Raw genomic sequence first — 109,573 nt, forward strand, 5'->3', positions numbered from 1 at the left:
GGGACCGCCCCAAGGGATCAGGTTGGTGACCGAGGTGGCCAGCCCCAGCAGCAACGCAAGAATGAGGGGATTGAGCCCCAGACGACGGTAAACCGGCAGCATGGCCGAGATAGTGACCAGGGCCGTGGTCGCCCCGTCCCCATCCAGCGACACAATCGTGGCCAGAAGCGCCGTGCCGATGGTGACCCGCACCGGATCGTCGCCCACCGTCCGCAGCACGAACCGCACCAGCGGATCGAACAGACCGGCGTCGATCATGACCCCGAAATAGAGGACGGCGAAGGCCAGCATCAGCGCCGTCGGCGTCAGCGCCGTTACCCCTTCGACCATCATCGCGCCGAGCCCGGCGCCCGCGCCCGCGAGCAGTCCGAAGATCAAGGGCACCAGGATCAGGGCGGTGATCGCCGACAGACGCCGGGTCATGATCAGGACCATAAAGGTCAGGATCATTCCCGCACCCAGCAGGGCCGGATTTTGAAGAGCGGTCAGGGGCACGGCGCGGCTTTCAAAAGGGCGGCCTGCCGGCGAACCGGCAGGCCGAAAGGCTCAGGAAAGGCCCTCCGCCGGGAGCGGTGGAAGGCCCGGGGGTCGTCAGAGAGTCCAGTTGAACGACAGGCCGTAGGTGCGCGGCGGCGCATAGGCGCCGAAATTGGCCCCCAGGAAAGCCCCTTGGAAAGAGCGGGTCACCTCGTCGGAGAGGTTCTTGCCCCATAGTGACACCGACCAGCGATCGGAGGCCGGCGTATAGATGATCCGGGCGTCGTACATGTTGGTCGGTTCGCGCCGCTCGGGCCCGGTGTTGGAGTTATCCTCGTAGATGAGGCTTTCGTAGCGATAGTCGATCGCCGCCCGGATCACGGCGCCGTCAGCCAGGTCCCAGTCGTAGGAGGGCGACAGGACCAGCTTGTGTCTCGGCGCGCGCGCGATGCGGTTGCCGGCGTAGTTGGTCACGTCGTCCACGACGTAGTCGTCGAAGGTGGCGTCGGTATAGCCGTAGCCCGCCACGATCCGCGCGCCGCCGAAGGGCCGCCAGCTCAGATAGGTCTCATAGCCGTTGATGGTCGCGGCCCCGGCGTTGTCGGTGAGCACCTGGCCGCTGGGCAGGGTGCGGCGCGTTTGAAGGTCGGTGTAGTCGATGGTGTAGAGGGTGTTGTTCCAGATGAGGCGACCGTCGAGGAAGGTGCTCTTCTGGCCGATCTCGAACTGGGTGGCGTACTCCGGCTCGAAGGGGTCCGCGGCCTCCGCGGCGGTCCCCGGGAGATCCTGGAAGCCCCCGCTCTTGAAGCCCCGCGACACCATCACATAGAGCAGGTGGTTGTCGGCCAGCTTGTAGTCGGCCCCCACGCGCCAGGTCAGGGCGTCGAAGGTGGCCGAGGCCGAGACGTCGAACGCCTCCTCGCCGCGGAAGATGGAATCTCCGGCGGTGTTGGAAATCCGGTAGTCTTTTTCATCTTCCGAGTAGCGCAGGCCCGCGATCAGCGAGAACCGCTCGCCGATCGGCACGGTCACGTCGCCGAACACCGCATAGCTCGTCAGCTGGGCGTCCTGGGTGTAGGTTTCCGTCCCCTCCCCGCCCAGATCGAGGATCAGGGTGTCGAGGCGGCGAGTGTCGCTGTTGTAGTTGTAGAGTCCGGCCACCCACTGGACCGGGCTTCCCGGCAGGGACGACAGCCGCAGTTCGTGGCTGGAGGCGTCCGTCTGTTCGTCGTTGCCGCCCGAAATCTGGATGAAGTTGGTCGTCGGATTGCCGCCGTCAAAATCATAGGCGGTGCTGTAGTCCAGGTTCCGGTAGCCGCCGAGATAGGTCAGGGTGGCGAAGGACAGGTCGAACTGGGCCTCGGCCCTCAGGCCCCAGGTGTCGCGGTTCTGATAGCCGTCCGTGGAGCCCGCGAAGCTGTCGCGGTCGGGGTTCGGCGTCCAGAACATCGACAGCGGGTCGCTGTCATCCAGGTCGAGCACCCGGTTGGCGGGACCGGCCGCCCGATCCCGCGTGCCGTCGATGGTGAAGGCCAGCCGGACGGTGTCGGAGGGTTCGGCCGCGATCTGGATGCGGCCGCTGAGGGTGTCCTGGTCATCAACCTCGCCGCCGGTGAAGCTGTTGTCGGTATAGCCGTCGTGGGTGCGCCAGCTGCCGCTGGCCCGCACAGCGGCGCGGCCGTCCGCGAACGGCGCATTCACCACGGCAGCCCCTTCCAGCCGGCCGTAGTTGCCGATGGTGGCCTCTGTCGAGGCTCCGAAGGCGTTGAGGTCGGGCCGCTGGGTGACCACATTGATCGCCCCGCCCACGACGTTGCGCCCGTAGAGGGTGCCCTGCGGTCCCTTCAGCACCTCGATCCGTTCGATGTCGAAGGCGTCGAAGGCGACCATCCCGGGGCGCCCCAGATAGATCTCGTCCAGGAATACCGCCGCGCTCGGATCGCCCGCGGCCCCGCGATCGGTCGATCCGATCCCACGGATGGCGATCCGCGGCTGGGAGGCCGGGAAGGCGTCGAACTGCAGGCCGGGCGTTCGCGTCGCCACATCGTCGACGTCCTTGATGCGCGCCTGTTCGAGCTCTTCGGCGCCGAACGCCGTCACGGTGACGGGTACGTCCTGCAGGCGCTGGGTGCGCCTCTGGGCGGTGACGATCACCTCGTCGAGTTGCGACGTCTGAGGCTCCTGCGGCGGGGGCGCGGCCTGCGCCCAGGCGGAGGCGGCTGTCATCAGAGCAGTCATAGCTACGCCGGTCGCCAGCGCCTTGCGGCTGTTGAAGTCCATCTCGCCCTCCCTGGGTCGTGTTCTTTATCCGCCGGTCAGACCGGTCGGTTCGGGAGGTTATTCAGACTGGATGCGAGACGTCAACAGATTGGATGCAAAATGACTCAGCATTGGATGCGCAACATGACCGCCTGGTCAGCGAAGCGTCGCCAGGGCATGAACCCTGGCCTTGGTCGCCATGACGTGGGCGGTCATCAGGCGCTCGGCCGCGTTCGGATCGTCGGCCCGTATCGCCGCGAGGATCTCCTCGTGGTCCTCCTGAGACCGCCGGATATGCTCCGGGGGCGTCGATGGGATCTGCCGGAGCCGCTGGGGGACCTGAGCGGCCACCACGGGCGACGTCCGGATGACGTCCCCCGTCACGGGCGCCAGGATGGTCATGCGCATGGCATTGCGCAGGACGGGGTTGCGCGCCGCGATGTTGATCGCCCGATGGATGATCCAGTTGAGCTCATACCACTCGGCCTCAATAACGGCGGACCAGGCCCCCCGATCGACGATCGCGCGCCCCTTGGCGATGCAGGCGGCGACAAGCTCCAGCTCCGACGGCTCCCATCCGTATTCAACGGACAGCCGCGCCGCCGTCCCCTCCAGCGCCGCCCGCACCTCGATCGAGGCGAGAATATCGCCGATGGTCACGGACCGGACCATGTAGCCCCGATTGACGCTGTACTGGACCACGCCTTCGGCGGACAGTACGGCCAAGGCGCTGCGGATCGGCGTGCGTGAGACGTTCATCTCCGTGGCCAGGGCCTCGGCGCGCAGCCGGGACCCGGGCGCGATCTGACCGGTCAGGATTCGTTCCCGCAAGGTGGACAGCACCGTATGGGTGGCGGGCTCGGTGTTGGGCGGGTCGGCCAACAGTTCGGTTTGATCGGCAGGCGCGACCTTGGGCATGGGCGTAGTCTCGGCGGAAATGAGCGCCCATGGTGGCGACAAGCCCAGGCGGTGACAACCGTCGGACACGGCAAACCGCCGCGCCGGGTGCGATTGGCCCGGCGCGACGGCCGCAAGGCCGGCCCCGTGGTCGGTCAGAAGGCCCGATAGACGGCGAAGCCGACCCGGGCCTGGTTTTCCGAGCCCTCCTGGGTCACGATCGGCGTATCCGCGGCTTGATCCAGCAGGCGGTCGTAGGACGCCAGCAGCGCGATTCCCCAGCGGGCGTTCAGCTGGTAACGCGCGGAGGCCGAAAGGCCGACGCTTTCGACGCCGGAGTCGGCCCGGTAGGCGGCCAGACCCGAGGCCGCCGCGCCGACGGCGGTCACGCCGTAGTAGGTTTGCATATAGTCCTCGTCGGCCCAGACGATATTGGCGCCGACGCTGTAGCTCAGTCTGTCGCTGACCGGAGCGGCCCAGGAGAGGTCGGCCGTGACCGTATAGCCCCCGTCGACGCCGCCCAGATCGGCGAGCACCTTGGCGCCCGCGCCGATCCGCCCCGAACCCACATTCCATCCGATGTTCGCAAAGACGCCGCCCTCGACCGTGCCGTCGATGCTGGGAAGAAGGCGGACGACGGCGTTGTCGATATCGTCGTCTCGGCCGGACCGCCAGCCGAGGATCGGGCCGGCCTGGAACCGATCGCCGGACAAGAGGTCGAGCTTGAGGTCCAGGCCCTCCATCGACAGTGTGCGGCCGCCAAGCTCGTACTGGAATCCTATGAAGGGAAGCGGCTGGAACTCGTAATCGTCAGAGCCCCGGAACTGCGGACGATAGAGGCCGGCGACGCCCACCAGCGGGTGGAACCCGTCGTCTTCGCCGTCCTGGGCGAAGGCGGACGGGGCGAGCGCGAGGACGAGGAGACCTGCCGCGGTCGCGGTCGTCAGTCTGGGCAAGGAGAGGAACATGGCGATCTCGTTCAAGACGTTGGGGAGGACGGGGCGGAACCCCCGGGGTCGACCTTGGAAAGTTGTCAGCCGACCCACAGGGCCACACCCGGCTTGACCGTACAGTATTTGCATCTATTTTATAATTATAATGGATGCATTATGGTGGCATCCGTAGGGCGCGGCTGCGCTCCGCCCGGCCCCCTCGCCGCCCGACGCCGTCCTTGAGGGCCGGGCCCCGCGGACTTCCGGGTTTACGGTCTCAACCCGGTGCGAAGGCCTCCGTCCGCTTGCTTCGAAGACCGCCTGGAGGTGATGCCGAAGCGTTTGGGCGTCGGGATGAGCGACCCACCGATCGATCGCGAGCCGGAGCGCACCGACTGCGGCCATCGCGACGAACGCCAGCCGCGTGGCCTGCGCCGGCTCGGGCCACCGTTCGTTCAGGCTGTCGGCCAAGGCCTGCTCCAGTCGCATCAGCCCCGACAGGCGCCCGGCCTGGACGCGTTCGCTCGCGCCCACCAGTCGGGCGATGAGCCGCTCGACGAGGCGGTCGTACCGGCTGGCGGTCCCGAACAGGGCGTCCCGCGCCGCGTCCAGGGGCGCCGTCGGCGGGCCATGCGAGCATGCTCGGGCGAACCTCCGGCGGCAACGCCGCCTGCCAGGCGAACAGAACCTCTTCCTTGGTCCTGAAATAGTCGAAGAAGCTCCGCCGCGAGACGCCTGCCGCCTCGGCGATCGCCTCAACCGTGACGGCGTCGAAGCCCTGATCGAGGAAAAGCCGGATCGCGCACGCGGAGATCCGCTCCGCGGTCGCCCGCCGTTTGCGATCCCGCCAGGATGTCGCCTCCCGAACCCCTTCTCCGTTGTTCGGATCCGTCAACCACGCCTCTCCGCAGGATGCTTCAGGACCCGGCGCACGACGAACACTCAAGGGCCGCCCGCAAGGGCGGCCCTTGACCTGAACACGGGACGCTACTGACGCCGCCGCCGTGGTCCGGCCGGCCACCATGGCCTGTCGTGCAGGCGCATGCGTGCCGGATGCTCCGCCAGACTTGCCCGATCATCGAGAACTGGGCGGACCACCGGCTTCGGCCGGCCGGGCACGGGCGGTCGCGGCCGAACCGGCGCCCCGGCTCGGCCGCCCTTCAGCCTAGAAGCGCACCCGCATGCCGACCGTCGCGGAGAGTGCATCATAGTCCGAGCCCAGATCCGCCTGGCCTTCGGCGAAGGTCTCCAGACCGGAGGCGTTGCGGTAGGAAACGCCGAAGCGGCCCTCTCCCCAGGTCTCCACGCGATCCGTCTCGACCCATGCGGTTTCGCCGCTGGTCAGGCGTAGTCCGTAATCGTCGCCGAAGCTCCGCAGCACGGCCGCCCCCCCGTAGAAGCCCAAGCGGCCGCCGCCGGGCATCGCGGTCGAACCGCCGACGCGCAGGCCGAGGCGGAGCGCGACATCGTCGGCGTCTTCGAAGGCCAGGGTCTGGGCGCCGTTGGTCAGATCGTCGGCGGAGGAGCGCATCCAGCGAAGGCCTCCCAAGGGCTCGACGAACAGACCGGCCCCGCCGAAGCGGTAGCCGACCTCGCCTTCCGCGCCCCAGCTCGAGCCGCTGAGTTCGACCTCCCGCGACAGGGCGCCGCTGGCCACATCCGTCTCGTGACGATCATATTTCACCAGCAGGCCGGCGAAGGCTCTTCCCCGGGTCGCGGCGGCGTAGCCGCCCAGGCTGAAGGTCGAGACATCGAACGCGTCGACGGACTGACGGTACTCGAGCGTGGACCGGCCATAGCCCCCGGTCACGCCCAGACGGAGAGTTTCGTTGATCGGCTGATCATAGCCGAACTGGGCGCCCTGACGATCCTGTCGATAGTCCAGCGCGACGGCGTCGCCTCCCGCCGTTTCCGTCGTCCAGTCTCGCGAGGACTCGCCCGTCTGCAGGGCGAACCAGAACCCGCCGTCCGCGTCGCCCGAGACGCCCAGATCGCGCGTGCGCGCCGCTTGCGAGCGCCACAGATCCGCGCTCGAGGTCCAGACCGAATCCAGGGCCTGCAGAAGCCCCGTCTGCCGGTAGGCGGCCGCGCTCGCCGCCGTCTGCAGCGCATAGCGGCGCGCGTCGGCGTCGTAGGAGAGACTGTGCCCGACAAAGCCCCGGTCACCTTCACCCTCCGCCATGGCGAAGGCGCCGACGGAGGAGCCCGCGCCGACCTCCGCCACGACGATGCCCTGCGGCGTCCCCAGGGTCGCCTGGGAATAGTCGCCGTTCAGGGTCAGATAGGTCGTGCCCGTGGCGGCGCCGGCGATCACGATACGGTCCGCAACGCTCCCTGCGAGGTCGACGTCCAGGGCGACGGTCGAGCCGCTCAGGCCGATGAACGCCCCCGACACCGTCAACCGATCACCGATGGCCCCGTTGCGCAGATCGATGAGCCCGGCGTTCTCGAAACGCTCGAGATCGCGCAGGACGAAGGCCCGGGGAGACGCCCCTTCCCCGAAGCGGACCACGCCCGTGTTGACCAGGAGGTCCACGCCGCCGCCGAACTCGCTGTCCCGGCCGATCTCCCACAGGCCGGCGTTCTCGAAGCGATCGTCGCCGCCGGCCGTCGAGAGTGAGCCGAAGATCTGGCCGGTGTTGCGCAGCGAAAGCGCCCCGTCGGTGATCCGCACGGCATGCCCGGATCCCGCGACGACGACACCGGCGTTGGCCACGGTGGCGACGCCGCCCAGTCCGAACGGCTGAGGCGGGAACGGGGTCTCGAAGGGCAGCTGATCGTAGCCCGGATTCGGGCAGGGATTGACCCAGCCGGCCTGCCCCGTGTTGGGCAGCACGCAGCGCGCCCCGGCCGCGAGCACCAGGCCGTCGACGCCGCCTTCCACCCTGGCTCCGGCGCCGATCGTGACAGCCACGCTCTCTCCCTGGGCGGAGATGGCGGTCCCCAAGGTCGAGCGCGCGGTCCCGTGCAGGTCGATCCGGGCGGCGCCGATCATATTGGCGTCAAGGGCGAAGCTGTCATAGGCAAGCGCATCCCCCACCGTCAGTCGCGCATCGCCCAGACCCCGCGCGCTGACGCCCATGGAGCCCGCGCCGCTCACCTCGACCCGCCGCACCGAGACCTCGATGTCCCCGTCGAACGCGAACGGCGGGGGGAAGTCGCCGCCCTGCAGCTCCTCGAAGCGCGTTCGGGCGCGGATGCCGTCGGCGCCGTCTCCCGAGGTGACGACGGAGTCGGCGGCGATCAGCGTATCGCCATGCTGGCCCAGTCCGAAGATGCCGTGAGCCTCGAGGCCCCGGGTCGTGACCGGACCGGCGGCCCGCACCCGCGTGGCCCCATAGCTGCTGTCGACGGACAGACCGACCGCCTGATCGCCCAGCGTCTCGACCGGCCCCGCCGCGAACACATCGGCGTCTCCCGACGTCGCCCGGACCAACACGCCTTCCGACGCCAGGCCGCTCGTCGAAATGGCGCCCGTCACCGTCACCCTCGCCTCACGGCCCGTCGCGAAGACGCCTCGCGAGATATCCCCGTATGTGACGGCCGAGCCCAGGACGCCCTGCACGGACCCGAACAGGCTGGAGACATACAGAGCCTGCGCATTGTACCCGCGTGTCACGACCTCGTCCGCACGGGCGCTGGCGTTTCCGCTCTGACTCGCCGCGGCGACCCCGTAGGTGAAGTCCCCGCCGACGTCCGCGAAGCGCACGTTCGCCTGGGCGGAGCCCGCCTCGCTCTGGACGACGACGCCCCCGCCCCGGTCGCTGGTCACGGACCCGACGTCGGCGAGGGCGAGCCCGTCCCGCGTGGCGATCGCGACGCCCACGGTGTTCTCGCCGCTCAACTGGAGCGACCCGACATAGACGGTCGCACCGCCGTCCGCCGTGACGGCCACGCCCGCGCCGTTGGCGCCCTCGATCGAAATATCGCCCACGCTGACGAAACCGGAGCCGAGGGTGTCGAGGTTAACCCCCTGGTTGTTGTCGCCGACCAGATTGATCGATCCGACGCTGATCTGGGTGTCGCCGAAATAGGCGTTCCCATCGGCGTCAAATCCCCCATTTCCGACGCGCACGCCCCAGACGTAATCGCCTTCCCCGCGGATCTGGTTGACGCTTACCGCGATCGGGCCGGCGCCGAAGGCGGTGACGCCGTCCGCCGCGAAGCCGGTGGTGTCCACCGTGTCGGCCGTGATCCAGATGGATCCAAGTCCGCCATCGGCGACGACGCCCAACGCGAGTTCGCCGTTCGTCGTCACCGAGCCCACATCGATCCGGATCGCGCCATCGGTGGAGACCACAACGCCCTCGGCGTAGGCGCCGCGGGTCTCGACCGACCCCGCGCGCACGGTGATGTCTCCGATCAGACTCTCGGCGGAAATACCCCTGGCGTAGTCGCCGACGGTCGACACCCGATCGACCTCGATAACGGTCGTCCCCTCGTGATTGAACGTCGCGACGCCGTCGGCGCCCGTCTCCCCGTCGGAGACGGCGAAGACGTCGCCCATGCGGATGAAGATGTCGCCGGCGCCCTCGACAAGGGCCGAGACCGCGGTCGCATTGCGCGTCGTCACGGAGGCTCCGGCCCCGTCATAGGTGATCCCCGCGTTCTGCGTGACAGTATGCAGCCCGGCGCGATAGTCGACCGGTGCGATGAAGACCCCGTCCTCGAGACGGATGAAGACGTCCGTCGTCATTTCGCCGCCGTACCAGACGCCGTTGTCATAGCGGTTGTCCGCCGAACAGGTGACGACCCCGTCGACGGGCGCGCCGCAGGCGTCGTTGGGGTGAACCTGGGCCCGGGCCTGGCCGGCGGCCAGGGTGAGGGCGGCGGCGGCGACGCCGGCGGTCAGGGCGAGCCGCGAGCCGTTTCCGGCCATGAATGGGCGAGTCATTGAGGTCCCTCGTATTGGACGTTGCAAAGGTGTCGGCCTCAGACGGCGCCATTGCTCCGGACCCATACGGCTTTCTGAAAAATCGCTTCGCCGCCGGCGCCGGAACGACGGCCGACCTGCCGACCGGTCCCGGGAATTCCGCCGCCTCGACGCCCCCTCCGGGAGATCGCGCCTCGCACGGACGGCCCTTCGCGGCGGCGTCGCGGCGCCGGTCGTCTTGCGCAGGCGACGAACACCCGGATAGTTCGCGCGATGGACGCCGCGCCGACCGCCCCGATGGACCGCCTGGAAACCGCCTTCCTGGACCTGCGCCTGGAGCTGCTGGCGCGTGCGCGGGCGATCGATCCGTCGGGCGACCCGGAGGACGTCCTGCACGAGGTGTGGATCCGGCTTCGGGGCGTTCGCGAGCCCGTGGTCAATCCGCGCGGCTATCTGATGCGGATGATCTACACCGCCGTCGTGGACCGGCGACGGTCCCTGCGCCGGTCCGCCGCCCGGGACGGCAGCTGGGCGGCCGAGCGCCGCCCGGACGGCGACCCGACCGCCGCCCCCGCCGAGGCCGAGCGCAACCTTATCGCGCGCGAGACTCTCCAGCGCGTCGACGCCTGCCTCCGGGGTCTGGGCGAACCGACCAATTCGATCTTCCGCCGCTATCGCTTCGGCGGCGAGCCGCAGCGCCAGATCGCGGCCGATCTGGGCTTCGCGGTCAGCACGGTCGAAAAGCACCTTCAGAAGGCCTATGTCGCCCTTCACCGCCTCAGGGGAGAACGGGGATGACCACCCACGGCGCGAGGATCGAGGACGCCGCCATGGCGTGGCTGATCCGCCTGCAGGACCCCGAGTTCGACCGCTGGGACGACTGGGAGGGCTGGTTGACGGCGGATCCGGCTCACGCCGAGGCCTATTGGCGGCTCGCCGACGACGACGCGGACCTCGTCGATCCCACGCCGGCGGCCGTCGCCCGGATCATTCCGCTCGACCGGGCGCGTCCGGCCAGGGCCCGGCGAGGGGCGCCCGCCCGCAGACGCGTCCTGGCGCTGATCGGCGTGGCCGCCGCCGTGGCGCTCGCCTGCGGACTGGCCTGGACGACCTGGTCGTCGAACCGCGTCCGCGTCATCGAAACCGCGCCAGGCGAGGCGCGCAGTCTGACCCTGGCCGACGGCAGCCGGGTTCACCTGTCCGGGGGGAGCCGCCTCGCGCTCGCCCGAAACCCCAGACATGTCACCCTCGACGCCGGCCGCGCCCTGTTCGAGGTCGCGCACGACGACGCCCTCTTCACCGTTCAGGTCGGCGACGCGCAGGTGACGGATCTGGGCACGGTATTCGACGTCACGCGCCTGAACGCCGGCGCGCGCGTGTCCGTTGCCGAGGGCGCCGTGCGGTATAACGGCGCGGGTCGATCCGAAACCCTACGGGCGGGCGAGTCCCTGACAACGCTGAACGGCCGGATCACCCGACGGACGGTCGACGCCGCCGGCGTCGCCGCCTGGCGCGACGGCCGGCTTTCCTATCGCGACGAGACGCTTGAGGTGATCGCCCAGGATCTGGCGCTGGAGCTGGGCCGGCCCGTCGCGGTCGATCCGGCGGTGGCGCCGCGACGGTTCACCGGCAGTCTGGTGACCACGGGCCCGGACGCCGAGGCGCGCGAGCGGCTTGCCGGGCTGCTCGACGTCGTCGTCGAGACGGACGGCCAAGGGTGGCGGCTCAGGGCCCGCGCGGCGCCGTGATCAGGGCCGCGCCGCTGATCCTGGCCCTGTTGGCGCTCCCCCAGGTAGCGGCGGCCCTGGCCTGGACCTCGGTCCAGGCCGAGGTCCAGGGTCGGGCCCGCGGTCCGGTGGCGATCTCGGTGCCGGGCTCGACGGCCGACCTCGCCGTGAACCGCCTGGCGGAACAACTGGGCGTCAGCGTGGTCGTCGCCGTTCCGCTCGCCGGCCGCCGCAGCGCCGGTTTGCGCGGCCGGTACGACGCCGCGGAGGCGTTCGACCGCCTGCTCCGTCCGCTCGGCGCCCGCGCCGTGCGCATCGGGCCGGACAGCTACCGGGTGGAGCCGCGCGCCGACGAGCGCCCGGCGCGGCGTCCAGCGCCGCAGGCGACATCCGGCCCGCCCGCGCCGATCACCGAGCTGGACGAGATCGTGGTGACCGCCTCGGTCCGCCGGGGGGGGCTCGACGCGGTCAGCGGCCGCACCCTTCTCGACGAAGAGGCGCTGGGCCGCGCCGGGAACCGGTCCTCCAGCGAAGGCCTCGCCCATCTCTCCGCGACGGTGGATTCGACCCGCCAGGGCCCGGGCCGCAACAAGCTGTTCGTGCGAGGCGTCGCCGACTCCGCGGTCAGCGGTCCGCTTCAGGCGACGGTGGGACAGTACCTCGGCGATCTCCGCCTGAACTTCGGGTCGCCCGATCCCGACATCGCCCTGGTCGACCTGGAGCGGGTGGAGGTGTTCGAGGGGCCGCAGGGTTCACGGTTCGGCGCCGGCTCCATCGCCGGCGTGGTCCGCCTCGAACCGGCGCCGCCGGAGCTCGACGTGGCGTCCGGCGCCCTGTCCCTGGCGGCGTCCCGGCCCCGCCACGGCGGACCGGGCGGCGACGGCGCCCTGGTGGTGAACCGGCCGCTCGGATCCAGGGCGGCCTGGCGGCTGACCGCTTATGGACGTCGGGACGGGGGCGTGCTGGACAATCCGGTGCGGGGCGACGACCACGCGGACGCGGTCGATGTCGTCGGCGGTCGGCTCGCCGTGCGGTGGGTGGGCGACGACTGGACCGTGGATGCGCTCGGGCTGGCCCAGCGGATCACAGCCGACGACGCCCCGCTGGTCCGCGACCCGGACCGCCTGGAAACCGACCGGCCGCTCGCCGAACCCTATGACAGTCGTCTGGATCTCGCCGGCGTCACCTTCAGCCGTCGCTTCGGAACGGCCCGCCTCACCTCGGCGACCAGCCTGTCTCGCCAATCGCTCGATGAACGGTTCGACGCCACCGTCACGGAGGCCGGCCTGGTGCAGGTCGTCGACCGTCGACAGTCGGTGACGGCCTTCTCCTCCGAGACGCGCCTGAGCGTCGCCTTCAGCCCGAAGGGTTCGATCGACGGCGGCCTGTCGCTGGTCCGCGCCGACACGGACGTCCAGCGGATGAGACGCCCGTTCCCGCTGGAGGGCGATCCCGTCGCGCAGGACGCGCTGACGCGGCGGTACGAAGAGGCCGCCCTGTTCGGAGAGGTTTCGCTGCAGCCGAACGCCCGCCTGTGGCTGAGCGCCGGAGGCCGTGTTTCGATCGTCCGCCTCAATACCCGGCTGCACGGCTCGGACGCTTCTCCCGTCACGCCGGGCGACGCCGAAACCCTGCTCACGCCGTCGCTCGGCGCGCGCTGGTCCCTGACGGCGGCCGCGTTCGTCTTCGCCCGGTTCGAACAGGGGTTCCGCCCCGGCGACGTCGGAGAGGACGGCGCGTTCGGACGTCCCTACCGCGCCGATCGCGTGAGCCTGACCGAGATCGGCTTCGGCTTTTCGCCCGGCGCCCGCTGGCGTCTGGAGGCCTCGACCGGTCGCCTCGACTGGACCGATATCCAGTCCGACGTCGTCACGGCGGGCGGCGACCTCGTCACCGGCAATATCGGCGACGGCCGCATCATCTTCCTGAGCCTGCGGGGCGACTGGCGTCCGACCGATCGCCTCACCCTGTCCGGCGGCGTCTTCGTCAACGACAGCGTCCTGCGGACCGCCGAGGTCGGGCTTGTCGTCGGCCGTCACGGCGACATCCCCAATGTGGCGCCGGCGTCCGGCCAGGCCAGCCTTGACTGGGGCCCGCACCCATTCGCCGGGCGCGCCCTGACGCTCTCCGGCGACTTTCGCTATATCGGCCGGTCCCGCCCCGGCCTGGGCCTCGGACTCGATACGCCCCAGGGCGGCTATGTCGACGCCGAGCTCACGGCGCGGCTCGGCGACGATCGGGGCGCCCTGGTGCTGTCGGTCTCCAATCCTTTCGACGTCTCGGCCGCCCGGTTCGGTCTCGGATCGCCCTACCGGCTCACCGACGGCCACGTCGCGCCGGTCAGGCCCCTCAGCGTGCGCCTCGGCTTCGAAGCCTCCTTCTGAAGCGACAGGACGCCGCGGCCTTGTCCGCCGCCGTCAACGCGTCGTTCCGATGCGTCGGCGCCAGCTCCGCGGCCCAGGGCAACTTTGGAAAATCGCGCAAGTCTTCGCTCCTAGTCGGCAACTCCCGAGACCCGGTCTCCGTCACCCTGCAGTCCCTTCAAGGAGATTCCGATGTCCGACACCTCTCGCCGTTCCATCCTGGCGCTCGCCGCCGCCGGTCCCGCCGTCGCCGTCGCGGGCGCCGCCCAGGCCGCCGCGGCGCCGGGCGCCCGGTCCGCACAGACGCGCCCCGGAGAGGGCCGCGCGGCCCTCATCACCGGCTCCTCCCGCGGGATCGGCGCCGCGACGGCGAAGCGGCTCGCCTCGGAGGGCTATGCGATCACCGTGAACTACCTGTCCGGCCGGGATCTGGCCGAGCAGGTCGTGCGGGACATCGAGGCCGGCGGCGGTCGGGCCATCGCGCGCCAGGCCGACGTCGCCGATCCGGCGGCGGTGGCGGCCCTGTTCGACGCCAACGACCAAGCCTTCGGGGGCGTGGATGTCGTGGTCAACAATGCGGGCGTCATGAACGTGGGCGCCTTCGCCCAGATGACCGACGAAGCCTTCGATCGGATGATCGCCACCAATGTGAAAGGCAGTTTCAACGTGCTGCGCGAAGCCGCGAAGCGGACGCGGGACGGCGGCCGCATCATCAGCCTGAGCTCCAGCATCACCCTCCAGCGCCCGCCCGGCGGCGGGGTCTACGCGGCCTCCAAGGCGACCCAAGACTTCTACACCAGCGCCCTGGCCAAGGAGCTTGCCGGCCGCCGGATCTCGGTGAACGCGGTCGCTCCGGGCGCCGTGGACACCCGGCTCCTGCGCCAGCACGGCGAGGCGGCGCTGGCTCCGATCCCCGGGATGACCCCGCACGGCCGGATCGGCCTGCCGGAGGACATCGCCAATGTGATCGCCGCCCTGTGCGCCGACGACGGTGCGTGGATTCATGGCCAGGTCGTCTACGCCAACGGCGGGATCGCCTGAGGACAGGCGCCACACCCCCGGCAGGGCCGCGCGCCGGCGCGCCGTCCTGCCGGGCGAGGCGGTCGACACCCGCCCGATCGTCCGTCTTATTTGCCTGATCGTCCCGAGGCGTTGGCGCGCGCGAGGGCCATGGCTAGGATCGTCCCATCGTGAGCGGAGACGGTCGGACATGAAGCTGAACCTTGGCGACAGAATTTCGGGCGTCCTGGACGCCCAGTTCATCGGCGACGGTCACTACATGACGCCGGTTCCGGGCCTGATCCTGATGCGGTCCTGTAGCCAGATGCCGCCGCAGCAGATGCTCTATCGTCCGACCCTGTGCATTATCGCCCAGGGCTCCAAGGAGATCATGGTGGGCGACCGGACCGTCCGCTACGGCCAGGGACAGACCCTGGTCGTGACCGTGGAGGCCCCGGTGCTCAGCCGCGTGATCGAGGCCTCGGCCGCCAGCCCCTACATCGGCGCGATCCTGGAGCTCGATGCCGGAATCATCCGTGACGTGGCGACCCGCCTAGGCGACCTCGAGACGACCGGCCCCTCCGGCTTCGGGCTCACGGTGCAGGATCTCGATGCGCAGATCACCGGCTCCCTCCAGAGATTGCTCGACCTGATCGGGGAGCCGAACGCCGTCGACATCCTGTATCCTTCGATCATGCGCGAGATCGCCTACTGGCTCTTGCGCAGCCCGGCGGGCCGCGCGGTGGCCCGCATGGTGATTCCGGACGGCCAGCCGCACCGCATCGCCCAGGCCATGTCGCATCTGCGCGACCATTTCGACAGCCCGGTCGACGTCAAGGCGCTGGCCAGGTCCGTCGGGATGAGCCCGTCCTCTTTTCACCAGCATTTCAAAGCCCTGACGGCGATGTCTCCGCTTCAGTATCAGAAGCACATCCGTCTGCTGGAAGCGCGACGGCGGATGGTCAGCGACGGCGATCAGGCCTCAACCGCCGCGGTCGCCGTGGGTTACGAGAGCGTGTCGCAATTCACCCGGGAGTACGCCCGGATGTTCGGCTCCCCGCCCCGGCGCGAAACCCGCCGGGCGCGGATGGCGCGCGTTCGTCCCGAAGGGTCCGCCGCCTCGCCGGAGGGCGCAAACGCAGCCTTCTGACGCTCAGGCCCCGCTCCGCTCGATCGTGCGTTGGGCCGCCCTGACGGCGGCGATGAAGGCGCCGAGGGCGGCCGGCACATGCCGACGCCCCGCGTAATAGAGGCAGAGCCCCGGGAACGGCGGCGACCACTCGGCCAGGAGGATCTCCAGCCGCCCCTCGGCGAGCGCGGCCCTTGCGAAGGTCTCGGGAACGAAGGCGATTCCCACACCCTCAAGGGCGGCCTCGACCATCAGCCCGCTGTGATCCAGCCCGAGGGTCCCGTCGACCTCCACCGCGGCCGCGGTCTGACCGCGCTCGAACTCCCATCGGTACAGCTTGCCGCTGGGCAGCCGCTGCCGGATGCACCGGTGATGTTTCAGATCGTCCGGCGTGGCCGGCCGGCCGTGGGCGGCGAGGTAGGCGGGCGACGCGACCGCGATGAAGCGCTGGGCCCCGCCGAACGGCACGGCGATCATGTCCTGCGGAACCGCCTCGGCGAGGCGTACGCCGGCGTCGAACCCCTCGGCCACGATGTCGACCAGCCGGCCCTCGATGACGAGGTCGAGCCGGACGCCGGGGTGCTTCAGCACGAAGTCGGGTACGACATGTCGGATGAGCCAGCGCGCGCCGCCCTCATTGGCGTTGACCCGAAGCGCGCCTGCCAGTTCGCCGGCGCCGGAGCGGACGTCCGCGAGGATGTCGTCAAGCGCGCCGAGGGTCGGAGACAGTCGCTCCAGCAGGCGTGCGCCGGCCTCCGTGAGGCCGACACTGCGGGTAGTTCTGTGCAGCAGCCGCACGCCCAGGCGGCGCTCCAGGGCGCGCAGCGCATGGCTCAGCGAGGACCGAGAAACCCCGAGCGTGTCCGCCGCGCCCCGGAAGCTCCGATGTCGCGCCACGGCGGCGAAGGCCTTCAGCTCGGAGAGGCTCACGTCTTCCATTGGTGTAAATCTCTCACCATCCCATGCGGATAGCGAGACCTTATCGCACCAGTCGATCAGGCGCATCTCCCGCTCAGACAAGGAGATCCTCATGAAAACCTGGCTTATCACCGGCGCATCCTCGGGCCTCGGCCTGTCCATGAGCCGCTTGCTGCTCGACCGCGGCGATCGCGTCGTTGCCGCGGTGCGACGGACCGAACCGCTGTCGGACCTGAAGGCCCGCTATCCGGACCGGCTGCAGGTGGTGACCTTCGACCTGAGCGACACGGCCGCCCTGCGGCGCGGGGTCGACGCCGCCTTCACCGCGGCGGGACGGATCGACGTGGTGGTCAGCAACGCGGGCTACGGCCTCTTCGGCGCCGCCGAGGAAGCGACCGACGACCAGATCGACAGACAGATCGCCACCAATCTGGTCGGGTCAATCCAGCTCATCCGGGCTGTCCTGCCGCGTCTCCGCGCCCAGGGCGGCGGCCTTGTGCAGCAGGTCTCCTCGGAGGGCGGCCAGGTCGCCTACCCGGCCTTCAGCCTCTACCACGCGACCAAATGGGGCATCGAAGGCTTCGTGGAGTCCGTCGCCCAGGAGGTCGAGCCCTTCGGCGTCCGCTTCACCCTCGTCGAGCCGGGTCCCACGGCCACGGGCTTCGGCGCCGGCCTCGACCTTGCGGAGCCCCTCGCCGCCTATGAGGCCACGCCGGCCGCCGCGGTGCGCCGGGCCGTCCTGGGCGGCGGCTTCGAGATCAAGGGCGACGCCGACCGGACCGTCGAGGCGATGATCGGCGCCGCAGACGCGGACCGTCCTCCGCGTCGTCTCGCCCTCGGCAGCACGGCCTACGACAATATCGAGGCGGCGCTCGTCGACCGGCTCGCCGAACTGCGCGGCCAGCGCACCGTGGCCTATGGGGCCGACCGGTCATGAACCGCCGGCTCGCCCTGGTCGTCGCCGCCGGCCTTGCGGCCTGCGCCCCGTCCGACCCCGCCCCTCCCCGCCCGGACTCCGGACCCAACGCCGTCCTCGGGACCTGGCGCATGGTGAGCGCCACGGTCGAGGACGAAGACGGCGTCAGCCGTCCCTACGGGGACCGCCCCAACGGACTTCTCGTCTTCACGCCCGAGATGCGGTTCATCGAGGTCCTCACCCCCGCCGACGCCCCGCCCTTCGCCTCCGGAGTCCGCGGCGAGGGCACGGATGCGGAAAACCGCCGCGCCATGGCGACCACCATCGGGTTCTTCGGCGTTTATTCGGTCGACGCCGACGGCGTCTTCACAGGCAATCGGGTCGAGGGCTCCACCTTCCCCAACTGGATCGGCGACGTCCGCACGCGGAAGGACCTCACCCTGGTGGTGCAGGGCGATCGGATGATCGAACGCTTCACCCGGCCGGACGGCGGCCGCGTCTCCGCCGAGTTCGAGCGCGTCCGCTAGAGCCGGATTCCCGTCACCCGCCCTCTAGCGGCGGGCGCTCACCGCGGCGCCGCCGTAGACGACGTGGCGCCGCATCTCGTCGCTGAACAGTCCGTAGAGCATCGGCAGGTCCGGACGGGACGCCGCATCCAGCGCCGCCAGATGGTCGGGCGACAAGACCAGATCGACGGCCTTGAGATTGTCCTCCAGCTGGCTGACCCGGCTGACGCCCGTCAAAACCGTGTCGACCCCGGGCCGCGACAGCGCCCACGCCAGGGCGACCCGGGCGGGCGGCGCGCCGATCTCGGCGGCGAGAGCCTTGAGGGCGTCGACGATGGCCCAATTGCGCGCGGTGAACAGGCTGTCGCCGAACGGATTGGGGCCGTCCAGCCGCGCCCCGCTCTCGCCGTCGCCGGTCCCCGCTTCCTTCGGCAAGCCGCCCGCGCGCGACGGGGCCGCCTCCACGGCCGCCCGATCGTATTTGCCGGTCAGCAGACCATAGGCCAGCGGACTCCACGGCATCACGCCGAGGCCCGTATCGCGCGCCAAGGGCAGGTGCTCGGCTTCCACCTCCCGGCTGACCAGGGAATAGAAATACTGCAGGGCGATCGGCCCCGGCCGTCCCTGCGCGGCCGCCAGGGTGACGATCCGGGCGACATACCAGGCCGGGGCGTTGGATATCCCCCAGTAGCGGATCTTGCCGGCCCTCACGAGGGCCGACAGGGTCTCGAGCAGTTCCTCGGGCGGCGTCACGGAATCCCAGACGTGAACCCAGTAGAGGTCGATGTAGTCCGTCTTCAGCCGGCGCAGCGACCCCTTGAGCGCGGCGTGGATATGTTTGGCGCCGTTGCCGCCGGCGCCGGGCCCGGCGGCAAAGCCGGCCTTGGTCGCCAGCACCAGCCGGTCGCGGCCGCCGCGCTGCGAGAGGATCTCGCCCAGCATCGTCTCGCCGCCGCCGGCGGCATAGACATCGGCCGTGTCGATCAGGTTGCCGCCCGCGCCGACATAGGCGTCGAACACCGCCTCGGCGGCGGACTGGTCCATGCCCCAGCGCGCCACGCCGAAGGTCATGGTCCCGAGCGCCAGAGGACTGACGATGAGGCCTGAACGGCCGAGGGGACGATAGGCGTCGAGGGGCATAGGAGAGCTCCGGTCTGTTTCGAACTGCAAACTGGACACGGCGAACGTTGAGCGGTAGCGGCCATTCATCACAAGGCCTCTTGAGTTCATCTCAATAATGGATCGCGACACCTGGAACGATCTGGCGGTCTTCGCCGCCATCGTCGAGGCCGGCGGCTTCACGCGCGCGGGCGCCCGCCTCGGCGTCTCGGCCTCGGCGCTGAGCCACCGGATGCGGCTGATGGAGGCGCGCATGGGTGTGCGGCTGCTGAACCGCACCACCCGCAGCACCGCCCCGACCGAGGCGGGCGAACGCCTTGTGGCGAGCCTGCGCCCCGCCATGGCGGAGGTCGACGCCGCCCTGATCGCCCTCGATGTCGATCGGGCCCGGCCGGCCGGCCGGGTGCGCGTCACCGCCCATCGCTCGGCCGCCTTCGGCCTGGTCCTGCCGCGTCTCGCACGGTTCGCGGACGACTATCCGGAGATCAGCGTCGAACTGACCGTCGATGACGGCCTGACCGATATTGTCGCCGCAGGGTATGATGCGGGGATCCGACGTCTGCCGTCCCTGGAGCAGGACATGGTCTCGGTTCGGCTGGACGACGGGGCCCGGCTCAGCATTGTCGCCGCTCCGGCCTACCTAGCCGCCTTCGGAGTGCCGGAAAATCCCTCCGACCTGAGCCGCCACCGTTGCCTCAGCTACCGCCTGCCGACGGCGGGCTCGCTCTACCGCTGGACGTTCGAGCGGGACGGCCAGACGACCACAATGGATGTCCCGGGCGGTTTCGTCACCAACGACATCGATGTCCTGTGCGAGGGGGCCGTCGCCGGCGTCGGCCTGGCCTGCGTGCTCGAGACCCAGGCCGCGCCCTACGTCAAATCGGGCGCGCTCGTCAGCGTGCTGGAGGCCTGGCGGCCAATGCTGCCGCCCAACTACCTCTACTATGCCGGGCGGCGGAACCCGCCTCCGGCCCTGCGCGCCTTCATCGACGCCATGAAGGCCCCGGCTCCCGCCGGGGCCTGACCGGAGTCACGCCCGGGTCCGCAACGGCTGCAGGACGGCCTCGGTCAGCGCGTCCTCCCGAAGGGGTCCCGCCGCCTCGGCGTACTCGGGGTCCTCGATCATGCCGACGAAGGCGTTCCGGTCGGGGTAGCGGACCAGGAGGACGGCGTCCCACGACTGGCCGTCCTCAGCCGACAGGGCCGGAAGGCCGTCGCCGAAATAGACGACCTCGATGCCGAACCGCGCGCCCACGGGACCCACGGCCGCCAGATATTCCGCATAGCGCGCACGGCCGCCCTCCGGCTTGAACCGCAGGAGATTGAGCATCACGACGGGCTGGCCATCGTCGTCGGCGACGAAGTCGGAGAGGGCTTCGGGGATGAGGGTGAGCATTGGACGGCCTTTGTTGACGATCGGCGGGACAAGCGGGCGATCGGCGCGGAGATCCGGGCCGGCCCCGGCCCGTGCGGTCGGTGGAGGAACAGTCGCGAGTCTAGCGCACGGGGGCCCTCGTCGCGCGGGTCTCCCGTTGCTCGATCCGCCGTATTGCTTGCCCGATAGACCGGGCCGCGACGCTTCAGACCGGGCCGCCCGAGAGACCACTGATCGCCTGAGGGACCCATACGCCGCGAGCGAACAGCCAGGTCGCGAGCGCGACGAAGGCCGTGGCCGCCAGAAGCAGCGCCGCGGTCGCCAGCCGCCAGACGGGATGAGGGCGCGCCCCCCGCGCCCGGATGAAGACCTCGGCGACGATCAGATTGGGGATGTAGAAGAAGAACATCATGATCGCGTCGAACCAGCCGGTGAACCCCCGCCCCTGGCCGAGGTCGCCGGCCAGCACCGACCAGGCGGCGTACTCCATCCGGTAGAGCCACGAGCCGACCGTCAGGGCGAACAGGCGGATGGCCCAGGCGCGGTGCCGGTCGTAGCGACCCGCCCGCGCATGCCGCCAGCCCTCGACGGCGCAGAGCACCATCAGGACGCCGTAGCCGCCGAAGCCCACGTCCATCAGCCTGCCGCCGATCGTTCCGGCGCCGAGAATGAAGCCCAGCCCGCCGAGGCCGGCCAGACCGGCCGAGATCACATAGGTCCGCCCCAGCCACCGGTGAAGCGCCGGCAGACGCCGCCTCAGCCTGCCGATCAACTGGATCGGGCCCAACAGCAGGAGCACCCCGCCGGCCGCGAAATGAACGCCGATCGCGAGCGTGGCGGCCGGCGCGGCGGCGTCGTGAAGTCCCGGGAGGGATTCGTTCCACCGCTCGGCCGCGCCGCGCAACGCGACGCCGCCGAAGAAGGCCAGGATGTAGATCGCGAAGATCGCCCCGCTGATCCAGGTCGCGGCGACCAGCAGACGCCCGCTCCATCTCAGGATCGCATCGGACCAGCCCCGGCCGTCCCCGCCCGCCCGCGCCGTGTCGGCGGAGCGCATTCGAACCTGAGATTGCGTCATGTCGCGGATGGCCCCTATCGGATCCGAGGCCCCCGCCCCGGCCGTCGAAGGTGAGGGGCTTCGCATCGGCGGTCGATGCCCAAATCTGGCGGAAACCTGCCTTATTCTTCAGGCCTGCGCGCGTCAGAGGCCTCCCCCCTCAGAATCCGAAGTCGAATTGATCGGTCGGGGCAGAGGATTGCGGCCTCGGCGTCGGGCCTTGAACGGGACGACCGCGACGCCCTGGAAGACGGGCGCGTCCGGGGCCGGGGTCCGGACCGGCGCCGCAGCAGGCGCCGGCATGGGGCGGGCCATGCCCGGCAGGCGCGGCGTTCTCGGGGCCTTGAGCGGCGGCGGGGGCAGCGGCCCGCCGCGCGTCCGCTTCCAGACCGTCAGTTCGCTCTCCCACCAACCGACCCGGCCCGGCGACATCCGGACGCGCCGGGGAAAAGCGCCGTCACGCTCCATGCGCCAGGCGGTGGAGCGACTGATGCTGGCGATGTGCTCCACCAAGGGCCTTTAGTACAGCCTTGTGATCCTGTTGGGGCTGAACGACGAAAAATGGTGGAGCTTTTCAAAGACCCCCTCGGAAGGCCGTTCAGTGGTCTTTGTCGCTAGCATCGCGAGCACGCGACCGCTTGCTAATGACCCGCTGCAGATATGACCGCAACACCAAGATCGGCGAAATCTTTGAGGCTCTCAAAGAGGCCGGCGTGCAAGAGCAAGCGGTTCAGGCCCGTGCAGATCGGCTGCTACTCCCCGAGGGGCGCCAGCATCAGGCGGGTGTTTCGAACTTCGTGTTGAAGTCGGAGGGAGCGCCCCGTCCCGCACCTCATAGTACGCTGGCCCTAGCCGGGAAGCGGATCTTCTGCGAATCCGCAAAGAGTCAGCAGCGGTCTTTCCCTTCGTCCGACCTCCATCCGCCACCGCGCAGCGGCGACAGAGATCATAGGATCCGGCAACTAATTTGAGGTTTCGGACATTCGCATCCGGGCCCCGATCTTCGAATGTGCAAATGCGATCACTCCGCATGAGACATCGAATGACCCAGTGGACCACCTCAGACATCCCCAACCAACGCGGTCGCACCGCCGTCGTCACAGGGCCGGGCGGGCTCGGTTTCGAGGACGCCCTCGCGCTCGCCAGAGCCGGCGCGAACGTCATCCTCGCCGGCCGCAATCCGGCCAAGGGTGAGGCCGCGGCAACCGCCATCCGCGACGCCGTCCCCTCGGCGGCGGTCCGGTTCGAGTTCATCGACCTTTCAAACCTCGCCGCCGTCAACGCTTTCGCAGACCGCCTCAAGGCCCAGCTCGACGGCCTGGACCTGCTGATCAACAACGCCGGGGTCATGACCCCGCCGAACCGGGAATTGACCGTCGACGGCTTCGAGCTTCAGTTCGGGGCCAACCACCTCGCCCACTTCGCCCTGACGGCCTGGCTTATGCCCCTGCTGAAGAAGGGGGAAGACGCGCGCATGGTCAGCGTGTCCAGCATCGCCGCGCGGCGGGGCGCCATCGATTTCGAGAATCTCAACGCCCAGCGCGACTATCGTCCGATGCCCGCCTACGCCCAGTCCAAACTGGCCTGTCTGATGTTCGCGCTGGAATTTCAGCGTCGCAGCGACGCGGCCGGCTGGGGCGTCTCGGGCATCGCCGCCCATCCGGGCATCTCGCGAACCCAGCTACTCTACAACACGCCCGGCGGGCATCCCCACCGGCGTCTGCGCAGCGCGCTCTGGTTCCTGTTCCAGCCCGTCGCCCGGGGCGCGCTGCCGACTCTCTACGCGGCGACGGCGCACGAGGCCGAAGGGGGCGGCTACTACGGCCCCGACGGCCTGGCCGAAACCCGGGGTCATCCCGCTGTCGCCCGCATTCCCCCGGCGGCGCTCGACCAGGCTGCGGCCGCCCGCCTCTGGGAGATGTCGGAACGTCTGACCGGGGTCCAGTTCGAGGCTCAATCATGATCCGTTCGTTCCCCTACGTTCAGGGGTGGCGTCTCGCCGCCCTTCTCGCCGTCCTTCTCCTCATCAACGCCCTGAGCCAGATTGACCGCATCCTCCCCTTCATCCTGGCGGAGGCGATCAAGACCGACCTCAACCTGACCGATACCCAGATCGGCCTGCTGACCGGCGCCGCCTTCGCCATCTGCTACACCCTGCTGTCCCTCCCGCTCGCGCGGGCCGCAGACCGGGGGTCCCCCCGGCGGGTGCTTCTGGTCTGTCTCATCGTATGGAGCGCCATGACCGCGTTCGGCGGTCTGGCGGGGAGCTTCGTGTTTCTCGCCCTGACGCGTTTCGGCGTCGCCGTGGGCGAGGCCGGCGCCCTGCCTTCGGGGCACGGTCTGATCGGCCGCCTGGTGTCTCCTGAACGCCGTGGCCTGGCCATCGGCCTCTTCTCCATGGGCATTCCGCTCGGCACCATGGTCGGCTTCGCCGCCGGCGGCGCGATCGCCGACGGCCTCGGCTGGCGGACGGCTCTGATCGCCTTCGGCGCCGCCGGCGGCCTGGCCGCGGCGCTCGCTCTGTTGGTGATCCCCCCGACCCCGGCCCAACCCCGCGGACCGGCGGACGCCCAGCCCTTCCTGGCCTCGGCGGTCCGGCTCGCCACCTCCTCCGGCTTCCGCTGGCTCATGATCGCCAGCCTCGCCCTGGGTTTCGGCAGCGCGCCCTTCTACGCCTTCTCCGCCCCCTTCCTGATCCGGACGCACGACTTCACCGCCGGACAGGTGGGGCTCGCCTTCGGCCTGCTGCAAGGATTGACCGGGGTGGCCGGGACCCTGCTCGGCGGCCGCGCCTTCGACCGCGCCCGGGCGGGGACCGGCCATGTGCTCCGTATACCGGCCGTCGGCCTTCTGATCGCCGCGCCCGCCATAGGCGCCGGCCTGTTCGCCCCGCAGGGATGGATGTCCATCGCCCTGTTCGTCCCGGCCATGTTCGCCTTCGCCTTCCTGCTGCCCGCCGCCTTCAGCGCGGCGCACCTGGTCGCCGGACCGGGCCGCCAAGCGCTCGCCTCCAGTCTGGTGATGATCGCCTCCGGCCTTCTGGGCCCGGCTGTGGGACCCGTACTGGTCGGCCTGATCAGCGACGGCGTGTCTTCCGCAGGGTTGGCCAACAGCCTCGGCGTCGGACTGCTGATCGTGCCGGTCGGCGTCATCCTCACCGGCCTGGCCTGCCTGGTCGCGGACCGCCGGATCCCCGCGGTCTGCGCGAGGGCGTTGTGGCCGTCTGAATCATCCCCCGCTCAACTGAGGAAACAGCCATGAAACATGAGACTGAAGACAGAGGTTCGCGACCCGCCCGGCGGGCTGTTCTGGGGGCGATGGGCCTGGGCGTCGCCGCCTTGGGCGCCGCCTCCGTCGCCGCGCCGGCGGCGGCCCAGGCCGGGCGCACGCAGACACACCCGGCTGGCCCCGCCGACCGGCCGCCGGCGCGCACCCGGTCCGTCCCGAGGACGGGTCAAAGCCTCACGACGCTGGGCCTCGGCACCTTCATGACCTTCGACGCCAGACCCGGGGACGACCGGACGCGCCTGCGCGAGGTGTTCCGTCGCTATGTCGAGGGCGGGGGGCGTGTCGTCGACACTTCGCCCCTCTACGGCTCCGCCGAGGTTTCAGTCGGCGCCTTCCTCGCGGATACCCCGTCGGATGAACTTTTCGTGGCGAACAAGATCTGGTCGACAGGGGAATACGCCGGCGACGACAGTCATGCCGTCGCCAGTCTCGAGCAGTCGAGGCTGCGCACCTGGCGAGACACCATCGATCTGATGCAGTGCCACGCCCTCGTGAACGCGGGGTTCGTCGTGCCCCTGCTCCAGGCCTGGAAGAAGGAGGGCCGCATCCGCCACGTCGGCGTCACCCACCACGAGAGCGGCCAGCAGGACGCCTTGGCCGCGTTCGTCGAACGGGGCGACGTCGACGTCGTCCAGACCAACTACTCCATCTTCGACAGGGCCGCGGAACGGCGTCTGTTGCCCGCCGCGGCGGATCAGGGCGTCGGCGTCCTCATCAATCTGCCGCTGGAGAAGGCCCGGCTGATGCATGTGGTGCAGGGGCGCCCCCTGCCCGACTTCGCCCGGGAGTTCGAGGCCTCCACCTGGGCGCAGTTCTTCCTCAAATGGGTGATGGGCCATCCGGCGGTCACCACCGTCCTGTGCGGCACCTCAAACCCGAACCACGCGAGCGACAACGTCCAGGCGATGTACGGCCCCTTGCCGGACGCGGCCATGCGGCGGCGGATGGTCGCGCACATGGAGACCCTCCCGGGCTTCTCCGACATCGGTCGAATGCCCTGGTATCCGGGCAAGGACAGCCAGTATCAGGGGCTGATGCGGGCCTCACAGGCTGCGATGCGGGATCGGTTGACGGGCTGAGCGTCTGCGGCCGCGAAACTCTTCGCAGGGTGACGCCCGACGCGACCCCCGAGCGTCCCGCATCCGGCCGTCAGCGACAGGCGCAGTCCAGGCGATGGCCGGCCTGCGGAACGTCGGCGGTTTCCCCCGCCCCCGCGGCAGTCAATGCCTTGCCCGGCGGCGGGTCGAAGCGAGGCCGCGCGTCAAAGGATCGGGCAAATCATCGTTTCGATACGGCAAGACCCGTCCGACGGGCCCGTGCTCCTCTTGGCCCACCCCAGACGGAGACCCAGCCCATGTCCGACACCTCCCGCCGATCCCTCCTGGCCCTTGCCGCCGCAGTCGCACCCACCCTCGCCATGGCCGACGCCGCCAAGGCCCAGACCGCGGCCGCCTCCGGCGGCGTCCAGCCCCGGGCCGGAGCCGGCCGCGCCGCCATCGTCACCGGCTCGTCCCGCGGCATCGGCGCCGCCACCGCAAGGCGACTGGCGCGCGACGGCTTTGCGGTCACAGTCAACTATCTGACCAACGCCGAGCTCGCCGCCCGGGTCGTGCGCGACATCGAGGCGGCCGGCGGGCGCGCCATCGCCCGTCAGGCCGATGTCGCCGACCCGGCCGCCGTCCGCGCCCTGTTCGACGCCAACGAGCAGGCCTTCGGCGGCGTGGACGTCGTCATCAGCAACGCGGCCATCATGAACACCGCGCCCTTCGCCCAGTTCGAGGACGAGGCTTTCGACCGCATGATCGCCACCAATGTGAAGGGCAGCTTCAACGTCCTGCGGGAAGCCGCCCGCCGCACCCGGGACGGCGGACGTATCGTCACCCTGGCTTCCACCTCCATCAAGGCCAAGCGGGCCACCCACGGAGGCTACGCCGCCACCAAGGCCGTTCAGGAGATCTATGCGGGCGTCCTGTCCAAGGAGCTCGCGGGGCGCCGCATCTCGGTCAACGCCCTGGCCCCGGGACCGACCAATACGAGCCTGCTCGACGTGCCGCCGCCCCTGCGCGCCCAAGCCGCCCAGATGACGCCCTATGGCCGCATCGGCGAGCCGGAGGATGTCGCCAACGCCATCGCCGCGCTCTGCTCGACGGACGCCGAATGGATCAACGGCCAGATCGTCTACGCCAACGGCGGCTTTCTCTAGGACGGCCTGAACGTCCGCGCGCGCCGGTCGCCGACGCGGCGGCCCACCGGCCGCTTCGGCGCGATCTTGCGCGGTGGTCGACGTCCCCGCACACGAGGTGCGTCAATCTGCGCTTGCCGAATCCAACGCCAAAATTGCCCAATCCTCCGGACGCCGTTGTTCAACTTCCGCTGCGAGCGTAGGATTCGGTCATAAACAGCTGCGGACGTCGATCATGGCCACCGAACTCACCTCGGCGATTGCCGAAATCCTGGACGCCGAGGGTGTGAGCAACGGCGCCTATGACACGCCCGTACCCGGCCTTCGCCTGCTGCGCACCCACGCCTCCGTAGCGCCGCGTCACATGCACTACCGGCCGTCGCTGTGCCTCGTCGCCCAGGGTCGCAAGGAGGTGCTGGTCGGCGACACCACCATCACCTACGGCGACATGCAGTCGATGATCGTGACGGTCGAGGTTCCTGTCCTGAGCCAGATGAAGGCCTCGGCCGAGGAGCCCTATGTCGGCGCCGTGCTGGAGCTCAACCCGCAGATCATTCTGGAGGTCGCCACGCAGCTTGAGGCCGGCGGGGCCCCGCGAGGCAAGCCGGGATCCGGCCTGGTCGTCCAGAACATCGACGCCCATGTCGCGGCGTCCATCCTGCGTCTGCTCGACCTCGTCCGCCACCCGCAGGGCGTCGAGATCCTTTATCCGGTGGTCATGCGCGAGATTTCCTACTGGCTCCTGACCGGTCCGGCCGGCGGCAATGTGGCGCGCCTGGCGATCCCGGAGGGCCAGCCCGCGCGCATCACGAAGGCGATCCAGCAGATGCGTGAAAGCTTCGATGCGCCGATCAGCGTCCCGGACATGGCGAGGACAGCCGGCATGAGCGCCTCCTCCTTTCACCAGCATTTCAAGATGCTGACCTGCATGTCCCCGCTCCAGTACCAGAAGCATCTGCGCCTGCTGGAAGCGCGGCGCCTGATGATGACCGACGGCGAAAAGGCCGGGAACGCCGCCCTGTCAGTCGGTTACGAGAGCGTGTCCCAATTCAGCCGCGAGTTCGCGCGCATGTTCGGCGACTCCCCGCGTCGGCAAACCCGGGCATCTGAGCCGCGGTCCGCCCGCCCGGGGTCGGAAGATCACGGCGCCGGGATCGGCGCGGCTATGGGCTGATACCGGAGGGCCCGGCCTCCGGCCGCTTCCGACGGCGCGGGTTCGGGCCTCAGTCGAGCACCCCCAGCGCCCGATAGAGCGGCAGGATCGCCTGAATAAACCGCTCGGCCATCTCGGTGAGCACCTCCAGGTTCTCTTCCGGCGTGACCATCTCCCGATCGTTCTTCACGGCCCGATCGCCCGTGGTCTGGAACACCGCCCAGGTCGAGGCGGCGAGCGCCGAGGCCTCGCGATCGCCGGCCAGCCAAGCCCGCAGGAACAGCTGGACCGGCCTCGGACAGGCCAGCCCCCCGCCGATCACGGGCGCCGCCAGATGTTTCAGGGCCGGACCGGTCACCGCCCGCTCCAGGACATGGGCGTTGTAGGCCCGTGAGCGCGCCGCCTCTTGCGCCGACGGGACCCGAGCCGGCCGCAGCACCTCCATCCCGACCAGGACCGTGAGAGCCGAAACCGCGTCCATGGTCCGCAAGGTCGTCAGACCGCTCGCCGCCACCACCTCCGGCAAGGTCTTGGGCCTGTAGTCCTCGGCCGCCAAGGCGTCGACGACCGGCCCGTACACCTCAGCGGGCAGCACTGCCTCGCCCAGCGCGCCGCTCACCGCCAGGACGATTTCGTCGCGTGCGCTGGCGAGGACGAACGCTTGCCCGGCCCAGAACCGCTCTTGCTCGGCTACGGTCATGCGGACCAGGCCCTTCACAAAGACATCGGGCCGGAAGCGCTGATTGACCATGAAGTCGCGCACGGCCTCCCGCAGCTCCAGCGGTTTGCAGCGATCAAGAAGGGCGACCGCCTCGGGCGTCAGATTGAGGTCGTTGACGCGATCAAGCACGCGCGCCGAGGCGACGAAGGTCAATTTGGCCTCGGCCATCGCGCCCGCGACATCGGCGAAATAGGGAATGTGCCAGTCGGCGTTCAGATATTCGTGGGCCAGGTAGCTGCGATTTTTCTTCGGGAGACCGGACGCCAGGTTCGCGGCCGGCTTTACCTCGGCGAAAAATTTGGGGCTCGCCCCGACCACGTCTTTCAGGAAGTCGAGGGCGCGTTCGACGCCGCCGGGATCGTCCACGCCGGCCGCCGCGCCGGCCGGCCGGTCTCGCCCGAGTTCAAGGAGGTGACGCACCGGCGCCAGGGCCGACCAGCCCGGCTGGGCGTTGTAGCTGACATAGGCGACGCCGCCGGGCCGCAGCCGCAGGCGGATCAGACCCAGGATTGCCTGTCGGTTGGCCTCGGAGATCCAGCTCCACACGCCGTGCAGGGCGATAACATCAAACATCGGCAGGTCCGCCCGAGCGCAGAAGTCCGCGAACCCCTCCTCGGACAGGACGACGTCCGCGCCCGAGGCCTCCGCCAGCCGTTCGGCATGGGCGACATGGGCCGGGTTGAAGTCCACGCCCCAGAAGACGCCGGCGTTCGCCGCCGCATGGATGTTGACCGACACCCCGCGCCCGAAGCCGAGCTCCAGGTAGGTCGGCCGATCGGGAATGCGGCAGCGGACGCCCGCCGCGTGGCAGACGAACCGGAGATGATCCGGCGCGAGGTTGGGATAGTAGCCGGAGGTGTACTCCGTGCCGGTGTAGTAGCCGTCCGTCCACTGCATGGAGGCCCGATCTCCGAAAGGCGTCGTCAGGCGCCGATGAAAGGAAGCGAGGCGGGGCCGGTCCGCCATTGGGAAACCCCTAGCGGACCACCCGACCGTCGCGCAGACGCCCGATCAGAACGGCCAGGGCGCCGCCCGCCAGCACCAGGTTCAGCGCGGCAAACCCGAACTCCAGCCGCGACAGATGCAGGGCAAGGGTGAAGGCGGTCAGGACGGTCAGGCCGATGGCGGAGAAGGCCATCACCACTCCGCCGCCTCGCCAGGCGACGAGCGGCGCCAGGACGCCGAGCGCCAACGACAGCTCGATCATCCCCACGGCGCGGACAAGGGTCAGATCAACCCCCTGCGACCAGCCGAGCAGATGGCCGAGCATCTCCTGCGACTGGGTCAGCTTGGCGTAGGCGGCGCCCGTGAAGAACATCGCCAACCAGGCCTGCAGGGTCCAGAGCGCCATATGGAGATAGAAGCCCCTCAACCGCCGTTCAGTCGTCGGGCGCGCGGCGCCGTCGGCGTGCCGCAACGTCTCAAGACGGCGAACAGGAGGCTGCGGCGACCATCCGACGACGCGGGGGCCAGGCCTCGCGCTCCTCGGTTCCGGTCCGCTAGCCGCAGAGGTTCCGGGTGAAACCGGCCGCCTTCGCAATTGGTGCGGGGCTCCGTGCAGTCCGTTGCGATCCTCAGTGGCGATCCTCATGTCGCAGCGACGCCCAGACCGCCTGACGGGGGTGGACTTTGGCGATCGACGCCGCCAGGTCTCGGCGGGACGGACGGCGGGCGCCGACCAGCTCGCCGTCCGCCGATCCGCGCGGCCGCCTTTCTCGCCCCGGCCGCGTCATTGAGGCGGGCGAAGGCCAATTGCGGCGCAATCCGACTCCAAAGTCGCAGGAGGCCCGCACGGCCGACCGCTGCCTCCCATACGCCGCGTTCAATCCCGGCGATTGCGGCCCGCGCCACCGCCTCGGCGGAAAGGACCCGACCGCGGCCGATGGGGAAGCGGTCGCGCAGCGGCGTATCTGTGGGGGGCGGCGCGATCTCGAACACCTGAACCGCGGACTCCGCCAGTTGCGCGCGTAGCGCGCGGGTGTAGGCGTGGAAGCCGGCCTTGCTGGCGCTGTGAATCGGTGCCGCCGCCAGCGGCACATAGGCGAGGCCGGAGGTCACATTGACGATCGCGGCCTGCGGCTGGGTCTTCAGCAACGGGAGGAACCGGGCGACCATCCACATCGCCCCCTTCAGATTGACGTCGATCTCGGCGGTCAGCTCGGGCGAACCTCGATCCGCCAGCAAGTCCAGCCTTTGCATCCCGCCCGCACAGTTGACGAGAACGTTCAGCGCCGGAAAGGCGGGGGCCAGTTCATCGAAGAGTTCGGCCACGGCCGCCGGGCGGCTCACATCGCAGACCGCTATGTGCAGGTCGGGTAACCTCGCCTGCGCAGCCTCCAAGGATTCCGGCCGGCGTCCGACGATGATCACCGTGTTGTCGCGCGCCAGGAGCTGTCGTGCGAGTTCCAGACCGATTCCGGAGGATCCCCCGGTGATCAGGATGGTCGCGTGCATCAGTCGCATTGGGGATGAACTTCCGGCTGCTTTGCGGTCAGGATCGCCGACGCCTTCAGCATGCGGACTTAGGCGTGAAAGCGAATGTCCAAACCGCCTTGTTATTTGCCTAAAACTACGGACCGTCTTGTGGGGGTTCGCGGGACGGCCTAGGCTTTGTCATCCCCTCAGCGAGACCGCCCATGAACAGCGAGTTGAACGCCGTCATCACACGGATACTGGACGCCCACATCGGCCCCGACGGCTTCTATGCGACCCCGGTTCCCGGCCTGACGCTCATGCGCTCCACCCTTGCCCTGCCGCCCCAGCACATGCAGTACCGGCCGAAGATCTGCTTCGTCACCCAGGGCGCCAAATCCATCATGGTCGCGGACCGCACCGTGACCTACGGAGCCGGGCAGACGCTGGTGGTGACCGTCGAGGTGCCGGTCCTCAGCCAGATCGTGGAGGCGACCCCGAACCACCCCTTCACCGGCGCCACGCTTGAACTGGACCCGGAGATCATTCTCGACGTCGTCACCCGGCTTGAGCCCATGAGCCATCTGCAGGGCCCGGCCGGCTTCGGCCTGGTGGTCAACGACCTCGACGCCCAGATGACAGGCTCGCTGCTGCGCCTGCTGGATCTGATCCGCCAGCCCCAGGCCGTGGAGATTCTCTATCCGGCGATCATGCGCGAGATATCCTACTGGCTGCTGATCGGGCCGGCCGGACGCAATGTGGCTCGAATGGTGCTGCCGGAAGGCCAGCCGCTCCGCATCGCCGCGGCGATCGTCTACATGCGCGAGAATTTCGACGTGCCGATGAGCGTGGCCGAACTGGCCGGCAAGGCCGGCATGAGCCCCTCAACCTTCCACCAGCATTTCAAGGCCCTGACCTCGATGTCGCCGCTTCAGTACCAGAAGCAGCTCCGACTTCTCGAAGCCCGACGCCTGATGGTCACCGAGGGGGTCAAGGCGGGGGTTGCGGCCGTGTCCGTCGGCTACGAGAGCGTGTCCCAATTCAGCCGGGAATATGCGCGCATGTTCGGCGCGCCGCCGCGCCGGGAGGCCCAGCACGCCAAGGCCGACCCCGCCCGGTTCGCCGCCCTTCTGGACGGCGGCTCGACCGCCATTCACTGACGAGGGTCCGGACGCATCTCCTCTAGCGGGCGACCTTGGCGAAGTCGCCTCCGCTGTCCGTCACGCCTCTGCGCCTGGCCGGTTTCGTTCGGCGCCCGGCCGGCTTGGCGGGTCAGGGCTTAAGAAGGCCCCGGTCGACCATGCTCGTGGCCGCAGCGACGATCACGTCGTGCGGCGCGAGGCGACCAGTCCAGTCCCGCCGCGCCTTGTCGTTCGAGGTCGCCTTGGCGTAGCCGAGATTCTGAACGACCGGCCGAAGTTCGCGCCCGCAGGACCAGGTTCAGCAGGATGCATTCCGGGACGCGTGCCGCAGCGCCCCCGAGCTCGCGGCGCAGGAGGGGTCATGCCGAGCAGATGGGCGGCCGCCACGTCGCGGACGTCCACGATCGGAATGTACAGGTCCGGGAAGGCCGGCATCTCGCCGTCGAGCATATGCCGGATGAGGTGGTTGGAGCCGGAGACGGCCTGCCCCGGCACCGGCCCCATCACCGCCACCGGAAGCATCGTCAGGGTCATTCGCCCCGCCCTCGGCCGCCATGAAGGCCCAGGCGGCGCGCTCCGCGAGGGTCTTGCTCTGGCCGTAGGCGTCGACGCCCGGCCCCTCGGGATTGGTCCAGTCGGCCTCGGTCAAGATCTGACGGCTGCGCCGGTGACCCCAGCTCACCGTATGGAAGGCGGAGGTGAGGACGACGCGGTCGACCCGCGCCGCCGGGGCCGCCCTGAGAACGCGCAAGGCGCCGTCGACCGAGGGGACGATCAGTTCATTCTCATCGGCGACGCGTCCCGGCCGCGCCGGGGATGCGATGTGGAAGAGGACGTCCACGCCGGCGAGCGCCTCGGCGCAACCCGCGTCGCTCAGAAGATCCGCGGCGACGAACTCAAGCCGTCCGGCCTCGGTCATTCCCGCAAATCCGATCACGCCAACATCGCGCCGGGCGCTCGCGTCTCGATCAGTCGCCGCAGCCGAGACGCATCGTCTTCCCCCACGGGATTGTAGACGACCAGGGCAAGCTCGGGACGGCCGCTGACGGCGAAGGTAGAAAACTCCAGCTCGATTCCCCCGACCTCGGGCGGGTTCAGGCGCTTGACGCCGCCTCCGGGCGCCGCGACGTCGTCGCCCCGCCACAGTGTCTCGAACTCGGGACTCTCGCGGGACAGCTCCTCGGCCAGTTCGGTCATCTCGACGCCCGCGCCGGCGCGGGCCGCATCGGCGCGGAAGGTCGCGACAACGAAACGCGCCACGCTCCACCAGTCGTCCTGCGCCGCCCGGACACGCGCATCCCGGAAGATCAGCCTCAGGACATTCCGCTCCCGGAGCGGCAGGGCTCCATAGTCGTTCAGCGCGATGGAGGCCCGATTCCAAGCCATCACATCCCAGGTCGCCGTCTTGATGATGGCGGGACTCCAGGGCATGGCGTCGAGCACCCGCTGCAGTCGCGGCGTAATCCCCTCGCCCGGCCGATAGCGGACATCCGGCGCCCGCCCCAGACCGATCAGGAACAGATGCTCACGTTCCGCCTCGGTCAGCATCAGGGCGGTCGCGAGCCGTTCGAGCGCATCCGCCGACGGCGCCCCGCCGCGCCCCTGCTCAAGCCAAGCATACCAGGTCGGGCTGATGCCCGCCCTCTGCGCCACCTCCTCCCGCCGCAAACCGGGTGTTCGGCGCCGGCCGACCGGGTAGCCGAGCGAGACCGGCTCCAGGGCCGAACGGCGGCTGCGCAGATAGGCCCCCAGTCGACCCTCGGAGTCTGACATCGGATTAACCCTTATAACAGGATAAGATCACGACTTTAACACGGTAATCAGACACGGCACACACCGTTCCTCATTTCCCGAGGAGACAAGAGATGCGCGTGTTCATCACCGGAGCGACCGGCTTTATCGGCTCGCAAATCACCGCCAAACTGCTGTCGGCAGGGCACGAGGTGCTCGGCCTTACAAGGTCCGTGCGCGGGGTGGCGGCCCTTGAGGCCGCAGGCGCGGCGGCTCACCGCGGCGACATCGATGACCTCGACAGCCTTCGCGCCGGCGCCGCCGACAGCGACGCGGTGATCCATACCGCCTTCGATCACGACTTCAGCCGTTACGCCGCCAACTGTGAAAAGGATCGTCGCGCCATCGCCGCGCTCGGCGAGGCGCTGGGGCGGGGCGCACGTCCGCTGATCATTACGTCTGTCACCGGCATCGGCTCTTCCGCGCCGGGCGAGCCCGCCGCCGAGGGCCATCTCGACCTGGCCCACCCCATTCCCCGGGTTGCGTCCGAACAGGCCGGAGAAGCCCTCAAGGCCGAGGGCGTCAATGTCATAACGGTCCGGCTTCCCCAGGTGCACGATACGGTCCGACAGGGGCTAATCTCGCCCTTTATCGACATCGCTCGAGCCAAGGGCGTCTCCGCCTATCTCGGCGCAGGCGCCAACCGGTTCTCCGCCGCCCATGTATCGGACGTCGCACGGCTCTACCGTCTCGCTCTTGAAGGCGGTCACCGGAACGCGCGCTACCACGCCGTCGCGGAAGAGGGCGTCACGCTGCGCGCGATCGCCGAAGTCCTGGGCGCCGGTCTCGGAGTGCCCGTCGTCTCCATCCCGGAGCACGAGGCCGGCGACCATTTCGGGTATATGGCGCCCTTCGCCGGTCTCGACCTGATCGCCTCCAGCGCCTGGACCCGGGACCAACTGGGCTGGACGCCCGAGGGTCCGGATCTGCTGTCGGACCTGCGCGCCATGGAGTACACGCCGCTCCAGGCGGGTTGACGGGCCTTTCGCACGGCCGGGCAATTTCGGAGCCCTGGGCAAGTTTCTCGGCCATAAGGGCATCGCCGCCGGGGACGTCCGCCTCTAGCCTCTCTCTCATGGTGACGGCGACAGCGGCCCCTCGAAACCGCTGTCCCGTCATTCCAGACATCGGATCGGCTTCGCCTTCCCCCGGCCCGCCGATCCGGCAGGGATCGCCCCTTCCCTGACCTTAGGCGATCCCCCGCAAGGCCACCGAGGCCCTCCCCCCCAGCCTCGGTGGCCGTCCTGGGGCCGAACGGCCGACAATCCCGCCGCCGCCATTTTGAACGCTCACGCCCTGGCCCGCGCCGCGCGACCGACCGGCGAAGAGCCTCTGACCTCGTCTGCCCCGAGCCGCAGCGGGCGTGCGCGCGCCGACTCGTTCGGGATGGCGGAGGAAGAGGCAAGACAAAGCGAGGATCGCATATCCCGTTCGTCCGCTTGAGGCGGGATGCTCTCGTCACCGTCGCCTTTCCGCCTGCCTTTCGCGCGCTCGTCGCCCGGGAACGGCGGCCGGCGCGTCGGCGTCGAGGGAGGCCCAGGTTGGACACATTGAACAGAGCGCACGCGGTCGATCGCGTTGTGGGCGAATTCGCCGAGGTCGGAGCCCTGACCCGATCCGTCGCCGCGCGCTTCGAAGGCGTCTTTCACACCTATCGCGAAGAACTCCAGCAGTTGGCCGACGCCGCGCCGACACTCGCGGATGCGGCGCGCGATGTGATCGCCGTCCTCCAGGCCGCCGGCTCGGCCTTTTCGGCGGCCTTCCCCAACCAGCCCGCCATAGACTGCGCCGCCGGCTGCGCCTTCTGCTGTCACCTGCCGGTGGCCGTCCCGCCGGGCGTCGCGGAGGCGATCCGGGATCACGTGGCCGAGACCTTCCCCAGCGAGGCGCGGTCCGCCCTGCTGGTCCGGCTCCGCGCCGCCGAAGCTCTCGCCGCCGTCGCCGACCCAACACGTCTGCGCCACCGGTGCCCGCTCCTGGGCGCCGACGACCGCTGCTCCGTCTATCCCGTCCGCCCGATCTCGTGTCGCGCCTTCACCTCGCCGTCGGCGAGGCGGTGCGAGGCCCTGATCGCCGGAGCGGCGCCGGAAGGCGGCATTCCCCAGAACGCCTCCCTCTTCCGGCTGCACAGGGACGCCACGGCCGTGCTTGAACAGACCGCGCGCGGTCGCGGCGCGTCCCCCATGCAGAAAGACTTGGCCGGCGCCCTGCTCGACGCGATGGGCCGTCCTTCGCCGGACGCGCCCCCGCCCGCGCCGGGAAGCCTCGCATAGCCGGCCGCCGGCCGGGCCGACGCGCGAAGGGACGCCTTGAACTCCGGCGGCGCTCCGTCGGCCGAGCCCCCCCGGAGCTGACGGCCAGATCGCCTGCGGAGGCGTCACCGGAGAGGGTCGGACGCGCCCGTGCGTTCGCGGCGGAACACCATTCCCCCGTGTCGAAGTTCGTCCTCGCTGACGAACGTGCCGTCCGCCGTGAAGCCGGTATCGTCCCAGTAGTCGATATGGGTCCCGCGGACCTCGTAGCGGCCCTGGTAGGCGCTTCGGCGGGAGCCCCGAGCTTCATCGTAGCGTCCGTCCGAACGCAGTTCCTGGCGGATCCGTCCGTCTTCGGTGACCCACATGCCGACATAAGGGTGTTGCATCGTCGTCTCCTGTCCTGAAAAGAGGGCGTCAACGGCCCGGGACCCGGTCGTCGCGAACCCGGCCGCCCCGAATCCGGCGACCGCCAGAGCAGTCGCCGCGCCGAAACTCGTCCGGCGCGTCCGACCGGGCGTCACGGCCGACCTCCGTCGACCGGCGCCGGGAGCGGCACCCGGCGCAGGATGTCGTCATAGGGTGCGAGGTCGAGGAAGGCGTTGACCTCCACGGCCCTGCCGTTCTCCAGCCGCAGGATCCACGCATAGGTGTTGCGATAAGACGCGCCGTCCGCGGCCGTGGTCTCCCCGACCCAGTTGACGATCACGTGGTCTCCATCCGCCCAGACCCGGTGAGAGAGCGGCCGCACCGGCGCGATGAGCCGCGCCGAGAAGGGCGTGACGGCCTGCGCCACGAAATGGTCGCGGCCTCGGAAGGTCCCGGCGCTGGGGCCGGACCCCTCAATGGTCCAGACGACATCGGGCGACAGGACCGTTTCGAAAAAATCGCCGCGGCCCGCGGCCCACCGGTCAAAGGCGGCCGTAACGAGCCGCCGGTTGTTTTCCGTGATCGAGGCCCCGGGCGCAGCGGAGCGGCTTGACGCAGCCGGCGGCGGCGCGGTGGTCGCCGCGTGGGCGAACGCCGCCGAAGCGGGCCCGCCGGTCGCGGCGAGCGCCAAGGCACCGGCCAAACAGGCCCAGGGTCTCCGTGGGAAAGCGGTCGTCATCGGCTTGGTCTCCTGTCAGTTCCGGCCCCTTCATCTGACGTCCGGAGGGTCGGAACGGATAGGCCGGTTGTCCGGGATGCTTGCACGATCGTCCGGATGTGACCGGCGGCGCTTCGCCGACGAGCGCCCAGGTGAGATAAGGCGGTCATGGACCGCCTCTCGACCCTCGTGGACCTTATCGGACGCCATGCGCCCGGCGACGGCGCGTTCACCTCCCCGCTGCCGGGCGTGAAGCTCATCCGCGCCTCCGCCCCCACCTGCCGATGCCGGTGATCTATGAACCCACGATCTGTATCGTCGCCCAAGGTCGCAAACAGGCCGCGCTCGGCCGGACGCGCTACATCTACGACCCGGCCCGCTATCTGACGGCCTCGATCAACCTGCCGGTGATGGGATCGGTCATCGAGGCCAGCGAGGCGAAACCCTATCTCTGCCTCCAGCTCGATCTGGACGTGACCGAACTCGCGGATCTCGTCCTTCGCCACCCGCCCCCCGCAGGCGCCTCGATCGGCCCGGCGGAGGGGCTGGCGTTGAACGACGTCAGCCCGGCTCTTCTGGACGCCGCCGCCAGGCTCCTCAGCCTTCTGGACACGCCGGACGACCGCGACGCCCTCGCGCCGCTGGTCACGCGCGAGATACTTTATCGCCTCCTCACCGGACCCGGCGGCGGCGTGATCCGCCACATGGTCCAGGCGGACAGCCGGCTCAACCAGATCTCGCGCGCCATCCTGTGGATCCGCGCTCGATACCGGCAGCCCTGCCGCATCGAGGACGCGGCGGAGATCGCGGGCATGAGCCGTTCGACATTCCACGAACATTTCCGGGCGATCACCTCCATGAGCCCGATCGCGTTCCGGACCCAGTTGCGCCTGCAGGAGGCGCGCCGGTTGATGGTCAGCGAGGCCGCCGACGCCGCTAGCGCGGGTTTCGCGGTCGGCTACGACAGTCCGTCCCAGTTCAGCCGGGATTACGCGCGTCTGTTCGGCGCCCCGCCGGCGCGCGACGCCGAACGCCTGCGCAGCGAAAGCGGTGCGCGAGGCCTGCCGACCTTTGGCGACGCGACGGCCGACCGCGAAACTTCGCACGCATGAAACCTCATCCTCATCCGAACGAGCCCGGTCAGTGGACGCTGCTGGAAAGCCGGGGCGGCGCCACCCTGTGGAAGCGGGGCCGGCGTCTGTCTCCGCTTCCCCGGGGGTCGCCGGGGTCGGGCTCACCGACGGGCGCCGCCGCCGCCGTCCAGGACAGACCCGGGGGCGCCGAGGCCCGCAGCGCGGCCTGTTCCGCGACCCAGTCACCAGTTCGTCCTTCTTCAGCGACGCCGCGCGGATGTCCTCGGCGTTAATCTCCACCAGCATCTCCAGCAGCTGGCCCTTGGAATGCGGATGCAGGAAGGCGGCGTCCGGCGTCCAGTGCGCGGCGATGTCGGCCCCGCAGACATCGCCGCGTTCCGCCGCCTCGGCGCGCCCCTGCCGGCGCACGTCGTCCGTCCGCGTTTCCCTGACATCCAGACTGATCGCGGCGAGCTCGGCGAGCAGGGCCCTCTGCTCCTCCTCGGGCAGCAGGCCGATCCAAGCGAGGACGGTGTCGCCAGAAGCCTGCCAGGCGGCGGGTCGGTGATCTTCTGCGTGAGGCCGGAGGGCGCGAAGGCGGACGTTAGCCGGCGCGGGCCAAGGACGGCGTGCGGCGATCGACCGGGGCCGTGGGCCGGCCTCAGGCTCCGGCCGCCCCGGCTGCGGGGGAATGCGACGCCGCCCCGACCCGACCGTCGGCGATCTGGATCACGTCCTGCGCGATCAGGTCGAGGTCGCGCGGATCGTGGGACACCAGGATCATCGGCAGACGAACCTCGTCGCGCAGCCGCAGCAGATAAGGGGCGAGCCGCTCCCGGCGCGCCGGGTCCAAGCCCGTGAAGGGCTCGTCCAGAAGGAGCAGTCGCGGCCGCGCCGCCAGCGCGCGGGCCAGGGCGACGCGACGCGCCTCTCCGCCCGAGAGCCCGGCGGGTCGTCGGCGCTCGAAGCCGCGCAAATCCATCAGGTCGAGCGCCTGGGCCACGGTCATCTCGTCTCCGCCGTAGGATCGCGAGAAGGCGATGTTCTGTTCGACCGTCAGGTGCGGGAACAGACGAATGTCCTGGAACACATAGCCGATCGCGCGCCGGTGGGCGGGTCGGCGCGTCACGGCGTCATTAAGGACCGTGACGTCGTCGATCGCTATCCGCGCGGAACTTTCGGCAAGCAGACCGGCGAGACCGTGGAGGAAGGTCGTCTTGCCGCAGCCGGACGGGCCGACGACCGCCACGGCGTTGTCCGTGCTCTCGAACCCGATATCGAAGCTGAAGTCGCCCCGACGGCCCGTGGCGTGACAGGCGAGACTCATGCGCCGCGCGTCCGCAGGATGCGCCGGTTGGAGATTTCCGAGCCGATGACGGCGAGCACGGAGACCAGAACGGCGATGACGGCCAGGCGCATCGCCGCTCCATCGCCCTCGGCCCGCTGCAGGGCCGAATAGATCGCAACGGGCAAGGTCTGGGTCTCGCCGGGAATGGCCCCGGCGAAGGTCACCGTGGCGCCGAACTCACCGAAGGCTCGCGCGAAGCCCAGCAGGGTCGCCGCCACCAGTCCCGGCGCCGCCAGCGGCAGGGTGATCCGGGCGAACACGGCCAGGCGGGAGGCGCCCAGCACGGCGGCAGCGTCCTCAAGGCCCCGGTCCACCCCCTCGATCGCGAGTCGAAGGGGCCGAACCACCAGCGGCAGGGCCATCAGGGCTGCGGCCAGCGCCGCCCCGGTCCAGTGAAAGGCCAGCGTCACGCCGAACAGATCGTGGAGGACGCGTCCGACCGGTCCCCGGACCCCGAACAGGCTGAGCAGGATCAGCCCCGTCACCACCGGCGGCAGGACCAGGGGGAGGTTGACCGCCGCCTCAAGGATCCAGCGCCCCGGAAACCGCCCGCGCGCGAGCAGCATCGCCAGACCCAGACCAAGCGGGAGGCAGACGATCAGGGCGGCGGTCGCCACCTTGATTGACAGGCTCAGGGCCTGGAGCTCGAAGTTGGACAGGGGCTCGAACATTCAGGCTGCGGGCATGAAACCATGGCGCCGGAACACCGACGCCGCAGCCGGCGTGGCCAGATAGTCGAGGAAGGCCTGCGCCTTGCGACCGCCGCCGGTCACTTCGGCCGCCGGATAGACGATGGCGGGCTGTTCGGCCGCGCGCGGCTCCATAACGATCCGTATGTCGGTGCGGCGGACGACGTCGCTGCGATAAACCACCCCGAGCGCCGCCTCGCCCCGCGCCACGAAGGCGCGCACCGCACGCACATCGGCCCCGAAGACGAGACGGTCCTTGACCGCGGCCCATCGCCCGGACGTCTGGAGCCAGGTCCGGGCGTAGGCCCCGGCCGGCACGCTGTCGGGATCGCCGATCGCCAGACGGCCGCCCTGGGCCAGCGGCGCGAAGGGATCCGTTTGGTCGGCGGCTCTGGCCTGAGCGATCACGACCAGGTCGTTGCGCAGCAGGTTCACCCGCCGTGTGATCCGCCCCGCCGCGCCCAGGCGATCCATCCATTCGGAATCCGCCAGGATGACTACATCGGCCGGAGCGCCGGCCTGCACCTGACGCGCCACTGCACCGCTGGCGCCGAACGACAGGCGAACCGCGGGTCCCTCGTTCCGCTCGTAGTCTGCCGCGAGTTCGGTCAGGGCGTCGGTCAGGGAGGCGGCGGCGAAGACTGTCACGGTCGCCTCCGGCCGCGGCGGGGCCGCAGGCGTGCAGGCCGCCAGGGCGATCAACGCCAGGCCGATCACGGCCGCCGACAGAGATTTGCGGTTCAGCAGAAAAATCTCGACGCCCTTTCACGAACACCCGTTATAGTCGCTCGAACATGACGGTCATCTACCAGTCTGACAAGGCGACCCCGATCGACCTCGGCGCTGCGGCCCCGCTGGTGGATCCGTTCGGCCGCACCATCAACTACGTCCGCATCTCGGTGACGGACCGTTGCGACCTGCGCTGCCTCTACTGCATGGCCGAAAATCCTGTCTTCCTGCCCAAGGCCGATCTCCTCAGTCTGGACGAGCTCGAGCGCATGTGTGGCGCCTTCATCGATCTCGGCTGCCGCCGGATCCGGTTGACCGGGGGGGAGCCCTTGGTCCGCAAGGGAATGATGGATCTGGTGGCCGCCCTGTCGCGCCGCCTCAGGGCCGGGGATCTGGAGGAGATCACCCTCACCACCAACGGCACCCAGCTCGCCCGCCACGCCGAAGCCCTGGCCGGCCACGGGGTGCGGCGCGTCAACGTCTCCCTGGACACGCTCGACCCCGACAAGTTCCGGCGCATCACCCGTGGCGGCGATCTGGCGGCGGTGATGGCCGGGCTGGAGGCCGCCCGGGCGGCGGGCCTGAGCGTCAAAATCAACACCGTCGCCCTAAAGGGCGACAACGCCGATGAAATCCCCGACCTGATCCGTTGGGCCCACGGACTGGGCATGGACATCACCCTGATCGAGACCATGCCGATCGGCGAGACCGGCGCGGACCGAACGGATCAGTACCTGTCGCTGGCGACCGTCCGCGAGACCCTGGGTCGGATCTGGACTCTCACCCCCTCGACGCGACGCACCAGCGGCCCCGCACGCTATATGACGGTGGAAGAGACCGGCGGAACGCTCGGCTTCATCACCCCGCTCAGCCATGTGTTCTGCGAGGCCTGCAACCGCGTGCGGGTGACCTGCACCGGTCAGCTCTTCCTCTGTCTGGGCCAGGAGGATCAGGCGGATCTGCGCCAGGTTCTGCGCGACCACCCGGGAGACGACGCGCCGCTGCGCGAGGCGATCCGGGCGGCTATAGCCATCAAGCCCAAGGGACACGACTTTAGAATAGACCGTCCGGGCGCCGCGCCGGCGGTGTTGCGCACCATGTCAACGACGGGAGGATGAGATGGCGGTCGTGAAACTGTTCGGGACCCTCGGCGACATCGCCGGCTGGTCCGAGGCGACGCTCGACGGCGCGACCCTCGGCCAGATCAAGGCGGCGGCCGCGGGCGACAACGCGCGCCTCGCCGACCATCTCGATCATCGGAGCACCCTGGTGATACTCAACGCCACCCTCACCCCCCACAGCCTGCGCAGCGACGACCTTCCCATAGCACCCGAAGACGAGGTGGCGTTCGGCTCTCCGGTCGGCGGGGGCTGAGCATGATCCGCATCACCCGGGACCCGCTCGACGCGGCCGCCCTTTTGCAGGGCTTCTGCCGCGATCGCTTCGACACCGGGGCGGTGGTCTCCTTCACCGGCCTGACGCGGGCACGCACGGGCGACCGGACTGTCGACACCCTGACGCTGGAAGCCTACCCGGGGTTCACCGAACGGGTGATGGAGGCGATCGAGGCCGACGCTCGCGCCCGCTTCGAGATCCAGGACGTTCTTGCCGTACACCGCTGGGGCGCGATCGCGGTGGGAGAGCCGGTGATCTTCGTGGCGGTGGCCGCCGCGCACAGACGCCCCGCCTTCGAGGCCGCAGACTTCCTGATGGACCATTTCAAGACCCGGGCGCCGTTCTGGAAACGGGAAGACGGTCCGGACGGCCGCCGCTGGATCGAGCCCCGCGACCAGGACCACGCCGATCTGGCCCGCTGGGCCGAGGAGACCAAATGACCGACACCCTTGCCGACATTGATCTGCCCGCCCCCGGCGGCCGCCTCGTCGATCTGCCCTTCACCCCGGTGCGCATCGCCGTCCTCACCGTGTCGGACACCCGTGACGAGGAGAGCGACACCTCCGGCAAGATCCTTGGCGACCGGATCGTCGAGGCGGGCCATCTCCCCGTCCTGCGCGACATCGTGCCCGACGACGTCGAGGCCATCCGGGCCCGGGTTAGGCGCTGGATCGCAGACGGGGCCGTCGATGCGATCATCACCACGGGCGGCACCGGCCTGACCGGCCGCGACGTCACGCCCGAGGCGCTGGAACCCCTGTTCGACAAGCGGATCGATGGCTTTTCGGTGATCTTCCACCAGGTCAGCTACCAGACCGTAGGCCTGTCCACTTTGCAGTCCAGGGCGACGGCGGGCCTGATCGACGGCGTCTTCGTCTTCTGCCTGCCCGGCTCCAACGGGGCGGTTCGCGACGGCTGGGACAAGGTCATCCGCTGGCAACTCGACAGCCGTCACAAGCCCTGCAACATGGTCGAACTGATGCCCCGGCTGCTGGAGCAATGATGGCGGATCCGAACGCGCCCGCCGGGACCGACCTCACCCATATCGACGCCGACGGGCGCGCCCGCATGGTCGATGTCTCGGACAAGGCGGTGACGACGCGCGAGGCGACGGCGCGAGGCCGGATCGTAATGCGGCCCGAGACCCTGGCGCTGGCCCTGTCGGGCGGCGGAACGAAGGGCGACGTCCGCGCCGTGGCGGAGATCGCCGGCGTCATGGCGGCGAAGCGAACCTCCGACCTGATCCCGATGTGCCACCCCCTGATGCTGACCTCGGTCAAGGTCGCCGTCCGGCCGACCGACGACGGTTCGGGCCTCGAGGCGACGGCGACGGCCCGGACCCAGGGTCAGACGGGTGTCGAGATGGAGGCCCTGACGGCGGCCTCCGTCACCCTCCTGACCCTCTACGACATGCTCAAGGCCGTCGACCGCGAGATGACGATCACCGACATCGCCCTCTTGGCCAAGTCCGGCGGCGCCTCCGGCGACTGGGGCCGGCCGTGAGCCTGCCTTCGGTCGAGACCGCTCGCACGATTATGCTTGCGGGGATCGTTCCGCTGGCGGCGGAAGCCGTCCCCCTTGCCGAGGCCGACGGAGGCTGGCTGGCGGAGCCGGTCACGGCCAGACGCGATCAGCCGCCCTTCGACGCCTCGGCCATGGACGGCTGGGCCGTTCGCGGCGCCGACGTCGGACCGGGCGCGCGGCTCGAGATCGTGGGCGAAAGCGCCGCGGGCCACGATGCGGGCGTGACCCTTCATCCGGGCCAGGCCGCCCGCATCTTCACCGGGGCCGCCCTCCCCCCCGGCGCCGATCGGGTGGTGATCCAGGAGGAGGCCGAACGCGACGGCGAGAACGTCGTCCTGACCGCAGCCCCGGACACCCCGGCCTGGGTCCGTCCGCGCGGCTGCGACTTCCAGGCCGGCACGGTCCTGCTCGAGGCCGGGACCCGGCTCAATCCCTGGCGTCTGGCCCTCGCCGCCTCGGCGGGCCGCGCGACGGTCGTCTGCCGGCGCCGGCCGGTGGTCGCCCTCCTCTCGACCGGCGACGAACTCGTCGCCCCCGGAACCCCCGCCGGCCCGCACCAGATCTACGACGCCTGCGCCCCGGCCCTGACGGCCTTCGTCCGCCGCAGCGGCGGAACGGTCGTCCACCTCGGCCCGGCCCGGGACGACGAGGCCTCAATCCTGGCCGCCGTCGACGGCGGCGCCTTCGATCTTCTGGTGACGGTCGGCGGCGCCTCCGTCGGCGACCACGACCGCGTCAAGCCGGCGATCCGCTCGGCGGGCGGGCGGCTCTCGGTCGAAGGCGTCGCCGTGCGCCCCGGCAAGCCCGTCTGGTTCGCGCGCCTGGCCGACGGCCGGCCCCTGCTGGGCCTGCCGGGCAATCCCGCCTCAGCCCTGGTCTGCGCAGAGCTGTTCCTTGGTCCCCTGATCGCGGCCCTTCAGGGCGGCTTACCTAACCTTGAGGTCGACCGGGCGGTGCTCGCCGGTCCGCTCGCGGCCAACGGCCCCCGAGAGCACTATATGCGCGCCGTGATCGAGACCGGGCCCGACGGCGTCCGCCGCGCGCGCCCGATGACCGACCAGGACTCCTCCCTCGTCACGGTCATGGCCGCCGCCAACGGCCTTGTGCGCCGCCCCGCCGGCGCGGAAGGGCTCCGGACCGGGGCGGAGGTCGAGGTTCTCATCCCGGCGCGCTGAGCCCAGCGGGAGTCCTCCTTGTCATAGGCCTGCCGACAGGCGTCGACGCCTCGGGAAGTCGCACCGCACCAGGAGGCCGTCCAGCTCGAGATTGCGCAGGGTGAGGGCCGGCATCCTTGGGCGCCCAGCCGCCGCGGACCGTCCAGGCGTCACGAGAGACGGGCGGTGATGCAGATTTCAACGGATCGCCCGGTGCGGTGACGTGGGGGACGCCTTGATGCGCCCTCTTGTCATTGCGCTGATCCCCGTTCAGCCGCCGAGTTGCGCCCGCAAGGCGACGGCGTCATGAACGTTCGACATGTGGGTGAAACGTCCGTCGCGCACGCGGTAGACCGCGAACTCGTTGATCTCGAAAGCCTCGCCCGTGGGCTCGAGTCCGAGGAACGGCAGCACCGGCGTGCCCCGGTTGATCAGCCGGACGGCCAGGTCGTCGCCATTCGCCCCGAACTCCTGGACCTCCCAGAAAAGGTCCGGCACGGCCTCGACCAGGCCAGAGATGGCGGCGATGACCTGATCGCGGGTCGCGCGGTCGCCGAAATAGACGATCTCGTCGCTGACGAAGGCGTCCAGGCGCTGGAACTGGCGCGCGTTAAGCACCTCGATGTAGTCGGCGTAGAATTTTCGGGCGTCGAACGTGGACATTCTCATCATCCTCTGGCTCCGGACCGGAGCCCTTCCGGTGGGGGGGGGAAGCGTTTCGCAGAGACCCGCCACGGGACGAGCCGCGCCCAGACGCGAAAATCCGGCGCGCGATCATCTCCGCTATTATGTAGCGGTCACTGCATAAACAGATAGAAACGTTGCCAGCGACGGGTCAATCGATTTATGAAGTGATCGATGCAAAAAGAACGCCAGCCCGCAGACGAGACGCGCCCCACGCCCGTGGCGGGCGTGCGGGGCCGGCCCCGCGTCTTTGATCGCGACAGGGCGCTGGCTGAGGCGACCCGGCTCTTCTGGCGCAAGGGCTATGAGGCGACGTCCATTGCGGACCTGACACAGGCAATGGGTGTCGGCACGACCAGTCTGTACGCCGCCTTCGGCTCCAAGGACGCCCTCTACGCCGAAGCCCTCCAGCATTATGTGGATACCTACGGCGATCTCGCGCTCGGCCGATTCCGAGCGGCGGCGACGGCGCGCGAGGCGGCCTCCGCCTACCTCCTCGACTCTGCGGCGGTCCTGACCGGGTCGGTTCCCGACCTTCCCAGAGGCTGCATGGCCACCTTGGCTACGGTCTCAAGCGAGGGCCATGAGGCCCTGGCCGACGTCGTGCGCCTCAATCGTCTCGGAGGCTTTCACATGCTGCGGGACCGTTTCGCCAGAGGCGTCGATCAGGGCGACCTCCCCCCCACGACGGATGTGTCCGGTCTCGCGACCTTCATCCAGACCGTTCAGAGCGGAATGTCCATCCTCGCCCGGGACGGGGCCGACCGGGCGGCTCTGGAGCGCGCGGCGGAGATCGCGCTGTGCGGGTGGGACCGGTTTGTGGACGGCGCCTGAGGCCTCCGCTCCGGCGCGGCGGTCCGGCATTCCCGTGCGTTCGTCCCGGAGTCTTGTCCATTCCTCTTTCTGTCGGCTCGATGCGGCGTGTAGGACGGAGAGGGAACAGGAGGGCCTCGGATGCTGGCGCGTGTCGGACCGGTGAAACTGCGGCTGCAGGTGATGAGCGCCGAGACAGGCGCGATGGGTCCGGGCAAGGCTGCGGTCCTGGAAGCGATCCGGACGCATGGCTCCATCACAGGCGCGGGACGCGCCCTCCGGATAAGCTACAAACGCTGCTGGGCCTTGGTAGACGAGATGAACCGCTGCTGGCGCACGCCCCTCGTGACAGCCGTTCGGGGCGGTCCGACCCAAGGCGCTCTTCTGACAGAAGAAGGCGCGCGAATCCTGGAGGCCTTCCGCGCCCTTGAGCAGCGGCTGACGGCGGCGACCCGCGACGATCCCGCCTATGCGACGCTGGTCGACCACCTTCGCGACACGCCCCTGCCCCCCGCCGGCTCCTGACCCCCGCTTCGACTTGACGGATATCCGTTCGCCCTTCGATATGGCCGGATGAACATATCGGTCGGCCCATCAGGGATTTCGAAACGCGGCGGTTCTCCCGGCGGAAGGCTCCGGGCTCCTTCCCGGAGCTCCCGCCGATCTCTGGCGGTTCGGCCCGAAGCCTGGACCGCGCCCGGGATCGACGCGCCCCGGCCCTGCAGCGGTCCCGCTCCGCGTCGCGAGGAAAGATGAGCGACTGGTACACCGCGGGACTCGAGGACGACATGCGGCCGCGAATGTTCGCGGCCGCCGACCGCGGCGACGCCTTCGCCCTGGTCACCATCACGGCGGCCGAAGGCGGCGGGCCGCGCGGCGTCGGCGCCCAGATGGTGGTCACCCGGGAGGACATGGGCGGCTTCCTGTCGGGCGGCTGCATCGAGGCCGACGTCGCCCTGCACGGTCGCGAGGTCCTGGCGGCTGGCGCGCCGAAGCGGGTCGTCTACGGGCGCGGCAGCCCCTATGTCGACACCCGACTGCCCTGCGGCGGGCGGCTGGAGCTGCTCGTTGAACCCGTCGCGCCCGAAGATCCGATCGTCGCGGCGCTCAAACGGGCGCGCGACGACCGTCGCCTCGTCACCCTGATTTCCGACGGTGAGCGTCGAACCGTCGTGGACGGTCCGGCCGACCATCCTGACCGCCTGCGGGACTATGCGCCGCCGCAACGGCTGGTCGTCATCGGCTCGGACGCCTTCGCGCTCGCCATGGCCTCGGCGGGTCAGGCGCAGGGCTGGCAGGTCACCCTGGTTCGTCCCAAGGGCCCCGAGACCCCGCCGCCCCTGGCCGTCGATTACCGGCGCGACGACCCCGCCGCCGCCCTGGCCGCCCTGCGGCTGGACCCGTGGACCGCCGTCGCCATCGCCACTCATGACGTCGATCTCGACCACGCGGCCATCACGACCGCGCTCGGCCGGGACACCGGATATGTGGGCGTGCTCGGCGCGCGCCGGCGCCTGCCCGACCGCCTGGCGCGGCTGGCGGCGGACGGCGTGACGGCCGGTGACCTGAAGCGGCTGCACGCCCCTATAGGCCTGAAGATCGCCGCCCGCGCGCCGCACGAGGTCGCCGCCGCCGTCATCGGCGAGATCATCGGTTCGCGCGCATGAGCCGGCACGCCCTGGTCCTGGCCGGCGGCGCCGGCCAACGGTTCGGCGGAGCCAAGCTCCTGGCCGACTGGCGCGGCCGGCCGCTGGTCGTCTGGTCCGTCCAGACCGCGCTCGCGGCGCCGGTCGACGGCGTCGTCGTCGTGGTCGGATGCCGCGCTTCCGAGGTCCGCGCCGCGCTCGACGATCTGGCCGATCCGAGGCTGCGGCTCGTGGAGGCGCCCGACTGGGACGACGGACTGTCCGCCTCTCTCCGGGCCGGCGTCGCCGCCCTGCCCCCGAAAGCCGCAAGCCTGGCCGTCTTCCTCGGCGACATGCCCCTGGTCGACCCGTCCTCGGCCGCTCCCCTGTTCGACGCCGTCGAGGCCGGGGCCGTCGCCGCGCGCCTCGACCATGCCGACGGGCCGGCCCACCCCATCGTCTTCGGGCGCGCGTTCTTCCCGGACCTGTTGGGGATCCGCGGCGACCGGGGAGCGCGGAGCCTGCTCGCCGGCCGCGCCGACGTCGCCGTCTTCAACACCGCGGACGACGGGGCCGTGTTCGACGTCGATCGTCCCGAGGATCTCGACCCTGCGGTCGGCCCCGCTTCGCTCAGAGCAGGTCCTCGATCCTGATCGGCATCTTGCGGACCCGCACGCCGGTGGCGTGGAAGACCGCATTGGCGACCGCACCGGCGACGCCGACCATGGCCACCTCGCCCAGTCCCTTGGCGCCGATCGCATTGATGACCGGGTCGGGCTGATCGATCATGCCGACCTCGATGTCCCCGATGTCGGCGTTCACCGCCACGACGTAGTCGGCCAGATCGTTGTTGAGCCAGCCGCCGTAGCGCGGATCCACCTCCGTCTCCTCGCGAAGCGCCGCGCTGACGCCCCAGACGACCCCGCCCCGGACCTGGCTCTCGGCGGTCCTCGGCGACACCACCCGCCCGCAGTCGGCCACGCTGACGACACGGGGGACGCGGATGCGACGCGTCCGGGGCTCGACCCGAACCTCCACGAAGTGGGCGATGTAGCTGAAGCTGGTGAACTCCGGATAGACCGGGCCGGAGATGGCCATGCCCCCGGCCCGCAGGGTGGCGAGGTCGCGCGGTCCCTGTCCCGGCCCAACCCGGGAGATCTCCACCTCCACGAACGGCCGACGGACGGCGGCCAGCTGCTGGTGCAGGTTGCCGGACACCGCCCGCCCCTCCAGAAGCTCGGCCATCCGCGCCTTGAGAGCGGCGGCGGCCTCCCCGGCCGCGGTCGCGCCGCTGGCGGTGCCCCAGGATCCCGCCGTCACATGCTGGGCGGCCACCGAGGTGTCGCCGATGCGGATCTCGAGCTTGCGCGGGTCGATGTCGAGCGCGCGGATCAGCACCTGTTCGAGGGTCGAGCGAATGCCCTGTCCCATCTCATGGGCGGTGGCCGAGAAGCGCGTCGTCCCGTCCGCGCTCACCCTGAGGGTGGCCTCGGCGGGGTGCGTCAGCACCGGATAGGCGCCGCTGGCCATGCCCCAGCCGACCTGGACGCCGTCCTCGAGCCCCATGGACGCCGGCGCGAGCGGCCGGTCCCGCCAGCCGAACCGACGCGCGCCCTCGCGGATGCAGGCGTTCAGATGGCGCGAGGACAGGGGCTTGTTGTGGATCGGATCGGTGGTGGCGTCGTGGCGAAGCCGGAACTCGACAGGATCGACCCCGAGTTTCAACGCCAGTTCGTCGACGGCGCTTTCCAAGGCGAAGGCCTGCGGGTGGGGATGGGGCGCCCGCATGTAGCCCGGCGCCTGGGTGTCGATGCGGATGTTGGCGGCCGTCCCGAGATAGTTCTCGACCCCGTACATCTGGGTCGAGGATTCATGGTACTCGGGCGCGAACTGACCGCGGCGGGACTGCTGGTGATCCGCGTCGTAGCGGATGGCGACCAGCTTTCCGGCGGCGTCCGCCCCCAGCTCGATCCGGTGCCGGCTGCGCGGCCGGTAGGTGGCGTTGTGGAAGATCTGGGCCCGGGGCACCACGATCTTGACCGGCCGCCCGATCAGGACCGCAGCCAGCGCCGCCAGACTCGTCTGCCGCTGGGCGAACCCCTTCTGACCGAATCCGCCGCCGACCGACGGACTGCTCACCACCACCTTCGCCGGGTCCAGCCGCAGATTGCCCGCGATGGCGCCCTTGACCATGTTGCTGCCCTGGGTGCCTTCGTAGACCTGGAGCCGTCCGTCGGCCCAGACGGCCGTGGTGGACAGCATCTCGATCGGATTGTGATGCTGGTTCGGGCTGAAATACTCTCCGCTTAACCGCGTGACCGCCCCGGCCAGGGCCGCGTCCGCGTCTCCGGCCTTTACGTCCTCCACGGGCTCGCGCACGCCGCCCTCGCTGTCGATCAACGGCGAGAAGGCGGCGGCCTCGTAACGGACCCGCACCGCTTCCATGCCCTCGACCGCGGCTTCGTGGCTCTCGGCCACGACGAGGGCGACGGGCTCGCCCCGATAGGAGATCCGGTCCACGATCATGGGCGGCGGCGGCGGTCCGCCCGGCCCCGGAGGCGGCGGCGCCGGGCAATCGGCCGCCGTCAGGACGCGCACGACGCCAGGAACCGCCAAGGCGGCGTCGGTCTCGACCTTCCCCACCCGACCGCGGGCGATCGTCGAGGTCACCATCATCCCGTAGAGCAGGCCCTCGAGCGCCACGTCGGCGGCGTACTTGAGGCGACCGGTTACCTTTTCCCGGGCGTCGACCCGGGGGCGGTTCGGAAAAGGAGCGGTGGTCATCTCAGATCCTCCTCGCCGCGATCATCAGGGCGTCGGCGACGGTGCGCGCGCCCAGTTCGATCTTGAAGCCGTTGTGGCGCCCCGCCACGGCCCCGGCCAGGGCCGCATGCCCGGCCTCCAGAGCCGTCTCCGGCGTCAGGCGGCGACCCACGAGGCCCGTTTCGGCGGCCGTCGCCCGCCAAGGGCGCGTCGCCACGCCGCCGAGCGCGATCCGCGCCGCCGTGATCCGGTCACCCGACGTCTCCAGCGCGACGGCGGCGGAGGTCAGGGCGAAGGCGTAGCTCTCCCGGTCGCGGATCTTGTGATAGGTCGAACGCCGTCCGGCCCGGGTCTTGGGCACGACGATGGCGGTGATCATCTCGCCGGGCTGGAGATTGAACTCCAGATGGGGCGTGTCGCCCGGCAGACGATAGAGCCGCTCGATCGGGAGGGTCCGCCGCCCCGCAGGGCCCAGAACCTCGACCTCGGCGTCCAGGGCCGTCAGGGCCACCGGCCAGTCGCCCGGGGAAACGGCATTGCAATGCGCGCTCTGCCCCAGCACGGCCTGGCCGCGATCGAGCCCCTCGAGGGCGGCGCAGCCGGAGCCCGGCTCGCGCTTGTTGCACGGATAGGCCCCGGCCGGTCCGTTGCGGAAATAAAGGCAGCGCGTGCGCTGAAGCAGGTTGCCGCCCACGGTCGCCATGTTGCGCAGCTGTTGCGACGCCGCCTTCGACAGCGACTCGGCCAGAACCGGATAGTCGCGCAGCACCACGGGATGGGCCGCGACGGCGCTCATCGGGGCCAGAGCCTCGAACCTGAGACGCCGTCCCCCGGTGTGGATCCCGTCCAGGCCGCGGATCGCGGTGACGTCGACAAGGTGGCCGGGCTGCTCGATGTTCAGCTTCATCAGGTCGAACAGGGTGGTGCCGCCGGCGATATAGCGGGCGCCCGCGCCGGCCGCGGCGAAGGCCGCGACGGCCGCGTCGGGCGTTTCGGGCCGGGCGTAGGTGAAGCGTCGCATCAGCCCCTCCCCCCCTGGCGCGCGACGTCCTCGATGGCGGCGACGATGCCGACATAGGCGCCGCAGCGACAGATGTTGCCGCTCATGTACTCGCGGATGCTCTCGGGGCTGGTGGCGTTGCCTTCGCCCACGCAGGCGATGGCGGCCATGATCTGGCCAGGCGTGCAGTAGCCGCATTGCAGGGCGTCGTGGTCGATGAAGGCCTGCTGCATGGGATGCAGGCGGTCGCCGTCGGCGACGCCCTCGATGGTGGTGACCGCCCGGCCGTCGACCTTCGCGGCCAGGGTCAGGCAGGACACCACCCGCCGGCCGTCGACATGCACCGTGCAGGCGCCGCATTGGCCGTGGTCGCATCCCTTCTTGGCGCCGGTGAGTTTCAGGGTCTCGCGCAGCATGTCGAGCAGGCTGGTGCGGACATCGATCCCCGCCTCCACGGCCTCGCCGTTGACGATCGGCCGGACGACGAGGTCGGCGCCGAAAGCCCGAGCCGTGACCGGCGCCGCCTGGGCCGGGCTCTCCGCCCGGGCGGCGGGGCTCGCCAACACGGCCGCAGCCACGCCGCCCACGCCCAGGGCGCCGCGCCGGGTGAGGTCGAGATCGTGATCAGGATCGTCGGGTCGGTCGGTCGGGCGCATGGCGTCTCTCCCTGGTCGTGAAGGCGGTCGTGCCGAAAGCTAACCTGAGGCGTCCGGCTCCGTCCGAAGCGATCGTCTCAAAGGGCCGTTCGATCGTCCTGTCCGGCCCGCAACAGGCGACGCCGGTATTCCGTCGGCGCGTGACCCGACCAGCGCCGGAAGGCCTTGCTGAAGGCGGCCTCGGACTCATAGCCGGCCGCAGCCGCCAGTTCGGCGAGCGGCACCCGGCGCGTCGCCAGATCGCCGGCGGCGCGGAACATCCGGTGACGGGTCAGGTAATCGAGCGGGGCCTGGCCGGTGACGGCGCGGAACCGGGCGGCGAACCGGGACCGCGACATGCCGGCCTCGCGCGCGAGCAGTTCCACCGACCAGCGGCGTTCCGGCGTCCGGTGAATGGCCGAAAGGGCCCCGGAGATCTCGGGATCCGCCAATCCCCTCAGCCACCCCGCCGGCGCCTCGCTCGACGTCAGCTGTCGCCGGATCACTTGTGCGAGCAGCAGGTCCGCCAGCTTGCCGCCGACGCCCTCCGCCCCGGGCGCGCGCGTGCGGATCTCCCGATCCAGCAAGCCGGCCAAGGCCTGGAGGTCCGCGTCCGACCGCGCCACCATGACCGACGGCAGCCCTTGCAGGAACGGGTTGGGGCGGGGATCGTGGAAGGCGAAGACGCCCGAGATCAGGACGGTTTCCGGAGCGCCTTCGCCCAGTACCAGATCGCAGGTCTTGAACCGTTCGCCGGGGCTCCAGCGGCCGAGGCCTTCACGGGCCACGATCTCGCTCCAGGGCCGGGTCCGGGCGCCGGGGCCGGACAGGAGCAGATGGGGATCGCCGTGCGACAGAACGGCCACGTCGCCCTCCCCGAGCCGGCGGGGCTCGCCGAGCGCGTCGGCGACGACCCATGCCTCTCCGCTCACAACCAGATGAAACGGGGCGCCCTGAAGGTCCGGCTTGGCGTAACCCCAGTCGCCTCTCAGCGTCATGCGCGAGAAGACCACGCCCTGCAGGCGCAGATCCGAGAAGACGTCGTCAATCAGCGCCAATCCGTCCCTCCTTCACGCGCGTGCGCAACGGCGCCGGCGCCGCGGACGCGCATCGATCCAAGCGCGGTCCCGCTCAGAGCTCACGCCCCAGAAGACGATCGACCGACCAACGGCCGCCGCCCTGCACGGCGATCCACAGTGCTATAAAGCCGAGGATCAGGGGATACTCGACGCCCCGGTCGATCCAGGGATAGATCGGCCCCAGAGCCAGGCAGATGACCGCCATCTGCACGGCCAGCATGGGGGCGAACAGCCGGGTGGCGAACCCGGCCGCGACGGCCAGGCCGCCGAAGGTCTCCAGCAGGGCGACAAGGGCCGCGAGTTCTGGCGCGAAGGGCAGACCTAGGACGTTTCCGATCAGGTTCGTGGAGCCGGCCATGGGGTCCGCCATCGATCCGTGAGCGGTTCCCAGCAGCTTCGGCACGCCGTGGGTTACGATGGTGAGGCCGAAGGCCGCGCGCAGCATCGCCGAGGCGACCGGGCCCGCGACCGCATAGAAGGGCCCCAGGGCGGGAATGAGAAGCCGGGCGTCTCGCCCGGCCGGGCCGCGCGGATCGGGGATGGGCAAGCGGACCTCCTGCACGCCGTGGAAACAGGAGGGTCAGGGTAGCTGGTTCGCGGGAGACGACTAGTCCGGCGATCCGGACATCACTATTCCGAAATATTGAACAATCCGCTACCAGCCGGCCATGGACCGGATCGACATCATGCGCCTCTTCGTCCGCATCGTGGAGCGCGGCAGCTTCACCGCGGCCGCGGTCGACCTCGGCCTGCCGCGCGCGACGGCGACCACGGCCATCCAGCGGCTGGAGCGCGATCTCGGGGTTCGTCTGCTCGAGCGCACGACGCGCCGCGTCAGGCCGACGCTCGACGGCGCCCTGTACCAGGAGCGCTGCGTCCAGCTGCTGGCGGACCTCGACGAGGCGGAGACCATCTTCCGCAACGCCGAACCCCGCGGCCCCCTGCGTGTCGATCTCCAGGGCACGCTCGCCCGCTTCTTCGTCTTGCCGGCCCTGCCGGACTTCATCGCCCGCTACCCCGACATCACCCTGAATCTCAGCGAGGGCGACCGGATGGTCGACCTGGTCGCGGAAGGCGTCGACTGCGTCCTGCGCGCGGGCGACCTGCCCGATTCCGGCCTCGTCGGACGCAAGGTGGCGAGCTTCGAACAGGTCACCGTGGCGAGTCCGGACTATCTCGAGCGGCACGGCGAGCCCCTGACGCCGGACGACCTAGAAGGTCATCTGATGGTCGCCTATACGGCCTCGGCGACCGGCAAACCCTATCCACTGGAGTTCGGGGACGCCCCTCTCGTCCGCGAAGTCCCCCTGCCCTTCAAGATCGTGGTGCGGGGCGCAGAGACCTATACGGCCGCCGGCCGGGCGGGCCTTGGCCTGATCCAGATCCCGCGCTACCGCGTCGTTCGCGAGATCGCGGCGGGCGCCTTCCTGCCGGTCCTCGCCGAGACGCCGCCGCCGCCGATGCCGGTCTACGTCCTCTATCCCCACAACCGGCATCTCTCGTCGCGCCTTCGCGCCTTCGTCGACTGGATCGCCGAGGTCTTCCGGGTCGCCGCGCCCGAGGGAACCGGTTCCGGGGACTGAACGCCCTGAAGGCGGTCCCGGCGCTGTCGAAGGGGGCCGCGATCGCCATCCCGGGACGCCGCAGGGTTGGCCGAAGTGGGCGAGCGGGAGGATCAGGCAAATAAATCCGATGATCCGATATATTGTCGGAGGCCGTCCCGGCCGATGCTGCCGGCCCTGGAGCAGGTGTTCGAAGGGCTTTTGATCGTGACCCGATCTCCGAAATCGACGAACGCCGGTCCCGTCGGGACGGACAAGCCGCGACGCCGGCTCTTCACGCGTCGGCGCGTCCTGACCACGGGCGGGGTGGTCGTCGGCGGCGCCCTCGTGCTGGGCACGGCCGGCGCCAACATCACCCGCATCCTGGGCGCCGGCGCGGTGCGGCCCGAGGACAGCCCGTTCGGCCCCTACCTCCGCATCGAGGCCGACGGTTCGGTGATCGTCGCCAACGCCTTCCAGGAAATGGGCCAGGGCGTCCACGCGGGGCTGGCCGCCATCGTCGCCGAGGAGCTGGACGCCGACTGGGACCGGGTGCGGGTCGAGACCGCCCCGGCCAACGCCGCCGTCTACGGGGTCCAGGGCACGGCGGGCTCCAACACCATCGCCACCTCCTGGGACCGCATGCGCAAGGTCGGCGCCGCGGCGCGGGCCATGCTGGTGCAGGCCGCCGCCGCGCGGTGGAACGTGTCCCCCGCCCGCCTGACGGTCGCCGACGGCGTGGTCCGGCACGCCGCGTCCGGCCGGTCCGCCGGCTTCGGCGAACTCGTCGGGGCGGCCGCGGCGTTCGAGCCGCCGCAGGACCCGCCCCTCAAGCGGCCGAACCAGTTCACCCTGATCGGCACGCCCCGCGTCCGGCGGCTGGACAGCCTGCCCAAGAGCACCGGCGCCCAGATCTACACCCAGGATGTGCGCCTGCCGAACATGCTGACGGCCATGGTCGCGCGCTCGCCGCGCTTCGGCGGCCGGCTGCGGCGGTTCGACGACCGCGACGCCCGGCGGGTCCCCGGCGTGGTCGACGTCTTCGCCATCCCCACCGGGGTGGCCGTGGTCGCCGAACACGCCTGGGCCGCGCAGAAAGGCCGCGAGGCCTTGCGGATCCTGTGGGACGACAGCGAGGCCGAACGCCGCTCGGACGCCGAGATCGCCGCCTGGTATCGCGACATCGCGGACGGGCGGGTCCAACACGGCTCGACGGCCTTCGGCGCCAAGGGCGATCCGGACGCCGCCTTCGCGGGCGACCTGTTCGAGACCTCGATGACCCTGCCCTTCCTCGCGCACGGGCCCATGGAGCCGCTGAACTGCGTGGCCCAGGTCGACGGTCTCGACGTGACCCTCTGGTCCGGGACCCAGCTCCAGACCCCCGACCAGGTGGCCGTGGCCGCGGCCATGGGCACGGCGCCCGGACGGGTGCGGATCAACACCCTGTCGGCCGGCGGCTCGTTCGGGCGGCGGGGGGTGCTCGGGGCGCATTATTCGGTGGAGGCGGCGCGGATCGCCCGCCGCACCCAAGGACGGCCGGTCAAGGTGCTGTGGAGTCGCGAGGACGACATGGCCGGCGGCGTCTACCGCCCCATGGCGCACCACAAGATCACCGTCGCCGTCGATGAGGCCGGCTATCCGAAGGCGTGGCGGCACCGGGCGGTCGCCCAGGCGCTGCTCCCCGTCGTGCCGCCACAGCAGACCATCGAAGGCGTCGAACCGTCGCCTTATCTTGAGTTCGCAGAAACCGTCGACTGTCGCGTCTACAGTCCCCGGCTGGCGATCTCCACGGGCTTCTGGCGATCGGTGGGCCACTCCCACACCTTCACCGCGCTCGAGCACGCCATCGACCAACTGGCGCGACGGGCGAACATCGATCCCGCCGACTATCGGCGGCACATCTATTCGCGCGTCAACGCCCGCTCCTATCTGGACGTGCTCAACCTGGCCTGCGAGCGGGCCGGCTGGGGCGGGCCGATAGAGTCGGGGTGGGCCCGCGGCCTGGCGGTCGGCCGATGTTTCGGGACGACGGTCGCCCAGATCGCGGAAGTGACCCTCACCCCGGCCGGGCCGCGCGTCCGCCGCGTGGTCGCGGCGGTTCACTGCGGCATCGCCGTGGCTCCCGACCTCGTGGCCGCGCAGATCGAGGGCGGGATCATCTACGGCCTGAGCGCCGGCCTCTACGGTGCGGTGCGCTTCCGCGACGGGATCGTTCAGAACCCGAACTTCAAGGATTATCGCTCGGTGCGCATGCATGAGGCGCCCGAGATCGAGACCTACATCGTGCCCTCTGCGGACCCGCCCACGGGCGTCGGCGAACCCGGAACCCCGCTGATCACTCCCGCCGTCGCCAACGCCCTGCTCGTCCTGACGGGCAAGGCGACGCGGCGCACCCCCCTCATCGAGGCCTGACCCATGCGCTACACCCTCACCGTGAACGGGGCCGCCCATGTCGTGGACGCCGATCCCGGCATGCCGCTGCTGTGGGTGCTGCGCGATCTCCTGGGGCTCACGGGCTCCAAATACGGATGCGGTGTCGCCCAGTGCGGAGCCTGCACCGTGCACATCGACGGGTCTCCGCGCCGGGCCTGCAGCGTCGCGGTGTCGGCGGTCGACGGCGCCGTGACCACGATCGAGGGCGCTTCGGGGCCGGTGGCGGAAGCTATCCGGGCCGCCTGGGTGGCGCGGGACGTGCCCCAGTGCGGCTTCTGCCAATCGGGTCAGGTGATGAGCGCCATCGCCCTGCTCAACGCCGTCCCCCGTCCGGACGATGACGACATCAACGCCGCGATGACGGGCAACATCTGTCGTTGCGGGACCTACGGCCGCATCCGGGCGGCCATCAAGGACGCGGCCGCCGCCGCAGGAGGCTGAGATGGCGCGTGAACCCGGTCGCCGCAGTTTCCCGCGCCGCCACCCGATTCTCACCGGTCTGGCCGTCCTGATCGTCGGCTTCGTCGCCTGGTCGTCAGTAAACAGCTACCTCCACCGGCCCGAACGGGAGGACATCGCCCCGGTCGAGGCGACGCGCGCGATCGATCATCTTCAGCCGGTCGCCGCCTTCGCCAGCATCCCCGACGAGGCCAGCCGGTCCGTCGCCCTCTTCAATGAGGCCGGGCGGGTGATCCAGCATCCCCGCTGCATGAACTGCCATCCGGTCGGCGATCGCCCGACGCAGGGCGATCGGATGCGGCCGCACGAGCCCTGGGTCACGCGCGGCCCGGACGGTCACGGCGCGCCGGGGCTGGAATGCAAGACCTGCCACGGCTTCACCAATTTCGACCCGTCCGGCGTGCCCGGCGATCCGCACTGGGCCCTCGCGCCGGCGGACATGGCCTGGCAGGGCAAGACGCTCGGCGAGATCTGTCGGCAGATCAAGGACCGCGCGCGCAACGGCGACCGCAGCCTCGATGACATCGTGCGCCACATGGCCGAGGACGGGCTGGTGGGCTGGGCCTGGAACCCCGGCGGCGCCCGCACCCCCGCTCCCGGCACCCAGCAGGAGTTCGGCGCGCTGATCCGCGCCTGGGTCTCCACCGGAGCCCAGTGCCCGGCGTAACATGCGCCCGTTGGAGGCAGGCGCGCTCGGCCGGCGGCCCGCCCCGTTCGGGGAGTATGCGGTCCACGCCGCTCTGTACGCCTATGCGGCCAGCGCTCCGATGGCTTGGTCCGCCTGGGCGATCGCCGCATCGCGCTGTTCGGGCCCGACCAGAATCCCCTCGGCGATGACAAACTCCGGCGTCACCCCGATGAAACCGAAGACGGTGGTCAGATAAGTCTCGGCATGCTCGGCCGCCCGCCTTCCGGTGTCGGCGCCATAGAAGCCGCCCCTGGACACCGCCACGATCACCCGCTTGTCGCCCGCCAGCCCGACCGGGCCCGCCTCCCCGTATCTGAAGGTCCGGCCCGCCACCAGGATGCGATCAATCCAAGCCTTAAGCTGGCTGGAGACGTTGAAATTGTACATCGGCGCCCCGACCACGACGACGTCGGCGGCCAGGAACTCCTCCAGCACCGGCGTCGTCTGCTCCGCCGCCGGCAGGTCGGCCAGGGTCAGGTGCCCGAGCGGCTCCGCGGCCAGGTCGCGATAGGTCGTCTCGAGCGCCGGATCGCCTTCGCGCAGGCGCGCCACGATGTCCGCCGTCAGCTTGCGGCTGACCGATCCGTCGCCGGTGATGGCGCTGTCGATGTGCAGCAGTTTCATTCTGTAACTCACTTCCGGTTTGTGCCCGGTGACGGAAGTGCGATAAGGGCCGACCGCCCGCAAGACGGCACATTCTAGTAACCCAAGGCACACCCAGGTGACCGACAACGCCATCGCCCACACCGCAGAACAGTGCATGCGCGTCAGCGACGTCCTGGCCCGGGTCGGCGACAAATGGAGCATCCTGGTCATCGCCGCCCTCGGCGAGCGCCCCTACCGCTTCAATGAACTGAAGCGGGCGATCGAGGGCGTGTCCCAGCGTATGCTGACCCTGACGGTGCGGGGTCTGGAACGCGACGGCTTCATCACCCGTACGGTGACCCCCAGCATCCCGCCGCGCGTGGACTACGCCCTGACCGACCTGGGACGTTCGGTGCTTGAAGCGGCCCGGACCATGGGCGAGTGGGCCGCGACCCACCGCGCCACCGTCGAGGCGGCGCGCCAGGCCTTCGACGCCCGGGCCGCGGAGGCCCTGTAGTCAGATCGCCAACTGGTCGCCCCTGAGGGTCAGAACCGGCACGACGATCTCTTCCTCATCCCACAGATGACGGTTGATCAGGCGCGTTCCGCGTTCGACCCGGTCGGCGAGCGCTCCGGCCAGCGGTCTCAGATCCGTTGTCGCCCCCGCCCGGAGCAAGGCGTTGGCGTCGTCCGCCATCCCCGCCAGCAGCGCCTCGATCTGGTCGTGGTCCCGGTCAAGCAGGGCGAAGCCCTCCGTCATGCGCGGTTCCGCCGCCGTCAGGAGCGGGAAGGCCTGGCGGGTCTCCCGCTCGTGGTGATGGTGCAGATGGGTCAGCATCTGTCTCAGCCGGGGCGTGGCCGCGCCGCGGTAATCGGCCGCCTCGATCCGTCCTTCGCGCCACAGGGCGCCGATCTCGCCCAAGGCCGTCATCTGTCCCCGGAACCAGTCATGGACCTCTAGCCAGTGACGCGCCGTCGGATGGATCTCCAGGGCCGGCCACTGCGCGCGCGGATAGACGGCCTCCAGATAGCGGAAGGCCTCCGGCAGGGCCTGGCGCGTAACCAGATTGTCCGAAAGCGCCCACGCCTTGTCCGGAGGACTGGGCGGGCCTGGCCCAAGCTCGGGCATCGTCGATCTCCTCAGCCGTGATCACAATTATCCCTACCCAGATGGCGCCGGCTCGCGCCCGCCCCAAGAAGGCACAGCTGTGTGACTGTCCCTCGTCGCCCGCCTCGCCGTGTCTCGACGGGGTTGAGCGCCCAGGAGACGCTCGCGGCTGCCTGGTTCAACGGCCCGGCCACATCTCCAGGAACGTGTCGGCTATGTCTCGCAATTCCCGCTCGTCGGCTCCGCTACCGGCCGCGACCAGCAGGCCGTCCGTGGCCGCCTTCAGGGTCAGCGCGAGGCGCCGTGGCGTGTAGGGCGGCGGGATGTCGCCGTCCAAAGCGGCCCTTTCGAAACGGGCGATGAGTTTTTCGCGCCAGAATCGGCTGCGCTGCACGACGAAGTCTCTGACACTCTCGTCGCCGGGCGCATGGCTCAAGGAGTGGACGATCCCCATGCTGCCCTTCGGATCGCTCGTATTCGTTTGAAGGGCGATCGCGCCGGACAGCAGATGCGCCGCGACGCCGCGCGTGGTCGGCTGCTTCAGCGCGTCGGACATATAGGCGGTCTTCTCCCGCTCGTAGAGATCCATAACCTGACGGAACAGGCCCTCCTTGTCGCCGAAGGAGGCGTAAAGAGTGGCGCGGCTGATCGCCATCGCCTCGATCAGCGCACCGATGCTCGCGCCCGCGTAGCCGTGCCGCCAGAAGATGCGCATCGCTGCCACGAGCGCCTCCTCGTGGTTGAACTGCCGGGGCCGCCCCCGCGCCGGAAAGGCCTTCGGCAAGCTGGTCGGCTTGGTCTCGATCCTGGCGCCCGTCATGCAGTCCCCGCAGCCCGGTTGATTTTTGGAACGATCGGTCTAGTCTCGGGTTTTGGAACGACCGGTCTGGAAAGACTTGTCCCACCCCCCCGGTCCATTCGCAACCAGAAAGGCGACCATGTCCTACACTCCTCAAGAAGCTGAAAACCTGCGCATCGTGACGGACGCGCTGACCCAAGCGGCGGGCGATTTCACCAAATTCTTCGACGCGATCTTCGCGCCCGACGTCGAATGGACCATCGCCGGTCACGGTCCTGTCGCCCGCACCTATCACGGCATGAAGGATCTGTTCGACAATGCCGAGGCCGCGCTCTTCGCCCGGTTCTCTGAACCGCTGGCGATCACGACCCGAGGCGTCTGGGCGGACGGGGACGAGGTGTTTGCCCGCATCGACAGCCGCAGCCGCGCCCTGGACGGCGAACCCTACCGCAACGGCTACATGTACATCATGACCCTGCAGGACGGGAAAGTCGTCTCCGGCATCGAGTGGCTCGACCTGAATGCCTATTATGAAATCGTCGGGCGCGTAGCCGTTTAGGCCTCGGGTCCGCCTCCGGAAGGGGCGACGGGGAGACGTCCCCGCCGCCGCCTCCCCAGGCAGCGCGGCGCGGGTCAGCCCAGGCGCAGTTGAACGAGGTCCTCCGAGACATCGAACAGTTTACGCGCGACGGCCAGGTCGAGAGCCTGCGGCGGAATCTGCGCCTCCGTCGGGTGGCCACGGGTTCCGCCGAGCCGGTCAGGTCCATAGTAGACCCCGCCCTTCGCCTGGGGCGCGGTCGCGGCGAACAAGGTCGGCAGGGCGCCCTGCGCGACCGGTTGGAACAGAAAGGGCAACAAGCTCCGAACCCGTCCGACAGTGCTGGATCGGCCCGGCGCGTTGAGCAGCAGATTGGTGCGGGATATCCCCGGATGCGCGGCGAGGCTTTCCACGCCCCAGCCTCCGGCCTCGCTCCTGCGCTGGAGCTCCAGAGCGAACATCAGGCAGGCGATCTTGGACTGGGCGTAGGCGGTCATCGGCTTGTAGTTTCGCCGGGCGTTCAGGTCGTCGAAATCGATCTGCCCCTGGACCGCCGCCAAGCTCGACAGGCTGACCACGCGGGACGCACGGCTCTGTCTGAGCAGAGGAAGGAGATGGGCGGTCAGGGCGAAATGTCCCAGATAGTTGGTGCCCAGCTGAAGCTCGAAGCCGTCCGATGTTTCCTGCCGGGTCGGCGGCGTCATCACTGCGGCGTTGTTGATCAGGATATCCAGGCCGGCCCGCTGATCACGCAGACGCTGGCCGAGCTCGGCGACCGACGCCAGGCTGGCCAGATCCAGCAGTTCAAACCGAACGTTCGCGGCCGGCGCCTCTCTCCTGATCCGCGCGACCGCCTCGGCTCCGCGTTCGGAATTGCGGCCAGCCATGATGACCTCGGCGCCGGCCTTGGCCAAGGCCAGCCCGTCTTCATAGCCGAGCCCGCCGAAACCCGTCACGAGCGCCGAACGGCCCTGCTGGGAGGGGATGTCGTTCGCGGTCCATTTGGTCATGACTGTCTCCTGGCGGGCCGCCCTTCGGCCCTTGCAGCCATGAAAACTTGCGCCTACCCCGCCCAAACACGAATACCTGAAGCCCCGGGGTTATTGCCTGATCTTACGGCTCGTCCACGGCGGGAACCCGAGAGGCGACGAGACAGGACCGCGGGGCGAGGCCGAACGCTCCCCGCCCGACGGCCCGGGAGGCCGGCATGGGGGAGACTTCACGACCGCGCCTGGCCCAAACAGCGTCCGAGGGACCCAAGGCGCGCCTCCAGCGGACCTGCGGTCCGGAGCGGCATCGTCGGGGTCGCCGATGCGCCCCCCCGCAGACGGTCAGGCGGCAGTCCGCGAAGCCGCCTCACGACGCCGCGCCTTCGGGTCCTTCAGCGGCGGCGGCACATAGTTGGCGTCGTTGGGCCCGATGTCGCCGCCCGGCGGAGCGATACAGTCGATCTCGTCCAGAAGGTCGTCGTCGAGAGCGACGGCGGCGCCGGCCAGATAGTCGTCCAACTGCTCCATGGTGCGGGGGCCGATGATCGCCGCGGTGACCGCCGGATGGGTCATGACGAAGGCCATGGCCATATGCGCCAGGCTGACGCCAGCCTGTTCCGCCAATGGGATCAGCCGCTCGACCGCGTCGAGCTGGCCGGGGTCACGCATCTGGTTGGGGAAATAGCGCGCCCGGAGGCTATCGGGCGTCTCCTCCCCCTTTCGGTATTTGCCCGTGAGCATCCCTTTGGCGAGCGGGCTCCAGACCAGGGCGCCCATGCCGTAGCGTTGGCACACCGGCAGCACCTCGCGTTCGATGCCCCGGTTCAGGATCGAGTATGGGGGCTGTTCGGTGCGGAAACGCGCCAGCCCACGCCGTTCGGCGACCCACTGCGCCTCGACGATGTCGGACGCGGGGAAGGTCGAAGAGCCGATCGCCCGAACCTTGCCCGCGCGCATCAGGTCCGTCAGGACGGAGAGGGGCTCCTCAATATCCGTCTCCGGTGACGGCCGATGTATCTGATAAAGGTCGATATGGTCGGTCTGCAGCCGCTTGAGGGACGCCTCGACGGCGCGCGTGATCCAGCGGCGGGAGTTCCCCTGCATGTTCGGATCGTCGCCCATGGGCAGATGCACCTTGGTGGCGAGCACGACGTCGTCCCGACGCCCCTTCAGCGCCTTGCCGACGACGACTTCGGACTCCCCTCGGCTGTAGCCGTCGGCGGTGTCGATAAAGTTGATCCCGGCGTCCAGCGCCCGGTGGACCATGCGGACCCCGTCCTCATGATCGGGGGATCCGGGCGAGCCGAACATCATCGCGCCGAGGCAATAGGGGCTGACCTTGATGCCGGTGCGTCCGAGAGAGCGATACTGCATGACGGGAATCCTTGCTGGGGGCTGGCCGCCATCGCATTCGCGCGGTAGAACACGAAGCGGAACGATATTCCGGATATAACCGGAACCATGTTCCGTTTGCAAGAAGGCTTGACGTGGACGAGACGGTGCCCAATGCCGGGGGATCAAACCCCGCGATCGCGGGCCGGCGGGTCCGTGCCGACGCGCAGCGCAATCTCGACATCGTGCTTGCGGCGGCCAAGGCCGTGTTCGCGGAAGGCGGCGTCGATGCGCCGGTGCGTGAGATCGCGGATCGTGCGGGGGTCGGGGTCGGCACCCTCTATCGCCACTTCCCGAAACGCGCCGACCTGATCGCGGCGGTCTTCCGTCGTGAGATGGACGCCTGCGCCGACGCGGCGCCCGCCCTGGCCGCCGAACACCCGCCCGTGGAGGCCTTGGGGAACTGGCTGCAGCTTTATGTCGGCTTCGTGGGCGCCAAACGGGGGCTGGCCAAGGCCCTGCATTCGGGCGATCCCGCCTTCGACGCCCTGCCCGGCTATTTCGATCAGAGACTCCGGCCGGCCTTCCGGACGCTTTTCGACGCCGCGCTGACCGCCGGCGCCATCCGGACCGACATGGAGCCGGACGAGATTCTCAACGCCGTCGCTCACCTCGGAATGTCGGCGAGTCCGGACAAGCCCGGACAATCCGAAAGGCTGGTAGGCCTGCTCATTGACGGTCTGCGACGGAATCCCGTCGGCGGCTGAAGACGACGAGGCCGCTGCGGTGATCGCACCTCGCCCGACGTCCTGCCAGTCCATCCCCGGGGCGGGCCGCTGGTCAGGCCACCTAGCGCCGGTAATCTCCCGCGAGCGTCGCCATACCGGCCTCAAACCACCTACGACGCGTAAGGCCAGAGCTCAAGCGATACCGCGGCAGGCGCAGAGAACTCCAAGCGTCAGGGCGCCCCCGGCCGCTACGCCATGCGCATCGGCCCCCGCGCGCGGCACCCCGACCTTCCGGTTTCGCGGCCGGTTCAGAGGCGCGAATCAATTTGACCGAGCCTGAACAGCCATGAACGGCCCTGAAGCGAGACCGGCCGCACCCGAGCCTGGCGCGGCACCCAGAATCGGTCTGCTCCCCATATGCTCCCCAAGGCCCAATTGCTAAGGGGCCGCCCGAGAGCGACCCCTTAAAATCCGCCATAAAACCAAAAGGTTAGATGGTCGGAGCGACAGGATTCGAACCTGCGACCCCTTGACCCCCAGTCAAGTGCGCTACCAGGCTGCGCCACGCTCCGAGAGGGGCTCCCCTATAGACGGGGTCGCGCGTCGCGCAAACCGAAAAATAGGCCTTCAGGCGGTTCTCGTCAGAGCGGCTTCCAGACGGGCCCGCGCCCCCTCCAGTTCGGCCAGCACCTGACGCAGGCGGACCGTGGATACGGGAGCGGCGGTCGTCTCCCCCGCCGGCTGCGGCGCGGGCGCTTGCGCCGTCGCGCCTTCAGGCTCGAAGCTGACCAGCCCCTCCGGGTCGCCCCAGGCCGCGATCCGCTTGAGGCCCTGTTCCTTGTACAGACGCTGCACGCCCTTGATGGTCAGGCCCTCGTCGTGCAGCAGCCGCTTCACGGCCTTCAGCACCACCAGATCCTGCGGGCGATAGAAACGACGCCCGCCCGCGCGCTTCAGCGGGGAGACGAAGGTGAACTTGGTCTCCCAGAAGCGCAGGACATGCTGCGGCGCGCCGATCTCATCAGCGGCTTCCGAGATGGTCCTGAAGGCGTTGGGGCTCTTGGCCACGGGGCTCAGTCGGTGACGACGGCGTCGTGCACCCGGCCCTTCATGATCTGGGAGGCGCGGAAACTGATGACCCGGCGCGGGTTGATCGCCGCCGGTTCGCCGGTCTTGGGGTTACGGCCCATCCGGGCGCGCTTTTCGCGAACCTGGAAGACGCCGAAGCCGGACAGCTTCACGGTCTCGCCGCGCTCCAGCGACTCGACGATCAGCTCCAGTGTGCGCTCGACCATGGTCGAACACTCCTGTCGCGACAGTCCCACTTCGTCGTGGACAGCCTCGCAGAGATCAGCGCGGGTCAGGGTCTGCGTCACTCACTCCCCCTCAATCGTCAGTGCGGGCCCATAAAAGGGCAAGCGTCGTCAAATGGAAAGCTGAAATCGCGTTACAGACGAATCGCGCAGGCGCCCCAGGTCAGACCGCCGCCCATGGCTTCCATCACCACCAGATCGCCGCGCTTGATCCGGCCATCCCTGATCGCCGCGTCCAGAGCCAGCGGGATGGAGGCGGCGGAGGTGTTGGCGTGCATGGCGACGGTCGAGATCACCTTGTTCTCGTCCAGCCCCAGCCGGTCGCCGACGCCGCGGATGATGCGCTGGTTGGCCTGGTGCGGCACGAACCAGTCGACCTCCGGCACCTTGATGTTCGAGGCGTCGCAGGCGGCGGTGATGGCTTCGGCGATATTGACGACCGCGTGGCGGAAGACCTGATTGCCCGCCATCCGCAGGTGGCCCACCGTGCCGGTCGTGGCCGGGCCGCCGTCGACATACAGAAGATCCGTCTTGGAGCCGTCGCATCGCAGGGCGAAGCCCAGCAGGCCGGTGTCGGCCTTGGTCCCCTGCCCTTCGCGCGGCTCGACCACCAGCGCCCCGGCGCCGTCGCCGAACAGAACGCAGGTGGTGCGGTCGGTCCAGTCCATCAGCCGGGTCATTTCCTCGGCGCCGATAACCAGGGCGCATTTGGCCAGACCGCGCGCGACGAAGCCGTCCGCGACGCTCAGCGCATAGACGAAACCCGAGCAGACCGCCTGAACATCGAAGGCGATGCCCACCGGCGCTCCCAGCTTGCGCTGCACGATCGAGGCGGTGGCCGGGAAGGTCATGTCCGGCGTGGTCGTGGCGACGATGATCAGATCAACGTCCGCCGCCGACTTTCCGGCGTCGATGAGGGCGCGCTTGGCGGCCTCGACCGCCAGATCGCTGGTCGGCTGGTCGTCGCGGGCCTTGTGCCGCTGCTTGATGCCGGTGCGTTCCTGAATCCACTCGTCCGAGGTGTCGACCGTCTTGGCCAGTTCGGCGTTGGTGACGATCTGCTCGGGAAGGAAGGAACCGACGCCGGTCACGGCGCTGCGGGTGACGCTCACTGGAAAGTCTCCATGGCCGCGTCCGCGTCGGGCGCGGGCGGCTGCTCAAGCACGGCGGTCAATCGCTGCAGATTGGCCCCCACCTTGGTCATATAGTCACTGCGGGCCAGATCGACAGCGATCCGGATCGCGGCGCCGAACCCGTCGGCCGTCGCGCCGCCGTGGCTTTTCACCACGATGCCGTTCAGGCCCAGCAGCGGGCCGCCGTTGATGGCGTTGGGGTCGATCCGGGCGCTCATCCGCTTGAGCGCCGCATAGGCCAGCGCCGCCCCGGCCTTGGCCAGCAGGCTGGACGTCAGGGCGTCGCGGGTCAGGCCGCCGATGAATTTGGCCACGCCCTCGGCGGTCTTCAGGGCGATGTTGCCGGTGAAGCCGTCGGTGACGATCACATCGACCGTGCCCTTGGCGATGTCATCGCCCTCGACAAAACCATGGTAGGCCAGCCCGAAGTCGCCCTCACGCAACAGACGGGCGGCCTCACGGACCTCCTCGTGACCCTTCATGTCCTCGGAGCCGACGTTCAGGATACCGATGGTCGGCCTGGCGACGCCGTGCACGGCGGTCATGAAGGCCTCGCCCATGATGGCGAACTCGACCAGCTGGGCCGCGTCGCTTTCCACGTTCGCGCCGACGTCCAGAACCGCGGTGACGCCACGCTTGGTCGGCCAGCTGGCGACAATGGCCGGACGCTCCAGACCGGGCGCGGACATGCGCAGGATCAGCTTGGAGATCGCCATCAGGGCGCCGGTGTTGCCGGCCGATACGACCGCGCCCGCCTCGCCGGTCTTCACCGCCTCGATGGCGTTCCACAGGCTGGAGCCCTTGCCTCGGCGCATGGCGGTGGCGGGCTTCTCGTCCATGGCCACCACCTTGTCGGTGTGACGGACGTCGCAAATGTCGTCGCCGAGCCCCAGACGGGCCATCTCGGCGCGAATCGCGGCCTCATCGCCGTTCAGCAGGAAGCGGACGCCTTCGCCGCCATGACGTTTGCGGTACTCGCAGATGCCACCGACCACGACCGGCGGCCCGTGGTCCCCACCCATGGCGTCAAGCGAGATCAGAACTGGGGAAGGCAAGCCGTTTCGACTCCGTCGCGCCGTAAGCCTCGGCGCTGGTCAGGCGCGACGATAGCGCCGCGCGGGGGGGATGCAACCGGGTGGACGCCGCGTCAACCTTCGTCGGACGAGCGCAGGCCCTTCAGCACGGCGAAAGGCGAGATTTCAGCGGGCTCGGGCGGCTGTACGAATTCGGCGCCCGGCTTGCGCGGGAAAGGGTCCAGTCGCAGCGCCAGCTGCTCCACGACGTACTGACCGAGATCGATCTGGCCATCCTCGACCACGTCCGGCGATTCGTCCTCGAGGGTGATCACGATCTCCTCGCTGTCCTCCTCGACCGGCTCCGCCAGTTGCACGCTGAAGCGGTCATCGATCTCCAGCGGCAGCGGCTCCAGCGTGATTCCGCAGGTCTGGGCCAACCGCGCGCGCAGTCGCCCGGTCAGCGACCAGCCCGCCGCCGTCGGGACCAACTCGACATCGGCCTCGAACAGATCCAGCGAGGCCAGATCGAGCGCCTTGATGATCCGGCGGATCGCAGCGGCGTCAGGCGTCAGGGTGCGTTTCACGCCCGCGCCGATCCGATGCAGGCGGACAGGCTCGCTATAGGGCAGTTCGGACGCGCTCATGCCGACACCTCGGCCCATGCGGGCGCCTTCATCACATCGGCGAACGACTGCGCCGCCAGTTGCGTCCGGCTGTTCAGGGCATAGGCGGCCAGCGCATCGCCGTCCGAGGCCGTTTCGCTTTCCAGCACATTGCGGGCCAGCCGTTCGGCCAACAGGGCGGCGTCGCCGTCCCGCAGCGGTTGTTCATAGGCGCTCATGCGACCGTACAGGCTTTCGCCCAGCTTGCGCATCTTCTTGCCGACAGAGACGTCGCCGACGCCCAGTTCACGCAATGTGTGGTCCAGAGCCGACACATAGGTGTCGAACAGCTGCTGGCCCGCATCACCGCCCTGCTCCGTTCCCTCGTCCTTCAGACGCATGGTCAGCAGCAGCATGTGCAAGGTGTAGAGCTCGAAACGCGCGTCGATGCGGTCCGGCACGCCCAGCGCCGTGTAGAAGCGCGGCTCGCGCGCCTGACGCACCACCTGCTCGTAAAGGCCGTCGCCAACGCGTTCTCGGCGGAAAGATCGGAGAAGATTTTGAAGCATGTTTCACGGCCCCTTTTCCGCCGCGCCGTTGAACTAAGGCTCGGCTCCGGTTAGGTCAAAGACCTTGTTCTGTCGCAGGCGCCGCCAATGCTCCGTTCGAAGCTTCTTTTCGCCGCTCTTTCGGCCACTGTCCTGACCGCCGGCTGCGCGCCAATCGTGGGCCAGAACGGCTTCCAGGCCATTGACGCCCGTCCCGCCGACATCGTCGCCGGCACGGACACCCGTCAAACGGTTCTGACCAAGCTGGGCTCGCCCTCAACGACCTCGACCTTCGAGAGCGACACGATCTGGTACTACATGACCCAGATCACCGAGAAATATACCTACAACGTCCCCCGCGTGACCCAGCGCAGCGTGACCGAGATCACCTTCAACGAGGCCGGCGAGGTCGCCAACGTCCGCACCCTGGGTCTGGCGGACGGTGAACAGCTCACCATGAACGGTCGCGAGACCCCGACCCGGGGTCGCCAGCTGACCATCCTCGAACAGCTGCTGGGCAACGTGGCCCGCGGCCAGCTGCCGCGCACCGACGAGGACCAGCCCGGCCAGCGCCGTCCGGACTAACGGCGGCCTCCGCGGATCGCTCTACTTGTCGAAAGGCCCCGGAGATCGCTCTCCGGGGCCTTTCTCTTTCGGTGCGGAAGGTGGCTGGTGGGGAGTGGTTAGTGGTTCGACGGCGTGGGCGGCGGACCGTCATTGATAGACACAACACCGGCCCACGCACCAACCCCTGCTCCTTTGCCGGCCGCCCAAGGCGAAGGGTCGGCGCCGTCGCCGGCGCCAACCCCCAGGCCATCAGCCGATCGTGCCGCTCGCCAGCACCGCCAGCAGAAGCAGGGCGACGATGTTGGTGATCTTGATCATCGGGTTCACCGCCGGGCCGGACGTATCCTTGTAGGGATCGCCGACCGTGTCGCCGGTCACCGCGGCCTTGTGCGCCTCGGAGCCCTTGCCGTGGACGACGCCGTTCTTGTCGGTGAAGCCCTCTTCAATGACCTTCTTGGCGTTGTCCCACGCCCCGCCGCCGGAGGTCATCGAGATGGCCACGAACAGGCCGGTCACGATCACGCCCATCAGCATGGCGCCCAGGGCGGCGAAGGCGTTGGCCTTGTCCGGCTGGATGAACAGGATGACCGTGAACAGCACGATCGGCGACAGCACCGGCAGCAGCGACGGCACGATCATCTCCTTGATCGCCGCGCTGGTCAGGATATCGACGGCCTTGCCGTACTCCGGCTTGACCTGCCCGGTCATGATGCCCGGGTTCTCACGGAACTGACGGCGCACCTCGGCCACGACCGATTCCGCCGCGCGACCGACCGCGGTCATGGACATGCCGCCGAACAGGAAGGGCAGCAGCCCCCCGAACAGCAGGCCGACCACGACGTAGGGGTTGGTCAGGTCGAAGGCGACCGTGCCCAGACCTTCGAAGAAGCTTCCCGGCAGGGCTTCCGCCGCGAAATACTTCAGGTCTTCGGTGTAGGCGGCGAACAGCACCAGAGCGCCCAGACCGGCCGAACCGATGGCATAACCCTTGGTCACGGCCTTTGTGGTGTTGCCCACGGCGTCCAGCGCGTCGGTGGAGTGACGGACTTCCGGCGGAAGCCCGGCCATCTCGGCGATGCCGCCGGCGTTGTCGGTGACCGGACCGAAGGCGTCCAGCGCCACGATCATCCCCGCCACGCCCAGCATGGTCGTGGTGGCGATGGCGATGCCGAACAGACCGGCCAGCTGGAAGCTGACCACGATGCCGACGATGATCGCCAGCGCCGGGAGCGCGGTGGCCTCCAGCGAGACGGCCAGCCCCTGAATCACATTGGTGCCGTGGCCCGAGACCGAGGCGTTGGCTACCGACCGCACCGGCCGGAAGTTCGAGCCCGTATAGTACTCGGTGATGACTACGATCGCCGCGGTGACCACCAGACCGACCACGCCGGACCAGAACAGCTGCATGGAGGTGATGACCAGCCCGCCCGACGTCGTGACCGTTGCCGGGGCGATGGTGTCGATGATCCACCAGACGGCGCCGATGGACAGCACGCCGGTGACGATCAGGCCCTGATACAGGGCGCCCATGATGTTCTGGCTCTTGCCCAGACGAACGAAGAAGCTGCCGATGATCGAGGTGACGATGCAGATGGCGCAGATGGCCAGCGGCAGCAGCATCATCGCCCCGACATAGTCCGTCCCGCGGAAGAAGATGGCGGCCAGCACCATCGTCGCCACGGTCGAGACGGCGTAGGTCTCGAACAGGTCGGCGGCCATGCCGGCGCAGTCGCCGACATTGTCGCCCACGTTGTCGGCGATGGTGGCGGCGTTGCGGGGGTCGTCCTCAGGAATACCGGCCTCGACCTTGCCCACCATGTCGCCGCCGACGTCGGCGCCCTTGGTGAAGATGCCGCCGCCCAGACGGGCGAAGATGGAGATCAGCGAGGCGCCGAAGCCCAGGGCGACAAGACCGTCGATGACCTCACGCCCGGTGTTCTCAAGCCCCATGCCCTCCGTCAGGAAGGCGTAGTAGCCCGCGACGCCCAGCAGGGCTCCGCCCGCCACGAACATGCCGGTGATGGCGCCCGAGCGGAAGGCGAGGTCCAGGCCCTTTGACAGGCCTTCCGAGGCGGCTTGCGCCGTCCGGACGTTGGCGCGGACCGAGATCAGCATGCCGGCGAAACCGGCCGCGCCCGAAAGCACGGCGCCGATCAGGAAGCCGATGGCGGCCCACGCGCCGATCAGCAGGTATGCGGCGATCAGAATGACGACGCCGACCATGCCGATGGTCACGTACTGGCGACGCAGATAGGCGGAGGCCCCTTCCTGGATGGCCGCCGCGATTTCGCGCATGCGGTCGTTGCCGGTGGGAGCTTTCATCAAGGCGGCCGTCTGGATTGCTCCGTAGAGAATCCCCAGACCGCCTGCGGCTATGACAAGCCACAGATAGTTAGACATGGCGTTTCCAAACCCTGTGTGTAGGGCGCCCGGACCCTTGGCGCGGGGGGCGTTTTCGCCTCTCTCCGCCTTCCGGTCCCCCCGTGCGCAACGGACGCCTCAAGGGCGACCCTTGGGGATAACGGAAGGAAGCCTGCCAAATGCGTCGGAGTGACGCAACGGGGTAAGGTGAACGGCGTTAGCCCGCCCGCATACCGGAGCGCCAGCGGGGCGCCTGGCTGATGACCTCGACGCGGGCGACCGAGCCTCGTCCGCAGATCGAGGCGGCGGACCGGATCAGGCTGGCCGACATGGCGTTAGCGTCGATGCGGGTCCAGTCGTCAGCGACGACGAAGGGCGTGCGGTGGGCGGCGCGAACGACGGCGTCGCGCAGATAGGCTTCCTTGCCCCGCATCGATTCGACCGTGGCCGATCCGCCGAGGTGCAGGCGCATGGAGACGAAGACATAGTTCCGCAGCCGCCCGCCGATAATCACCGGCAGACCGACGCCCGAGATGTTCACCGAAGCCCCGCCCTCCGGCTTGTCTTCGGATGCGGCGGCGCCTGAGGCGACGGCCACGGCGGGCAGGACGGCGGCTGCGGAGATGAGGTCACGACGGCGCATGACCGCACCTCTAGCGGCGACGCCTTGAGATTTCGTTGCGCTCAGCGGTGACTGAAGCCGGGGCTGGCGATCTCGACCGGCTTGCCCCCGAAGCGGGCGGTGACCCCCCTGCCCTCCGTCACCCGGCCCAGACAGGTCAGCCAGATGTGGCGACGCTCGGCCTCGCGGCGCAGGGCGGGCTCGTCCTTGGCTGAGGCGGTGAAGGCGATCTCATAATCGTCGCCGCCTGTGGCCAGCCGCTCCAGAGCCGCCTCCTCGTCCACTCGCGTGGCGAACCAGGCCTGCCCGGCAGGCGAGCGGGGCGTGACCTCCAGATCGATGTCGATGCGGACGCCGCTACTCTCGGCGATGTGGCCCAGATCGGCGATCAGGCCATCGGACACGTCCAGCGAGGCCGTGGCCATGTCGCGGATCACATCGGCGAAGATCAGCCGCGGCATCGGCGTGCGGTAGTGATCGACCAGCGCCGCCAGCCGCTCGGGCTCCAGGGCCAGCTTCTCCTGCGCGGCCTGGAGGCCCAGCCAGCCGTCGCCGATGAAGCCGGTGACGAAGACCAGATCGCCCGGCCGCGCGCCGCTGCGGCTGACGGTGCGCCCCTTGGGCGACCAACCCAGCAAGGTGGCGGAGAAGGTCGCCGGACCGGGGGTGACGACGGTGTCTCCACCGAGCAGGGACAGTCCGAACGCCTTCTGATCCCGGGCCAGCCCCTCAACGAAGAGCTGACGCTCGGGCCAGCCGCAACGTTCTGACCAGCCGCAGGACAGAAGGTAGCCGAAGGGCTCGGCGCCCTTGGCGGCCAGATCGGACAGGTTCACCCGCAGCAGCTTCTGGGCCACGGTGTCCAGTGGATCGGCGGGCAGGAAGTGAACGCCCTCGACGATGGTGTCCTTGGTCAGAACCAGATCGTGACCGGGGCGGGTTGGCAGGACCGCGACGTCGTCTCTCAGGTCGCGGGCCCACTCGGAATGGGCCAGCGGGGCGAGGAGCCGCCGGATCGTTTCGAACTCACCGGCGACGTCGATTCCCGCCATGACGGATCAGCCGCGCCCTAGCCCCGAACGTCCCGCGCGACGCCGTCCAGCGCCGCGTTGACGAACTTGGCCTCGGAGTCGTCGAAGAAGGCTTTGGCCAGCTCGACGTACTCGTCGATGATGATCTCCTTGGGCACATCGCGACTGGCCATCAGTTCCCAGGCGCCGGCGCGCAGCAGGGCGCGCAGGGTCGAATCGAGACGCTCCATCCGCCAGTTCGAGGCCAGACGGGCCTTCACGGCCTCGTCGATCGACCGCTGCCGGTCCACGACGCCGCGCACGATATCGGCGAAATAGGCTTCATCGGCTTCAGCAAGGGGTTCGCCCTCGATGTCGGCGTCGAAGCGATGGTTCGAGAACTCGGTGATGACGGTGTCGACCCCCTCGCCGGCCAGCTCCATCTGGTAGAGCGCCTGGACGGCTGCGAGGCGGGCGACAGTGCGGGCGCGGCGCTGACGCGAGGTCAGGGCCGGTTCGGCGCGGGACTTTTCGGCCTCGGCGAGTTGCTCGAGGACGGACTTGAGGCTGTTCGGTTCGGTCACGCGCCCAGTCCTACGCGCAGGCGCTTGCGCAAGGCAATGAGGTCCAGGCAGGCGCGGGCGGCGCCGCCCCCCTTGTCGCCCTCGCTGCGGCGGGCGCGCGCCCAGGCCTGATCCTCGTCTTCGGTGGTCAGGATGCCGTTGCCGATGGCCACGCCCTTGAGGCCCAGTTGGGTGATTCCGGCGGCCGACTGATCCGAGACGATCTCGAAATGATAGGTCTCGCCGCGGATGACCGTGCCCAGCGCGACATAGCCGTCATAGCGCGGCGCGGTCGGGAAACGCCCGGCTTCCTCGGCCATGGCGATCACGGTCGGCACTTCCAGCGCGCCCGGAACCGAAACCACGTCGAATTCGACGCCTTGCGCGCGCAGGGCGTCCTTCGCCCCGTCCAGCAGGGCGTCGGCCAGTTCATCATAGAAGCGCGCCTCAACGATGAGCACGCGGGTGGGGGTCGTTACGATTGGTCTTCTCCGTCCATGTCGCGCCAGCCGACGATGCGCAGGCCGTAGCCCTCAAGCGCGGTGGGATTGGGGCGGGTCGAGCTCATCACGATCATGTCCCGGACCCCGAGGTCCAGCAGGATCTGGGCGCCGACGCCGTAGTTCTTCAGCGAGCGGTCCACGGCCCTGGGCTTCTCGACGCCCGCCAGACGCTCGGCCAGACCCTGCAGGTCCGGATCCCGCAGGAAGACGGTGACGCCCGCGCCGTTATGGTCGCTGATCGCCTTGAGCGCGTTCGGGATGTAGCCCTGACGCGCCTCGACGTGACCCAGCAGGTCGGCGGCGAAATCGACCTGGTGCATGCGCACGAGGGTCGGCTTTCCCGGTTCGATCTTGCCGTGAACCAGGGCGACGTGCTCGTTCCCCTCAATGGTGTTCCGGTACAGCATCAGGCGGAACGGACCACCATGGACGCTCTCGAACGGCGTATCCATCACCCGCTCGACGAAGCGCTCGGTACGACGGCGGTAGGCGATCAGGTCGGCGATGGTGCCGATCTTGAGGCCGTGCAGCTGGGCGAAGGCGACGAGGTCCGGCATGCGGGCCATTTCACCGTCGTCCTTGATGATCTCGCAGATCACGGCGGCCGGGGTCAGGCCGGCCATGCGGCTGATGTCCACCGACGCCTCGGTGTGCCCGGCGCGGACCAGCACGCCGCCGTCGCGGGCGACCAGCGGGAAGATGTGGCCGGGGGTGACGATGTCGTCGACGCCCCTGGTCGGGTCGGTGGCGACCTGGATGGTGCGCGAGCGGTCCGCGGCGGAGATGCCGGTCGTGACGCCGTCCTTCGCCTCGATCGAGACGGTGAAGGCGGTCTTCATGCTCTCGCGGTTGTCGGCGGCCATCGGCGGCAGGCGCAGCTGGCGGGCGCGGTCGCCGGTCAGGGCCAGACAGACGAGTCCGCGCGCCTGTTTGATCATGAAGTTGATCTGGTCCGGCGTGGCGAACTGGGCCGGAATGATGATGTCGCCCTCGTTCTCACGATCCTCGGCGTCGACGAGGATGTAGGGCTTGCCGTTGCGGGCGTCCTCGAGGATGTCCTCGATGGGGCTGATCGGGCTGTCGTTCATATTGGCCGCCAATTGCATCATGCGGTCTCCTGCCACCGCGCGAGGTATCGCGCCAGCATATCAATCTCGAGATTCACGGCATCCCCGACTTTCAGCGCGCCGAGCGTGGTCGCTTCCCACGTGTGGGGGATGATGTTCAGGCCGAAAACCTGACCCTCGACCGCGTTCACGGTCAGGGAGACGCCATCGACGGTGATCGAACCCTTGGGCGCGATGAAGCGGTGCAGAGACGCCGGCGCCTCGATCTCGATGCGATGCGAACCGCCCTCGGGCGTGATCGACACGACCTTGCCCAGACCATCGACGTGGCCCGAGACGATGTGACCGCCCAGTTCGTCGCCCAGCCTGGCGGCCCGTTCCAGATTGACCCGGTGACCTTCAGCCCAATCGCCGAGGTTGGTCTTCGACAGGGTCTCGCCCGAAACCTCGACAGCAAACCACCCGGGGCCTTTTTCCGTCACCGTCAGGCAACAGCCCGCATGGCTGATGGAGGCGCCCAGATCGATGCCGGAGGTATCCCAGACCGTCTCGACCTCATAGCGGCGGTCCCGCGCGGTCTGCTCGACCTTACGGACGCGGCCGATGTCGGTGACGATTCCGGTGAACATTCAGGCGGCCCTGGAGGTGAAAAACTGGGTGTGAAGAGTGTAACTCGTGCAATCAGCGGAGCACGTCATAGCGTTCCCACAGATCGTCGCCGACGGGTTCGACGGACAGACGCCGGAACTTGGGGGCATCGGCCAGCTTCGCAAGGGCCAGGGCGGCGACGCAGGGCAATCCGTCCCCACCCAGAAGGATCGGCGCGCGGAACCATTCGATGCGCTCCACCAGTCCGGCGCGCAGGAAGGCGGCGGCGACCTGCCCTCCCCCCTCGATGAGGACTGATCGCACCCCGGCCCTGGCGAGCGCGGCCAGAGCGGCCCCGGGCGACGGGCGGCCATCCTCGGCCTCGACGCGTTCGACGCGGGCGGAGCCGACAGTCGCGGGTTCGGCCGTGGTCAGGATCAGGGTGCCGCCGGAAGCCACCTTGGCGGTCACAGGCGTGCGAAGAGTGCTGTCCAGCACCACGCGCAAGGGCTGATCCACCGACCGGCCCGGCAGGCGGGCGGTCAGCTCGGGATCGTCGGCCAGAACCGTGCCGACGCCGACCAGAATGGCGTCGTGAGCCGCGCGCAGGCGATGGCCTTCCAGCCGCGCCGCCTCGCCGGTGATCCATTTGCTTTCGCCGGAAGCCGTGGCGATCCGTCCGTCGAGGGAGGTCGCCAGCTTCAACGTGACCTTGACGGCCATCAACGGCCGCCGGTCTCGTCGTCCAGACCCTCGTCGCCGAGGAAGCGGGCGAAATCGCCGGTGTGGCGGAAGTCCTTGTAGACCGAGGCGTAGCGGACGTAAGCGACCTCATCGACGCCCTTCAGCGCCTTCATGATGAAGTCGCCGACGGTCGAGGACGGGATCTCGGTCTCGCCCAGGCTTTCCAGCTGTCGGGTGATCCGGCTGACCAGCTGTTCGATCTGCTCGGGCTGGACCGGCCGCTTGCGCAGGGCGATGCCCAGAGAGCGTTCCAGCTTGTCGCGGTCGAAGGGCGTGCGACGGCCGTTCCGCTTCAGGATGACCAGTTCGCGCAACTGGACACGTTCGAACGTCGTGAAGCGCCCGTTGCACTGCGGGCAGGACCGGCGACGACGGATGGCCGCGCCGTCATCCGACGGGCGGCTGTCCTTCACCTGGGTGTCCTGATTTCCGCAGAAGGGGCACTTCATGGGCGCTTATCCGTAAATCGGGAAGCGGTGCGTGAGCTCACGCACCTGCGCCGCGACGGCCGCGACCACGGCGGGATCGGCTTCATCGCCGCCGTTCATCGAGGAGACGACATCGGCGATCCAGTGGCCGATCTGCTGGAACTCCGCTTCACCGAAGCCGCGCGTGGTGCCGGCCGGCGTGCCCAGACGGACGCCCGAGGTGATGGTGAACGGCGCGGTGTCGAACGGCACGCCGTTCTTGTTGCAGGTCATCAGCGCCTTTTCGAGCTCGTGCTCGGTGGCCTTGCCGGTGACGCCCTTGGGACGCAGGTCGACCAGCATCAGGTGGCTGTCGGTGCCGCCCGAGACGATGGCCAGACCGCGGTCGATCAGGACCGCGGACAGGGCCTGGGCGTTCTTGACGACCTGTTGGGCGTAGAGCTTGAACTCGGGCTTGAGCGCTTCACCGAAGGCGACGGCCTTGGCGGCGATGACATGCTCCAGCGGGCCGCCTTGCAGGCCCGGGAAGACGGCCGAGTTGATCTTCTTGCCGAGGTCGGCGTCGCGCGACAGGATCATGCCGCCACGCGGACCACGCAGGGTCTTGTGGGTGGTGGTGGTGACCACGTCGGCGTGCGGGATCGGGTCCGGATAGACGCCGCCCGCGATCAGGCCCGCATAGTGGGCCATGTCCACCATCAGGTATGCACCGACCGAATCCGCGATCTCGCGGAAGCGCTTGAAGTCGATGTGACGGCTGTAGGCCGAGGCGCCGGCGAGGATCAGCTTGGGCTTCTCGCGCTCGGCCATCTCGGCGACGTGGTCATAGTCGATCAGATGGGTGTCTTCGCTGACCTTGTAGGTCACGGGGCGGAACCACTTGCCCGACTGGTTGGCCGGCGAGCCGTGGGTCAGGTGACCGCCGCACGCCAGATCCATGCCCAGGAAGGTATCGCCCGGCTGCAGCAGGGTGAAGAAGACGGCCTGATTGGCTTGGGCGCCCGAGTGCGGCTGGACGTTGGCGAATGCCGCGCCGAACAGTTCCTTGGCGCGCTCGCGGGCCAGATCCTCGGTGATGTCCACGAACTCGCAGCCGCCGTAGTAGCGACGACCGGGATAGCCCTCGGCGTATTTGTTGGTCAGGACCGAGCCCTGCGCGTCCAGCACCGCCTTCGAGACGATGTTCTCGGACGCGATCAGCTCGATCTGCTCCTGCTGACGGCCCAGTTCGCCCTGGATACCCTTGAAGATATCCGGATCGGCGTCCGCGAGGGATTTCGAGAAGTAGTCGGCGTGGGTGTAGGCGGTCACTGGGAATCCCCGAAAATGGCGGCGCTCCATTTAGGCCCCGAAGGGCTGGACCACAACATCTTGTGGTTCACCCTGCGGCGAGCGCCCGTTTGAGCTTGGCCAGCGCCACCCGCTTGAGGCCTTCCGGCTCATGCACCGGCCCCGTGGCGGAGACCTCGCGGCCGGTGGCGACATGGATCGCCGAGCATTTGAGCCAGGGGCCGTTGCGGGTCAGTTCGAAGATGACTTCGCCCGGATCGTCGTTCATGCCCCCGCCCTTTCGTTGAGGTTAAGTGTGGCGGGACGCCGCCGGGCGTCAACCGCGCGCATCGCCGCGCAGTTGATAGACCCCTGCCGGGCACGGGGTCGGACTGCCGAAGTCCGGGACGTCAAGGGCGGCGATCTGTTTCAGGCGGGTGCGCGGCAGGCTGGCCCGGCCCGGGTCGCCGATCAGGACCAATCCCCCGGCGTCCCGGCACCGACGCAGGAAGGGCAGGCTCCGGCGCGCCAGCGCGCGGCTGTAGAAGACGTCCCCGGCCAGCACGACCTCGACGTCCGGCGGCGGACCGTCCAGCAGGTCGGCGCACAGGGTCTCGATGACGACGCCGTTGGCTTCGGCGTTCAGTGCTGCTGCGGCGGCGGCGTTCGGGTCGATATCCACGGCCAGCACAGAGACCGCGCCCGCCTTCATCGCCGCGATGCCGACGATACCGGAGCCGCAGCCGAGATCGAGGACGCGGCGCCCCGCGACCGCTTCGGGATGATCTTTCAGATAATTCGCCAACGCCGCGCCGCCGCCCCAGCCCCAGGCCCAGTAGGGCGCTGGCGCGGCGTCATCGACGGACAGGCGGTCCAGCCCGCTGGCCGCGTGGGCCGCATACAGGCGGATATCCGGCCTTGAAGGCGCGGGCGAAAGGGTCAGGTTGTCGAGGATGAAGCGCCGGACAGCGCTTCCGTCACCTTCAGGCGACGGCAGGGAGACGCACCACGTTGCAGTGGGTCCACAGGGCGTCCATCGCCTTGACCAGATCGTCCATCATCGCGTCGGTGTGGTTCGGCGACGGGGTGAAGCGCAGGCGCTCCGTGCCCTTGGGGACGGTCGGGTAGTTGATCGGCTGAACATAGACCCCGTACTGCTCCAGCAGCATGTCGGAGATCATCTTGCAGTGCACGGGATTGCCCACGTGCACCGGCACGATGTGGCTGACCGAGTCCATCACCGGGATGCCGGCGGCGGCGAAGCGAGCCTTCAGGGTGGCGGCGCGCTCCTGATGGGCGTCGCGCAGCTCCGGGTGAGCCTTCAGATGACGCACCGAGGCCAGGGCGCCGGCGGTCAGGGCGGGCGGCAGGCTGGTGGTGAAGATGAAGCCCGAGGCCCAGCTGCGGATCGCGTCGACGATTACGCTGTCGGCGGCGATGTAACCGCCCATGACGCCGATGGCCTTGCCGAGGGTGCATTCGATAATGTCGATCTGGTCGAGGACCCCGTCGCGCTCGGCGACGCCTGCGCCGGTCTGGCCGTAGAGGCCGACGGCGTGGACTTCATCCAGATAGGTCAGGGCGTTGTACTTCTTCGCCAGCGCGATGGTGCCGGCCAGGTCGGCGATGTCGCCGTCCATCGAATAGACGCTCTCGAAGGCGATCAGCTTGGGCGCATCGGCGGGCGCGGCCTGCAGCAGGGCTTCGAGGTGTTCGAGGTCGTTGTGGGCGAAGATGTGCCGCTCGCCGCCGCCGTGGCGGATGCCCGCGATCATCGAGGCGTGGTTCAGCGAGTCCGAGAAGGTGATCAGGCCCGGCAGGATCTTCTGCAGGGTCGAAAGCGCGGCCTCGTTGGCGACGTAGCCCGAGGTGAAGAGAAGCGCGGCTTCCTTCCGGTGCCAGCTGGCCAGCTCGGCTTCCAGGTCGACCGCCGAACGGGTGGTGCCGGAGATGTTGCGGGTGCCCCCGGCGCCGGCGCCGACCTCGTCAATCTCGACCTGCATGGCCTCCAGCACCGCCGGGTGCTGGCCCATGCCGAGGTAGTCGTTGGAGCACCAGACCACGACGTCCTGCTCGGTTCCATCCTCGCGGCGACGCTTCGCCAGCGGGAACTGACCGCGCACGCGCTTGAGGTCGGCGAAGACGCGGTAGCGTCCCTCGCCCTTCACCTGCTCAACGGCGGTCTCGAAAGCGGCCCTGTAGTCGAACAACCCTGCGGCTCGTCTGGTCTTTTGCAATTGGGGCGTATGTGCGCCCCGAGCCTGAGAAAGTCTATCCGATTGGGCCGCTAAATCGTCGCAACCCCTCAATTGATAACGGTTCTCAGTAATGTTCTTGCGCATGAGCCATGTTCCGCGAACAGGTCATGCGCCGCCTTGAGGTGGATCAAGCCTTCGGCAATTCATCCAGCTTGCCGCGCAGCATCTGGAGAATGGCCGAGAAGTCGCGGTCGCCGTAGCCGAGCCCGTTGAACATCTGGAACAGGGCCTCGGTCTGGGCGCCCAGCGGGGTCGAGGCACCGGACCTGGCGGCGGCGTCCTGGGCCAGTTTCAGGTCCTTCAGCATCATGGCGGCGGCGAAACCGCCGTCATAGTTGCGGTTGGACGGGGCGGTCGGCACCGGGCCGGGCCACGGATAATAGGTCGTGGTGGACCAGCTCTGGCCCGAGGACTTGGCGACGATGTCGAACATCTTCACCGGGTCGAGACCCAGCTTCTCGGCCAGGCCGATGGCTTCGCAGGTGCCCAGCATGGTGATGCCGAGGATCATGTTGTTGCAGATCTTGGCTGCCTGCCCCGCCCCATGGTCGCCGGCGCGGAAGGTGGCGCGGCTCATCGGCTCCAGCGCCGCCTCGATGCGGGCGAACTCCGGCTCGTCGCAGCCGACCATGAAGGCCAGCGTCCCGGCCTCGGCCGCCATGGTGCCGCCGGACACGGGGGCGTCGGCGAAGGCATAGCCCGCTTCCTTGGCCAGACCGGCGACCTTGCGGGCGGTGTCCACGTCGATGGTCGAGCAGTCCAGAAGCAGGGCCGACGACGGCGCGGCGCCGATGATCTGCTCCGAATAGACCTTCAGCACATGCGGCCCGGCCGGCAGCATGGTGATGACGATGTCGGCGGACTTCACCGCCTCGGTGACGCTGGCGACCGGGGTGCAGCCCGCGGCGGCGGCGCGGTCCAGCGCGGCCTGCGACAGATCGAAGGCCAGGACAGTGTGGCCCGCCTTCGCCTGATTGGCGGCCATGCCCCCGCCCATGTTGCCCAGCCCGATGAAGGCGATGGTGGTGGTCATGGCGCGTCTCCCTTTGATTTTGAGGGAGGGTTAGCGGGGGTCGGCGTGGAAGGCCAGCGCTGCGTCAGCCCGGCTTGCGGAACCGCAGCATGAACTGGCTGGTATGACCCCGGATCGAGGGATCGAAGACGTTGGCCGTGCGGGGATCGGCATCGTTCCACAGGGCGGCGCCGGCGCTGTCAAACTCAAAACCGGCGGCCTCGACCTCACGGATCACGATGTCGGAATCGATCCGGTGAAGGCTGTCGGCGACCGAGAGGTCAGAACCGCTCACAGCCTCGTGGTCTATGATGACGTAATAGCCGCCCGGCCTCAGCGCCGCAAAGACCGCCGCGTTGACCTTCGCCGCTGTGTCCGTCGCGAACGGACGCAGGTGGAGGTCGTGGTAGTTTTGGGCGGTGAAGACCAGGTCGAGGCCGGACGGAAACACCGGGGCGCCGATGGCGCTGTGGACGCCGTCCACGTTCGGCAGGGCGTCGGCGGCGGTCACGGCCTCGCCATAGGACGCCTGAAAACCGATGAATTCGTCCGGCTGCCAAGCCGTGACGTGGCCTTCCGGCCCGACCACGGCGGCGAAGGCGCGGGTAAAGTAGCCGCCGCCGATGATCATGTCGGCGACTTTCCACCCCGGCTGGACGCCTGTGAAGTCCAGCGTGATCGCGGTCTGGCGGGCCGCGTCGCGGGCGCGGTCTTCTTCCGGGCGAAGCGGCGAGGCCAACAGGGCGGCGTAGTCCACACGGCTGCCCGACATCACATGCACCGGGGCTTGCGGGGGCAATGGTTCCCGGACGGCCTGAGCGAAAGCGGGGCCGCTCAGGGCGATGACCGCGAAGGCGGTCAGTGGCAAGCAACGACGCATGGTCTCTCTCCCGGTGTTCACCCCGTCTCAGCGAGGTTTTCTGAAGCGATAGACGAAGCGGTCGGTCTTGCCCCGGATCGAGGCGTCGAAGACCGACAGGGTGTGGTCGTCGGACGGCACGCGGACCGCGCTGGTCTCACCGTCGTAGATGAAGCCGGCGGCCTCGACCTGACGCCGCAGCTCGGCGGCCTCGATCCTGTGCAGGCTGCCCGCGACCGAGATGCCCGCGCCGTCGGCCGCCTGATGGTCAAGGATGACATAGAGGCCGCCCGGCTTGAGCACCTCGAACACCCGGCGGTTCATGGCCGCCACATCGACGTTGAACCGGGGGATGGTGAAGTCGTGGTACTCCTCGCCCATGAACACCACGTCCAGCGGCTGGTCGAAGGTCATGGTCTCCAGCTGGCCGGTGACGCGGGTGGTGTTGGAGTAGGTCGAGGCCAGGGTGTCGGCGAAGGCGTTTTCGCGGCCCGCGGTCTGGTTCGGCACGAAGGCGTAGACATGACCACCGGCGCCGACGACCGGGGCGAACAGGCGGGTGAAATAGCCCTCCTCCGGCCGGATATCCGCGATGACGTGGCCCGGCTGGAGGTTGATGAAGGCCAGCATGTCGGCCGGCTTGCGCAGCGGGTCACGGGCGACTTCTTCCGGCAGGCGACGGCTGTCCGACAGGGCGTCGGCGTAGCGAAGCTCGGGCGAAGCCGAGGCGGACGCCGCCGGTGCGGCGGTGTGAACAACCGTCCGCTCCTCCCCATCATTGCTGATGATGATGCAGCCCGACAGGGCGACAGCGCAGGCGACGACGGCGGCGGTTCTCAGCATGGATGACCCCTGATTTGCGCAGCGGAAGCTACGCTTAGTCAGCCCGGATGCAAGGCCCTGTCGTCACTCAGGACAGCGGCTTCCATTCCTCATCCGCAGGCAGCGGAGCAAACAGGGCGTCAAGCGTGGCGTCGGTCACGCCCGACAGGTCGGCGGGCGACCATTCTGGCGCATTGTCCTTGTCGACGATGACGGCGCGCACGCCTTCCTGGAAATCGTGGGTCGAGACCACGCGACCACCCAGGGCGAACTCCATCGCCATGTTCTGCGCGAACGTCTCGAACGTCGCGCCGAGACGCATCTGGCGCAGCGACACCTTCAGCGACTGGGGCGACTTGGTCTTCAGGATCGCCAACTGGGCCAGCGCCCATTCCGAGCCGTCAGCCTCCAGCGCCGCGAAGATTTCCTCGACCGTGTCGAAGGCGAACAAGCGGTCGATGGCCTCCAGATGCACCTCGATCGGCGCCTCGCCCGGATCATCCTCGAGCCCGTCGGCCACGTCGATCGGATAGGCCGGATCGGCGGACAGGATGGCGCGGAAGGCTTCCAGAGCATCGGTCGGCAGATAATGGGTGTGGATGCCCAGGAAGACGGTGTCCGCCGCCTTCAGCCGCGCGCCGGTCAGGGCCAGCCAGATGCCCGTCTGTCCCGGCAGGCGCGGCAGGAACCAGCCGCCGCCCACATCAGGGAACAGACCGATGCCGGTCTCGGGCATGGCGTAGGTGGTGCGCTCGGTCGCGATGCGGACCGTGGCCGGCTCGGAAATGCCGACGCCGCCGCCCATGACGATGCCGTCCACAATGGCGGTCACCGGCTTGGGATAGTCGAACAGCAGGTGGTTCAGCTGGTACTCGGCGCGGAAGAAGGCCTTCGCCTCCGACGCGTCCCCTGCCCCGCTCTCGGCGATCATGCGGATGTCTCCGCCCGCGCAGAAGCCGCGTTCGCCAGAGTGATCGATCAGCACCGACTGAACGGCCTCGTCCCCGCGCCACGCCAGCAGCGCCTCGATCATGGCGTCGCACATGGCGCGGTTCAGCGCATGCAGGGCCTTGGGCCGGTTCAGGGTGATGATCCCGACGCCGGAGGACACGCGGGTGAGGATTTCGGGTTCGGTGGTCACGAACGGCCTTTCGTACGGGCGGATTCGAGGTCTTCGAGCCCGGCGGTGGGAAGGTGCAGAATGTCGTCGGGTTCAAACAGGAAGACAGCTGGCTTCGCAGTATACAGTTCGGAAGCGACGTTCTGCAGGGCAAGGTACAGCGCCTGCACAGAATCGACGCCGAAAGCCCTCGAAATCCGAGGTTCGCGATCCGGCCATTCAATCTCATATTCGCAAGCCCAGTCGCCGCGTGGATCCGGGACCGGTTTGCGCCAACGGACCGGCACCGGGCGGACCTGTCCGTCGCGCTCGGTCTGATAGGTCCGTTCGCACACGACGGGAGAGGTCACTGCCGAAGCATCTCCCGCGCCGTGATGACGCGCATGATCTCGTTGGTGCCTTCAAGGATGCGGTGGACGCGCAGGTCGCGAACGATGCGCTCCAGCGGATAGTCCTTCAGATAGCCGTAGCCGCCGTGCAGCTGCAGGGCCTCGTCCGCGATCTGGAAACAGGCGTCCGTGGTGAAGCGCTTGGCCATGGCGCACCATTTGGTCTTTTCCGGGTGGCCGGTGTCGATGGCCCAGGCCCCGCGCAGGACCATCAGGCGGCAGGCGTCCAGCTGGGTCGCCATGTCGGCCAGCTTGAACTGGGTGTTCTGGAACTCGGTCAGGGCCTTGCCGAACTGCTTCCGGGTCGAGACGTAGTCCTGCGCCGTCTCCAGGGCGAGGCGAGCGCCGCCCAACGAGCACGCGGCGATGTTCAGACGGCCACCGTCCAGACCCATCATGGCGTAGCGGAAACCGTCGCCTTCCTTGCCGAGCAGGTTCTCGGCCGGGATGCGGCAGTCGTCAAAGCTGACGATGGCGGTAGGCTGGGAGTTCCAGCCCATCTTCTTCTCCTGCGCGCCGAACGACAGGCCGGGCGTGCCCAGATCGACCACGAAGGCCGAGATGCCCTTGGCGCCCGGCTCGCCCGTGCGGGCCATGACCACATAGACGTCAGACGTCCCTGCGCCCGAGATGAAGGCCTTGGAGCCGTTCAGCACCCACTCGTCGCCCTCCAGCCGGGCGGTCGTGCGCATGGCGGCGGCGTCAGAGCCCGAGCCCGGCTCGGTCAGGCAATAGCTGGCGATCTTTTCCATCGTCACCAGCGACGGCACATAGCGGGCGCGCAGATCGGCCGAGCCGAAGCTGTCGATCATCCATGTCGCCATGTTGTGGATCGAGATGAAGGCGGCGGTTGAGACGTCGCCGCGCGACAGCTCCTCGAAGATCAGCGCCGCCTCGACGCGACCCAGGGCCATGCCGCCATGTTCCTCGCCGGTGTAGATACCGCAGAAGCCCATCTCGGCCGCGTGACGCATGACGTCGACGGGGAAATGCTTGGTCTCGTCCCACTCGGCGCTGTGCGGCGCCAGCTCGGCCTCGGCGAAGGCGCGGGCGGCGTCCTGAATGGCGCGCTGATCGTCGGTGAGGGCGAAGTCCATGTGTGTTTCCTCAAGTCTGTCGGCCTCTGTCGGGCCGGTTCGCGCCGCTTCTAGCGGGTCGTCGCTCTCGTGGGGAGAGGCGGGATTGAAGAGCGCCAGTGAGTAGTGAGTGGGAGCGCGCGGGAGGCGGATGCGGCGGCGGCTCGCTACTCACTGGCACTCTTCACCAAACCCTCAGCGCCTTCACCCGCCCGGCCAACGGGTCTAAGAGGCCGCCATGACCCAGCCCTTCCCTCCCGCCGCCTTCCCCTACGCCCGTCCACGCCGCCTGCGTTCCAGCCCCTGGGTGCGCCGTCTGGTGGCCGAGACCACGCTGACACCGGCTGATCTGGTCTGGCCGTTGATCGTGCACGACGGGAAGGAAGACCGGGTTCCGGTGGCCTCGATGCCGGGCGTGTCGCGCCTGTCGCCCAAGGCCGCCGCGGAGGCCGCGCAGGAAGCCCATTCGCTGGGCATTCCCCTGCTGGCGCTGTTCCCCAATGTGGAGGGTTCGATCAAGGACGGCGTCGGGACCGGCGCGACCGATCCGGACGGCCTGATCCCCGACTGCATCAAGGCCATCAAGGACGCCGTGCCCGGGATCGGCGTGATGACCGACGTGGCGCTGGACTGCTACACCGACCACGGCCACGACGGCGTGGTCGAGGGCGACCGCATCCTGAACGACGCGACGCTGGAGCGCCTGTCCGAACAGGCCTTCATCCACGCCCACGCCGGGGCCGACATCGTGGCTCCGTCAGACATGATGGACGGCCGGGTCCAGGCGATCCGCGAGGCGCTGGAGGCCAACGGTTATTCGGACACCCTGATCATGTCCTACGCCGCCAAGTACGCCTCGGCCTTCTATGGCCCCTATCGTGACGCCGTGGGCTCGGCCAAGCAGCTGACCGGGGACAAGAAGACCTATCAGATGGACTACGCCAACACCGAGGAGGCCCTGCGCGAGGTGGCCATGGACATCTCGGAAGGCGCCGACGCCGTGATGGTCAAGCCGGGGATGCTTTACCTCGACATCGTGCGGCGGGTGTCGGAGACCTTCCACCTGCCGACCTTCGCCTATCAGGTGTCCGGCGAGTACGCGATGATGCGCGCCTCGATGGCCAACGGATGGCTGGACGAGGAGCGGGCCATTCTGGAAAGCCTGCATGCCTTCAAGCGCGCCGGGGCGGCCGGGGTGCTGACCTATTTCGCCCCGCAAGCCGCCCGCCTGCTGGGCGCCTGACAAACTTCATCGAAGCGTCACCGGGTTTCGCTGGCCGGCGCGGGTTCACCACGCGCACGCCCGAGCCCGTCGCGGCGGCCCCTGTTTCAGGTCGCCGCACTCAGACCCGCGCCCGCCAGCCGTCGTAGGCGACTTCGACATTGTCCGGAACAACTGCCGACAAGGCATTGTAATCCAGATCAATATGCAGATTTGTCAGGAGGGCCCGCCCGACCTGCGCGCGGGCGATCCAGTCGAGCGCCTTGTCCACATGGGCATGGGTCGGATGGGCCGTCCAGCGCAGGGCGTCGACGATCCAGAGGTCGCAGCCGCGCACGGCTTCAATCGCCGCTTCGTCAAGATCGGAGACGTCGCTGGAATAGGCGATGCCACCCATCCGGTAGCCGACCGAGCGGATTGGGCCATGGATCTGGTCGAAGGTGACGACCGGAATCGGCCCGCCCGCTCCATCCACAGACCAGGGGACGCCGTGCGCGGGAATATCCCGCAGATCGAGGATCGGCGGATACCCCTCCACCATCTCGAAAATATAGCCGAACCGGTCGGTCAGGGCCGCGCGGGTGGCGGTGTCCATATAGGCGGGGATGCGCTTGCGGGCCCGCATGGCGAACACCCGCAGATCATCAATTCCGTGGGTCTGGTCCGCGTGGTCGTGGGTGTAGAGAACGGCGTCCACGTGCCGGACCCCGGCCATCAGCATCTGGGCGCGCAGATCGGGCGAGGTGTCGATCAGCACGCTGGTCACGCCGTCCGGCCCATGGCGACGAATCAGGGCCGAACAGCGGGTACGGGCGTTCTTCGGCTCCGACGGATCACAGGCGCCCCAGTCGCCGTCGCCGCGCGGCACGCCCCCGGAAGAGCCGCTGCCCAGGATGACGACTTCCAGATCGTCCATCACTGCCCTTCCGGTCGAGGGATGCGGTCGAACAGGGCGAAGAAGGCGTCGGTGGTGCGGGCCTCGGCCTCTTCCCGGGACCAGCCCCGGATTTCGGCCAGCTTGTCCAGCACATGGCCGACGTAGGCCGGTTCGTTCCTGCGCCCCCGATGCGGGATCGGCGCAAGATAGGGGCAGTCGGTTTCGACGATGATCCGGTCGGCCGGCATGACGGCGATGATATCGCGCACGGCCTGCGCCGCCTTGAAGGTCGCGATGCCGGACACCGAGAACCAGCCGCCGAGTTTCGCTGCTCTTTCAGCCAGTTCAGGCCCACTGGTGTAGCAGTGCATGAGGAATTTGAACGGCGCCCTGGCCTGTTCTTCCTCAAGGATGGCCGCCATGACGTCGTCGGCTTCGCGCGTGTGCACGACGAGCGGCAGGCCGGTCAGGCGGGACGCCTCGATATGCTGACGGAACACCGCCGCCTGCTCCTCACGCGGGCTGAGGTCATAGTGGAAGTCCAGACCGCACTCGCCGACGCCGACGACGCGCGGCCGGTGCGCCAGTTCGACCAGCCGGGCGGCGGTCAGGTCGGTATAATCCTTCGCCTCATGAGGATGAACGCCGACCGTGCACCAGATGTCGTCGTGCGCCATCGCCAGACCGTGCGTCGCCTCGAAGGTCGACAGCTTGTCCGAAATCTCGACCATCATCTGCACCCCGGCCTGACGGGCGCGGGCGATCACCTCGTCCCGGTCCTCATCGAACTGGACGGCGTGCAGGTTGACGTGACTGTCGATGATCATCCGCGGGCGGCCTTGGTGCGTTGCAGGTCCGCCAGCGCCCCGGCCAGCACATCGGCCCGGTCCAGATTGATGGCGGCTGTGCGGTCCGGCAGATCAGACAACCGGGTCCACAGGTCCGCCCATTTGGCGCCGGACGCGCCTTCTTCAAGAGCGCGCACCTTCACGGCGGCGATCAGGCGCTCCATCAGGGTTTCGAACCGCTCCTGTCCCTCGGCGCCGCGGAACTTGTCGGCGATGGCGAGGGCTTCGGCGCGGTCGACGTGCTCAGCGTTCACCCAGTCCTGCGCGATCTGATCGGCCTCCAGCGTCGCACCGGACGCCAGCGCCAGCGCCTGACCGGGCGAGCCGCCGGCCATGCCGGCGATGCGCGACGCCTCGGCCGAGGACACGCCGGTGCGATTGCGGACCATCTCCTCCAGCGCATGTTGCGGCCAGACCGGGAAGGCCAGACGGCGGCAACGCGACCGGATGGTGGCCAGCAGCCGGCCCGGCGCATGGGTGACGAGAAACAGCACGCCTCGTTCCGGCGGTTCTTCAAGAACCTTCAGCAAGGCGTTGGCGGCGTTCAGGTTCAGATCATCCGCAGCGTCGATGATAGCCACCCGATAATGGGCCTGGGACGGGCTCTTGGAGAAGAACTCCGGCAGGTCGCGCGCCTGATCGACCGAGATCGACTTCTTCGTCTTGCCGCCCTCGACCAGCCGCTCCAGCACCAGCAGATCCGGATGGGACTGGGCCGCGATCTGGCGGGACACAGGATCATAGGAGTCCGCGCCCAGAGGTCCGCGCGACGGGTTCGGCGCCGCGCCCAGCAGACGACGGGCCGCGCGGTAGGCGAAGGTCGCCTTGCCCGAGCCCTCCACCCCGCACAGCAGCCAGGCGTGATGCAGGCGGCCACGTTGCTGGGCATCGACAAAGGCGGCCTCGGCGGCGGCGTCCGGGATCAGGTCAAAACGGTCCCGAGGGTGCTCGCTCACAGCAGCCGACCCTCAATGGCGGCCCAGACGCGAGCGGCCACCGCCTCCTCATCCCCCGTGGCGTCAATCACCACGCAGCGATCAGACTTTTCTTTCGCGATTTCAAGGAAACGGCGGCGAAGTCTCTCATGGAACTCCAGCCCCTTGGACTCGAACCGGGTCTCGAACAGGCCGCGTCCGAAGGCGCGCTCCAGACCCACCTCGACCGGCAGGTCGAAGATCAGGGTCAGGTCCGGCTGGGTGTCGCCGACGATGGCGGCGTCGAGGGTTTCGATAAAGTCGGCGGGCGTGCCGCCGCCGGCCCCCTGATAGGCGCGGCTGGAATCGGCGAAGCGATCGCAAACCACCCAGCGACCGGCCTCGAGCGCGGGGCGGATGGTCTTCTCCAGATGATCGCTGCGGGCGGCGAACATCAGCATGGTCTCGGTCAGCGGCGACCAGCGCCCGGCGTCGCCGTTCAGGGCGATATTGCGGATTTCTTCAGCGCCCTGCGAACCGCCGGGCTCACGCGTGCGCACGACGTCGATCTCGCGCTCGCGCAGCCGATCGACCAGCCGGCCGACCTGCGTGGACTTGCCGGCGCCTTCGCCGCCTTCGAACGTAATGAATCTGCCGTGGGTCACCGGCGCACAATGGCGACCCCGCCGACTGAAACAAGCCTTAGCGGCCCGATATCAACAGGGCGTCCGCATATCCGCGCGCGACCACGGCCTGACGGGCGTGTTCGGCGGCGTTGGCGTCGGTCCAGGGGCCGACCAGAACCCGGTAAGCGGGCGAATCGCCCTGCCCCGCCACATCGACGGTCGCCCGGTCGCCGAGACGATCCGCCACCCGGCGAGCGGCGCGGCGGTCGCTGAACGATCCGGCCTGAATCCAGAACCGACCGGCCTCGGCGGCAGGCTCGGGACGCGGCGGCGGCGGCCCGGGCGCGACGGTGGCGGCGTACTGCAGCGGCTGGGCCGAGCCGAGACGCGGCGCCGGACCGAGGTAGCGCACCCTCACCTCGCCCACGCCTTGCTGAAGCATGCCCAGCTGGTCGGCGGCGCCGCGCGACAGGTCGATGATCCGCCCGTCCACGAACGGTCCCCGATCATTGATCCGCACCACGATGCTGCGTCCGTTGGCCAGATTGGTGACCTCGACCAGACCCGGCAGCGGCAAGGTCTTGTGAGCGGCGGTCAGGGCGTACATGTCGAACCGCTCGCCCGTCGCGGTCGGGCGGCCGTTGAACTGGTCCCCGTACCAGGAGGCGGTTCCGGTCTCGTCGTAGTTCGGCTGCTCCGCCGGGCGATACCAGCGCCCCCGGATCTGATAGGGCCGCATGGTGCCCGATACGATCGGCGCCGGATCGGTGACGACCGGAAGACGCGCCCCGCCTGTCGACCGCGCCCCGGTCGCGCACGCCGCCATCAGGGGCAGCAGCGCCACGATACAGGCGCCCTTGAGCAGTCTTGCCGTCATCATCCCGATCCTTGTGGAGATCCGGATGCCACACGGACATTTCCGCTTTGGTTAACGCGCCGTTTGAGGGTATGCGGCTTGTCCGCTCACGGGACACGGACAGGTGGCCGAGTGGTTTAAGGCAGCGGTCTTGAAAACCGCCGTAGGTGAGAGCCTACCGTGGGTTCGAATCCCACCCTGTCCGCCACCTTCATGGTGAAGCCTCCAGATTTCCGTTCAGACTGGAAAGCGGACATTGAAACTGCGGCGGAGCCCGGCGCCTGTCCGTCCCGGCCGGCTGGGCCGAGTGCGGACAGGCCTTCACAGTCAGACGGTCGGCACTGTTCCTCCATCGACGACGAGTTCCGTTCCGTGAATCGCACTGGCCCGGTCCGAGGCGAGGAACGCGATGGCGTTCGCGACCTCGGAGGGTTCGGCGCCGCGTCCGATCGAGATGCCGCCCAGCCCGGAGAGGACAAGTTGTCTCGCGTCCTCGAGGGTTCCGCCATTAGCCGCCCGTATGCGCTCGAGGAACACATCCGTGCCCTCGGTCATGATCCAGCCCGGAGACACGGTGTTGACGCGCACTCCCCTTGGTCCGAGTTCCTTGGAGATGGACTTGCTGTAGGTCCGTAGCGCGGCCTTCGCGGCGGCATAGGCCGTCGTCGCGTCGGGGAGCGGCAGGACCGACTGGATGGAGGTGATATGCACCACCGCGCCGGAGCCCCGTTCGATCATCTGCGGGATCAGCAGACGGTCGAGACGAACCGCCGCCAGCAGGTTCAAATTCAGCTCGGACAGCCAATCCTCGTCGGTCAAGGCGACGAAGCCGCCGCCCGGCGTGTTCGAGCCTCCAAGGACATGGACGAGGATATCGATCCCGCCCAGACGCTGAAGCGCCGCACCGGCGAGAGCTTCTCCCCCTGCCGCCGTCGTCAGATCCGCCTCAACGAATTCGACGCCGTCGATGGGCTCGGGGTTCGCGCGCGCCGAGGTGATCACCCGTGCGCCGCCGGCCAGGAAGCGCTCGACGGTGGCGCGGCCCAGACCCTTGGTGCCGCCGGTGATGAGGACACGCTTGCCCGCGAACTCCGTGGCATTCTCCGGGGCCCTCACGCCGAGACCTCCATGGTCCTGATGGCGTCGCCGTCGAGTTCCACGCGGTAGGTGAAGCGGATCGGACTGCCCGGAAACTCACCATGGGCCGGACCTTCGACCACGACCGCCTGACCTTCATGACGAACGGCGTCGGGGCTGAAGATCGCCTTCAGGCCAACGACCATCTCCTCAAGCAGGGCGCGGATTTCGGCATGACCCTCGAAGCGTTTGCCGTTGTCGAGGAAGACTGCGTCGGCGGCGAATGATTTCATCATACCGTCGAGGTCCAGCCTTGCATTGGCCTCCACATAGTCGGCGATCGGGGACGGAAGCTCTGGAGACATTGGTCTGTCCTGCTGTTTGGGTCACAGCCGGGTGGCCGCGCCTTTCGATGACGCCAAGATAGGGATGGACAGATCGTGCGATAATCGGGACAAATTTGGATGAGACGTCACGAAATTCGGGACAATCATGAGAAGCAGCCTGACCGAATTGGACGCCGTTCTGGTCATCGCCCGCTGCGGCAAGTTCCGCGCGGCCGCGATCGAACTCGGTGTATCGACAACCGCGCTGAGTAACGCCGTTGGGAAGTTGGAGCGCACGCTTGGCGTTCGGCTCTTCAACCGGACGACAAGAAGCGTCTCATTGACCGAGGCGGGTCTGCAGTTCGTCGCCCAGGTCGCGCCCGCCATGCGAGACATCCATGAGGCCATGGACATGGTGCGCTCCCGACAGGCCACACCCTCGGGCACCCTGCGCATCAATGCCTTTCCGACAGCGGCGCGGGAAATTTTCTCTTCGCTCGTCCTGCCGTTCGTTCATCAGCACCCCCAGGTCCATGTCGATATCGTCACGGAGGGTCGCATGGTGGACATCGTCGCCGGTGGCTTCGATTTCGGCGTCCGGAGCGCTGATCGGGTGCCCGTCGACATGATCGCCCTTCCCCTGGGGGTCGCGCGACGTAATGTGGTGGTGGCTTCACCGACCTATCTGAAGGCCCATGGAAGGCCACGGGTTCCCCAGGACCTGTTGCGCCACTCGTGTCTTCGCGTCCGTCTTCCGAATGGCGCGCTCTATCGCTGGCCGTTCGAGAAGGAGGGCGAGTCCATTCACATCGACGTCGAAGGCCCCCTCACCCTCGATGAAGCCAGCCTCGCCCGCACCGCCGCCATCGCGTCGATGGGCCTCACCCTGGCGATGGAAGCCGACGTGCGGGACGACCTTGAGACCGGCAGGCTGATACCCGTTCTCGAGGACTGGACGCCCGCCCTGTCGCCATTGAGCCTCTACTATCCCAGCCGTCGTAACCCGACCGCCGCGTTCAAGGCGTTCATCGACTTTGCGCGACAAAACGGGAAAGCCGAATCTCCGCCCGGCGCCAGCCTGCCGTAAGCTTCCGACGTTTCCCGAGCTTCACGCCCCGTCAGGCTGCGCGTTGCGCCAGGCATTGAGGCGGGTCTGAACGTCGGCTTCGGTATCGCCGTAGAACAGGTTGTACGGCCGCGCCTTGCGGCGGTCGGCCCAACTGCCGGTCGGCTGGAGCGACTCCAGACGCGGCGCGCTGTGGCGCAGCAGGCCGCCACGACACTGGGCGGACACCTCGCGGGCCATGAGAGCCGGGCGGGCGCCCCACTCCAGCCCGGTCGCGTTGGTGGCGCCGCGCTGGGCGCGGGCGGCCACGAGGGCCACGTCGGTAGAGCCGGTAAGCGGGTTCACACAGACCGCCGGGCGCCCCTCCAGCTCGACCAGACGCCCCCGGTCGTCCCAGACCAGGGCGCGTCGGAGCCGACGCCGGGCCGCGCCGTCATTGCCGTCATCGACCGGCGACCAGGCGACGATGCAGCCGACCTGATCCCGGCGCGAACAGGCGGGGACGGCCGGGGACAGCCGATCCACCGGAACCACCACATCGACCAGATAGACCGCGGCGATCCGGGATCTGAGCGCCCTGTCGCCTGCCACGCGCTCGCGCACCAGCCGTTCCAGAAGCTCGCCGCCCTGCTCGGTGCCCGCCAGCACAAGTGGACCGGCGGGGTGACGCTTCAGCCAGGCCTCGAACGCGGCGGCGATGTCCTGATAGGCGAAAGCCCGGGCCTCGCGCGCGTCCTCACGCAGGGTCAGACGAGTATAGAGGCTGGCCTGCCGGTAGCGGGGCGCGCTGACCCTGCCCGCGCGGGCGAAGGGACCGGCGTAATTGGGCAGGACCACCTCACGCAGCCAGCGCTCGCCTCGACGCTCGCCGATGGGTCCGTTCCAGTCGCGCCCGCCGTCATAGGTGGTGGAGTGAACGTAGAAGACCGAGGCGTCCCCGGTCTCCGGCGCGCGGGCGTCGAGCAGGGCCCAGCTTTCCGCCCTGCCGTAATCCGGGGCCGGCGGCGGCGAATAGGTCTGGAACGGCACCTGGGGATCGAGCCCGGCACGCAGAATGTCGCCCCGCCACACCGCGACGGCTGTCACGACGAGCAGGACCAGGGCGAGGCCCACGACGCCGACCCACTGCCGGGCTGTCAGCGTCGCCAATCTCACCGGTAGGCGTCCGAGGTCATCAGGAAGTCCTGCACATAGCGGCGGACCCCCTCCTCCAGCGGCGTCGACTGGCCGCTGTAGCCCGCGGCGCGGATGCGTTCCATCCGGGCCTCGGTGAAGTACTGGTACTTGTCCCGGATCGACAGCGGGGTGTCGACGTATTCGACCCGCGGCGTCTTGCCCGCCGCGCTGAAGGTGGCGTTGGCCAGATCGAGGAAGGAGCGCGCCTGCCCCGAACCGGCGTTGAATACGCCCGAAACGGCCGGGGTCTCCAGCAGCCAGTCGATAATGTCGACAACATCCTCGACGAAGACAAAGTCACGCATCTGACCGCCGTCGGCGTAGTTCGGGTTGTGCGACCGGAACAGGGTGACCGGCTCGCCTGCCTGAACCTTGGGCCAGATCTGGGCCACGACCGACTTCATCCCGCCCTTGTGGTATTCGTTGGGGCCATAGACGTTGAAGAATTTGAGCCCCGCCCACTGGCTGGGCGCATTGCCCTCGTCGGCCTGTTTCACCGCATACTGGTCGAACAGGTATTTCGAATAGCCATAGGCGTTCAGCGGGCGCAGACCCGACAGCCACTCGATGTCATCCCGGTCCTCGAACCCGCTGTCTCCGTCGCCGTAGGTGGCGGCCGAGGAGGCGTAGATGAGCCGGGCGTCGCGCAGCACGCACCAGTCCCACAGGTCGCGGGACAGGCTGAAATTGGTGCGCATGATCAGGTCGGCGTCCGCCTCGGTCGTCGAGGAGATGGCGCCCATGTGGACGATGGCCTCGACCCGGTCGGCGTGCTGTTCCAGCTTTTCGAACAGCTCCTCCGGCTGCCAGAAGTCGGCGATGCCGTGCTTGGCCAGGTTCTTCCACTTGCCCAACGCCGCGTCTTCCATGCGGTCGCACACGACGATGTCGCGACGGTCCTCGGCGCACAGGCGCGCGACGATGTTCGAGCCGATGAAGCCCGCGCCGCCGGTCACCACGATCATTCGCCGGGCCATCAGCTGTCCTTCATCCTGGAGATTGTGCGGGTCGTGGAGAAGCCGTCCTCAAACGTCGCCAGCTTCACCTCGCCACCCCAGCTTTCCACCAGGTCGCCGCCGACCACGCCCTCGCGGGTGTAGTCCGCGCCCTTGATCAGGACATCGGGACGCAGGCGTTCGATCAGCGCCAAGGGGGTGGGGTCGTCAAAACTGGTGACGCGATCGACCGATTGCAAACCGCCGATGACCACGGCGCGACTGTCCAGATCGTTGATCGGACGACCCTCGCCCTTGAGCCTGCGCACCGAGGCGTCCGTGTTCAGCGCCACCACCAGCCGGTCGCACCAGCCGCGGGCCTGCGCCAGATAGGCGACGTGGCCGCGGTGCAGAATGTCGAAGCAGCCGTTGGTGAAGCCGACCTTCAGCCCCTGACGGCGCCAGCCCTCGACCACATGCGCCAGTTCCTCCAGCGGCATGACCTTGGCGTGGGCGCCCGAGGCGTGCTGGCTCATCTCGGCGTCGATCAGTTCGGCGGGGCTGACCACGGCGGTGCCCGCCTTTCCCACCACCACGCCCGAGGCGAGGATGGCGAATTCCACCGCCGTCTCCAGCGTGGCGCCCGCGCCCAGCGCCAGACCCAGCGCCGCCAGCCCGGTGTCGCCGGCGCCCGAAACGTCGAAGACCTCGCGCGCACGTCCGGGGAAATGCCTCGCCGCACCACCGCGCCGCATCAGGCTCATGCCCTTGCCCGCGCGGGTGACGATGATGGCCCTGGCTGTCGTGGCATCCAGAAGGGCCGTCAGCGCAGACTCGACCTCGGCGTCCGTATCGACCGGCAGGCCGGTGGCGCCGGCCAGTTCGCTGGCGTTCGGCTTGATGACATCGACGGCGCCGTAGCGAGCGAAGTCGGTCCCCTTGGGATCAACGATCACCGGCGCGCCGGAGGCCTGCGCCGCCGACAGGGCGTCGGCCATAAGGGCGGCGGTGACGCTGCCCTTGGCATAGTCGGAAATCAGGATGGAGGCCGCGCCGTCGAACACGCCGTTGGACGGCAGGGTCCGGTCGCCCGGCTCCTCGTCATCCAGCCGCAGCAGTTGCTGGCCGCCGGAAACGTAGCGCGTCTTCACGATGGTCGGGGCGGCCGCGCTGGCCTCGACGAAGCTGACGACACCGTCGTCCTGCCCGATCAGGGTCGTCAGTTCCGAGCCTGCCCGATCCAGCCCGACGACGGCGCCCAGACGGGCCGCGCCGCCCAGGGAGCCGACGTTGCGCGCCACATTGCCGACCGCGCCGGCCATGGCGACCGTGCGCTTCGTCTTCAGCACCGGAATAGGCGCTTCGGGCGAGATGCGGCTGACCTCGCCGTAAACGTAGCGGTCCAGCATCAGGTCGCCGACACAGGCCACCTTCAGCCCGCGCACGCGCTCCAGAAGCGCCTGCAGTTCTCCCAGATCGAGCGTGCGTTCAGCCATCCGGCTGGCCTACCGGATTCAGGCGACCTTCGCCATCCGCGCCTTCGACAGATCGTCGTAGGCCAGCAGGTCGGCGGCCAGAGCCTCGAACTGGTTCAGCGGCACCATGTTCGGGCCGTCGGACGGCGCGTTGTCCGGGTCCTGATGGGTCTCCATGAAGACGGCGTCCACGCCCACGGCGACGGCGGCGCGGGCCAGAACCGGCACGAACTCGCGCTGGCCGCCCGATGAGGTGCCCTGCCCGCCCGGTTGCTGCACCGAGTGGGTGGCGTCGAACACGACCGGACAGCCGATCTCACGCAGGATCGGCAGGGCGCGCATGTCGGAGACGAGGGTGTTGTAGCCGAAGCTGGCCCCGCGCTCGCAGGCCATGACATTCGGATTGCCCGCCCCGGTGACCTTGGCGATGACGTTCTTCATGTCCCACGGGGCCAGGAACTGCCCCTTCTTGATATTGATCGCCTTGCCGGTCGCGGCGGCGGCCAGCAGCAGATCGGTCTGGCGGCTCAGGAAGGCCGGGATCTGCAGCACGTCGACCACCTCACCGGCGATGCGGCAGTGTTCCTCGGTGTGCACGTCGGTCAGGACCGGCAGGCCGATGCTCTCGCGGATTTCGGCGAAGATCGGCAGCGAGCCTTCCAGGCCGAAGCCGCGGGCGGCGTTGGCGCTGGTGCGGTTCGCCTTGTCAAAGCTGGTCTTGTAGATGATGCCGACGTTCAGACGTTCGCCGATCTCCTTCAGCGCCGTAGCCATCTCCAGCGCATGCTGGCGGCTCTCCAGTTGGCACGGGCCGGCGATGAAGACGATGCGCTGACCGCCGCCGATGCTGACGGGACGGGCGACGCCCTTGATGTCGATGACGGCGTTGGGCTTGGACACGGCGAATTCCTGCGTAAAGCGACTTGGCGACGCGCGGCCCTTGCCGCACCTATGCGGCGATCAGGTGGCGTCGGACTTTGAGGATCGCAAGCTACCACGGAGCCAGACCGCATGACCACCAGACCCGCCCCCGTCATTGTCTGGTTTCGCCGCGACCTACGCCTGTCCGACAACCCGGCGCTGAATCACGCGGCAGAGACCGGTGCGCCGGTCATTCCGGTCTATATTCACGATCAGGGGCCGGTTCAGGAGCGCGCGGGCGGCGCCTCCCTGTGGTGGCTCGACAAGTCGTTGCGGGCGCTCGGCGACAGTCTGAAGGCGCGCGGCTCGCGCCTGATCCTTCGCTCCGGTGATTCGGAATCCGAGCTGCGCCGCCTGATCGGGGAGACGGGCGCCGCCAAGGTCTTCATGAACCGCCGCTTCGAGCCGGAACTGTTCGCCCGCGACGCCGACATCGCGCATGCGCTGAAGGCGGATGATGTGGAGGTGCGGGGCTGGAACGGGTCGCTGATGTGCCGCCCCGGCGGGGTGCTGAACGGGTCCGGCCAGCCCTACAAGGTGTTTACGCCCTTCCTGAAGGCGCTGCTGGCCACGACGGAACCGCCGACCCACACCACGGGACCCCGCACGCTCGACACGCCCGCCGATCTGAACAGCGAGGCGCTGGACGCGTGGGGGCTGCATCCCTCGAAACCCGACTGGTCCACCGGCTTCGACTGGTCGCCGGGCGAGGCCGGGGCGTCCGAAGCCCTGTCGCGGTTCATCGCCGGAGGCCTGAAGAACTACAGCCGCGACCGCGACTTCCCCGCCGCGCCCGGCTGCAGCCGACTGTCGCCGCATCTGCATTTCGGTGAAATCCATCCCTGGCGCGCCATCGCCCGGGTTCAGGCGGCTGTGGACGGGGGCGACGTCCCGCGGGCCGAGGCTGACAAGTTCATCGCCGAACTGGGCTGGCGGGATTTCTCGGCCCACCTGCTGCACCACTTCCCGCAGATCACCGACACCGCCTTCCGGCCCGAGTACGACGCCATGCCCTGGCGCGACGACCCGGCGGGGCTGCGGGCGTGGCAGCGGGGCCTGACCGGCTATCCCATCGTCGATGCGGGCATGCGCCAGCTGTGGACGACCGGCTGGATGCACAATCGCGTCCGCATGATCGTCGCATCCTTCCTCGTGAAGGACCTGCTGATCGACTGGCGACGGGGCGAGGACTGGTTCCGGGACACCCTCGTGGACGCCGATCTGGCCAGCAATGTGCAGAATTGGCAGTGGGTTGCGGCATCCGGAGCGGACGCTGCGCCGTATTTCAGGGTGTTCAATCCGATTACCCAGGGGACGAAGTTTGATGCCAAGGGACAGTATGTCCGCCGCTGGGTTCCCGAGATCGCGGCCCTGCCCGACAAATGGCTGCACGCCCCGTGGACCGCGCCCGCGGAAGTCCTGCGCGGCGTCGGCTTGCGCCTCGGTCACGACTATCCCCGGCCGATCCTCGACCATGCGGAGGCGCGGGACCGCGCGCTGGAGGCCTTGCGGACCGTCACCGCGTCCCGTCACGACGACCCCGGGCATTGACGCCCCGGGGGCGGCCTTCCCACATCACCGCACATGACGTCGTTGACCGCCGAACGGCCCGAGGCTGCGGCCCGTACCCCGCGAGGGGTGGCCCTGCTGTTGCGCCTGCTCTCCGCCAACTGGACCTTCGGCCAGTTGACTATCCTTCTGCCGAACGGACAAACCCGGCGGATGTCCGGGCAAGAGCCCGGGCCCGCCGCCGTGCTGGATATCCGCGACTACCGCTTTGCCCGCCGGGTGTTGGCCAATGGCGATATCGGTTTCGCGGAAGGCTATATGGCCGGTGAGTGGGAGACGCCGCATCTGGCGCCGTTGCTCGAGGTTCTGGCCCGGAACTACGACAACATCCGCCGCCTTTTCGACGGCAACCCCGTGATGACGGCCATCAACTGGCTCTCGCATCGGATGAACCGCAACAGCCGGTCCGGATCGAAGAAAAACATCCACGCCCACTATGATCTGGGCAACGACTTCTACAGCCGCTGGCTGGACCCCTCCATGACCTATTCCTCGGCCCGGTTCGCCACGCCGGACACGCCGCTGGAGGCCGCGCAGCGCGAGAAATACGCCTCTCTCGCCCGCATGATGGACCTGCGTCCCGGCCAGTCCGTGTTGGAGATCGGCTGCGGCTGGGGCGGCTTCGCCGAGTTCGCGGCGAAGGAGGTCGGCGCAAAGGTCACCGGCATCACCATCTCGCAGCAGCAATACGACTTCGCGAAACAACGCCTCTTCAACGCGGGCCTGTCGGAGAGGGCGGACATTCGGCTTGTCGACTATCGCGACGTGACCGGCCAGTTCGACCGTGTCGCTTCCATCGAGATGTTCGAGGCGGTCGGTCAGGAGTACTGGCCCGCCTATTTCGGCAAGATCCGTGATGTGCTCGCGCCTGGCGGTCGCGCGGGTCTGCAGATCATCACCATCGAGGACGACCTGTTCGAGGAATACAATCGCCGCACCGACTTCATTCAGAAGTACGTCTTCCCCGGGGGCATGCTGCCGTCCGAGGACCGGCTGAAGCCGGTGATCGAACGGGCCGGTCTGGAGTGGCAGGCCATCGAGCGCTTCGGTCTCGACTATGCCGACACCCTCAAGCTCTGGGACGAGCGCTTTCAGTCCTCCTGGGGCGAGATCAGCCGCATGGCCGGGTTCGACGAGCGGTTCCGCCGCCTGTGGCGGTTCTATCTGGCCTATTGCGAAGCCGGCTTCCGGTCACAACGCACCGATGTGGTCCAGCTGGCTCTGGCGAAGGGCTGAGGCGGGGCGCATATCGGTCGCATGACCTCCGCCCTGATCTCCGCCGCCGACCTCGCCGACCGTCTGAGCGATCCTGACCTGCGCATCGTGGACGCCAGCTGGCATCTGGACGGACATGACGCCCGCGCGGACTTCGCCGACCGGCATATCCCCGGCGCGGTGTTCCTTGATCTGGACGTGGTGTCGGACGGCGACAGCCCCCTGCCCCACACCCTGCCGTCGCCCGCCGCCTTCGCCGCCTCAGCGGGCGTGCTGGGCCTGTCTGATCGGGACAGCATCGTGGTTTATGACACGGCGGGCCTGTTCTCGGCGGCGCGGGTCTGGTGGATGCTGAAAATTATGGGCGCGCGCGATGTGCGGGTGCTGGACGGCGGCCTGCCCGCCTGGACCGCGCGCGGGTTACCGCTTGAGACCGGGGCGCCTGAACGACCGTCCTTCAGCGTCTTCAGCCCCCGCTTCGACAGCGACGCCGTCGTCGGCCTCGATCAGGTCCGGGCCGCGCTGGGCGGAGAGACGCAGGTGCTGGACGCCCGCGGCGCCGGCCGCTTCCGGGGCGAGACCGCCGAGCCCCGGCCCGGCGTTCGTTCCGGGCACATGCCCGGCGCGCTGAACCTGCCTTACGGCGCGTTGCTGAACGCGGACGGCACGATGAAGCGCGGCCCGGCGCTGGAAGCCGCCTTCACCGATGCAGGAATGGATCTGGACCGTCCGGCGATCACCACCTGCGGCTCGGGTGTCACCGCCGCCATCCTGACGCTGGGCCTGCATGAGCTGGGCCGGACATCCCGCCTCTACGACGGAAGCTGGGCCGAATGGGGCGCGCCGGAAGGCGGCCCCGTCCAGACCGGCTGATCAGACCTGGCCGACGGTCCCTTCCTTCAGACCGCGGCGGGCCTGCCCCGGCAGGCCTTCCGGGTCGGTCGAGCCGTCGCCGGGGATGGCGTCATCACTCTCGCCGCGCGAGACGACCGTGGCGAGCACCAGATCGCCGGTGACGTTCAGGGTCGTGCGGCACATATCCAGGAAGCGGTCGACGCCCAGGATCAGGCCGATGCCCTCGACCGGCACATTGACCATGGCCAGGATCATCGCGACCACGGGCAGCGAGCCGGCGGGCACGCCCGCGGTGCCGACGCCGCCCAGGATGCAGACCAGCATGACCACGACCTGTTGGGTAAGCGACAGCTCGATCCCGAAGAACTGGGCCAGGAACAGAACCGTCACCCCCTCGAACAGGGCGGTGCCGTTCTGATTGGCGGTCGCGCCGACCGTCAGCACGAAGCGGGCGATCTTGCGCGGCAGACCCAGTTCCTCATCGGCGGCGCGCAGGGCCACTGGCAGCGAGGCGTTGGACGAGGCGGTCGAGAAGGCCATCACCATCGGCTCGCGCACGCCACGGAAGAACTTGATCGGGTTCACGCCGCCGCCGATCCAGACGACCAGCGGATAGACCACGAACATGTGGATCGCCATGGCGCCCACGGCCACGCCGACGAAGGCGGCCAGACGCACCAGCAGATCCCAGCCAAACACGGCCGCCAGCTTGAACATCAGGCAGGCGATGGCCAGCGGGGCCAGCTTGATGAAGAGGTTGATCAGCTTCATCGTGACCTCGAGGAGGCCCTCGATGGTGCTCTGCAGGCCGTCCGTCTGCGGGGACTTGGCCATCACCAGCCCGATCCCGAAGAACAGGGCGAAGATCATCACCGGCAGGATCTGGTTCTCCGCCGCCGCGGTGACGACGTTCGAGGGGATCAGGTCGAGGAAGAAATCATCGAAGCGAACGCCGCCCTGCGCCTTGGCCACGATCTCGCTGGTTCCCTGCGCCCCTTGGGCCAGCAGCGATTGCGCCACCTCGGGCGGCACCCCGTCGCCGGGACGGAAGAAGTTGACCATGCCCAGACCGATGACCACGGCGATGCCGGAGACGATGATCGTCAGCAGCAAGGTCTTCAGGCCCGCGCGACCGAGCGAGTTCAGGTCGCCCATCTCGGCCACCCCGACCACGAGGGCCGAGAACAGCAGGGGGATGACCATCATGAAGAGCAGCTTCAGGAAGATCTGACCGATGGTCCCGGCGATCACGATCGGCGCCCATTCGGCGTCCGGCTGGATCGCGAAATTGGCCCACAGACCGGCGCCGAGGCCGACCGCGAAGCCGATCAGCATCAGCCAGTGGAGCGCGATCCCGCCCTTTTTGCTCGTTTGCATACAGTGGTCCCCCGGCGATTGAGCCGTGTGGTTATCGGATGGGCAGGCCGTAGATCAACCCGGCAGGCCGCTGGTTCCATTGCGCATTGAGGCCCCGCTCCAGATCGAGCGACGAATCCGGGCCGATATTGCGCGCGAAGATTTCGCCGTAATTGCCTTCCGCCTCCAGCGCATTCTTCAGCCAGGATTTGGACAGGCCCAGCATGGGGCCGAAGTCGCCCTCCACGCCCAGCAGACGCCGGACCGCCGGATCACGGCTTTCAGCGGCCAGGGCGCCGACGTTCTGGCGCGTGACGCCCAGTTCCTCGGCCAGGATCAGGCCGTTCAGGGTCCAGCGCACGACCGAGGTCCAGGCTTCGTCGCCCCGCTTCACGGCCGGGCCCAACGGTTCCTTGGAGATCACCTCCGGCAGGATGGCGTGCTGATCCGGATCGGGCAGCAGGGTCCGGGCGGCGGCCAGTGCGGAAATGTCGGCGCTGAAGGCGTCGCAGTCTTCCTTCGCATAGGCCTCGCGCGCCGCTTCCTCATTGTCGGTGACGACGGGCGTGTAGGCGATGCCGCGCGCACGGAACCAGTCCGCCAGATTCAGCTCGCTGGTCGAGGCCCGCTGCACACAGATGCGCGCTCCGTTCAGCTCCGTCGCGCTGGACAGGTTCAGCGACCGCCGGACCAGGAAGCCCTGACCGTCGTAATAGTTGATCCCGGCGAAGCGCACGCCCTCCTGCGCCTCGCGCGACAGGGTCCACGACGTCTCACGCCAAAGCACGTCGACCCGGCCCGCGCGCAGGGCGTCGAAACGCTGGCTGGTGGTCAGGGGCACGAAGCGCACCGCGTTCGCATCGCCCAGCACCGCGGCCGCCAGCGCCCGGCAGAAGTCGGCGTCGAAGCCGCGCCACTGGCCGCGATTGTCGGTGTAGGCGAAACCGACCAGCCCCTCGTGCACGCCGCAGTTCAGACGGCCGCGCCGCTTCACCGCCTGCAGGGTCGGGCTGTCAAAGGCCGGGGCTTCGGTCGGGGCGGTTGCGACGGTCTCGTCCGCGGCGTCATCCTCGCGCGCGCCCCGTCCGCAGGCGGCGACCGCCAGCGTCAGGACCAGCGCCATCGCCGCCGTCCGAACCTTCATCCCGCCTGTCCGCATGCCGCGCCTCGTCAGTGTGTCCGCCAGACTTGCGCCCCGCCCCTTTTAGAGGCCTTTGAGCCCTGAACCGCAACCCCGCGAGCCGCCATGACCGACCGTTCCGACCGCACGCGCCTGATCGCCGGGGCCACCCGCCGCACATCAGGCCCCGGGCTCGGCCGTCGCCCGGTCTCCCCGCCGGTCGAGCGGGCCTCGACCCTGCTCAACGATTCGCCGTCCGCCATGCGGGACGGCTCCATCGGCCCGACCTACGGCATCGAGGACCTGTCCGCGGGGCGCGAACTGCGCGCGGCGCTGGCCGAATTGGAGGGGGCTTCCGACGTCTGGCTGGTCCCGTCCGGCCTCGCCGCCGTCACCGTGCCCCTGACCGCCCTGCTCCAGCCCGGCGATCAGGTGCTGACGACCGACGCCCTGTACGGCCCCACCCGCCGCTTCCTGTATCGCCACCTGCGGCCGCGCGGGATCGACACCGTCTTCCACCCCGCCGAGGCCGGGACCGAAGCCATCCTGTCCGCCCTGACCGACCGGACGAAGGTGATGCTGATCGAGTCGCCCGGCTCCCTGACCTTCGAGATGCAGGACGTCCCCGCCCTCGCCGCCGCCTGTCGCGAACGCGGTGTCCTGACGATCATGGACAACACCTGGGGCGCGGGTCTGGCCTTCAAGCCTCTGGCCCATGGCGTCGATGTCAGCGTTCAGGCCCTGACGAAGTACGCGGGCGGCCACTCCGACCTGCTGATGGGCTCCATCGCCGTCGCCGATGACATCGTCGGCAAACCGATCTTCGAGACGATTGAGGACCATGGCTGGCGCGTTACCTCCGACGACGCCTGGCTGGCCCTGCGCGGCCTGCGCACCCTGCCCTTGCGCTATGCCGAACAGGCCCGCTCGGCGCGGATCGTCGCCGACTGGCTCAAGGCCCGGCCCGAGGTCGCCGACGTGATCTGGCCCGCCCTGCCCGGCTCACCCGCCCACGACTTGTGGAGCCGCGACTACACCGGCGCCGCGTCCCTGTTCGGACTGGTGATGAAGGGCGGCGACACGGCCGCTGCCCACGCCCTGATGTCGGCCCTCAGCCTGTTCGGCCTCGGCTATTCCTGGGGCGGCTTCGAAAGCCTGATCACCCACGAGACCGCGCAATTGGCGATGCGCGGATCACCGCCGAAGCTGGCGGGCGAACTGCTGCGCCTGCATGTAGGGCTGGAAGACCCGGCGGAACTGATCGTCGATCTGGAAGTCGGGCTGGCGGCGTGGACGGCGGCGACGACCTGAGCGATCCTTGTTCGCGACGATGATTCTGGGGCGAACGATGAGCGCGGTTTCGGCAGCCTGTCTGGCGCTTCTGGCCCTGTCGACCGGCTGCGCGAAGCCGCAGCCGATAGCCAGGGCCGAGGCCGCCTGCGACATCGCCACACAGAAGGTCACTGAGCTAAGAGGCCTCCCGACCAGCCATGTCGCGCATTGCGAAAAGCTGGGTGAGGCGAACGGCTATTACCCCCTCGCCCTCTACGCCCATTGCAAGGAAGCGGTCTGCGGCAGCACCAGCATGGGCTGGTTCGCCGTCAGCAAGACGACCGGCGAAGTGTTCGAATGGGATGTCACGGCGTTGCGGGCGGGACCGCGCCTGAAAGAATAAACTTCGCGGGCCTTGGCACGCTCTCCGGGCTTCGACGCTGAATCCTGCCGATGGAAATTAGGCCGTCAAACTAGCGCTGTTCCGGCCCATCACCTGACGCTGACAGGAAGCGGCAGACGAACGATAGCGGCGCATAGACCTTGTGGTCAGCCAGCAGCAGCCGCTCGATCTGCCCCAATAGCCCGCCCACCTGCCGGATCGCCACTTCCCGGCTGACGATGACACGCGGCGCAAGGCTCTCGACGGGCACGCGGTAGGCGTTCAACCACTCGGCATCCAGTGTAACGTCTTCGCCGTCCAACACGGTATTGAAAGTCACATCGAAGCCCTGTTCGTAAATGCCGAACTTCCGGGCTCCCGTCGGCCAGATCAGCCAGCGACCGAATTGGATCAGGTCAGAAAGATTGATGGCCAAATCGTCCCAGCAAAGGGTCAAGCGCACCCCTGCCCAATCTATGCAGAAATCCGGTCGTCCCAAGGCTTCGAGCGCGTCCACGACCGCGCCCTGAAAATCGTAGTCGAGTTCCTTCAGCTCCCAGATACGCACGGCGCTCCAGTCGAGCACTGGCGGAGGCTCGGTCCACTGGATCGTCAGGGCGAACGGTTCAACAGGCGTCATCGCCAACTGAACTCTCCTCTCCCCGGTCCTAGCGAGAGTGCGATGCTCCGCTCTGTGCGAGGTCAGCTGAGCAGATGTAAAACCGGCTGTAAAACCATCAGCCGCAATCCCGCTCAAACCCTGGCGCGCCCTGCAGGATTCGAACCTGCGACCGTCCGCTTAGAAGATAGTGCGATAGTCCGAAATTTCAGCGCCTTAGGTGTAAAACCGCGCGTTATCTAACCTCGCCAGCGCTAAACCGACGGACGGGGTGTAAAACTTCAAGGACGCCAATGTCCGCTTTCGACCCAGAGCGGACTAGATTGATTTCGGCTTCGTTCGCCAAAATCGCAAAAATGCCGCCCTTAGCGTCAAACCGAATGCCGCGCCCACACAGCCGACGACAAGCCATGAGCCACTCAGCAAGCCGGCCACCATCAACAAACCGGCCCAGAGGACAAACTTGAAATCTGACGATGCGGCTCCCGAAGACATGAATGAGGCGGCGGCCAAACCTGCCCAAATAAGAACTGCGAGCAAGCAGCCGCCCAACAGGCCCGCGATGGCGCCGCGTGCCGACCAGCGAGCTGATCCTGATGCGCACACTACGAAGGCAAGGAGCGTCCACCAGAGCAGTGGGTCCCCGTAGATTGATCGACCGTCCACTCATCCCCCGGCATCGTGATCTGCCGATGCTAGCTCTGCGGAAGTCAGCTTTCTACCCTTAGCGGTCATTCAGAGAGTCCGCTTTCGGCGTGAGCACCCGCCGGGCCGTGTAAAACTTTTCAGGCCGATCCCGCTGAAACCCTGGCGCGCCCTGCAGGATTCGAACCTGCGACCGTCCGCTTAGAAGGCGGGTGCTCTATCCAGCTGAGCTAAGGGCGCTGAAGGGATGGCAAGGCCGTACCCGTAAGACCAAAATGGCTCAAGGGCTGCACGGTCGTCCGGCCTCAAGTCGCGCGAAGCGCGGTAGGCCAAACAGAAATGGCCTCAAGTAGCCGATAGGCGACAGGCCTAACAAAGAAGCACTGACCGCTATGCGGTCAGTGCGTCCACGACTGCTTGCGGTTGGTGGCGAAATTGTCGGCGTAGGCCTTGATGATCACCGGCGGCTCCTGCGGCTCGTGCAGGCGGAAGGCGATGCCGTGGCGCTCGGCGTAGGCGACGGCCTCTTCCCTGGTGTCGAAGGTCAGGCGGACCTGACCGTTCATGTCCGACGAGGAGGTCCAGCCCATCAGCGGGTCGATGGTGCGGGCCGAGGCCGGCTCGAACTCCAACCGCCAGTCTCTCGACTTGGCCTTGCCGGACTGCATGGCGGTCTTGGCGGGGCGGTAGATGCGAGCGATGGCCATCGGAATCCTCATTCGTCCGGCCGAAACCGGTCTCCGCGTCCTAAAAGCCTTCGGCATCAGGATCAAGGCGGATGGGCTCCGCGACGCCGCCTGCGCGGAAAATCCTTCGAATCTCCACATGCCTCTTGCGCCCGGACAGCGCATGAGTGGTCATCGACACCTTGAGGGATGAAGCCGGGGATGACGGACATGACCAGGACCAGTGACAGAGCGGGCGTGCCGCTGTGGCGGGTCGGACTTTGGGGCGGAATCGCCGCCCTTCTCGTGCTGCCGCTGATCGCGATGCAGTTCACCAGCGAGGTCGCCTGGACCGCGACCGATTTCCTGTTCGCGGCCATCCTGCTGGTCGGCGCGGGCG

General features: G+C 68.9%; 115 protein-coding genes, 3 tRNA genes and 1 pseudogene (2 of these 119 only partly in view). 44 read left to right on the forward strand and 75 right to left on the reverse strand.

The window, feature by feature from the left end:
• The 7 genes and pseudogenes from FKQ52_RS08555 to FKQ52_RS08580 all read right to left on the reverse strand — a co-directional run.
• Positions 1-495, reverse strand: partial view of a CitMHS family transporter gene (locus FKQ52_RS08555; RefSeq protein ID WP_304580189.1) — the beginning only. Its footprint begins 855 nt before the window's first position; 495 of the gene's 1,350 nt are visible here — the first part of the coding sequence; the start codon lies at positions 493-495; its stop codon lies beyond the left edge, outside the window.
• 96 nt (positions 496-591) lie between these two features.
• Entirely contained in the window at positions 592-2,757 is a 2,166-nt protein-coding gene (locus FKQ52_RS08560) for a TonB-dependent receptor (RefSeq protein WP_141626798.1), read from the reverse strand.
• Positions 2,758-2,892: 135 nt separating this feature from the next.
• Positions 2,893-3,654: a GntR family transcriptional regulator gene (locus FKQ52_RS08565; protein WP_141626799.1), complete on the reverse strand. Its 762-nt coding sequence runs from the start codon at positions 3,652-3,654 to the stop codon at positions 2,893-2,895.
• Positions 3,655-3,788: 134 nt separating this feature from the next.
• The gene (locus FKQ52_RS08570) at positions 3,789-4,601 is read right to left on the reverse strand and encodes a MipA/OmpV family protein (protein ID WP_168196816.1); all 813 of its coding nucleotides are present in this window, start codon (positions 4,599-4,601) and stop codon (positions 3,789-3,791) included.
• Between the two features lie 114 nt (positions 4,602-4,715).
• Positions 4,716-5,324: a hypothetical protein gene (locus tag FKQ52_RS16865; protein WP_168196817.1), complete on the reverse strand. Its 609-nt coding sequence runs from the start codon at positions 5,322-5,324 to the stop codon at positions 4,716-4,718.
• A pseudogene (locus FKQ52_RS16870) lies at positions 5,302-5,589 on the reverse strand (TetR/AcrR family transcriptional regulator); the annotation flags it as partial. The pseudogene FKQ52_RS16870 and the gene FKQ52_RS16865, both read right to left, overlap by 23 nt.
• A gap of 141 nt (positions 5,590-5,730) precedes the next feature.
• Complete coding sequence (locus tag FKQ52_RS08580) at positions 5,731-9,459, reverse strand: autotransporter outer membrane beta-barrel domain-containing protein (protein ID WP_141626802.1); 3,729 nt, start codon at positions 9,457-9,459, stop codon at positions 5,731-5,733.
• A gap of 252 nt (positions 9,460-9,711) precedes the next feature.
• On the opposite strand from FKQ52_RS08580, the gene FKQ52_RS08585 reads away from it, so the two are divergent.
• The 5 genes from FKQ52_RS08585 (at position 9,712) to FKQ52_RS08605 (ending at position 15,677) form a co-directional block, all read left to right on the forward strand.
• Positions 9,712-10,236, forward strand: a complete 525-nt coding sequence (locus FKQ52_RS08585; protein ID WP_141626803.1) for an RNA polymerase sigma factor — start codon at positions 9,712-9,714, stop codon at positions 10,234-10,236.
• Entirely contained in the window at positions 10,233-11,186 is a 954-nt protein-coding gene (locus FKQ52_RS08590; RefSeq protein ID WP_141626804.1) for a FecR domain-containing protein, read from the forward strand. Before FKQ52_RS08585 ends, FKQ52_RS08590 begins: the two co-directional genes overlap by 4 nt.
• Positions 11,156-13,549 carry a TonB-dependent receptor gene (locus FKQ52_RS08595; protein ID WP_141626805.1) on the forward strand — a complete coding sequence of 798 codons (2,394 nt, stop codon included), beginning with the start codon at positions 11,156-11,158 and terminating at the stop codon, positions 13,547-13,549. The genes FKQ52_RS08590 and FKQ52_RS08595 overlap by 31 nt, the downstream gene beginning before the upstream one ends.
• A gap of 171 nt (positions 13,550-13,720) precedes the next feature.
• Positions 13,721-14,569: an SDR family oxidoreductase gene (locus FKQ52_RS08600; RefSeq protein ID WP_141626806.1), complete on the forward strand. Its 849-nt coding sequence runs from the start codon at positions 13,721-13,723 to the stop codon at positions 14,567-14,569.
• Positions 14,570-14,738: 169 nt separating this feature from the next.
• The gene (locus tag FKQ52_RS08605) at positions 14,739-15,677 is read left to right on the forward strand and encodes an AraC family transcriptional regulator (RefSeq protein ID WP_141626807.1); all 939 of its coding nucleotides are present in this window, start codon (positions 14,739-14,741) and stop codon (positions 15,675-15,677) included.
• 3 nt (positions 15,678-15,680) lie between these two features.
• On the opposite strand, the gene FKQ52_RS08610 is transcribed toward FKQ52_RS08605, so the two are convergent.
• A complete protein-coding gene (locus FKQ52_RS08610; RefSeq protein ID WP_240811599.1) occupies positions 15,681-16,661 on the reverse strand; it encodes a LysR family transcriptional regulator in 981 nt (326 codons plus the stop codon).
• 25 nt (positions 16,662-16,686) lie between these two features.
• On the opposite strand from FKQ52_RS08610, the gene FKQ52_RS08615 reads away from it, so the two are divergent.
• A complete protein-coding gene (locus FKQ52_RS08615; protein ID WP_141626808.1) occupies positions 16,687-17,511 on the forward strand; it encodes an SDR family oxidoreductase in 825 nt (274 codons plus the stop codon).
• Entirely contained in the window at positions 17,508-18,017 is a 510-nt protein-coding gene (locus FKQ52_RS08620) for a lipocalin-like domain-containing protein (protein ID WP_141626809.1), read from the forward strand. Before FKQ52_RS08615 ends, FKQ52_RS08620 begins: the two co-directional genes overlap by 4 nt.
• A gap of 24 nt (positions 18,018-18,041) precedes the next feature.
• Here FKQ52_RS08620 and FKQ52_RS08625 read toward each other — a convergent pair whose 3' ends face one another.
• Positions 18,042-19,136 (reverse strand): aldo/keto reductase, encoded by a 1,095-nt coding sequence (locus FKQ52_RS08625; protein ID WP_141626810.1) that lies wholly within the window; start codon positions 19,134-19,136, stop codon positions 18,042-18,044.
• A gap of 97 nt (positions 19,137-19,233) precedes the next feature.
• On the opposite strand from FKQ52_RS08625, the gene FKQ52_RS08630 reads away from it, so the two are divergent.
• Positions 19,234-20,139, forward strand: coding sequence for a LysR family transcriptional regulator (locus FKQ52_RS08630; RefSeq protein WP_141626811.1), 906 nt, complete (start codon positions 19,234-19,236; stop codon positions 20,137-20,139).
• A 6-nt stretch (positions 20,140-20,145) separates the two neighbouring features.
• Here FKQ52_RS08630 and FKQ52_RS08635 read toward each other — a convergent pair whose 3' ends face one another.
• The 3 genes from FKQ52_RS08635 to FKQ52_RS08645 form a co-directional block, all read right to left on the reverse strand.
• Positions 20,146-20,511 carry a DUF1330 domain-containing protein gene (locus tag FKQ52_RS08635; RefSeq protein ID WP_141626812.1) on the reverse strand — a complete coding sequence of 122 codons (366 nt, stop codon included), beginning with the start codon at positions 20,509-20,511 and terminating at the stop codon, positions 20,146-20,148.
• Between the two features lie 184 nt (positions 20,512-20,695).
• Positions 20,696-21,547, reverse strand: coding sequence for a DUF2306 domain-containing protein (locus FKQ52_RS08640; RefSeq protein ID WP_141626813.1), 852 nt, complete (start codon positions 21,545-21,547; stop codon positions 20,696-20,698).
• A gap of 144 nt (positions 21,548-21,691) precedes the next feature.
• Entirely contained in the window at positions 21,692-22,057 is a 366-nt protein-coding gene (locus FKQ52_RS08645) for an AlpA family transcriptional regulator (RefSeq protein WP_255431392.1), read from the reverse strand.
• Positions 22,058-22,589: 532 nt separating this feature from the next.
• Here FKQ52_RS08645 and FKQ52_RS08650 point away from each other — a divergent pair.
• From FKQ52_RS08650 to FKQ52_RS08670, 5 genes are all read left to right on the forward strand, one after another.
• Positions 22,590-23,510 (forward strand): SDR family oxidoreductase, encoded by a 921-nt coding sequence (locus FKQ52_RS08650; protein ID WP_141626814.1) that lies wholly within the window; start codon positions 22,590-22,592, stop codon positions 23,508-23,510.
• Positions 23,507-24,808, forward strand: a complete 1,302-nt coding sequence (locus FKQ52_RS08655; protein ID WP_141626815.1) for an MFS transporter — start codon at positions 23,507-23,509, stop codon at positions 24,806-24,808. The genes FKQ52_RS08650 and FKQ52_RS08655 overlap by 4 nt, the downstream gene beginning before the upstream one ends.
• Positions 24,805-25,914, forward strand: a complete 1,110-nt coding sequence (locus FKQ52_RS08660) for an aldo/keto reductase (protein ID WP_141626816.1) — start codon at positions 24,805-24,807, stop codon at positions 25,912-25,914. Before FKQ52_RS08655 ends, FKQ52_RS08660 begins: the two co-directional genes overlap by 4 nt.
• 275 nt (positions 25,915-26,189) lie before the next feature.
• Entirely contained in the window at positions 26,190-27,038 is an 849-nt protein-coding gene (locus tag FKQ52_RS08665; protein ID WP_141626817.1) for an SDR family oxidoreductase, read from the forward strand.
• 214 nt (positions 27,039-27,252) lie between these two features.
• A complete protein-coding gene (locus FKQ52_RS08670) occupies positions 27,253-28,191 on the forward strand; it encodes an AraC family transcriptional regulator (RefSeq protein ID WP_141626818.1) in 939 nt (312 codons plus the stop codon).
• Positions 28,192-28,240: 49 nt separating this feature from the next.
• On the opposite strand, the gene FKQ52_RS08675 is transcribed toward FKQ52_RS08670, so the two are convergent.
• The 3 genes from FKQ52_RS08675 to FKQ52_RS08685 form a co-directional block, all read right to left on the reverse strand.
• Positions 28,241-29,788 (reverse strand): class I SAM-dependent methyltransferase, encoded by a 1,548-nt coding sequence (locus FKQ52_RS08675; protein ID WP_168196818.1) that lies wholly within the window; start codon positions 29,786-29,788, stop codon positions 28,241-28,243.
• A gap of 79 nt (positions 29,789-29,867) precedes the next feature.
• Positions 29,868-30,242: a DoxX family protein gene (locus FKQ52_RS16440; protein ID WP_168196819.1), complete on the reverse strand. Its 375-nt coding sequence runs from the start codon at positions 30,240-30,242 to the stop codon at positions 29,868-29,870.
• 236 nt (positions 30,243-30,478) lie between these two features.
• Positions 30,479-31,345, reverse strand: coding sequence for an SDR family oxidoreductase (locus FKQ52_RS08685; RefSeq protein WP_205750729.1), 867 nt, complete (start codon positions 31,343-31,345; stop codon positions 30,479-30,481).
• A 182-nt stretch (positions 31,346-31,527) separates the two neighbouring features.
• Here FKQ52_RS08685 and FKQ52_RS08690 point away from each other — a divergent pair, with 182 nt between their 5' ends.
• On the forward strand, positions 31,528-32,463 hold the full coding sequence (locus FKQ52_RS08690; protein ID WP_141626822.1) for an AraC family transcriptional regulator: 936 nt from the start codon (positions 31,528-31,530) through the stop codon (positions 32,461-32,463).
• Positions 32,464-32,743: 280 nt separating this feature from the next.
• On the opposite strand, the gene FKQ52_RS08695 is transcribed toward FKQ52_RS08690, so the two are convergent.
• Together FKQ52_RS08695 and FKQ52_RS08700 are read right to left on the reverse strand one after the other, a co-directional pair.
• Positions 32,744-33,364, reverse strand: a complete 621-nt coding sequence (locus tag FKQ52_RS08695) for an NAD-dependent epimerase/dehydratase family protein (protein ID WP_205750730.1) — start codon at positions 33,362-33,364, stop codon at positions 32,744-32,746.
• A 14-nt stretch (positions 33,365-33,378) separates the two neighbouring features.
• On the reverse strand, positions 33,379-34,218 hold the full coding sequence (locus FKQ52_RS08700) for a helix-turn-helix transcriptional regulator (RefSeq protein WP_141626823.1): 840 nt from the start codon (positions 34,216-34,218) through the stop codon (positions 33,379-33,381).
• 92 nt (positions 34,219-34,310) lie between these two features.
• Between FKQ52_RS08700 and FKQ52_RS08705 the strand changes: the two genes are divergently transcribed.
• Both FKQ52_RS08705 and FKQ52_RS08710 read left to right on the forward strand, forming a co-directional pair.
• On the forward strand, positions 34,311-35,213 hold the full coding sequence (locus FKQ52_RS08705) for an SDR family oxidoreductase (protein WP_141626824.1): 903 nt from the start codon (positions 34,311-34,313) through the stop codon (positions 35,211-35,213).
• 603 nt (positions 35,214-35,816) lie between these two features.
• Positions 35,817-36,509, forward strand: a complete 693-nt coding sequence (locus FKQ52_RS08710; RefSeq protein WP_205750731.1) for a YkgJ family cysteine cluster protein — start codon at positions 35,817-35,819, stop codon at positions 36,507-36,509.
• Positions 36,510-36,613: 104 nt separating this feature from the next.
• Here FKQ52_RS08710 and FKQ52_RS08715 read toward each other — a convergent pair whose 3' ends face one another.
• Together FKQ52_RS08715 and FKQ52_RS08720 are read right to left on the reverse strand one after the other, a co-directional pair.
• Positions 36,614-36,877, reverse strand: a complete 264-nt coding sequence (locus FKQ52_RS08715; RefSeq protein ID WP_141626826.1) for an Atu4866 domain-containing protein — start codon at positions 36,875-36,877, stop codon at positions 36,614-36,616.
• A 131-nt stretch (positions 36,878-37,008) separates the two neighbouring features.
• Entirely contained in the window at positions 37,009-37,596 is a 588-nt protein-coding gene (locus tag FKQ52_RS08720; RefSeq protein WP_141626827.1) for a nuclear transport factor 2 family protein, read from the reverse strand.
• Between the two features lie 269 nt (positions 37,597-37,865).
• Here FKQ52_RS08720 and FKQ52_RS08725 point away from each other — a divergent pair, with 269 nt between their 5' ends.
• Positions 37,866-38,687 carry an AraC family transcriptional regulator gene (locus FKQ52_RS08725; protein ID WP_240811600.1) on the forward strand — a complete coding sequence of 274 codons (822 nt, stop codon included), beginning with the start codon at positions 37,866-37,868 and terminating at the stop codon, positions 38,685-38,687.
• A gap of 622 nt (positions 38,688-39,309) precedes the next feature.
• Here the strand turns inward: FKQ52_RS08725 and FKQ52_RS08735 are convergent.
• From FKQ52_RS08735 to modA, 3 genes are read right to left on the reverse strand one after another with little or no spacing between them, the layout of a single operon-like run.
• Entirely contained in the window at positions 39,310-39,975 is a 666-nt protein-coding gene (locus FKQ52_RS08735; RefSeq protein ID WP_141626828.1) for an ATP-binding cassette domain-containing protein, read from the reverse strand.
• Positions 39,972-40,667 carry a molybdate ABC transporter permease subunit gene (modB, locus tag FKQ52_RS08740; RefSeq protein ID WP_141626829.1) on the reverse strand — a complete coding sequence of 232 codons (696 nt, stop codon included), beginning with the start codon at positions 40,665-40,667 and terminating at the stop codon, positions 39,972-39,974. The genes FKQ52_RS08735 and modB overlap by 4 nt, the downstream gene beginning before the upstream one ends.
• Positions 40,668-41,333 carry a molybdate ABC transporter substrate-binding protein gene (modA, locus tag FKQ52_RS08745; protein WP_205750732.1) on the reverse strand — a complete coding sequence of 222 codons (666 nt, stop codon included), beginning with the start codon at positions 41,331-41,333 and terminating at the stop codon, positions 40,668-40,670.
• 146 nt (positions 41,334-41,479) lie between these two features.
• Here modA and moaA point away from each other — a divergent pair, with 146 nt between their 5' ends.
• The 6 genes from moaA to glp are packed head-to-tail and all read left to right on the forward strand — an operon-like array spanning position 41,480 to position 45,508.
• Complete coding sequence (gene moaA / locus FKQ52_RS08750) at positions 41,480-42,532, forward strand: GTP 3',8-cyclase MoaA (RefSeq protein WP_141626830.1); 1,053 nt, start codon at positions 41,480-41,482, stop codon at positions 42,530-42,532.
• A 1-nt stretch (position 42,533) separates the two neighbouring features.
• On the forward strand, positions 42,534-42,788 hold the full coding sequence (locus FKQ52_RS08755; protein WP_141626831.1) for a MoaD/ThiS family protein: 255 nt from the start codon (positions 42,534-42,536) through the stop codon (positions 42,786-42,788).
• A gap of 2 nt (positions 42,789-42,790) precedes the next feature.
• Positions 42,791-43,249 carry a molybdenum cofactor biosynthesis protein MoaE gene (locus tag FKQ52_RS08760; RefSeq protein WP_141626832.1) on the forward strand — a complete coding sequence of 153 codons (459 nt, stop codon included), beginning with the start codon at positions 42,791-42,793 and terminating at the stop codon, positions 43,247-43,249.
• Complete coding sequence (gene moaB, locus FKQ52_RS08765; RefSeq protein WP_141626833.1) at positions 43,246-43,812, forward strand: molybdenum cofactor biosynthesis protein B; 567 nt, start codon at positions 43,246-43,248, stop codon at positions 43,810-43,812. The genes FKQ52_RS08760 and moaB overlap by 4 nt, the downstream gene beginning before the upstream one ends.
• Positions 43,812-44,312, forward strand: coding sequence for a cyclic pyranopterin monophosphate synthase MoaC (gene moaC, locus FKQ52_RS08770; protein ID WP_141626834.1), 501 nt, complete (start codon positions 43,812-43,814; stop codon positions 44,310-44,312). The genes moaB and moaC overlap by 1 nt, the downstream gene beginning before the upstream one ends.
• Positions 44,309-45,508: a gephyrin-like molybdotransferase Glp gene (gene glp, locus FKQ52_RS08775; RefSeq protein WP_141626835.1), complete on the forward strand. Its 1,200-nt coding sequence runs from the start codon at positions 44,309-44,311 to the stop codon at positions 45,506-45,508. The genes moaC and glp overlap by 4 nt, the downstream gene beginning before the upstream one ends.
• Before the next feature lie 249 nt (positions 45,509-45,757).
• On the opposite strand, the gene FKQ52_RS08780 is transcribed toward glp, so the two are convergent.
• Positions 45,758-46,150 (reverse strand): ester cyclase, encoded by a 393-nt coding sequence (locus FKQ52_RS08780; RefSeq protein WP_141626836.1) that lies wholly within the window; start codon positions 46,148-46,150, stop codon positions 45,758-45,760.
• A gap of 195 nt (positions 46,151-46,345) precedes the next feature.
• Between FKQ52_RS08780 and FKQ52_RS08785 the strand changes: the two genes are divergently transcribed.
• From FKQ52_RS08785 to FKQ52_RS08800, 4 genes are all read left to right on the forward strand, one after another.
• Positions 46,346-47,005, forward strand: a complete 660-nt coding sequence (locus tag FKQ52_RS08785; protein ID WP_141626837.1) for a TetR/AcrR family transcriptional regulator — start codon at positions 46,346-46,348, stop codon at positions 47,003-47,005.
• Between the two features lie 120 nt (positions 47,006-47,125).
• Positions 47,126-47,509 (forward strand): winged helix-turn-helix domain-containing protein, encoded by a 384-nt coding sequence (locus FKQ52_RS08790; RefSeq protein WP_141626838.1) that lies wholly within the window; start codon positions 47,126-47,128, stop codon positions 47,507-47,509.
• A gap of 227 nt (positions 47,510-47,736) precedes the next feature.
• A complete protein-coding gene (locus FKQ52_RS08795; protein ID WP_141626839.1) occupies positions 47,737-48,651 on the forward strand; it encodes an XdhC family protein in 915 nt (304 codons plus the stop codon).
• Positions 48,648-49,262, forward strand: coding sequence for an NTP transferase domain-containing protein (locus FKQ52_RS08800; protein WP_141626840.1), 615 nt, complete (start codon positions 48,648-48,650; stop codon positions 49,260-49,262). The genes FKQ52_RS08795 and FKQ52_RS08800 overlap by 4 nt, the downstream gene beginning before the upstream one ends.
• Here FKQ52_RS08800 and FKQ52_RS08805 read toward each other — a convergent pair.
• From FKQ52_RS08805 to FKQ52_RS08825, 5 genes are all read right to left on the reverse strand, one after another.
• Entirely contained in the window at positions 49,240-51,393 is a 2,154-nt protein-coding gene (locus FKQ52_RS08805; protein ID WP_141626841.1) for a xanthine dehydrogenase family protein molybdopterin-binding subunit, read from the reverse strand. The two genes, FKQ52_RS08800 and FKQ52_RS08805, sit on opposite strands and share 23 nt — an antisense overlap.
• Position 51,394: 1 nt before the next feature.
• Complete coding sequence (locus tag FKQ52_RS08810; protein ID WP_141626842.1) at positions 51,395-52,393, reverse strand: xanthine dehydrogenase family protein subunit M; 999 nt, start codon at positions 52,391-52,393, stop codon at positions 51,395-51,397.
• On the reverse strand, positions 52,393-53,028 hold the full coding sequence (locus tag FKQ52_RS08815; protein ID WP_141626843.1) for a (2Fe-2S)-binding protein: 636 nt from the start codon (positions 53,026-53,028) through the stop codon (positions 52,393-52,395). Before FKQ52_RS08815 ends, FKQ52_RS08810 begins: the two co-directional genes overlap by 1 nt.
• 77 nt (positions 53,029-53,105) lie before the next feature.
• Complete coding sequence (locus FKQ52_RS08820) at positions 53,106-54,065, reverse strand: AraC family transcriptional regulator (RefSeq protein WP_141626844.1); 960 nt, start codon at positions 54,063-54,065, stop codon at positions 53,106-53,108.
• A 73-nt stretch (positions 54,066-54,138) separates the two neighbouring features.
• Positions 54,139-54,633 (reverse strand): DoxX family protein, encoded by a 495-nt coding sequence (locus tag FKQ52_RS08825; RefSeq protein ID WP_205750733.1) that lies wholly within the window; start codon positions 54,631-54,633, stop codon positions 54,139-54,141.
• 121 nt (positions 54,634-54,754) lie between these two features.
• Here FKQ52_RS08825 and FKQ52_RS08830 point away from each other — a divergent pair, with 121 nt between their 5' ends.
• From FKQ52_RS08830 to FKQ52_RS08845, 4 genes are all read left to right on the forward strand, one after another.
• On the forward strand, positions 54,755-55,669 hold the full coding sequence (locus FKQ52_RS08830; protein WP_141626845.1) for a LysR family transcriptional regulator: 915 nt from the start codon (positions 54,755-54,757) through the stop codon (positions 55,667-55,669).
• Between the two features lie 144 nt (positions 55,670-55,813).
• Positions 55,814-58,039 (forward strand): molybdopterin cofactor-binding domain-containing protein, encoded by a 2,226-nt coding sequence (locus FKQ52_RS08835; RefSeq protein WP_141626846.1) that lies wholly within the window; start codon positions 55,814-55,816, stop codon positions 58,037-58,039.
• Between the two features lie 3 nt (positions 58,040-58,042).
• A complete protein-coding gene (locus tag FKQ52_RS08840; protein WP_141626847.1) occupies positions 58,043-58,501 on the forward strand; it encodes a (2Fe-2S)-binding protein in 459 nt (152 codons plus the stop codon).
• Position 58,502: 1 nt separating this feature from the next.
• Positions 58,503-59,186 (forward strand): Isoquinoline 1-oxidoreductase subunit, encoded by a 684-nt coding sequence (locus FKQ52_RS08845; protein WP_141626848.1) that lies wholly within the window; start codon positions 58,503-58,505, stop codon positions 59,184-59,186.
• Positions 59,187-59,267: 81 nt separating this feature from the next.
• Here FKQ52_RS08845 and FKQ52_RS08850 read toward each other — a convergent pair whose 3' ends face one another.
• The gene (locus FKQ52_RS08850; RefSeq protein ID WP_141626849.1) at positions 59,268-59,831 is read right to left on the reverse strand and encodes an FMN-dependent NADH-azoreductase; all 564 of its coding nucleotides are present in this window, start codon (positions 59,829-59,831) and stop codon (positions 59,268-59,270) included.
• Between the two features lie 97 nt (positions 59,832-59,928).
• Here FKQ52_RS08850 and FKQ52_RS08855 point away from each other — a divergent pair, with 97 nt between their 5' ends.
• A complete protein-coding gene (locus FKQ52_RS08855; RefSeq protein ID WP_205750734.1) occupies positions 59,929-60,309 on the forward strand; it encodes a helix-turn-helix domain-containing protein in 381 nt (126 codons plus the stop codon).
• On the opposite strand, the gene FKQ52_RS08860 is transcribed toward FKQ52_RS08855, so the two are convergent.
• Positions 60,310-60,921 (reverse strand): hemerythrin domain-containing protein, encoded by a 612-nt coding sequence (locus tag FKQ52_RS08860; protein ID WP_141626850.1) that lies wholly within the window; start codon positions 60,919-60,921, stop codon positions 60,310-60,312.
• Positions 60,922-61,078: 157 nt separating this feature from the next.
• On the reverse strand, positions 61,079-61,720 hold the full coding sequence (locus FKQ52_RS08865; protein WP_141626851.1) for a TetR/AcrR family transcriptional regulator: 642 nt from the start codon (positions 61,718-61,720) through the stop codon (positions 61,079-61,081).
• A 118-nt stretch (positions 61,721-61,838) separates the two neighbouring features.
• On the opposite strand from FKQ52_RS08865, the gene FKQ52_RS08870 reads away from it, so the two are divergent.
• Positions 61,839-62,258, forward strand: coding sequence for a nuclear transport factor 2 family protein (locus FKQ52_RS08870; protein WP_141626852.1), 420 nt, complete (start codon positions 61,839-61,841; stop codon positions 62,256-62,258).
• A gap of 74 nt (positions 62,259-62,332) precedes the next feature.
• Here FKQ52_RS08870 and FKQ52_RS08875 read toward each other — a convergent pair whose 3' ends face one another.
• Both FKQ52_RS08875 and FKQ52_RS08880 read right to left on the reverse strand, forming a co-directional pair.
• Positions 62,333-63,247: an SDR family oxidoreductase gene (locus tag FKQ52_RS08875; protein ID WP_141626853.1), complete on the reverse strand. Its 915-nt coding sequence runs from the start codon at positions 63,245-63,247 to the stop codon at positions 62,333-62,335.
• Between the two features lie 321 nt (positions 63,248-63,568).
• Positions 63,569-64,600, reverse strand: a complete 1,032-nt coding sequence (locus FKQ52_RS08880) for an aldo/keto reductase (protein WP_141626854.1) — start codon at positions 64,598-64,600, stop codon at positions 63,569-63,571.
• 113 nt (positions 64,601-64,713) lie between these two features.
• On the opposite strand from FKQ52_RS08880, the gene FKQ52_RS08885 reads away from it, so the two are divergent.
• Positions 64,714-65,325, forward strand: coding sequence for a TetR/AcrR family transcriptional regulator (locus FKQ52_RS08885; RefSeq protein ID WP_141626855.1), 612 nt, complete (start codon positions 64,714-64,716; stop codon positions 65,323-65,325).
• A gap of 456 nt (positions 65,326-65,781) precedes the next feature.
• Here FKQ52_RS08885 and FKQ52_RS08890 read toward each other — a convergent pair.
• From FKQ52_RS08890 to FKQ52_RS08920, 7 genes are all read right to left on the reverse strand, one after another.
• Positions 65,782-65,858: transfer RNA gene (locus FKQ52_RS08890), tRNA-Pro, on the reverse strand.
• 55 nt (positions 65,859-65,913) lie between these two features.
• Positions 65,914-66,354, reverse strand: coding sequence for a MerR family transcriptional regulator (locus tag FKQ52_RS08895; protein ID WP_141626856.1), 441 nt, complete (start codon positions 66,352-66,354; stop codon positions 65,914-65,916).
• A gap of 5 nt (positions 66,355-66,359) precedes the next feature.
• A complete protein-coding gene (locus tag FKQ52_RS08900) occupies positions 66,360-66,662 on the reverse strand; it encodes an integration host factor subunit alpha (protein WP_141626857.1) in 303 nt (100 codons plus the stop codon).
• A 71-nt stretch (positions 66,663-66,733) separates the two neighbouring features.
• Entirely contained in the window at positions 66,734-67,711 is a 978-nt protein-coding gene (locus FKQ52_RS08905) for a beta-ketoacyl-ACP synthase III (RefSeq protein ID WP_141626858.1), read from the reverse strand.
• Complete coding sequence (gene plsX, locus FKQ52_RS08910; RefSeq protein WP_240811805.1) at positions 67,708-68,754, reverse strand: phosphate acyltransferase PlsX; 1,047 nt, start codon at positions 68,752-68,754, stop codon at positions 67,708-67,710. The genes FKQ52_RS08905 and plsX overlap by 4 nt, the downstream gene beginning before the upstream one ends.
• 125 nt (positions 68,755-68,879) lie before the next feature.
• Positions 68,880-69,392, reverse strand: coding sequence for a DUF177 domain-containing protein (locus FKQ52_RS08915; protein ID WP_141626860.1), 513 nt, complete (start codon positions 69,390-69,392; stop codon positions 68,880-68,882).
• Positions 69,389-69,919 (reverse strand): ubiquinol-cytochrome C chaperone family protein, encoded by a 531-nt coding sequence (locus FKQ52_RS08920; RefSeq protein WP_141626861.1) that lies wholly within the window; start codon positions 69,917-69,919, stop codon positions 69,389-69,391. Before FKQ52_RS08920 ends, FKQ52_RS08915 begins: the two co-directional genes overlap by 4 nt.
• 87 nt (positions 69,920-70,006) lie before the next feature.
• Here FKQ52_RS08920 and FKQ52_RS08925 point away from each other — a divergent pair, with 87 nt between their 5' ends.
• Entirely contained in the window at positions 70,007-70,483 is a 477-nt protein-coding gene (locus FKQ52_RS08925) for an outer membrane protein assembly factor BamE (protein WP_141626862.1), read from the forward strand.
• A 231-nt stretch (positions 70,484-70,714) separates the two neighbouring features.
• Here FKQ52_RS08925 and FKQ52_RS08930 read toward each other — a convergent pair whose 3' ends face one another.
• From FKQ52_RS08930 to FKQ52_RS09020, 19 genes are all read right to left on the reverse strand, one after another.
• Positions 70,715-72,865 (reverse strand): sodium-translocating pyrophosphatase, encoded by a 2,151-nt coding sequence (locus FKQ52_RS08930; RefSeq protein WP_141626863.1) that lies wholly within the window; start codon positions 72,863-72,865, stop codon positions 70,715-70,717.
• A gap of 178 nt (positions 72,866-73,043) precedes the next feature.
• Positions 73,044-73,469 (reverse strand): hypothetical protein, encoded by a 426-nt coding sequence (locus FKQ52_RS08935; RefSeq protein WP_141626864.1) that lies wholly within the window; start codon positions 73,467-73,469, stop codon positions 73,044-73,046.
• A gap of 41 nt (positions 73,470-73,510) precedes the next feature.
• Entirely contained in the window at positions 73,511-74,500 is a 990-nt protein-coding gene (gene thiL / locus FKQ52_RS08940) for a thiamine-phosphate kinase (RefSeq protein WP_141626865.1), read from the reverse strand.
• 17 nt (positions 74,501-74,517) lie between these two features.
• The gene (gene nusB / locus FKQ52_RS08945) at positions 74,518-75,042 is read right to left on the reverse strand and encodes a transcription antitermination factor NusB (RefSeq protein WP_141626866.1); all 525 of its coding nucleotides are present in this window, start codon (positions 75,040-75,042) and stop codon (positions 74,518-74,520) included.
• Entirely contained in the window at positions 75,039-75,482 is a 444-nt protein-coding gene (gene ribH / locus FKQ52_RS08950) for a 6,7-dimethyl-8-ribityllumazine synthase (RefSeq protein ID WP_141626867.1), read from the reverse strand. The genes nusB and ribH overlap by 4 nt, the downstream gene beginning before the upstream one ends.
• A gap of 14 nt (positions 75,483-75,496) precedes the next feature.
• On the reverse strand, positions 75,497-76,633 hold the full coding sequence (gene ribB, locus FKQ52_RS08955; RefSeq protein WP_141626868.1) for a 3,4-dihydroxy-2-butanone-4-phosphate synthase: 1,137 nt from the start codon (positions 76,631-76,633) through the stop codon (positions 75,497-75,499).
• On the reverse strand, positions 76,630-77,220 hold the full coding sequence (locus FKQ52_RS08960) for a riboflavin synthase (protein ID WP_141626869.1): 591 nt from the start codon (positions 77,218-77,220) through the stop codon (positions 76,630-76,632). Before FKQ52_RS08960 ends, ribB begins: the two co-directional genes overlap by 4 nt.
• 52 nt (positions 77,221-77,272) lie before the next feature.
• A complete protein-coding gene (locus FKQ52_RS08965) occupies positions 77,273-77,902 on the reverse strand; it encodes a RibD family protein (protein WP_141626870.1) in 630 nt (209 codons plus the stop codon).
• A complete protein-coding gene (gene nrdR, locus FKQ52_RS08970) occupies positions 77,902-78,372 on the reverse strand; it encodes a transcriptional regulator NrdR (RefSeq protein WP_141626871.1) in 471 nt (156 codons plus the stop codon). The genes FKQ52_RS08965 and nrdR overlap by 1 nt, the downstream gene beginning before the upstream one ends.
• Positions 78,373-78,378: 6 nt before the next feature.
• A complete protein-coding gene (gene glyA / locus FKQ52_RS08975; protein WP_370450937.1) occupies positions 78,379-79,692 on the reverse strand; it encodes a serine hydroxymethyltransferase in 1,314 nt (437 codons plus the stop codon).
• 37 nt (positions 79,693-79,729) lie between these two features.
• On the reverse strand, positions 79,730-79,909 hold the full coding sequence (locus tag FKQ52_RS08980) for a hypothetical protein (protein WP_141626873.1): 180 nt from the start codon (positions 79,907-79,909) through the stop codon (positions 79,730-79,732).
• A 48-nt stretch (positions 79,910-79,957) separates the two neighbouring features.
• Positions 79,958-80,575 (reverse strand): methyltransferase, encoded by a 618-nt coding sequence (locus tag FKQ52_RS08985; RefSeq protein WP_370451058.1) that lies wholly within the window; start codon positions 80,573-80,575, stop codon positions 79,958-79,960.
• A gap of 28 nt (positions 80,576-80,603) precedes the next feature.
• Entirely contained in the window at positions 80,604-81,830 is a 1,227-nt protein-coding gene (hemA, locus tag FKQ52_RS08990) for a 5-aminolevulinate synthase (RefSeq protein WP_240811806.1), read from the reverse strand.
• A gap of 175 nt (positions 81,831-82,005) precedes the next feature.
• Positions 82,006-82,911, reverse strand: a complete 906-nt coding sequence (gene mmsB / locus FKQ52_RS08995) for a 3-hydroxyisobutyrate dehydrogenase (RefSeq protein WP_141626876.1) — start codon at positions 82,909-82,911, stop codon at positions 82,006-82,008.
• Between the two features lie 64 nt (positions 82,912-82,975).
• Positions 82,976-83,770 (reverse strand): class I SAM-dependent methyltransferase, encoded by a 795-nt coding sequence (locus FKQ52_RS09000; protein ID WP_141626877.1) that lies wholly within the window; start codon positions 83,768-83,770, stop codon positions 82,976-82,978.
• Between the two features lie 27 nt (positions 83,771-83,797).
• Positions 83,798-84,592 carry a class I SAM-dependent methyltransferase gene (locus FKQ52_RS09005; protein ID WP_141626878.1) on the reverse strand — a complete coding sequence of 265 codons (795 nt, stop codon included), beginning with the start codon at positions 84,590-84,592 and terminating at the stop codon, positions 83,798-83,800.
• 67 nt (positions 84,593-84,659) lie between these two features.
• Positions 84,660-85,712 carry an enoyl-CoA hydratase/isomerase family protein gene (locus FKQ52_RS09010; RefSeq protein ID WP_141626879.1) on the reverse strand — a complete coding sequence of 351 codons (1,053 nt, stop codon included), beginning with the start codon at positions 85,710-85,712 and terminating at the stop codon, positions 84,660-84,662.
• Positions 85,709-86,041: a hypothetical protein gene (locus tag FKQ52_RS09015; protein ID WP_141626880.1), complete on the reverse strand. Its 333-nt coding sequence runs from the start codon at positions 86,039-86,041 to the stop codon at positions 85,709-85,711. The genes FKQ52_RS09010 and FKQ52_RS09015 overlap by 4 nt, the downstream gene beginning before the upstream one ends.
• Positions 86,038-87,177: an isobutyryl-CoA dehydrogenase gene (locus FKQ52_RS09020; protein ID WP_141626881.1), complete on the reverse strand. Its 1,140-nt coding sequence runs from the start codon at positions 87,175-87,177 to the stop codon at positions 86,038-86,040. Before FKQ52_RS09020 ends, FKQ52_RS09015 begins: the two co-directional genes overlap by 4 nt.
• 217 nt (positions 87,178-87,394) lie before the next feature.
• Here FKQ52_RS09020 and hemB point away from each other — a divergent pair, with 217 nt between their 5' ends.
• On the forward strand, positions 87,395-88,399 hold the full coding sequence (gene hemB / locus FKQ52_RS09025; RefSeq protein ID WP_141626882.1) for a porphobilinogen synthase: 1,005 nt from the start codon (positions 87,395-87,397) through the stop codon (positions 88,397-88,399).
• A 100-nt stretch (positions 88,400-88,499) separates the two neighbouring features.
• Here hemB and FKQ52_RS09030 read toward each other — a convergent pair whose 3' ends face one another.
• The 5 genes from FKQ52_RS09030 to FKQ52_RS09050 are packed head-to-tail and all read right to left on the reverse strand — an operon-like array spanning position 88,500 to position 92,523.
• Positions 88,500-89,294, reverse strand: a complete 795-nt coding sequence (locus tag FKQ52_RS09030; protein WP_141626883.1) for an MBL fold metallo-hydrolase — start codon at positions 89,292-89,294, stop codon at positions 88,500-88,502.
• A complete protein-coding gene (locus FKQ52_RS09035) occupies positions 89,294-90,082 on the reverse strand; it encodes a TatD family hydrolase (protein WP_141626884.1) in 789 nt (262 codons plus the stop codon). Before FKQ52_RS09035 ends, FKQ52_RS09030 begins: the two co-directional genes overlap by 1 nt.
• Positions 90,079-91,059, reverse strand: coding sequence for a DNA polymerase III subunit delta' (locus FKQ52_RS09040; RefSeq protein ID WP_141626885.1), 981 nt, complete (start codon positions 91,057-91,059; stop codon positions 90,079-90,081). Before FKQ52_RS09040 ends, FKQ52_RS09035 begins: the two co-directional genes overlap by 4 nt.
• Positions 91,056-91,682 (reverse strand): dTMP kinase, encoded by a 627-nt coding sequence (gene tmk, locus FKQ52_RS09045; protein ID WP_141626886.1) that lies wholly within the window; start codon positions 91,680-91,682, stop codon positions 91,056-91,058. Before tmk ends, FKQ52_RS09040 begins: the two co-directional genes overlap by 4 nt.
• Before the next feature lie 37 nt (positions 91,683-91,719).
• Positions 91,720-92,523 (reverse strand): septal ring lytic transglycosylase RlpA family protein, encoded by an 804-nt coding sequence (locus tag FKQ52_RS09050; protein ID WP_370450938.1) that lies wholly within the window; start codon positions 92,521-92,523, stop codon positions 91,720-91,722.
• A 94-nt stretch (positions 92,524-92,617) separates the two neighbouring features.
• Between FKQ52_RS09050 and FKQ52_RS09055 the strand changes: the two genes are divergently transcribed.
• Positions 92,618-92,707, forward strand: a tRNA-Ser gene (locus FKQ52_RS09055).
• A 119-nt stretch (positions 92,708-92,826) separates the two neighbouring features.
• Here FKQ52_RS09055 and FKQ52_RS09060 read toward each other — a convergent pair.
• Both FKQ52_RS09060 and FKQ52_RS09065 read right to left on the reverse strand, forming a co-directional pair.
• The gene (locus tag FKQ52_RS09060) at positions 92,827-93,615 is read right to left on the reverse strand and encodes an SDR family oxidoreductase (protein WP_141626887.1); all 789 of its coding nucleotides are present in this window, start codon (positions 93,613-93,615) and stop codon (positions 92,827-92,829) included.
• A complete protein-coding gene (locus FKQ52_RS09065; protein WP_141626888.1) occupies positions 93,612-93,941 on the reverse strand; it encodes a nuclear transport factor 2 family protein in 330 nt (109 codons plus the stop codon). Before FKQ52_RS09065 ends, FKQ52_RS09060 begins: the two co-directional genes overlap by 4 nt.
• 127 nt (positions 93,942-94,068) lie before the next feature.
• On the opposite strand from FKQ52_RS09065, the gene FKQ52_RS09070 reads away from it, so the two are divergent.
• Complete coding sequence (locus FKQ52_RS09070; RefSeq protein ID WP_240811602.1) at positions 94,069-94,989, forward strand: LysR family transcriptional regulator; 921 nt, start codon at positions 94,069-94,071, stop codon at positions 94,987-94,989.
• Positions 94,990-95,010: 21 nt separating this feature from the next.
• Here FKQ52_RS09070 and FKQ52_RS09075 read toward each other — a convergent pair whose 3' ends face one another.
• The 4 genes from FKQ52_RS09075 to kdsA are packed head-to-tail and all read right to left on the reverse strand — an operon-like array spanning position 95,011 to position 99,454.
• Entirely contained in the window at positions 95,011-96,117 is a 1,107-nt protein-coding gene (locus FKQ52_RS09075) for a DUF3089 domain-containing protein (protein WP_141626890.1), read from the reverse strand.
• Positions 96,118-96,119: 2 nt separating this feature from the next.
• Positions 96,120-97,121: an ADP-glyceromanno-heptose 6-epimerase gene (gene rfaD / locus FKQ52_RS09080; protein WP_240811603.1), complete on the reverse strand. Its 1,002-nt coding sequence runs from the start codon at positions 97,119-97,121 to the stop codon at positions 96,120-96,122.
• Entirely contained in the window at positions 97,121-98,575 is a 1,455-nt protein-coding gene (gene rfaE2 / locus FKQ52_RS09085) for a D-glycero-beta-D-manno-heptose 1-phosphate adenylyltransferase (protein WP_141626891.1), read from the reverse strand. The genes rfaD and rfaE2 overlap by 1 nt, the downstream gene beginning before the upstream one ends.
• A gap of 18 nt (positions 98,576-98,593) precedes the next feature.
• Positions 98,594-99,454: a 3-deoxy-8-phosphooctulonate synthase gene (kdsA, locus tag FKQ52_RS09090; RefSeq protein ID WP_141626892.1), complete on the reverse strand. Its 861-nt coding sequence runs from the start codon at positions 99,452-99,454 to the stop codon at positions 98,594-98,596.
• Positions 99,455-99,565: 111 nt separating this feature from the next.
• Between kdsA and FKQ52_RS09095 the strand changes: the two genes are divergently transcribed.
• Genes FKQ52_RS09095 through sseA form a run of 3 tightly spaced genes read left to right on the forward strand, consistent with a single transcriptional unit; the run spans position 99,566 to position 103,132 of the window.
• Positions 99,566-101,026: a deoxyribodipyrimidine photo-lyase gene (locus FKQ52_RS09095; RefSeq protein ID WP_141626893.1), complete on the forward strand. Its 1,461-nt coding sequence runs from the start codon at positions 99,566-99,568 to the stop codon at positions 101,024-101,026.
• A gap of 33 nt (positions 101,027-101,059) precedes the next feature.
• A complete protein-coding gene (locus FKQ52_RS09100; RefSeq protein ID WP_141626894.1) occupies positions 101,060-102,280 on the forward strand; it encodes a cyclopropane-fatty-acyl-phospholipid synthase family protein in 1,221 nt (406 codons plus the stop codon).
• Between the two features lie 21 nt (positions 102,281-102,301).
• Positions 102,302-103,132 (forward strand): 3-mercaptopyruvate sulfurtransferase, encoded by an 831-nt coding sequence (gene sseA / locus FKQ52_RS09105; RefSeq protein ID WP_141626895.1) that lies wholly within the window; start codon positions 102,302-102,304, stop codon positions 103,130-103,132.
• On the opposite strand, the gene FKQ52_RS09110 is transcribed toward sseA, so the two are convergent.
• Positions 103,133-104,491, reverse strand: a complete 1,359-nt coding sequence (locus FKQ52_RS09110) for a dicarboxylate/amino acid:cation symporter (RefSeq protein ID WP_141626896.1) — start codon at positions 104,489-104,491, stop codon at positions 103,133-103,135. It lies immediately after the preceding gene.
• Between the two features lie 31 nt (positions 104,492-104,522).
• Positions 104,523-105,614 (reverse strand): amino acid ABC transporter substrate-binding protein, encoded by a 1,092-nt coding sequence (locus FKQ52_RS09115; RefSeq protein ID WP_141626897.1) that lies wholly within the window; start codon positions 105,612-105,614, stop codon positions 104,523-104,525.
• 102 nt (positions 105,615-105,716) lie between these two features.
• On the opposite strand from FKQ52_RS09115, the gene metC reads away from it, so the two are divergent.
• Complete coding sequence (gene metC / locus FKQ52_RS09120; protein ID WP_141626898.1) at positions 105,717-106,901, forward strand: cystathionine beta-lyase; 1,185 nt, start codon at positions 105,717-105,719, stop codon at positions 106,899-106,901.
• A gap of 7 nt (positions 106,902-106,908) precedes the next feature.
• Entirely contained in the window at positions 106,909-107,265 is a 357-nt protein-coding gene (locus FKQ52_RS09125) for a hypothetical protein (RefSeq protein ID WP_141626899.1), read from the forward strand.
• A gap of 70 nt (positions 107,266-107,335) precedes the next feature.
• Here FKQ52_RS09125 and FKQ52_RS09130 read toward each other — a convergent pair whose 3' ends face one another.
• The 3 genes from FKQ52_RS09130 to FKQ52_RS09140 form a co-directional block, all read right to left on the reverse strand.
• Positions 107,336-107,890 carry a hypothetical protein gene (locus tag FKQ52_RS09130; RefSeq protein WP_141626900.1) on the reverse strand — a complete coding sequence of 185 codons (555 nt, stop codon included), beginning with the start codon at positions 107,888-107,890 and terminating at the stop codon, positions 107,336-107,338.
• A 781-nt stretch (positions 107,891-108,671) separates the two neighbouring features.
• Positions 108,672-108,748: transfer RNA gene (locus FKQ52_RS09135), tRNA-Arg, on the reverse strand.
• A gap of 158 nt (positions 108,749-108,906) precedes the next feature.
• Positions 108,907-109,215 carry an ETC complex I subunit gene (locus FKQ52_RS09140; protein WP_141626901.1) on the reverse strand — a complete coding sequence of 103 codons (309 nt, stop codon included), beginning with the start codon at positions 109,213-109,215 and terminating at the stop codon, positions 108,907-108,909.
• A 189-nt stretch (positions 109,216-109,404) separates the two neighbouring features.
• On the opposite strand from FKQ52_RS09140, the gene FKQ52_RS09145 reads away from it, so the two are divergent.
• Positions 109,405-109,573, forward strand: the 5' portion of a protein-coding gene (locus tag FKQ52_RS09145; RefSeq protein ID WP_240811604.1) for a hypothetical protein. It continues 119 nt past the right edge of the window; only the first 169 of its 288 coding nucleotides appear in the window; the start codon lies at positions 109,405-109,407; its stop codon lies off the right edge, out of view.

Origin of the sequence: Brevundimonas sp. M20, assembly GCF_006547065.1 — a bacterium.
Taxonomy (GTDB): Bacteria; Pseudomonadota; Alphaproteobacteria; order Caulobacterales; family Caulobacteraceae; genus Brevundimonas.

Bases quoted from the DNA above. Each gene is read 5' to 3' on its own strand.
- FKQ52_RS08695 (WP_205750730.1), bottom strand. From the start codon at position 33,364: ATGACCGAGGCCGGACGGCTTGAGTTCGTCGCCGCGGATCTTCTGAGC.
- FKQ52_RS08705 (WP_141626824.1), top strand. From the start codon at position 34,311: ATGCGCGTGTTCATCACCGGAGCGACCGGCTTTATCGGCTCGCAAATC.
- FKQ52_RS08650 (WP_141626814.1), top strand. From the start codon at position 22,590: ATGACCCAGTGGACCACCTCAGACATCCCCAACCAACGCGGTCGCACC.
- FKQ52_RS08760 (WP_141626832.1), top strand. From the start codon at position 42,791: ATGATCCGCATCACCCGGGACCCGCTCGACGCGGCCGCCCTTTTGCAG.
- FKQ52_RS08870 (WP_141626852.1), top strand. From the start codon at position 61,839: ATGTCCTACACTCCTCAAGAAGCTGAAAACCTGCGCATCGTGACGGAC.
- modB (WP_141626829.1), bottom strand. From the start codon at position 40,667: ATGTTCGAGCCCCTGTCCAACTTCGAGCTCCAGGCCCTGAGCCTGTCA.
- FKQ52_RS08960 (WP_141626869.1), bottom strand. From the start codon at position 77,220: ATGTTCACCGGAATCGTCACCGACATCGGCCGCGTCCGTAAGGTCGAG.
- FKQ52_RS08720 (WP_141626827.1), bottom strand. From the start codon at position 37,596: ATGACGACCGCTTTCCCACGGAGACCCTGGGCCTGTTTGGCCGGTGCC.
- FKQ52_RS08690 (WP_141626822.1), top strand. From the start codon at position 31,528: ATGAACAGCGAGTTGAACGCCGTCATCACACGGATACTGGACGCCCAC.
- FKQ52_RS08835 (WP_141626846.1), top strand. From the start codon at position 55,814: ATGCTGCCGGCCCTGGAGCAGGTGTTCGAAGGGCTTTTGATCGTGACC.
- FKQ52_RS08805 (WP_141626841.1), bottom strand. From the start codon at position 51,393: ATGACCACCGCTCCTTTTCCGAACCGCCCCCGGGTCGACGCCCGGGAA.
- FKQ52_RS09115 (WP_141626897.1), bottom strand. From the start codon at position 105,614: ATGAAGGTTCGGACGGCGGCGATGGCGCTGGTCCTGACGCTGGCGGTC.
- sseA (WP_141626895.1), top strand. From the start codon at position 102,302: ATGACCTCCGCCCTGATCTCCGCCGCCGACCTCGCCGACCGTCTGAGC.
- FKQ52_RS08655 (WP_141626815.1), top strand. From the start codon at position 23,507: ATGATCCGTTCGTTCCCCTACGTTCAGGGGTGGCGTCTCGCCGCCCTT.
- FKQ52_RS08925 (WP_141626862.1), top strand. From the start codon at position 70,007: ATGCTCCGTTCGAAGCTTCTTTTCGCCGCTCTTTCGGCCACTGTCCTG.
- FKQ52_RS08840 (WP_141626847.1), top strand. From the start codon at position 58,043: ATGCGCTACACCCTCACCGTGAACGGGGCCGCCCATGTCGTGGACGCC.
- FKQ52_RS08810 (WP_141626842.1), bottom strand. From the start codon at position 52,393: ATGCGACGCTTCACCTACGCCCGGCCCGAAACGCCCGACGCGGCCGTC.
- mmsB (WP_141626876.1), bottom strand. From the start codon at position 82,911: ATGACCACCACCATCGCCTTCATCGGGCTGGGCAACATGGGCGGGGGC.
- FKQ52_RS09020 (WP_141626881.1), bottom strand. From the start codon at position 87,177: ATGGACTTCGCCCTCACCGACGATCAGCGCGCCATTCAGGACGCCGCC.
- FKQ52_RS08560 (WP_141626798.1), bottom strand. From the start codon at position 2,757: ATGGACTTCAACAGCCGCAAGGCGCTGGCGACCGGCGTAGCTATGACT.
- FKQ52_RS08815 (WP_141626843.1), bottom strand. From the start codon at position 53,028: ATGCGCCCGACCGACCGACCCGACGATCCTGATCACGATCTCGACCTC.
- FKQ52_RS08565 (WP_141626799.1), bottom strand. From the start codon at position 3,654: ATGCCCAAGGTCGCGCCTGCCGATCAAACCGAACTGTTGGCCGACCCG.
- FKQ52_RS08915 (WP_141626860.1), bottom strand. From the start codon at position 69,392: ATGAGCGCGTCCGAACTGCCCTATAGCGAGCCTGTCCGCCTGCATCGG.
- FKQ52_RS08585 (WP_141626803.1), top strand. From the start codon at position 9,712: ATGGACGCCGCGCCGACCGCCCCGATGGACCGCCTGGAAACCGCCTTC.
- moaA (WP_141626830.1), top strand. From the start codon at position 41,480: ATGACGGTCATCTACCAGTCTGACAAGGCGACCCCGATCGACCTCGGC.
- plsX (WP_240811805.1), bottom strand. From the start codon at position 68,754: ATGGGTGGGGACCACGGGCCGCCGGTCGTGGTCGGTGGCATCTGCGAG.
- FKQ52_RS16440 (WP_168196819.1), bottom strand. From the start codon at position 30,242: ATGGCGCTCTGGACCCTGCAGGCCTGGTTGGCGATGTTCTTCACGGGC.
- FKQ52_RS08930 (WP_141626863.1), bottom strand. From the start codon at position 72,865: ATGTCTAACTATCTGTGGCTTGTCATAGCCGCAGGCGGTCTGGGGATT.
- FKQ52_RS08920 (WP_141626861.1), bottom strand. From the start codon at position 69,919: ATGCTTCAAAATCTTCTCCGATCTTTCCGCCGAGAACGCGTTGGCGAC.
- FKQ52_RS09000 (WP_141626877.1), bottom strand. From the start codon at position 83,770: ATGCGTCGTTGCTTGCCACTGACCGCCTTCGCGGTCATCGCCCTGAGC.
- FKQ52_RS09110 (WP_141626896.1), bottom strand. From the start codon at position 104,491: ATGCAAACGAGCAAAAAGGGCGGGATCGCGCTCCACTGGCTGATGCTG.
- nrdR (WP_141626871.1), bottom strand. From the start codon at position 78,372: ATGAAGTGCCCCTTCTGCGGAAATCAGGACACCCAGGTGAAGGACAGC.
- FKQ52_RS08845 (WP_141626848.1), top strand. From the start codon at position 58,503: ATGGCGCGTGAACCCGGTCGCCGCAGTTTCCCGCGCCGCCACCCGATT.
- FKQ52_RS08605 (WP_141626807.1), top strand. From the start codon at position 14,739: ATGAAGCTGAACCTTGGCGACAGAATTTCGGGCGTCCTGGACGCCCAG.
- ribB (WP_141626868.1), bottom strand. From the start codon at position 76,633: ATGATGCAATTGGCGGCCAATATGAACGACAGCCCGATCAGCCCCATC.
- FKQ52_RS09030 (WP_141626883.1), bottom strand. From the start codon at position 89,294: ATGGACGATCTGGAAGTCGTCATCCTGGGCAGCGGCTCTTCCGGGGGC.
- rfaE2 (WP_141626891.1), bottom strand. From the start codon at position 98,575: ATGGCTGAACGCACGCTCGATCTGGGAGAACTGCAGGCGCTTCTGGAG.
- FKQ52_RS08795 (WP_141626839.1), top strand. From the start codon at position 47,737: ATGAGCGACTGGTACACCGCGGGACTCGAGGACGACATGCGGCCGCGA.
- thiL (WP_141626865.1), bottom strand. From the start codon at position 74,500: ATGGCGGGAATCGACGTCGCCGGTGAGTTCGAAACGATCCGGCGGCTC.
- FKQ52_RS09070 (WP_240811602.1), top strand. From the start codon at position 94,069: ATGAGAAGCAGCCTGACCGAATTGGACGCCGTTCTGGTCATCGCCCGC.
- FKQ52_RS09095 (WP_141626893.1), top strand. From the start codon at position 99,566: ATGACCACCAGACCCGCCCCCGTCATTGTCTGGTTTCGCCGCGACCTA.
- FKQ52_RS08800 (WP_141626840.1), top strand. From the start codon at position 48,648: ATGAGCCGGCACGCCCTGGTCCTGGCCGGCGGCGCCGGCCAACGGTTC.
- FKQ52_RS08665 (WP_141626817.1), top strand. From the start codon at position 26,190: ATGTCCGACACCTCCCGCCGATCCCTCCTGGCCCTTGCCGCCGCAGTC.
- FKQ52_RS08965 (WP_141626870.1), bottom strand. From the start codon at position 77,902: ATGGCCGTCAAGGTCACGTTGAAGCTGGCGACCTCCCTCGACGGACGG.
- moaB (WP_141626833.1), top strand. From the start codon at position 43,246: ATGACCGACACCCTTGCCGACATTGATCTGCCCGCCCCCGGCGGCCGC.
- FKQ52_RS08640 (WP_141626813.1), bottom strand. From the start codon at position 21,547: ATGCGCTCCGCCGACACGGCGCGGGCGGGCGGGGACGGCCGGGGCTGG.
- FKQ52_RS08635 (WP_141626812.1), bottom strand. From the start codon at position 20,511: ATGCTCACCCTCATCCCCGAAGCCCTCTCCGACTTCGTCGCCGACGAC.
- FKQ52_RS08630 (WP_141626811.1), top strand. From the start codon at position 19,234: ATGGATCGCGACACCTGGAACGATCTGGCGGTCTTCGCCGCCATCGTC.
- FKQ52_RS08590 (WP_141626804.1), top strand. From the start codon at position 10,233: ATGACCACCCACGGCGCGAGGATCGAGGACGCCGCCATGGCGTGGCTG.
- FKQ52_RS08785 (WP_141626837.1), top strand. From the start codon at position 46,346: ATGCAAAAAGAACGCCAGCCCGCAGACGAGACGCGCCCCACGCCCGTG.
- glyA (WP_370450937.1), bottom strand. From the start codon at position 79,692: ATGGAGCGCCGCCATTTTCGGGGATTCCCAGTGACCGCCTACACCCAC.
- FKQ52_RS09140 (WP_141626901.1), bottom strand. From the start codon at position 109,215: ATGGCCATCGCTCGCATCTACCGCCCCGCCAAGACCGCCATGCAGTCC.
- FKQ52_RS08660 (WP_141626816.1), top strand. From the start codon at position 24,805: ATGAAACATGAGACTGAAGACAGAGGTTCGCGACCCGCCCGGCGGGCT.
- FKQ52_RS09100 (WP_141626894.1), top strand. From the start codon at position 101,060: ATGACGTCGTTGACCGCCGAACGGCCCGAGGCTGCGGCCCGTACCCCG.
- rfaD (WP_240811603.1), bottom strand. From the start codon at position 97,121: ATGGCCCGGCGAATGATCGTGGTGACCGGCGGCGCGGGCTTCATCGGC.
- FKQ52_RS08615 (WP_141626808.1), top strand. From the start codon at position 16,687: ATGAAAACCTGGCTTATCACCGGCGCATCCTCGGGCCTCGGCCTGTCC.
- FKQ52_RS08610 (WP_240811599.1), bottom strand. From the start codon at position 16,661: ATGCGCCTGATCGACTGGTGCGATAAGGTCTCGCTATCCGCATGGGAT.
- FKQ52_RS08685 (WP_205750729.1), bottom strand. From the start codon at position 31,345: ATGCACGCGACCATCCTGATCACCGGGGGATCCTCCGGAATCGGTCTG.
- FKQ52_RS08600 (WP_141626806.1), top strand. From the start codon at position 13,721: ATGTCCGACACCTCTCGCCGTTCCATCCTGGCGCTCGCCGCCGCCGGT.
- FKQ52_RS08735 (WP_141626828.1), bottom strand. From the start codon at position 39,975: ATGAGTCTCGCCTGTCACGCCACGGGCCGTCGGGGCGACTTCAGCTTC.
- FKQ52_RS08830 (WP_141626845.1), top strand. From the start codon at position 54,755: ATGGACCGGATCGACATCATGCGCCTCTTCGTCCGCATCGTGGAGCGC.
- metC (WP_141626898.1), top strand. From the start codon at position 105,717: ATGACCGACCGTTCCGACCGCACGCGCCTGATCGCCGGGGCCACCCGC.
- FKQ52_RS08570 (WP_168196816.1), bottom strand. From the start codon at position 4,601: ATGTTCCTCTCCTTGCCCAGACTGACGACCGCGACCGCGGCAGGTCTC.
- FKQ52_RS08755 (WP_141626831.1), top strand. From the start codon at position 42,534: ATGGCGGTCGTGAAACTGTTCGGGACCCTCGGCGACATCGCCGGCTGG.
- FKQ52_RS08790 (WP_141626838.1), top strand. From the start codon at position 47,126: ATGCTGGCGCGTGTCGGACCGGTGAAACTGCGGCTGCAGGTGATGAGC.
- FKQ52_RS08980 (WP_141626873.1), bottom strand. From the start codon at position 79,909: ATGAACGACGATCCGGGCGAAGTCATCTTCGAACTGACCCGCAACGGC.
- hemB (WP_141626882.1), top strand. From the start codon at position 87,395: ATGACCCAGCCCTTCCCTCCCGCCGCCTTCCCCTACGCCCGTCCACGC.
- FKQ52_RS09065 (WP_141626888.1), bottom strand. From the start codon at position 93,941: ATGTCTCCAGAGCTTCCGTCCCCGATCGCCGACTATGTGGAGGCCAAT.
- FKQ52_RS08850 (WP_141626849.1), bottom strand. From the start codon at position 59,831: ATGAAACTGCTGCACATCGACAGCGCCATCACCGGCGACGGATCGGTC.
- moaC (WP_141626834.1), top strand. From the start codon at position 43,812: ATGGCGGATCCGAACGCGCCCGCCGGGACCGACCTCACCCATATCGAC.
- FKQ52_RS08865 (WP_141626851.1), bottom strand. From the start codon at position 61,720: ATGACGGGCGCCAGGATCGAGACCAAGCCGACCAGCTTGCCGAAGGCC.
- FKQ52_RS08860 (WP_141626850.1), bottom strand. From the start codon at position 60,921: ATGCCCGAGCTTGGGCCAGGCCCGCCCAGTCCTCCGGACAAGGCGTGG.
- FKQ52_RS08620 (WP_141626809.1), top strand. From the start codon at position 17,508: ATGAACCGCCGGCTCGCCCTGGTCGTCGCCGCCGGCCTTGCGGCCTGC.
- FKQ52_RS09005 (WP_141626878.1), bottom strand. From the start codon at position 84,592: ATGCTGAGAACCGCCGCCGTCGTCGCCTGCGCTGTCGCCCTGTCGGGC.
- FKQ52_RS08780 (WP_141626836.1), bottom strand. From the start codon at position 46,150: ATGTCCACGTTCGACGCCCGAAAATTCTACGCCGACTACATCGAGGTG.
- FKQ52_RS08880 (WP_141626854.1), bottom strand. From the start codon at position 64,600: ATGCAGTATCGCTCTCTCGGACGCACCGGCATCAAGGTCAGCCCCTAT.
- FKQ52_RS08580 (WP_141626802.1), bottom strand. From the start codon at position 9,459: ATGACTCGCCCATTCATGGCCGGAAACGGCTCGCGGCTCGCCCTGACC.
- FKQ52_RS08715 (WP_141626826.1), bottom strand. From the start codon at position 36,877: ATGCAACACCCTTATGTCGGCATGTGGGTCACCGAAGACGGACGGATC.
- FKQ52_RS09050 (WP_370450938.1), bottom strand. From the start codon at position 92,523: ATGATGACGGCAAGACTGCTCAAGGGCGCCTGTATCGTGGCGCTGCTG.
- FKQ52_RS08675 (WP_168196818.1), bottom strand. From the start codon at position 29,788: ATGCAGTGGACGGACGGCTACTACACCGGCACGGAGTACACCTCCGGC.
- FKQ52_RS08670 (WP_141626818.1), top strand. From the start codon at position 27,253: ATGGCCACCGAACTCACCTCGGCGATTGCCGAAATCCTGGACGCCGAG.
- FKQ52_RS09035 (WP_141626884.1), bottom strand. From the start codon at position 90,082: ATGATCATCGACAGTCACGTCAACCTGCACGCCGTCCAGTTCGATGAG.
- FKQ52_RS08700 (WP_141626823.1), bottom strand. From the start codon at position 34,218: ATGTCAGACTCCGAGGGTCGACTGGGGGCCTATCTGCGCAGCCGCCGT.
- FKQ52_RS08625 (WP_141626810.1), bottom strand. From the start codon at position 19,136: ATGCCCCTCGACGCCTATCGTCCCCTCGGCCGTTCAGGCCTCATCGTC.
- FKQ52_RS08935 (WP_141626864.1), bottom strand. From the start codon at position 73,469: ATGCGCCGTCGTGACCTCATCTCCGCAGCCGCCGTCCTGCCCGCCGTG.
- FKQ52_RS08875 (WP_141626853.1), bottom strand. From the start codon at position 63,247: ATGACCAAATGGACCGCGAACGACATCCCCTCCCAGCAGGGCCGTTCG.